Genomic DNA, 115,343 nt, shown 5'->3' with positions numbered 1-115,343 from the left:
GAGCTTTGGCTAAATTTGCAACAGCTTTAAACATTCCCGTTGTGCTTACCAGCAGCCAGGAAGATCATGCACAAGGACCTTTAATTCAGGATTTACAGGATCTGCTTCCTAAAGAGTATGCAGAGAGAGTAAAAAGAGAAGGAATTACAAATGCATGGGATGACGAGAATTTTAAAAATGCTGTTCTAAAAGCAGCTGGCGGAAGAAAAAACGTAATCATGGCAGGCCTTACTAATGATGTATGTATTGTGTGGCCTTCAATTTCAATGCAGGAAGAAGGGTTTAATGTTCAGGTAGTACTTGATGCAGGAGGATCTCCTTCACAAATTGCTGATGATATCGCACAGCAGACTTGGGAAAGCCAAGGTGTAAGAACTACAACAATCAACCAGATAATTTCTGAAATGGTGCACAACTGGGCAACAGAGGACGGTCAAAAAGTGCTTCCGATCCTTTTTGAAGAAGTTATGTCTAAAGTAGGACAGTTCTCTTAATTAATAGATTCTTATAATCGAAGCTGGATATTTAGATATCCGGCTTCTTTAAAAATATTATTATGATACAGAAAATAAACAGCTCCCAGTTTTTGGGTCACGGTCCGATAAAGATTCTTTATCCGGGTTCTGCCGTTTCAAGCACCGATACCGGAATAGGAAGCATAGGAAGAATTGACCATCCCGAAATAAATTCCAATACGGTTATCAAGATGCATCCGCACATCAATGATGAAATTCTTTCCTATTTCAGAACAGGGGAAGCAGAACACAGCGACTCAGAAGGATTTGTAAAGGTAATAGGCGGAAAAACCCTTATGCTGATGAAAGCTGGAAAATCATTTTTCCATGAAGAAAAAATTATGGGTCAGCAGCAGACAATGGAAGGGCTTCAGATTTTTATCCGTCCGGGTAAAAAAGACCTGAACCCCGAAGTGGTATTCTTGGAACTGGAAGACCTTCATAGCGAAAACAGCTGGCGTATTATCGGGTCTCCAAATCCTGAAACTGAATTTCAATTCAGCAGCCAGACCTGGATTTACGATATGAAACTTCTTAAGGGAAGCACTTCTGAAATTCCCCAGCTTCCAAAAAACGGCCTTACGGCGCTTTTGTATGTCTTTCAGGGATCAGTACAGGTAAACAGCAGTATAGATCTTAAGAAAAAAGAATGCATCGTCTTTAAAGATGAGCCTGTTTCGATACAAGCTTCAGAGGATGCTGAACTGGTCTTGTTCTTCACAGATGAACAGGGAGAAATCTTCAAGGGCGGAATGTACAGTGGAAATCAAATGTAATTATGGACAATACTATCAGCATTATCAGTAAAAATGAAGGAGAACGTCTGGCAGTTGCAGGCGGCAATTACAGAATTATAATATCTGGTGAACAGACCAATGGCAATTACGCCGTTATTGAAATGATAGTGCCTCCGGGAGGAGGGCCGCCTCCGCATGCCCACCCTGACACCCAGGAAATGTTTCATGTCCTGGAAGGGGAACTGGAATTTAAAACTGAAGCAGGAAAACAGCTTGTAGCGCAGGACGGATTCATAAATATCCCTTTTGGCGGCGCCGTGCACTGCTTTAAAAATACTTCAAAAAATTATGCGCGACTGCTCTGTACGGTAGTACCGGCAGGACTGGAAAACTTGTTTCATGAAATAGGAATTCCGGTAAAAGCCGGCGAATTCCTGCCCGTTCCTGAACTCACAGAAAAACGGAAAGAATTTTTAAAAGAGATGGACCAGAAATACGGCCAGAGAACATATGCTCCTGATTACTTAGGATAGCAGTTCAATCCAATTAATATAAAAAGTTGCGGACAGGTTTTTCCAGCGGTCTGATTGCTTAAAATCAGCACTGGATAATTCCTGCAATACTTCTATTGCCGTGCACAAACTATTGTCTGTCCTTAGAATGTATTGTAACATACTGCCCTAAAAAAGAATAAAAATGGAAAATATAGATAAAAATACGGCAGAACCCGGTAATTTAAGCAATGAGCTTGTAGGCGGGTCAGCAGAAGTTAACGGAATTAAAATTAATTATTTTATAGGAGGTAATCCTGAAGGCAGCCCTATTCTTTTATGGCACGGCTTTTTAGGTACTTCAAGCTCCTGGAGAAAAGCGGCAGCAATTCTTATTGATGCAGGACTTACCGTTTTAATTCCTGATATGAGAGGATATGGGGATTCTGATAAACCGGAAGGTACTATCGGATATGATGCCCGCACAATCAGTGAGGATTTCAGGGCTTTAGTGAAAAAGCTGGATTTTGGAAAAGGAAAACCTATTACACTGGCAGCACACGATATGGGAGCCGCACCTGCCCTTATATGGAGCGCTGACCATCCGCAGGAAATTGCATCGTTATTTTATATAGAAATGGTAGTGATGCTTGATCAGGTGCTCAGCCCGCATCTTTCATTCACCCGTGAAACCATGGAAAGCCAGATGGGTCCAATGTGGTGGTGGATACTTCCTCACGCTCCAAAGGCACTTGAAGTACTGTTTACAGGAAGAGAACGTGAATTTCTTACTTGGTTCTATGATTGGATGACTGCAGGAAAAAATGTTATAGATCGTGAGCAGATTGAAGAAATCTACCGTACATTTTCTGGCAATAATGGTTTTCAGGGAGCTTTTGGAATCTACAGAGGAGTCTTTGATTCTATTGATCAGACCACACCTTTACTTCAGAAAAAAATCAAAGTGCCGGTTACTGCTATCGGAGGAGAATATTCACTTGGAGCTGGTGTTGGCGAAATGACCAAGCTGGTAGCGGAAAATGTAACTTCAATTGTAATCGAAAATGCCGGTCACTTTCTTCCTGAAGAAAAGCCACAGGAAATAGCACATCACATTCTGACTAATTTCTAACTTCGGAAATTTATAGAGTGAATCTAATTATTATATTTTAGTAACAAAATAAGATCCAAAATTTAATACATTTTTCTTTCGATCCCCAACGGGACATCTAAACTAAATTTACAAAGCCACTGGAAGACAGACATTACATATAGTACGCCAATTTCTTCAAATCATCCAAAAATGATGTTGTAATTTGTCCTGTCGAGGTCACATAGCGAAAAGGCGTCAATTGAAGACAATTGACGCCTTTTTTTATTACCTAACCAAATAACTAAAAAACTTACGTTAATGCGGCGAGGCTAACCCTTCCCAATTCTTAATAGAAAATTAAACTCCGCCTGTACAGATATTAATATAGTCATGATCAGCAGAGTATAACAATATGCAATTCCAATAACTCAGCAAGGGTCTTCTATTTAACAATCAATGCAATACTAGTTTTAGCATACTGGTTAATTGCAATTTTTACATCATCAAAATTAGGTGCTGAGAATTTTGGTTTATAATTTTTAGAAAATCCAAATCCTTCGGTAGGATAACCAATCATATTTTTATCACATTTTCCGTTATTATTCAAGTCTTGATAAACAGCAATAGCGTAATCGCCATCTGGTAGGTTTTTGAACGTGTAGACCACTTTATTTTCTGTAGCTTTTACTTTTGCGGTGGCAATCTGCGACTCATTATCAAGAAAGCCTTTCTCTTTATCGTACAATCCGAAAAAAACAGGTCCTTTGCCGGGTTCTACGCCCGATACTTCAACGCTGAAATTATGTTGTGCAAACAGTGCCGAATTAACTGTTAAAAGTACTATCAAACTTATCATTTTAATTTTCATAAGTAATATTTTTAGGATTTACAATAGAACATTTTCTAGCTTCTCTTTCTCTAATTGGTTAAAAAAGTGATTCATTTTTTTTACATTCCCTTTTTTAAAAGCCTCGTAGGGTTCTGACTGTGAGAGCAGCCATTTTTTTATAATACTTTTAAAAATGAAGGTGATTTTTTTTTGGAGAGGATGAATTTTCTGACGGACCATCTCGAAATAATCATTCAAATTTTGCTGTCGAAAACCCAGAATATTATCTAAATCTTCACCATCTTTTAAAATTCCGCAGTGAAAATTTTTCTCTGCAAACGCCTTTTGTGGAAAATTAACTTCGCCTAAGCCAAATTCAGCAAACATTTTGTCTAGAAAAGATCCATAAGTAATAACACAATCCTCTCCCCCTCCCAAATTGAATATTTGCTTCTCTAGTTTTTTTTGGTTTTCAATTGCTTTAGCAAAAGCTCTGCCCGTATCTTTTGGCGTGCAGATTTCCATTGGCGTATCCAGCGGCATGTGAAACATCAATTTGGATATCTTATGATTCCCCATAATGGCAGCCAGACGAAAAATACTCCATGATAATTTAGATTTCCTAATCAACGACTCACACAACACTTTTGTTTCTCCATACTGATCACCGGGACTTGGCTGCAAAATATCAGTGATACTTATTTGGGGATTCTTCATCCGATCGCCATAAACTGAAATACTGGAACTAAAAATCAAATAACAATCCGGTGAGTTCTTCTCTAAAGCGTAGATAAGATTTTCGGTCCCTCTCACATTGACATTGTAAGCCATCTCCGGATCTATATCTGCAAGTGGTGGAATGACCGCTGCCAAATGGATAGCTACATCCTTATTTTGGGCAACTTTTAGTACTTCTTCTCTATTGCTGATGTCGCCATACATAATCTCTACACGAGATCGAAAAGGAGCCAGTTTTTTTACCGAATTTTGGGTTTTTAAATCAAAAACCGTTATTTCATAATCCGTATGCTCAACCAGATGCTGTAAGGTTTCTAATCCTACAGTTCCAGATGCACCGGTCAGCAGTATTTTTTTTCGTGATATCTTATTTTCCATTTTTTTTTTATTTAACATTTGTCCTTTTCAATCCATTTAAATTTTGATGAAAAAGCTATATTTGTTATACAATATGTTCTATATTTAACGTTGTGTCCCTTTTTGATTACTACGTAAAACTAATAAGGAAGAATGTATTTACAGTTTCAAAAAAGGATGTTACTGTACATTAGCGAACAAAGACTAATGCTTTTGTAGCGTATATAAAATAATTTGTGATGGATTTAAGAAAAGACAGAAGGGTTCAGTATACTAAAAAAATATTGCATGAGGCATTATTTTGTTTATTGAACGAGAAGAAATTGAGCGAAATTACTATAACCGAACTGTGTAAAACTGCCGATGTCAACCGCAATACATTTTATCGACATTATAATATTCCGCTGGATATACTGCTTGAAATAGAAGATGATGTTTTTGAAAAACTCTCAGCGGTTTTGCGTAAAAGCACCAATATGGATGATGTGATACTGCTCAGCTGCCAGTTACTGGAAAGCGATAAGCAGATGAGTAAAATTGTGTTTACCCAAGCGGATGGAAGCGGAATTCTGTCGCGAATCCTGAGAAGTGTTCGCAATAATTTTCCAGTTGAAAACCAAATAGAACTTACTGCCGAAGTAAAGCCTTTTGCTGAAATGGCATACCAATTTGGTGAAAAAGGAAGTATTGCTGTCATCAAAAATTGGATCGAAAATGATTTCTCTATTCCTGCCGAAAGTATTGCACAAATAATAAGTTATCTGGTCAATAAACTCAATAAATTATAGCAATTTTTATAAGCTACTAATTCATAATCGAATCTGTCAAAGAAAAATAAACAAGTACCATGGATTTTAAAAACGATTTGATAAATCTTCCTTTCAACTGATGACCTGAAAATAGGATTGCATTTTTGGAAGTAAAAGATCTAAATATGATACTTTTTTTATCTTTTTTAAGTTCTTTTTCTAATCTGACCAATACATTCATGCCTAATTGAGACATCTTTATTTCCTTTTTGTTAACTTTTTCGTCAAGTATTACATTTACCAACTTCCACATTTTTACCACAAATTTAAAGCTTATCTTTTTTCACTAAAATGAATTAAAAACCTCTAAAATCAACTGAATTTAGAGGTATATTTTTTGTTGGTACTTAAAACCTTTGTAAGTAACTATTCTTAAAAAGAATATCCTTCCAGCAGGAGCGATTTATTTCGCTCCAAAAAGGTTTTCAGCGATTCGGGCTGTATTCCAAACTCTGCTGTCTCCTGAGGGTCAACTTTATACCCTTCAACATTCTGCCAGATAAAAGCTTCGGTCCCCCATTTAAACAATCCGCTTTCTACGGCTTGCTCATCTGTTATGCTTATGGCCTCAAATTGCTTACCAGTAACGCTTGAAAGCGCATCTGCAACCTCTCCCATTGTAAGTGAATCTCCCACTATCGCGAATTCTTTTTTGTTGAATTTCTCGGGGTTTGAAAATGCCTCAGCCGCAAAACGGCCAATATCTTCAGGGGATACCCAGTCTATTTTTGTATCTGGCCTGGTCGGGCTCATTATTTTACCCTGTGAAATAGTAGGAAACATCCATTCATTTTTTGGAGGAAGCAGATTCACCATAATAAACGGAGGTTTTATGATTGTCCAGAAGGCAAATCCGGCATCTTTAACAGCGTTTATGGCTGCAGCTTTCTCTTCCCAGTACAGTGGCTCCCATCTGCCTTTATCCCAGTCCACAAAGTTTTGGTGATCTCCCGCGCGAGCAACAGAGGTGTGAACTATCTGCTGAATCCCAGCGGCTTTTGCTGCAGCAACCAGATTTTTTGCATGTCTAGTTTCCTCTCCCTTATTGCCAGGATGAGATCCCATCTGCATCGAGAATACGCCTGTTGCACCTTTAGCAGCCTCAGTCAGACTTTCTAAATCATCGAACGTCGCTTCAGCTAATTCAACATTCCTTGCGGCAAGTGCTTTTGCAGCTTCACTGTTTTTATTTCGCACAATAGCCCTCACCGCTATATTTTTAGCCAGTAATGCGTCAATAACTGCTCCTCCCTGAGTACCTGCCGCGCCAGCTACCAGTATTAATGATTTATCTTTCATATTTTTGTAATTTAAATTTTTTGTAAATTTACGCCCTAATTGGTTTACAAAAGATACCAGTTACCTAAAGGATGCCAGATATACAAAAAGATAATACCGAAAATGCACAGCAGATCAGACATTTGCAAGATGCTCTTTATGTGATAAGCGGGAAATGGAAACTGCCCATATTGACAGCTGTACACCAGGGTAACAGCCGATTCCGTGACATACAGCGCAGTGTGACGGGCATTACAAGCAAGGTCCTGTCGAAGGAACTTAAAGAACTGGAACTTAACAAGCTCATTGTACGCAGGGTGTACGACGATTCACCTCCTACTGTGGAGTACACAGCTTCTATGTACTGCGATACGCTGCACAATATGATCTCCGAAATGATTGAATGGGGTAAAAACCACCGTGATAAAATCCGGGAGGACTGATTGATAGCTTTTAAAAGACAAAACTTCCGCCATTTCCTAGCTCCGATTGCTTCGCCAGTTCGCTTGGCTCGTGTGCAGTGGAAATCCTTTTGTGCCAGTGTTCGGTACAAAAGATTGGAACGTATAGCGGGAAGAGCTCTAAAAAAAAATTATATTATATAAAATTACCCCTGGATACTACAGACCGCGTTTTCGACAGCCCGAAGTTTTATAAAGTTCCCTGAGCAGCCTGAAACTAAATTTGTCAAATCAATTATATAAGCACGCCTGATTAAAATACGCAGACTAAAAAGGGATTCTCTACTCTTTCCCGATATTCTTTTCCGAAACAAAAAATAAACTTAAAACCGGTCTCAATAAAGCTTTTGTCCAATGGAGAAAAAAGACTTTCTTTAGCAGCAGCACAAAGCCGTCAAAAGAATTCGGCTTCTGAACATAAAGGTCCGCCCCCTTATCAAAGGCGTCTTCAACATCCTCAGGATGGCTCCAGGTGGAGAGCATAACGGCAGGAATATCTTTAAGGTGTTTATCTCCCTTTATTTCTTCCAGCGCCTTTTTGCCTCCTTTGACGGGCATATTGATATCTATAAAAATAATATCGGGGTCGGGCTGTGATTTATCTTTTAAGACATCCAAGAGCTGCTGCCCGTTTTCAACGGTCGTTACCTCAGAGTGGACCTCTGCCTCATCCAGGGCATCAATGAATAATTCCTGATCGTCTTTATCATCTTCTGCCAGTATAATTTTTACAGGCTCTTTTTCATTTAAGTCTTCAGCGGCTGGGCGGTAATTATCAGAACTTATCATCTTGAAGGGTTTTATAAGTTCCAAAAGTACTATATAAATGCTTAAAAGATTTCAATAAAGCAATATTCTTTAAAACAGGAACAGATTAGTATCTGGTCTAGACCTTGCAAAATGGTGAAATCCTAAAGGACCGTTTGCGGTTATTTTTCTTCGCTCATAACGCTCATAATAGATAAATGTTTTTGAAAAACAGACAAAATAACTTTGTCCAAATAATCTTAGATATTCTCGAAGTGAAAAGATCAATAGTACTTTTACTATTTGCCGTACTGCCGAAAGTAAAATTGAAATTTTCCAATACAGATTTATTGCTCCTCCAGTATGTTTTTCAGCAATGCCGCCAGCTCTGTAAAAGTATTGGGTTTACTAATATACCGCTCCGTATCATGAATAATCGACAATTGCGCAGCCGCATTTTCGGAATAGCTGGAATATATAATTACCGGAATGGGTTTGAGCTTTTCGACCGCTCTCATTTTTTCTATAAATTCATTCCCATTTATAACAGGCATATTATAATCTAAAAAAATAAGATCAGGCAGGATTTTTGTACTTTTCAAAAACTCTAAAGCTTTAATGGGATTTGTTTCTGCCAGGCAGGTAACATTTTTATCCAGAGAATTGATGGCTTCGATAAACACATCGGCATCATCAATATCATCGTCAATCAGCAGTATATTTCTATATAACATGGCGTATATTATTTATAGTTATTATCTAACCGCTTTTAATTTCACTGAACATGAAAGTTTAATTTCGGTATTTTTTAAGTTGTATTGTTTTAAAAACACCTGTGCTAGAAAATAGAGATCAGACAGTTATTAAACAGAAATTTTCAATTAATAATTTTATGTAGATCTTTGTTTTATATAATTCCAAAAAGCCGCTCGTTTTTTAGTAGCAACTGTCAGAATGTTTTAATTTTTGACTATTCCCAAAATTACATCACTCTCACTGCTGCATCTTACACAATACGATTTACGCATTACAGGATTCAAACATAAACAACTTCATCAAACAAAAGCATAGAATAAGAAGTAAGGATTATCAAATTTTATTAAAAACTAACTGATACAGTACTTCTCTGCTAAAAGAAATTAATGAGTTTGGAATAAAAGTTTCGCTTATTGAACCTGGTGCTGTTACCAGTGATATGCAGCGTGATCCCATAAAGGAGCAAGAAGAAAAAATCAAAAAATTAGAAATGCTTGAAGCGGAAGATATTGCCATGAGTGTGTTATTTTGCTTATTGTAACCCAAAAGATACGATATTGTAACTATGCAGGTTAGACCCATTTGCAAGCTATATAACGTATTTTATAGTCAACAAATTTAAATAGATCAGTGATTAAATTTAAGTAAAAAAATAAAGCTGCCTTAACATAAGTGAAGGCAGCTTTATCATTTTGAATAAGATATTTTAAAGGTTTTGTTATACTCCTCCATAAAACTTACCCATTTACTGTTTTGTCTTCGGCATCATGTCCTTCTAACTTGACAAGCTTATTATAAACTCCAAGTAATAAAAACGGTGATGCCCATTGTCCTACAAATAGTGCAGTATGCTTTCTGCCTAAACATTTTAAGGTTAATGACGTTCCCATTGCAGCAAGTGCAGCGTATAAAAATAAATCTGATGGCAGTTTTGAAGTTTGTTCTTCGATTGCTTTTGCCGTAGCTCCTTCTGTGTTTTGATTTTCAAATGACATAACATTTTGTTTAAAATTAATAATTGGAAAAGTAGAACATCAGTACAGAGGGTTTTTACAGAATTCAACTCTTAAGTTATAACATTAAATACTAACACGTTAATCATCAAACAATTAAAAGTAGTTTTAAATTTCAAAAATTACTTGCAAGGATTTTACCAAGTCATTTATAAATTGTAAAATCTGTTCAGCGAAGAATTCAAAACTGATGGACTTGGTAATGAAAAATTGGGTAATGAAAACCTAAGAGATGATGAATTCAATAATGAGAACTTGATAGAGATGCATTGAAACCTGCCTCAACAGCATTAAAAATAAAAGCCTATTTTTTCCAAAAAATAGGCTTTAAATTAAATAATAAACAAAGATATATTACGGTCTTGTTGTTCCGTTAAGAGTATCTCTTCGTTGAGGAGGCGACGTTTCAGTTTTAGGGGTAGCACCATTCTTTTTGTTAGAACGCTGTTTAGTAATCGTGTCTCCTTTTTTATTGCCCGATTTATGCTCAGAACCATGCTTACTTTTCTTGTTGTAAGTAGAATCTGTTTTAGTCGTAGACTTTGTTTTCGCAGGAGTAGTCTGCGCTGATGCATAGACAAATGATAATGCCATACAACAGGTTAAAAATAAATTTTTCATAATTCAATAGTTTAAATAATAAGATGATAGAAACAAATAGCTTTTTGTTCTGTTGCAAATGTTGCACACTTAGTATTCAGTTATTTATAAAACCTTATGTATTAATTATATGATTACCATTATCATTCAAAATAAACGCATATATAGGGTACTTTTAACAAAAAAATTATAGCATGACAATAGAGCAAAAAAAAGCCTGTAATCTCTATTGTAGAATTACAGGCTTTTAATTATTTTTTTGGAATATTTATTCCTCATCTTCTTCAGAAGCATCAAAATTAATGGTATTATAAGCTGCTTCAGTTAAAATAGTATCTGCTTCTTTTTCTTCTTCTAATGTCTGCTGCAATAATGCTGCGGCTTGCTCTTCTCCCAAAGTTGTGGCAAACGCTGCCAAAGTTCCGTAAGTTGCAATCTCGTAGTGTTCGATTTTTTGCGATGCAGCAATAATTCCTGCATCCCTTACTGGACCTTGCTGCGTTTCTTCCATAATACTTTCTCCTTCCTTAATTAGACCTTCCATAGCATCGCATTTTTTTGCAGCAGCTTTTTCTCCAATTATTTCAAAGACTTGTTCCAATCTGCTTACTTGCTCTTCTGTTACAGCCAAGTGTTCATTGATTGCCGTAATTAGATTTTCTGAAGTTGCGTTTTTAGCCATTTTTGGTAATGCTTTTGTTAATGCTTTTTCTGCCCAGTAGATATCTTTTAAAGAATCTACAAATAAATCTCTTAATCCTTCGGCTGCAGACGATTTAGCTTTTACCGTTTTTCCTTTAGATGCTGTGGTCGTTGCTTTTTTAGCAGTGTCTTTTGTGTTTGTCGCTTTCATAATGTTTTTTTAAATAATTAATGATTTCAAAAGTAGCGGAAGACATAGGGCGATTTTTACATAATTATGGCAGGCATTTGTAAGATTAGCATCATTACATGAATTATTTTACAAATATCGGCGAATTTATAGATCATAAAAAGTAAGCTTATCATCAGACTTTAAAAATGGGTTCAGCGGAATGAAGTATATTGAGTAGATTAAACATTGAAGCACGGAAAGTAATGTAAATATTAATAACAAACTGGTAATTATACAATTACAAAAAGCTTTAGTGTAAAATAGAGCTATATCACACCCTTACATTTACCAGTATATTAATTATTAAAACTATATTATCATGAGTACTTCAAACAATAAAAAAAGCACTAATAGTGCAAAAGCATCAGATAAAAAAACTGATAAGAAAGAAACTGCTTCAAAAAGCATAGATAAGGCTGCTGATACTAAAAAAGACACAGCAGACAATAAAAAGGCAACAGATAAAAAATAATCTTAAAAAAAAACGAGTATGAGTTTAGATGAGAGAGAAAACTACGGTCAAAGTGACTCGTATTCTCAAGAAGACGAAACAAGAACTGGAAATGAAGATTATACTACTTCTGTAGATAGTACTGAATCTAACGATGAACTGCAAAATAAGGATTCTGATTTTAATCAACAAGACGATTATACTAAAAGAGCTAATCTGGATGATAATCAGAAGGAATATGATTCTAATGAGTTAGATGATGAGGATGATCTCGAAGATGAGGATGATCTGGAAGACGAAGATGATTTTATTTCCAGTGATGAAGATGATTCGGAGTTGGATTCGGACAATGACTACACCCAAAGCGACATCAATAAATCGCTTTAAAAAACACTGCTTAAACCGTCTGAAGTTCAGACGGTTTTTTTATTCATTGACTAACTAAATAAACACAACAATCAATTGTGTAATGAAAATAAAAAATGCTGTAAGTAAAAACATTTTTAAGTATTTAATTTTAATTGTTTATAAAAATGTAAACAGCAGACAATTTAAATTTATTATAAAAACTAAAAAAAACAATAGTATGGAAACTCTTTCAACATTAGCAAATAGAACTTCAAAAATGGCGCTTAAAACAAACGTATCAACACTAGAACGTGTATTAATGGTAACAAGCGGCGCGTATCTCTTATATAGCGGACTAACCAATAAAAACAAAAGCATAACTAAAGCGGGTGCAGGCGGCGCCATGCTTTTAAGAGGAATTTCAGGGTATTGCCCCGTTTATGATGCTGCTGGGCATTTGATGAATGATAAAGCGTCAAATGTAAATATCAGATTTACTTCTGTTATTAATAAACCGGTTAGGGAAGTATTTGCTTTTTGGCACAATTTGGAAAACCTTCCAAAATTTATGAGTCATTTAGAATCTGTTAAAACCATCGATTCAAATATCTCTGAATGGACTGCTAAAGGTCCTGCTGGAATTGGAAGCATTTCTTGGAAAGCCCGAATTGTAAAAGACAGAAAAGACAGGCTTTTGAGCTGGAATTCTGTTGAGGGTTCTACCATTAGAAATGCAGGAAAAGTAAAATTTAAAGATAATGGGAGTTCTACTGAACTTGATATCACGATTTCTTATCATGCGCCACTTGGTATTGCAGGCGAAAGTGCGGCGAAATTATTAAACCCTTATTTTGAAAAATTAGTAAAAAATGATATTGCTAATCTGAAGGATTATCTTGAATCTAAATAATTCATAATTACTTCAAAAAACAAATAAAAATACCTGCAGTATATTTTCTGCAGGTATTTTATGCTTTTATTAAAAATGATTCAGAAAATTTACTATTAAAACATGAAATTACTTCCACAAATAATAGCAGCGGGTTTATTTTGTTTTAGTTATACTGTTTCGGCTCAGCAGATACAGACCGACAGACCAAATGAAACTGAAAGCCCAAATACGATTTCGGCTCATCATATACAGGTAGAAAGCGGTTTTTCGTTTGAAAAGCAAGAAGACAAAAAAACATACGAGATTCCTGAAATTGTACTGCGATATGGTATTTTTAAAAATGCCGAATTTCGAATTGAAAGTGCTTTCGCAATAGATCATGATCAGGAAAAAGATTCACGAGGAATTAAACCCGTAACATTTGGAGTTAAATATCATCTTATTGACCATAAAGGAATAGTTCCTGATATTAGTTTATTGGCTCGTGTAAGCATTCCGTGGATGGCAGATCATTCGCTGCAAGAGCAGAAATACAGTCCCGAAATTCGACTGCTGGCACAATATTCAGTATCAAAATCAGCCCATTTGGGTTATAACCTCGGCGTGCATTGGCTTTCTGACACGGCTAAACCAGAATATATTTATACAATTTCAGGAGATTATGCTTTGACTAAAAAGATAAAACTGGTTGCAGAACTTTACGGACTTACAGAATCGCATCATCATGCTCAAAATACAGCAGATGTGGCAGTGCTTTATGTACTTAGTAAAAAGGTACAGTTAGATTTTATCACAGGATCAGGAATTATGCATACCAATTCTGAAAAATTCGCAGAACTGGGATTGTCCTTTACAATCTAGTCAAAGGCTCTAAAAAATAAACCTGCGGCCAGCAAATACCGCAGGTTTACAAACATTAAATAATCAACCCAGGGCAGTTATCATCTGCCATTATTGTTACCTGCTGCAGTTGAATCGGTTTTTACATTTGTTGTTCCTTCCTGCTGTGTACCCGCAGCTCCAGATCCGGTTGATCCTTCTCCTGTTGCTCCGGTTGTTCCCGCACCAGTAACCTTTGTACTGTCTGTACCAGGCCCAATGGTATCTACTGTTATAGAAGTAGAATCTGCAGTGCTATTATAATCATTCTCAGCAGCTGATTCATTCTTTTTACAAGAAAGAATAATTGCAAAGAACGCAATCAGCATTGCGGTTTTAAATAGCTTTTTCATAATATTAATTTTTAGTTTGTATATTTATAAATATAACTTTGCAGCTAAAGCCGTTTTTACACAATTAATCTAAAATCTTACACTTTTCGATGCAAGTATCTAAATCGAAGAAATATTTTTCAGATTAATTACCAAGCAATTTCCAATATACCATCTCCTGTAATTTTATACTCTAGTAAAATTTTACTTTTCGCCGTAGGTAGAATGCGTTTTTTATTGTGAAAGACATCTATTTTGACTGTACTGCTATTCTCAGGAAATAGTATTTTGAAATTACAGTCAAATTCGGCACTGCCTAAAACAGTAAACCGTACCGTATTTTTTGATTTTTTATAATTTACTAATGGATAATCTGCAAACAATAAAAAATCTTCATCCTTCACTTTATGATATTGTCTGGTCATTACGCCAAAGCCAAGTCCAGCACCGTAAACCTCCTGCCCCACCTGCCCGCTTTTCTCCCATCCTGTATAAAGATCCTCAAGCGGAATCCATAAATCTTTTACAATTTCACCGGTTTTAACGTCTTCAGAAAGCATTTCCTCGGGAAGCATTGTCGGATAATAATACGGGAATCGGCTCACGGCATATTTTAGAAATTCAGGAATTAAAATTTTTAATGACGGCAGTATTTCTACAGATTCCGATTGTATCAGATATTCAGAAAGTGCTGCATACACTTCCATTTCTTCATAAGCAGCGGTGTAGGGCGCTTCATTGAGCGGAAATATAGAAAAATAATTATGATAATTTTTGCCATACCCATATTGGCAGTCCCAAATCTGCATGTTTTTAAAAAGTCCTGCCAGACAGGCATAACTTAAATGTAAATATTCGGGCTTGTTCGTAATTTTATATAATTCTAAAAGAGCTCCAGCAGAAAAAGCAGTAATATTGGCCTGATAAAAAATATCAAATCCCTGCCCCATCAGTTTTTTAACTGATTTTTCCGCTTCATTAAAATAGCGTTTTTCATTTGTAAGTCTATACATCAGCAGCATTAAGTGAGCATACGATCCCGGAACATCTTTTTCACCGCCTTTACCAGGCGCTGTTTCTTTTTTTACGACTTCTAAGGTGTCCATTTTATAGAAAACCGGCCATTGGTAATCAAAATGATGCGCTACCTTAATGGCATATTCAACAGACTGTAAAACCAATTCTTTTACTTTTTTTTCACCCATGAGTACAAGCCTTGCAAGGTTCATAAGCGGATGATGCAGATACCAGGAATCCATAACCATTTCCTTTTTTTGTTCTTCCGATTTATCAAGTTCGTCCTTTAGTTGAGGAAGCCAGCGGTTTACAGTTTTTAATTGTGGATCATAAAAGGCATCCAATCCGCTAAGCAGATCCTTATACACTGGATCAGTTTCTGTACAAGTCCAGTTTTTTAGTTCATTTAAAGGAACTAATATCGCGAGCTGCACCATAATTTCTGCAGGCGTATCATAATCGCATAAATAAGCATTGAGGTATGGAATTCCCTTTGTCTGGGTCCAGCAGCCTTTATTCGTAAAAATATCCTGAAGACAATTTTCTGTAATTTCAGGCCAGTTATGATACTCCACTTCGGGATGAGGTAAAAAACGATACACCTCTGCAAGATTGTCTAAAAATTGTGTAGTCTGCTGAATTTCATTTTCAACAGCATCCGCTGAAAAAAGAACATAAGCATCAGAAATTGTATAAGCTTGGTCTGACGGAAGCGGTTTATTTTCTAATACGGGTAATTTAAATCCTATTTCCGGCCATGACCCGCCTACAGTTTCTGCCAACGAGGTTTCTGTAGCTTCACAATAGGCACTCATAGAACCCAAATCCTGAAAATAGAAAAAAGAACCTGTTTTAGGTTTGGTCATACTGGCGAAAAGTATACCGGAGCGAGCACCGATTTGATTCATGTAAATTTTGCCATTTGTGTTTTCGACACTTCCATTTTGGGTAAGCGGAATAATGTCGCGTGGCCAGAAAGGAATCATTAAAGGCTGATTTGTTTTAAATGATGTTGTATAGTGCAGCAGCGGAGCGTTATCGTTCGGAAAGGAAATCTGAACTTCGTACTGCCCCAGCCTCGTCTGTAAATTAATCACAAGTAACTGTCCGTCATCAAATAAATTGGTGACTTCAAAGCAGCTGTTCATACCAAAAGCAGGACGAAAAGCCATTTGTCCTTTATTTGGCCATGTCACCACGATCCATATTGAATCGCCGGTATTAAATACCTGAAAAGTATAGTTTTGGAATTCCTTCTCCCAAATTACGGCGCTGTTTTCTAAATCGGCGTGCACGGTTGCAGCCCACGGTGAAATTGTATGCATAAGTGATGGGTGGGTTTAAAAGAATATTTTTTAATACAGAAATTATATCCTGCCAGGTCTGTCATATCCGAGAATTTATTCCAAAATTCGCTAGAAAAACTAATCTCAAGTCTATTTCCAAGGATCTAAAACTACCTTCACGCAGCCGTCTTCACGTTTTTTGAAAATATCATAAGCATGAGCAATTTCCGATAATGGCAGCCTATGAGTGATAATATCATCCAGTTTTACTTTTCCCTGAACCACATATTCCAACAACTTATCGATATGTTTATGAGCTGGAGCCTGTCCTCCTTTTAACACTATACCTTTATCGAAAAATTGCCCTAACGGAAAATTATCATAATTAACCGGATATACACCTAAAACCGCAACGATTCCGCTTCTTCGTACAGCGCTCATACAGGCTTCTAAAACTTTGATAGATCCTTTTTCAAAATTAATGGTGGCTTTGATTCTGTCACCTAAATTTCGGTCTGGTTCAAAACCTACAGCATCAATGCACACATCGGCGCCACGCCCATGAGTTAAAGAACGAATTTGTTCTACTACATCTTTCGGTCCGTCTTCCCACAAAATGGTTGTGCAGCCTGTGCTAAGCTTTGCTTTGTCTAGTCTGTACTGCAGCGTGTCCACTACAATAACTTGTGCCGCCCCTCGTAAAACAGCACTTTTAGCCGCCATGATTCCAACTGGGCCAGAACCAAAAATGGCTACCGTTTCGCCGCCTTTCACTTCTCCCCAATCTACTCCTGTATATCCTGTTGGAAAAATATCAGTTAGAAATAGAACCTGCTCATCACTGAGATCTTCAGGTACAATTCTTGGTCCATAATTAGCATACGGAACTCTTACATATTGCGACTGGCCTCCATCATAACCTCCATACAAATCGGTATAGCCAAAAAGCGCACCGCCTTTTTCTGTCAGTATTCCTCCTTCGGGCCCATAATGCTCGGGATTACTGTGCTCGCAATTTCCAGGAACATCATGATTGCAGAAAAAGCAATTTCCACAGGCAATCGGAAAAGGAACTACTACTCTATCCCCTCTTTTTAAATGGGTTACCTCAGACCCTACTTCCTCTACGATACCCATAAATTCATGTCCTAAAACCATGGGTCTTGGCTGCGGAAAGCCTCCCGAATAAATGTGCAGATCAGATCCGCATATAGCTGTGGAAGTTACTTTGAGTATAATATCATCTTTTGCTTTTAAAATCGGATCATCTACTGTATCATATTTAATAGATCCAGGACCGTGTATAACTGCTGCTTTCATAGTTCTCTTATTTTAAGATTAATAGAAAGCTAAACAACTATTAATAAAGAACTTATTCTTACAGAATTTCGGAAAAGTATTACATAAAACTCATAATGGCAATGATATAAACTTAAAATTTCAACATGTAAATTCCATTCATAAACGTCTTTTAAATTTGATTTCATACTCGAAAAAAACTTTTTGTCAACTAAATATGTAAAATCATGAATAAGGTTACAGATCAAATAAATAATGGAAGTATTTCATCGGGAGAAAATGTGTCGTTTTGGATTGACTCTACTTCCCCAATCGCCTATAGTACCCCTGATCAAAATTGTGGAGCCGAAGTACTTGTTATCGGCGGCGGAATCGCAGGTCTTACCACTGCCTACAATTTACTAAAGGCTGGTAAAAAAGTTGTCGTTGTAGAGGATGGGTTTATAGGCAGCGGCGAAACGGGTCGTACTACAGCACACCTAACCTGCGCGCTTGATGACCGCTATTATTATCTGGAAAGTACTTTTGGCAAAGAAGCTGCAAAATTAGCCGCAGAAAGCCACAGCAAGGCAATAGATGAAATTGAAACAAATGTAAATGACCTAAATATAGACTGTTTCTTCAGAAGAGTCAACGGATATTTATTCCTGCATCCGAGTGACAAACCGGAGAATTTAGAAAAAGAATATGAAGCTACCAAAACGGCGGGAATCAATACAACGTTTCTAAAAGCCACACCCGCCATAACAGGCGGAGAAAAAACAAATTCCATTGTATTTCATAATCAGGCCCAGTTTCATGTTTTACATTATTTAAAGGGTCTGGCCGATGCCATTATAAAGTTAGGAGGACTTATTTACACAGAAGCGCGTGCCGAAAATATAACCAAACATGGTGCAGAAGTAAATGGTTTTACCTTTTCGGCAGAACATATTGTGGTGGCTACCAACTCTCCTATTAATGATACGGTAACTATGCATACTAAACAAGCTGCGTATAGAACTTATGTTATTGCGGGCAAAATAGCCAAAGGAGTTTTGCCTTATTCATTATGGTGGGATACAGGCGACGCTAATTCGGAATGGGTTGCAGAACCATATCATTATGTTCGATTAGAAAATTTTGACGATCAGTACGATCTGCTTATTTCGGGAGGCGAAGATCATAAAACAGGCCAGGAAGACCAGGAAAATATTTCGGCAGCTGAACGTTATGAAAGGCTCGAAAGCTGGACAAGAAGTTATTTTCCTATGCTTGAAGATCTATCTTATCGATGGTCAGGCCAGATTATGGAACCTGTAGACGGTTTAGGTTTTATGGGGAAGAATCCGGGGGATGACAATATTTATATTATCACAGGAGATTCTGGAAACGGAATGACACATGCCACTATTGGCGCTATGATTATCAGCGACCTTATATTAGGAAACAAAAATCAATGGGAGGATTTATATAGCCCATCAAGAATTACGCTAAAATCTACGGGAGACTTTTTGAAAGAAGCCGGAAACATGGCCTCACAATACCTCGACTGGATCAAAGGTTCTGACTTGAAAAACACAGCTGATTTACATGCGGGCGAAGGCGGTATACTCTCTTCTGGACTTAAAAAAATTGCGGTTTATCGCGATTACGACGATACTTTAAAAGCCTTCTCTGCAGTATGTCCGCATTTAGGCTGTATTGTTCATTGGAACACTGACGAAAAATCTTTCGATTGTCCTTGTCACGGTTCAAGATTTTCTACAGACGGCACCGTGATCAATGGTCCGGCACAAACTGATCTTAATCCGATACAAATCAAATAAAAATTTTATCTATGGACTTTTACACACTTATTCAAATTTTAGTCTCGTCGATCGCAGCTACTTCTGCCATGACTTTGTTTAGTTATGCAGTATCGGCAACTGCCCGAGAACTCTACAAAGAACCTGTACTATTGAGCTATATTTTAAGCCATCTCCATTTAGAAGTATCACCTAATGTAAAAAATATGCTGGCGTGGATTTTACATTATATAATTGGTTTTGGATTTGTAATTGCTTACCATTTTTTATGGATTTATAAAGTTCTAGAACTAACATGGCCAATTGGTATTCTTTTAGGAGCAATTAGTGGTATTATTGGCATAATTACCTGGTTTGTTTTATTTAAATTGGTACCTCAAAAACCTAACATTGACTTTAAGGGTTACTATTTACAGCTTTTTGCAGCACATATTATTTTTGGTTTTATTGCTTATACAGTTTACATTCTTTTTTAAACAATTAAAATTAACAGCAATTAAAATCTCTATTCAATCAGATTTTTGAAATAAAATAAAAGTTCAAAATTCTGGATTGCTACAAATTTCGCATGCGAAATATTCCACAATAACATGTTGCTTTCCCTACTCTGCTACTTCCTGAAAGTAATATCCTTACTGAATCTTGAAGTTAAAATTTAAAAAAAACTTGCCTTTAATTGTGTAACAAAGCAGGAGAATTCTGTAAAAAACACATGCTTTACAAGTCTACATTTGAATCCGTTAAATTTTACAAGAAAAGATCATTTAACAAATAGTAATCACATTTAAAATAATTATCGACATGCAGACAAATGTACACACCACAAAAAATAAAGTGACAGAATCTAATTTTTCTACAAGTAGCAATGAACCGCCTCAAAATTACGATATGGTTGTTTTTTGCCATTTAAGATGGCAGTTTGTTTACCAGCGTCCGCAGCATTTAATCAGCAGAATGTCTAAAAATATGAAAGTGCTGTTAATAGAAGAACCAATTGCCTTTGATGCTCAACAGGAAAACACAGCCAATCTTATTATTATCAATGACAACTTGCATATTTTGCAGCCTCGTGTAAAGAGTATTGAAGACATTGCCAATATATTGCCGCAATACATTAAAAATAAAAATGTCGCAACAGGATGGTTCTACTCAGCATCATTTAGTCCTTTAATAGAAACCTTTGAATTTGAAACGATCATATACGATTGTATGGATGAATTAACATTGTTCAAAGGAGCTCCTGAACATTTGATTCATCAGGAAAAATTTTTAATGGCCAATGCAGATATTGTTTTTACTGGCGGAAAATCATTGTATGAGTCAAAAAAGCAAAACCATTCTAATGTTTACTGTTTTCCAAGTTCTGTAGATGAAACGCATTTTGCACAGGCACTAAACGGAATTGAAATTCCCGCAGATATTGCCAATTTACAATCTCCAATTGTGGGTTACTTTGGCGTAATCGACGAGCGTATCGATTTAAAACTGCTGCATGAAACTGCGTTAAAATTGCCAAAAGTTTCCTTTGTGATGATTGGCCCATTGGCAAAAATTGACGAAGCCGATCTTCCAAAAGAAGAAAACATTTATTATTTGGGAATGCGATCTTATAATGAACTCCCGAATTATATTAAAGGTTTTGATATTACAATAATGCCCTTTGCAATAAACGATGCGACTAAATATATAAGTCCGACAAAAACCCTGGAATATATGGCCGCAGGAAAGCCAATTATCTCCACTAAAATAACAGATGTAGTAAGAGATTACAGCAATTGCGTAAGTCTTATCGAAACCGCTGATGATTTTTGCGATGCCATTACCCTACTTTTCGATAAGAGAGCAAGCGTATTGATTCCGTTGAAATATACCGAGATATTAAAAAATACATCTTGGGATAGTACCGCTGCAAGAATGCAGGAAATAATTAAAGAATTTTCAAAATGAAACAAGTAGATATTTTAATAATCGGTGCTGGAATTTCTGGATCGGTATTAGCAGAAAGATATGCTTCGATAGGAAAAAAAGTCCTGATTATCGAAAAGCGAAATCATATAGCAGGAAACTGTTACGATTATGTAGATGAAAACAATATTCTGGTATCAAAATACGGAGCACATCTGTTTCATACCAATGAAGAAAGTGTTTGGAAATATGTAAATCAGTTTTCGGATTGGTATCCGTGGGAACATAAAGTTATCGCGAGAGTGGATGAAAAAACAGTGCCGATTCCAGTAAATATTACAACGGTTAACAGACTATTTGGTACAGATATTAATTCGGAGCAGCAAATGATCAGCTGGCTCGGAGAAAACTGTACACCAATAGAAAAACCTGCAAACGGTGAAGAAGCAGTTTTAAATCGTGTTGGTTCTGTATTGTATGAAAAAATGTTCAAACATTACACCAAAAAACAATGGGATAAATATCCTGCTGAATTAGATGCATCTGTTTTAGATCGTATACCGGTTCGTTATAATTATGACGACCGTTATTTTTCGGATACTTATCAGGCATTGCCACAAGGCGGTTATACACAATTATTTGAAAATATTATAAAGCACCCCAATATCGAAATTTTACTCGATACGGATTACTTCGATGTAAAAGAACAGTATACGGGATATGAAAAATTATTTTATACGGGCCCCGTGGATCGTTTTTTTGATTTTAAACATAGTCTGACCGAAAAATTAGAGTATCGTTCAATCAATTTTGTGAGTGAAACTATAGATGCTGCATTTTTTCAGGAGAATTCAGTTGTCAATTACCCTGGAATAGAAGTTGATTTTACTAGAATAATCGAGTACAAGCATTTTGGAAATCAGAAATCAGAAAAAACAACTGTAGTAAGAGAATATACAGTCGATGAAGGCGAACCTTACTATCCTGTTCCTAATCCGAGAAATGGGGAAATTTACAAAAAATACAAGGATGAAGCCGAGAAACTTCTTGATGTGCATTTTGTGGGCCGACTGGCCAATTATAAATATTTCAATATGGATCAAGCATTTAAAAATGCCCTTGACCTGTTTGATTCGCTGGAGAAAAAAGACAAAATCACCTATAAGACAGCAGGCTAGATGAAACTATTCAATACTTTTTTTATGGGCGGGTATGAATGCGCAGATCACATTAACAGATCAGGAGAGCGAATCAGCCTGCTTAGAGAAACCCAGCATGATCGCAGAGTTTCTGAAGATTATGAAATGCTTTCTTCAATTGGTATTAAAACGGTAAGAGAAGGAATCTGCTGGAGCGACGTGGAGAAATCGCCTGGTTTCTTTGACTTTTCAGAAGTTTATAATCGCATGCAGGCTGCTGAAGAATTTGGTATTCAACAGATATGGGACTTGATTCATTTTGGCTATCCCGATGGAATTTATCCCACACATCCCAATTTCTGCGAACGTTTTGCTGCTTTGTGTCATGCTTTTGCTGTGTTTTATACTGAAAATTCTCCACAGGAATTGTATGTTGTGCCCATAAATGAAATAAGTTTTCTGTCATGGCATTCTGGTGATGTAAGAGGAACTGTGCCCTTTGCGATAAACAGCGGATGGGATATTAAATATCATCTCTGCAAGGCAGCAATTATAGGTATAAAAGCTTTAAAGGAAGCAGATCCTGATTGCGTCATTATTTTGGTCGAACCCTTAATAAAAATTCATGGGAATCTTCAGGAAAATGCAGAGCAAATGCATGAGCTAAATGAGCACCAGTTTCAGGCAATGGATATTATCGCCGGCAGAATGTGTCCTGAACTGGGAGGTTCTGAAGAATTTCTGGATATTTTAGGTTTTAATTATTATTGGAATTGTCAATGGAACATAGATGATACTCCGTTGGACTGGCCGGAAACATTAAAACGAAGAACACCTCTTGCAGATTTGCTACAGATGGCTTACAAAAGATATGAAAAGCCGATTTTTATTTCCGAAACAGGACATTTTGGATCTGGAAGAGTAGAATGGATTGAAGAAATTACGCAGGAATGCCTCACAGCAAAAAAACGTGGTGTAGACCTTAATGGTATCTGTATTTATCCAGTTACCGACAGGCCAGATTGGGACGATCTTTCGAGCTTCAGCAATTGCGGGATTTGGGATCTTGATATTGATGGAAACAGGCTGCCAAATATTCCATATATAAATGCAGTAGAAAGATCCCAGGCACAGTTTACACATACAAACAAGATCTTGGATTTTGTACTTAACTTTTTTAAAAACTAAAATTTATTACAATGGAACTAACTAAGACAAAAACCGGAATTACATTTAGTGCTTTTGATTTACTTCATGCAGGACATGTAAGAATGCTTGAAGAGGCCAAATTGCATTGTGATTACCTTATTGTAGGTTTACAAACTGACCCCACAATAGACAGACCAGAAAAAAATAAACCTACACAATCTGTTGTAGAAAGATACATTCAGCTTAAAGCATGCAAGTTTGTAGACGAGATTATTCCCTACACGAGCGAGCAGGATCTTGAGGATATTCTTCAGGCTTTACCAATCGATGTTCGCATTCTAGGAGACGAATATAAAGATGTCGCTTTTACCGGAAGGGAGTATTGTGAAAAAATGAACATTGAACTAATATACAATAAACGAAATCACCGTTTTTCAAGCAGCGGACTTCGTAAAGAAGTGTATCAATGTGAAAGCTTAAAGATTGTAAATGGTTAACTTTTATTTATTTAACCACTTATAACGTTTATTCATTAACCTCTAAAAACTACAGTTATGCCTTCAGAATTTGTAACAAAATGCAGTAAAGTTTTAGCAGCAAAGGAATGGAATATTGCCTTTGCCGAAAGTGCCACTGCCGGAAGAATGAGCGCAGAATTTTCGATGACAAAAGAATCAGGAAAAATTTTGCGCGGCGGCATAGCCTGTTATGAAGTTTTTGTAAAAGAACAAATTCTTAATGTTCCGCATACAATGATTGAAAAATATACACCTGAGTCAGCAGAAGTCACAAAAAAACTTGCCGAGCAAATGTCAAAATTGTTTAATGCAAAAGTTACAGTAGCAGTTACCGGACTTACTACGCCCGGCGGAAGTGAAACTCCTGAAAAACCTGTAGGCACATTTTTTTTCAGCATTATAACTCCTTCTGAGAATATAAATAAGCGCAAAGTTTTTGTAGGAGATTCGGAGCAGATAATCATTCAGGCCATTGATGAAGCTGCCAAACTCGTTATTGAAAGTATTGCGAGCTTGTAGTAAAACCAATTTAGACTTTCTATAATACATATCTTTTCTTCTAAATTAATTAAATCACTATCCAATGGAAAAAATAAACGAATCGAAAAAAGATAATGACAAATCTCTTAATTTATATCTCGGTAATAAAAAGTCCACAAATCACAAAGTTCGTTGCCAAAATTTACACCAATGTATCTCAATGAATTAATTATTAGAACCTAATTTTTAAAAGTATTAAAATCATTGTGGAAGTTTCAATATTGAAAAAACAACGAAAATTCCCTAGTAGAATCATGGTGCATTATACAAATGGGATGGACAACAGTTGCTATCACTCTTCCTCCACAGATGGATTCTTCAAGCCTTTACAACTTGACATTTCATGAATGGAGTTATTAATTTTCAACCACAAAAGCTAAGACGAATTTGAAATAAATAAACTATCGCGGAACTATCCGTACAAATTTTTAATCTCCGACATGACAAAGGTACTTTGGGTACTTCCTATACTTTCAACTGATCCCAATTTATTAAACACAAAATCCTGATAATGCTTCATGTCTTTGGCAGAAACTTTCATTAAAAAATCATAATCTCCTGAGATATTATAGCATTCCACAACTTCTTCGATTTTCATAATATCACTAACAAATTGATTCCCGATATTACGATCGTGCTGTTTAAGTTTAATATTACAGAAAACTATAAACCCTCTGTTTAATTTTTCTGCATCAAGGAGTGCTATATATTTCTTAATGTAACCGCTGTTCTCTAATCTTTTAATTCGCTCAAAAACAGGCGATGCCGAAAGATTTACCATCTTAGCAAGCTCTTTTACTGTATACTTAGAATTATCGTGTAGTATATTTAATAACTGAAGATCAATATCGTCTATTTGTTCCATAGAATATTTTGGCTTAATTCATTTCTAAAACAGAATGAAATTCTTCAAATATAACCAAAAACAATACAAAAATCTTATTTTTCAGAAATTAAAAACATAACATACTGCAAAGTTTATGTTCAAAGTAAGAAAAATCTAAAAGGCATTATTTTATAGCGGGGAGCATTATCTTTGATACCCTTTATCGAAAAAAGATAAAGGGTCACACCATAAATAAAAAATTATACTTCTTTTCGTCGAGCCATACCCTGAGCGATGATGCTAGCGGCAATCAATTGCAAGGCATGGTAAAGCATGAGGGGCAGCAATACGATGCCGGTTATGGTACTGTGCTGAAAAAGTACTTTTGACATAACCGTACCATGTACCAATGACTTTTTTGATCCGCAGAATAAGACAGTAATACGGTCTTCATCTGAAAAACCAAGTAGGCGGCTGAGTAGTCCGACACAAAAAAATACGGCAAAAAACAACGCCATCATCCCTGCAGCGAGTCCGGCAAGTTCAAGGGCGGTAAAGCCTTCAAAAAGATGTTCGGAAAATGACTTGCAAAACGACGTGTAAATAATCGTTAGAATAACAGCCTGATCGAAATATTTGAGCTGTTTCTTGTATTTTTCGGCAAAGGCGCCGAAACGGGAATTGAGGCTTATACCAATGATGACAGGCAACAAGACTTGTAGAATCAACTTTATGACGATTTGACTAACATCAAAATCTCCTGTCGCAGAAGTTATAAACAACCCAACCCAGAGCGGGGTAACGACTACTCCGATCAAACTGGAAATGCTTGCATTGAAAATGGCTGCGGGAATGTTTCCCTTTGCGATGGAAACCATGACCACCGAAGAGGAAACTGTGGACGGTAAAGCTGCCAGAAAAAATACACCCAGCCAAAGCAGCTCGAAGCCGTTATTGACAAACAACGGGCGAAATGCCAAAACAATGAGCGGAAAAAATAAAAAGGTTGTCAACTGGACGATAATGTGCATTTTCCAGTTGGAAAGTCCGGCTTTTAGTTTCTCAACACTTAATCGCATGCCATAAAACAAGAAAATTAAGGAAACGCCAGCATTGGCAATCTCCTCTAACGAAACAGGTTCTTTGACCATGCCTGGCTGTGGCAAAAAATAAGCCATCAGAATCATGGTGGCGATCATTAACAGGAAACCGTCGAAACCTGCTTTTTTTAATACTTCTAATAATTTCTTCAATGTGTTTTAAATATTAGTCCACCGTACAGGCACGGACTCCATTATTAATATATTGAGACTAAATCCCAAGTTCTTTGCGTATAATTTCTGCTCCTGCGCTTAAAGCACTTAACTTGCCTCTGGCTACATCTCTAGATAATGGGGCCATACCGCAGTTTGTAGAAGGATACAGATTTTCGGCATCTACAAACTCCAGCGCTTTACGCAGGGTATCAGCTACTTCTTCTGGTGTTTCGATAGTGTTTTTTGCCACATCAATGGCACCTACCATTACTTTTTTACCGCGAACAAGTTCCATTAAATCTAAAGGTACATTGGAGTTGTGACATTCTAAAGAAACCACATCAATTTTAGATTTTTGAATTTTCGGAAAAATTTCTTCGTATTGTCGCCATTCCGAACCTAATGTCTTTTTCCAATCAGTATTTGCCTGTATTCCATAACCATAACAAATATGAACCGCAGTCTGGCAGTGTAAACCTTCAATGGCTCTTTCTAATGCTGCCATTCCCCAATCGTTTACTTCATCAAAGAACACATTAAATGCAGGTTCGTCAAACTGGATAATATCTACCCCAGCGTCTTGAAGTTCTCTTGCTTCTTCATTGAGTGCTATCGCAAATTCCCACGCCAATTTTTCACGGCTTTTATAATGGTCGTCGTACAAGGTATCTACCATTGTCAGCGGGCCCGGCAATGCCCATTTTATAGGCTTGTTAGTCTGTTTACGTAAAAATTTAGCATCTTCAACAAAAACTGCTTTTTGACGTGCAACCTCACCTACAACCACTGGAACACTCGCATCATAACGGTTACGGATTTTTACTGTTTTACGATTTTCAAAATCTACACCGCTTAAATGCTCGATAAAAGTCGTTACAAAATGCTGGCGTGTCTGCTCGCCGTCACAAATGATATCCAGATCTGCCAATTGCTGTTCCTGCAAAGAAATGCGTAATGCATCTTGTTTTCCTTCAAGCAACTGATCACCTTCTAATTTCCATGGTGACCAAAGTTTTTCGGGTGGCGCTAACCAGGCAGGTTTGGGTAAACTTCCAACAATAGAGGTAGGTAATAATAATTTCTTCATAATAGTATAATTTTAAGGCGTTGTAATCAATTAAAGGGTAAAATTAGCAGACCATTGTTCCAGAAGACTTTTGTAAGGTTTAATGAAATGCTCTTCTGCATATTTACCCTGCTCAACAGCCAATCGGCTGCGCTCTTCGCGGTCATAATCCACACGAGTCAGTGAATAATCTTCGTGTTTAAGACTAGGTTGATAGATTTTCCCAGCTACTGAATTTGCATTGTAAATTTCAGGGCGATATATCTTCTGGAAAGTCTCCATCGTGCTGATTGAGCTGATTAGTCCAAGATCAGTATAATCAGCAAGCAGATCTCCTGAATGATAAAAAGCCATCGGCGCCACACTATGCGGAGGCATGAAAAAACGAACTTTTAAGCCCATTTTAGAGAAATATTCATCAGTGAGAGAATACTCATTCTGCAGATACTCAAAACCCAAAACCGGATGCTGGTACTCAGTGCGGGTATAAGTTTTGTTGCTCGATACACTTAGACAAATGATCGGTGACATCTTAAAGTGCTCTTTGTAAGTGGCTGAATTTACAAAGCACTTATAAAGTTTTCCGTGTAAATCACCAAAATTTTCAGGGATAGAAAAATTAGATTTATTTTTATTGTGCTCGATCAATAAAATACTGAAATCATAATCACGTACATAAGAGGAATAATTATTTCCGGCAACTCCTTCTATTTGCTGGCCAGTCTTACGATCAATAATATTTGTTTTTAAAACTTCAATCATCGGTAAATCGTTACTACCATTCTTATCATCAATACTCATTGTTACTGTGAGGATTTCAAGTTCTACAAGGTAACGATCCCCTTTTGGATTATCCAAATGAGCCAATGCATTGAATCGATTGTTAATCATATTTAATGCATTACGTAAGTTTTGCTGGCGACTAGCTCCTCTAGCCAAGTTTGCAAAATTGGTTGTTAAACGCGTTTTGCTTGAAGGGTGATAATTTTCATCTAAACAAGTGCTCTTTAGTGCGAATGCAAAATCATTTTGGATTGTATTCTGGGTATTTTCAATATTTTGCTTTTCGTTTATTCCCCTATCTTCTTGTATGTTCGCTTTCATCTGATGATAATATTTAGTTTTTTTACCCTGCAAATTTGAATATAAAAGATTAAATATTTTTATTTATACTTAAATTCAGTTAATTGTTCTTTTATACTACATTTTTAAAGATTATTAATCTTTAAACAAATATAATAATGAAGGAAAACAGATAAATATTCTTTAGTGACCTAAGATGGTTAGTTTAGAATTTCCCAGAGCGCTTCAAAAACTCGAAAAAGAAAACAATATCATTTATATTTGCCAAAATTTAAGACAGACATAGCAATGAATTTGATAGAAAATTTAAAATGGCGCTACGCCACAAAAGCTTACAGTAACATTAAAGTAACAGAAGAGAAGGTCGATCAGATCTTAGAGGCTATAAATCTTTCAGCATCTTCTTGCGGTCTGCAATCTTACCGTGTTTTTGTTGTAAGCAACCCGGAAATTCAAAAAAAATTAGGTGCTGATTCGTATAATGGACAGATTAGCTCTTGCTCTCATTTGTTGGTTTTTGCTGCATTCAATGATATGTCTTCGACTTACATTGACGATTATATGGCAATGACAGAAAAGCAAAGAGGTCTTGATGCTGGTGCCTTATCAGGATTTAGAAATGGATTGCATTCCTATTTCAGCGCTATTAACGCAGAGCAAAAAGCATTTTGGGCAGCCAAACAGGCTTATATTGCACTAGGAACTGCACTTATTGCAGCGGCAGAATTGAAAGTGGATGCCACTCCTATCGAAGGATTTAATGCTGCCATTATCGATGAGGTTTTGGGTTTGAAAGAAAAAGGGTTACATTCTACAGTTATCCTTGCTTTAGGATATCGCGATTCGGAAAAGGACTATATGGCAGCTACGAAAAAAGTTCGTTTACCTATAGACGAAATGATAACGAAAGTTTACTAATATAATGAGTTATGTTAATTATTACGGTAAAAGTATACCTTCAACCTTGTAGGCTTGAAAATAAGCTAATTTCTTTAAATCTTGCATAAAATGATTTGAAATTTGTTAAGTAGTCTACCACAGCCAAAAGGCGCCAATTGAATACAATTGGCGCCTTTTTTTATATATGTTACAAACTAAGAAAGTTTGACTCTGTTTTAAAAATCCAAAATGAGTTTGGAATTTCTTAATTTGATTTAACCATTTCTATTTAGCATTTATCAAATCACAATGAGATAAATTATTTCAAATTCGCATTAAAGAAATTTTCTAACTTATCGAAAGGAATTACATCTACTTTGTCATATAAATCAACGTGAACTGTATTTGGTATAATTATTAATTCTTTTGGTTCATTTGCCACTTTAAAAATGTCTTCACTAAAATATCTTGAATGTGCATTTTCGCCTGCGATTAAAAGCATTGGTCTTGGCGAAATTTCTTTTACATAAGCTAGTATTGGCATATTCATAAACGAAATAGGATTAGTTGTCAGCCAGGCTCCGTTTGAATTCAAAGAATTGACATGAAAACCACGCGGCGTTCTGTAATAATCAAAATATTCTTTTACAAATTGCGGTTCATCGCCTTTCAATGTTTCGGGTAAAATTCTTGGACCGGCTGCTGGTTTTTCATTTTCGGCATCCTTCCAACGCTGTTCGCCCAAAGTTTCCAGTGTTTTGCTTCTTTGTTCTGGAGTTACAGAATCATTATAGCCTTTTGACATTACTCTCGTCATATCATACAAGCTTGTTGTCGCAACGGCTTTCACTCGCTTATCAATCGCAGTTGCATTTAAGGCAAAACCTCCAAAACCACAAATCCCGATGATTCCAATTTTATTTCTATCTACATTTTTTTGCAATCCTAAAAAATCTACAGCAGCACTAAAGTCTTCGGTATTAATTTCTGGAGAGGCCAGATTTCTCGGTTCGCCCCCACTTTCTCCTGTGTAAGATGGGTCAAAAGCCAGAGCTATAAAACCACGTTCTGCCATTTGGTTCGCGTACAATCCTGATGATTGCTGTTTTACAGCTCCAAAAGGCCCGCTGATAGCTAATGCAGACCATTTTTTGTTTCCTGCGTTTTTCGGAAGATATAAATCTCCGATTAATGTAATGCCGTAACGGTTTTTGAAGCTCACTTTTTGACGAATTACTTTATCGCTTAATTGAAAAGTATAATGTTCTTTTGATGTATCCATTTTTTCTGAATTTTTATTTGACAATTGTTGTTTGGTCTGCGCTTTTAATTGTCCAAAAGACAAAACAAGTACAGCAATTATAAAGGTGATTTTTTTCATTTTTGATTATTTGCTTGATTAAACTCTTCATTTGTAACTGGTTTCAGCCACGTCACCTGTACATCTTCTTTAAAATTGGTGATGGCAATATGTGTCATAGATGTCTTCGCAGATGCTCCGTGCCAATGTTCTACATTTTCAGGTATGTTCACTACATCGCCTTTTGTTATAGCTCGTGCAGCCTTTCCTTTTTCCTGGTAAAAACCTGAACCTTCAATAACAATGAGCACCTGCCCTTTCGGATGTGTATGCCAGTTGGTTCTGGCGTCAATTTCAAAGGTTACTGCTCCAGCAGAAAATTCGTTGTTTTTATCTTTTGAAACCAATGGCGATAAAAACGCTTCGCCTGTAAACCACTCATTTGGTAATTTCTCTCCTTTCGGAAAAAGAGATATTGTATTTACTTTGTCCATTTTTTCTATTTTTTTATTGTTAAACCTCTCAAAATCATTATAATTATTTTATCAAAATTCCTTATAGGTATAATTAACCCCTCGAATTTACAGTCAAATGTGTCACCTGATCACTACTTTTGTTCTTAGTTCTTCTATCATATATTTCTCTGATACCCATAGTCACAATTGCTAATGTTCCAAAACTTGCTCCAACCCAGGGAATAGATTGAATACCCACATTTGCAATAAACCATCCGCTAATAATGGTTCCTGTTGAAACGCCAAGATTTCCGAATGAGGACTGAAGACTGTTGGCAAATTCTGGAGCTTCTGGAGCTGCATCAATCATATAAGAAATCGCAGTTAAAAATGCAGGTCCATACATAATTCCCCAAAAAACTACTATTATAATCTGCACATTAAAATTATTGCCTGAAAACTTCAAAATAGCGGGCAATACTATTGTTCCTAATGCGAAAAATGCTGTTGTGAGTGTAATGTTTTTTGATAATAACCTTCCGGCTAGCCAATTGGCAACAACTCCAGTTATTCCAAAAAGCAATAACATATAACTTATCTCCTGTCCAGTCATCCTTTTTACTTTTCCGAGATAGTCAGCAAAATAACTGTACGTTGAAAACCAGGCCGAAATTAAAAACACATTAAATACAACACTAATGACAAAGCGCGGTTTTTTTAATATTAGAAGCTGACTTCCATAAGATAGTTTTTCCTTCACAGTCATATTGGGTATAAAAACCATGATACCACCCAGAGCAATTAGGCTGACTAAACCCTGAATCATAAAACTGACTTGCCATCCATACAAGCTGGACATATAAGCCGCTAAAGGAATGATAGTTACCTGTGCCAAAGCAATACCGCCAATTACAATTCCCATCAATTTGTATTGCTCACTTTTGGGAGCACTGCGGATGATTGTACCAACTGCGGCTGAAAAGAAAACGGGCTGTAAAACGGCTGGTATGATTCGAAACAAAACCAATACCCAAAAAGGAGGAGCAAATGCTGAAACAATATTTGACAGTAAAAAAGTGAAACAGCCCCTATCATCATCTTTTTCCTATCGATCCCTGATGTAAAAAGAACCATAAACGGACCAATCAGGAAAATAGTCAATGCAAAAGCACTTAATAATAATCCAGCTTTATCTATTCCAATATTATAATAGGAAGCAACTTGCGGCAAGACTCCAATAATACCAAATTCAGTACTGATAATACCTATTACTCCCAGGCATCCTGCATAAGCTATATTCTTTAATCCTGCTGAATTATTATTGCTATTCATATCTTTTTTATACTACATTAAATTATAGTACAAAGATACTTCTGAGCAAATCTCATCGTGTAACGATTATCAAACCAAAGATTAAGAAATTCAAACTTCTGCCAAGCGAAATGAAGAGGGATTAGTGCCGGTGTTTTTTTTGAAGAAATTATTAAAGTAGGTTGGATAATCAAATCCAAGTGCGTAACCAATTTCAGAAACACTCCAATCAGTATGCTGTAAGAGCGCTTTAGCTTCTGTTATAATCCGCTCGGTAATATGATTCGTTGTCGATTTTCCTGTAACCTCTTTTACGGCTCGATTCAGGTAATTGACATGCACATTCAAATGTTTTGCGTAATGTTGTGCTGTTCTTAATTGAAGCGGATTGGAAGTAGTTTCAATTGGAAACTGTCTTTCCAACAATTCCAAAAATACAGATGCCAATCTGGAAGATGCATTCTTATTTTGTTCGAAATTTTGAGAAGGCTCCATCTTTAAAGATTCATGGATAATGAGGCTGATGTAATTTCGAATCAGCTCATCTTTAAAAACATAATCACTTTCTTGTTCGGCAATCATTTTATGAAAAATAGTATTGAGAAAACCTCTTTGCTCTTCTGTGATTTTCAAAACAGGTGTTCCGCCAATTTTAAAAAAAGAAGACTGCTGAAGGCTTTCAGAACGTTCGGAGTTTTTAAAAAACTCTTCTGAAAATAAAATAGTATAGCCAATATAAGTTGTAGAAATAGTTTCCCATGAATACGGAATGTGCGGATTTCCAAAAAAGAGAATCGTACCTTCCTGCTCATAGGTTTTGTCAGAATAATGAATCTTGCTTTTCCCAGTAGTAAGGCAGATTTTATAAAACTCCTTTCTGCTGTAAGTTCTGGTTTCACTGCCATCATCTTCTATCTGGAATGCTTTAAAGCCCTGCAGTTTCAGTTCGTTATTAAACTTGGAAACTTCTCTTATGATCTTCTCTTTCATTTTACAAAGTTAAGAAATTCAAACATATTAAAATCTCTTAATCTAAATTTTACTCCAAAACACTTTGTTTGAGCTCCAATTTACATTCAATCTTTTGAAAAGATTCTCTGCACTCGATAGAATAGCCGCAAAATGTTTTTTTAATTGATACTTTTGATTCCGCTATTGATTACTATTTCATTAAAAGATTAATTTAGAACGACTGATAACCTAAATATGAAAGAAGATTACATAAAACGAATTAATAATGTATTATTATTTATTGACCAAAATTTAGATCAGGAACTGAGTTTGGAAACTATAGCTAAAATTGGAAATTACTCACCATTTCATTTGCACAGAATTTTTAAGGCAATTACAAATGAAACTATAAATGAATACATTACCCGCAAAAGAGTTGAAAAAACAGCATTAATACTTATACATAAAAAAGAGATTACAATCTCTGAACTTTCATTACAATACGGCTTTAACAGCAACTCTTCTTTTACCAGAACTTTTAAGAAATTTTACGCATTAAGTCCTACCGAGTTCAGAAAAAACCACTCAAACAAATTTAGCAAGATCGGTAAAATGGATAGCAAGAATGGACAAGAAAATGGAATTTTTGACCAATATATTTGCAACATTAATAATCTTAAAAATTGGATTAAAATGAAAGCAAAAATTGAAATTAAAGAAATGCCAAAATTAGATCTTGCCTATATTACACAAATTGGCCATAACGGAATGCAAGATGCTTATTCAAAATTAATTAAATGGGCAACTCCAAAAGGGCTTTTAGAAAATGAAAACTTAAAAGTAGTTACCATTTACCACGATAGTTTTAAAATAACAGAACCTGAAAAAGTTAGAATGAGTGCCTGCATTTCGTTGAAAGAAAAAGTTGAAGTTGATGGGGAAATTGGATTAACTACTATTGAAAAAGGTAAATTTATTGTTGGACATTTTGAAATTCAAATAAACGAATTTGAAAAATCATGGAGCGGTCTTTTTATTTGGATGAACGAAAACGGATATAAAAAAGCTGATCGAAATCCTTATGAAATTTATTATAATGATTTCAATGAGCATCCGGAAAAAATGAGCATCGTAGATTTTTGCATTCCAATTGAATAAATCAAAAGAAAACTATTAAAAAGTTAAAACTTTCGTTTTAACTTTTTTTAGTCTTTACTAAAGCTATGAAATCAGGAAACTGTATTTTATTGCTTATTTTAAGATAACTACATCACCATTTCTTAAGATTTACTTAAGATATTCATCCTCACTTACAATTGATTCATTGAAAGCAAGATCACATCATTTTGATTTTCAAACTATTGCACCTCAATTAAAACTAAGTTATCCAGCCATTAGCAGTAAATCATAATTTATAGATTGCATAAACAGCACTATTTACTTATTTTTGGCTATTTTAATTAAGTCTAAATAAGTAATAATGAAAAATTATCTACCCGTATTGCTGTTGCTTCTCGCAGCAGGTTCTCTATCCGCACAACAAACTAACTCAAATACAGTTCAAGATACCATTAAATCAAAATCTGATAATGAACTTAATGAAGTTGTAATCTCTGCAACAAGACAGCCTGAAAGCCTTGATCAGGTTCCCTCTTCAGTAACTCTTATTTCTAAAAAACAGCTCCAGCAACAATTAAGCATAAGTACCAATCTAAGTGACATATTAGGGGCTTCCGTACCGGGACTTGGATTTAGTACCAACAGAACCTCGAACCTTGGACAGACCCTCAGGGGGCGACGTGTCTTGGTAATGATTGACGGTATTCCCCAATCTACACCATTAAGGGATGGTGCTAAAGATATTCGCTCTCTGGACCCTGCAGCATTAGAACGCGTGGAAGTTATAAAAGGGGCAACCGCCATTTACGGTAACGGTGCTGACGGAGGTTTAATAAATTACATCACTAAAAAGGCTGATCAAAATAAAGTCTTCAGCGGAACTACTGAAGCTGGCAGCGCCTTTTCACTAATTAAACCAAAAGAGACCGCTGGATTCTTTGTATCACAGCTTTTCAGCGGAAAGGTCGATAAATTTGACTATGTTGTTAGCGGGCGTTATGAAGAAACAGGGCTTTACCGTGATGCAAAAGGAAGAATTCTATCACCAGAATATGGTATGAATGACCTTAGAAACTGGAATGCATTTGCAAAACTTGGCTACGACTTCAATTCAGATAACCGTCTTGAAGTTATGTATAATTATTACAAAAGCACTCAGGTTACTGATTACATAGCACAAGCAGGTGTTTATGGGAATTTTGACAGACCGACCATCGGCGTTAAAGGACAAAGACCGGGAGAACCTGAAGGAACTCCTTACAACCACAATGCAAGTTTAACCTATACAGGAAAGAATATTATGGGCCATAGCGATCTGAGCGCTGTTTTATATTTTCAGGATTATCTGACTTTGATCAATTACAGCGATTTCTTCGAAAATAACGGACAGCCTGCAACACAGAGTAAAAAATTGGGGTTTCGTCTTAATATGAACAGTCCTTATGAAGTGAACAATCTTATCAACGGGAGCGTAACCTATGGACTTGACATTCTCTCAGATATTACAGATACCCATCTGACCGATGGCAGACTGGTTATTCCAGAAATGAAAATGTCTAACCTGGCTCCTTATTTCCAGATCAAAAATATGTTTGAGCCTAATTTAGTATTAAAAACCGGATTAAGACTGGAGAATGTTCATATTAATGTACCAGATTACACGACAATTGCAATCCGTAATTATGTAACAAGCACTTATGTAGGCGGCGGCGTGGCAGTTAACGGCGGAGATTTGAACTTTAATACGCTGATGTTCAATGCAGGACTTCGTTATACTAAATGGAATGCTTTCAAGCCTTTTGCCAGCTTCTCGCAAAGTTTCAGCGTAGCAGACCTAGGTCTTGTGCTGCGTGCGGCTAAAGAAAACACCGTCAGCAATACTTCAATTAAAGCAGTAGTGGCCAATAACTACGAAGTTGGATTCTCAGGGGCTATTTCGGATTTATCCTATGAAGGAGCTGTTTTTTACAGCACTTCTAAACTGGGCGCCTCTTATGCATATATAGATGGAAATCCGCAGATCTCCCGCTCACCAGAAAAAATATACGGTTTTGAATTTGGAGCAAAATACAGATTTCATCCAAAATTTGACCTTGGTGCAAACTACTCCTATACCGAGGGCAAACGTGAAACTGCCACAGGTGATGTATACCTTGGAGGAGACCGTATCAATCCGCCAAAATTAACCGCTTTTGCCGTTTACAGACCAATAGAAAACTGGTCAATCTTTACCCAAATGATAAATACTTCAGGCAGAGACAGATTTGAACCGGTAAACGGCGCATATACATATGGTACAGGTCCTATTAAAGCATTTACTGCTTTTAATTTTTCTACAAGTTATATTTTCAAAGAAAAAACAACTTTACGTGTGGGAATAGAAAATTTATTTAATAAAGATTACTTCTCCGTAATATCACAGTGGCAGGTCAATAATATGAGTTACGTTAAAGAAAATGGAACTCGTATGACGGTAAGTCTTTCACATTCATTCTAAAATACATTACTCGAATTATATAGAGTTTAAGGCAAATCCTTAATAAATTGTTACCTTGTTTTTTTATTTTTTTTTTGATCAAAAGCTGTCCTTTACGGACAGCTTTTTTTTTAATGATAATAATTTATTTTAGGTAGGCTTACTAATTCCTAAGTTTTCATTTTTATAAACTTTATAGATCTTTATGTAATAATATTGTTGACTTTTTTGATAGTACAAAGTTCCTTCAATAATTCATTTGGAATAGTACACATATTACTGCTATTATTACCATTTTTACTGATTTGAATACTCAGTCTAACTAATTAACAATCTGCGTAGTATATTTGTATTACATTTAAATAAATATTGAACTGCTGTTAAACTATTGTGTTCGCTTTTATGACAGGCAGTTTATAACCAGAGAAAATATTAATACTGATATTTTATCAAAATTTGAAAATCTGTTAAATGATTATTTCCAATCAGAAATTGCTCAGGATACTGGTCTGCCTCTGGTAGGATATTTTGCCGATCTTTTAAATCTTTCTCCTAATTATTTTGGTGATTTAATAAAAAAAGAAACGGGTAAATCTGCTCAGGAACACATTCAATTGAAATTGATTAACTTAGCCAAAGAGAGGATTTTTGATACCAATAAATCAATAAGTCAGATCGCATTTGAATTGGGTTTTAAATATCCTCAACATTTTAATCGAATGTTTAAAAAAAATACCGGCTACACGCCCATCGAATACCGAAATTTAAACTAAAACTATTGCAAATTTCTATTTAAAAGATAACGAATGCTTGAAAATTTTCCTTTTTATTTAGGTTTAATAATCATTATTTTACTGCTAATTATGCTGGCTGATAAAATAAAAGTAGCCTATCCTGTATTGCTGGTATTAGCAGGGTTATTCATTAGTTTTATTCCAAAAGTTCCCTTAATAGAAATCGAGCCTGATCTTATATTTTTGATATTTCTTCCCCCATTATTATACGAAGCTGCTTGGTCTGTTTCTTGGAAAGAAATGTGGCGCTGGAGGCGTATTATTACAAGTTTTGCCTTTATAGTCGTTTTTCTATCTGCACTTTCAGTAGCGTTAGTGGCCAATTATTTTATTCCTGGATTTTCTCTTGCGCTTGGTTTTTTATTGGGCGGAATCGTATCTCCTCCAGATGCGGTTAGTGCAGGTGCAATTTTAAAATTTGTGAGAGTTCCTAAAACGATGTCCTCTATACTAGAAGGTGAAAGTCTATTGAACGATGCTTCCTCATTAATTATTTTCAGATTTGCAATGATAGCCGTTGCAACAGAGCAGTTTGTATTTTACAAAGCCGCAATAAGCTTTAGCTGGATGATTATTGGTGGGGTTGGAATCGGTTTACTCATAGGATGGCTTTTTATGAAAGCCCATAAATATTTACCCACAAGTGCTAATGTTGATATTGTTTTATCTCTCCTTACACCTTATGTCATATATCTCGCAGCCGAAGAAGTACATAGTTCTGGTGTATTAGCGGTAGTAAGCGGAGGTTTACTTTTATCCAACAACAGGCATCGTTTTTTGAGCAGCAGATCTCGCATACAAGGAGTAAATGTATGGGAAAGTCTTTGTTTTATTTTAAACGGACTGGTTTTTATGCTGATTGGATTAGATTTACCTCAAATTACTTCAGGACTAGAAGATATCAGTATCGCTGCCGCTGTTGGATATGGCGTTTTAATTACTGTTGTTTTAATAATAAGCCGATTATTATCTGCCTACGGCGCTGTCGTCGTCACATTAATTGCCCGTAATTTTATCACAGTTGCTGATACAAGAAATCCTGGATATAAAACTCCATTTATTCTTGGTTGGACCGGCATGAGAGGTGTCGTTTCTTTGGCTGCCGCATTATCTATTCCGGTATATTTAAACAATGGAAACGGTTTTCCGCAACGAAATCTTATTTTATTTATCACTTTTATCGTCATCCTTTTGACTTTATTGATTCAAGGATTAACACTACCATATTTTATAAAAAAAATAAAACTGCCAGCAATCTATGATCCGCTTTCTCGCGAAGAAGCCAGTACTATTTTACGGAAAGATCTTTCTGAATATGCTTTAAATTATTTAAAAACAACTTATCAAGATCAGCTTGAAAGTAATACATCATTACAGCAGCTCATTCAAAAATGGGAACATCACAGCAAAGGAATTGATGATGAATCGATTGGAAATGAACTCAAAAGCATTTATCTTGATTTAATAAATCATCAGAGACAATGGTTAATTGATAAAAACAAGGAAGACCAAAGTATAGATGAATCGATCATTAGAAAACAAATGTATTATTTAGATCTTGAAGAAGAAAAACTAATTCATTTTTAAGATCACATTATAAGTGAATATGACATCTTTTCTATCGTAAAAAAATTAAGACAGGTCTTTATTTTAATTACCATCAATTATGACAAAAATCTTTTAAGATTTATTGTATAAATCTGTTATCAAAAATTGTTTTTTGTTTTTAAGTCAATTTTATTCGAAATTAGTTTTTATCTCTTTCTACCAACCTTCTTTGAGTCCATCTTGAAGGGCAATATTATATTTCTTGACATTAAACCTATAAATATGAGGTGCTTTATGTGCTTTGCCTTCCATTCTTGGTTCATCCATTTTATCCAGAATATCATAACCAATCATTTTTCTATAAAAATTTCCTCTATTTAGTTTCTTGCCGAGAATAATTTCATAAAGTCTCTGTAATTCCGGCATTGTAAATTCGTCGGGAAGAAGATTATAGCCAATGGGTTTATAATTAAGTTCTTTACGAAGATTTAGTAAGGCCTGATCTAAAATAATTCGATGATCCATCATCATATCAGGAAGGTCATTAATATCGATCCATTCGCAGACACTTGAAAAAACATCTGTAACAGGATTTACTTTTTCATAATCAGCCAAAGCATAAAAACCTAAAGAAATGAAACGCTGTTTATTCCACAACCCATCTTCATAATCCTTAAAGAAATCTTCGCTTCTATTGGCATCTGCAAAGACGCTAAACTGCTGCAAGTAAATATCATTTGCGCCAGTTCTGTCTGCCAAAATTCTTTTCGCAGCTTCTTTTATATCTTCCTTTTTTCTAATATATCCGCCGGGCAATGACCAAAGTTCCTGATCTTTTAATTTTACCAATAATACTTTCATATTAGAAGTATTGTAGCCAAAAACAGCACAGTCAATTGACAGATGTGGCAAATATTCATTCCAAGCTATTTTGGAAAATTCTAAAACAAGTTCCTTCAATGAGTTTTCCATTTATATAACTATATCTTTTATTTACTATACTCGACGTCACTAACTTGTTCCAGCCACACTGTTTCTCCTTTTTCTCTTCCTGTTATTGCAACCTGAACAAATTTGGCATCTACACTCGCACCATGCCAATGCGCAATATTAGCTGGACATTTAATGACATCTCCTTTATTTACCATAATTTTCGGGCTTCCTTTTTCCTGATAATAACCCACTCCATCGAGAGCCAGTATAATTTGTCCCGCAGGATGACTGTGCCATTTCGTTCTTGCGCCGGGTTCAAACGTTACACTTCCAACAGCATTTTGATTAATACTGTCTGCCTGCGCCAAATTATTGAGCCAGACTTCTCCTGTAAAATTATTATTTGTGATTTTTTCCCCTTTTTTAAAAATCATATTATCTATCTGTTCTTCTTTTTTATTACTGCATGACATTATTCCTATTGCAATGCAGAATGTAAAAACTATAACTCTGCCTTTTTTTAAATTCATTTTCTGCATTTTTCTTTAGTTTGTTAAATGATGAAACTAGACCTGACTAATAATCTTAAAGATTACTATTAATGCAATCATCAATATTATTTTTTAAACCTTGTTTTTAGCACTTCTTCTAGCTCTTTTTTCGCAGCCTTTGCTGCTTTATTACCAGCTGCTGCTCTAATTTCGCCCACAAATTCTTTTAACTGACTTGGAGAAAAGCCAACATTCAGGCAAATATTTAAATGCGATTGAAGCATCGGTTCTGCATCTCCTATAGTAGCAATTACAGAAATGGTTACCAATTCTCTTTCAGTATAAGTTAAAACATCACGTTCAAAAATATCTGCAAAAAGATGTTCTTTCAGAAAAGTATCTATCTCTGGCGAAAATGCTGAATAACCAGTTTTCGGGCCATCCTGCTTGGCTCCTGTCAGTTTTTCTAAGATTGCTTTGCCTCTTTCATATTTACTGCCTTCGTCTTTTATTGCAGATGCTTCGGAGCCAACGACATCAGTAATACCTTTTGCTTTTCGGTCGTCCAGTACAATCATAAAAGTCTGTAATCCTCGAATACTTCTCGGGAATCCGCAATAAGCATAAAGATGAACCAAACTTTCTTTGATCTGATTAATTGTTAAACCCGCATCTAATCCTGTATTTAGTTCTTCTTTAAGTTTAATTAAATCGCCTTTTGCAGTCACAGCAGCAATTCTAACAATCGCTTTTTGTTTATTATCTAAACTTTTAATTGTATCCGTTTGAGCTTCCATTGTTGTTGAAGTTAGTATTGCTATTGTAAATAATATGGATTTTAAAAGTGTTTTCATTTTCATTGAATAATTAATTAACCATTTTTATTTTCTTCAGCCAATTTTGGATTTCAACCTGAACTTGTTTTTCTTTTTCGCCTTCCATTACAAATAAAATTCCATCTCTTTCAATGCCACCTTTGACTGAGAAGCCTTCTAAAACACTGCTTTTTGCACATAATTCTTTAACCGTTTGAAAACTGCTGCCAACTCCATATCCTGCATTGGTATTGAAAGGAATAACCGTTTTTCCTTCCAAATTATATTCTTTTAAAAAGCTTTTCATTGGAGGCGGCAGCTGCATACCCCAAGTTGGAAAACCCACAAATACCATATCAAATTTTTCAACATTGGTTATTTTGGTTTTTAGAGGAGGTAGAAAACCTATTTCATTTTCTTTGGAAACCTGACTCACGATTTCTTTGTAATCTTCGGGATACGGTTTTTGCAATTCAAGTTCTACTAATGCACCGCCGACATTTTTATGAATGATTTCAGCAACAGCCTTGGTATTTTTAGTGCGCGACAAATACACAATCAATATGTTTTTATCTTTGGACAATTCTGCTTTATTTTGAGTTGATTCCTGTGCTTTACTACAACTTGAAAATAAGCAGATCAATACAGTTATTATATACAAGAATGTTGTTGATTTTTTCATCGTATTAAGTTTAGCAAAATTATTTATCCAATCCTTTCTCTTTGAGCCATTCAGACATAAGATCAGCTATTTGAACATTATTCAAATCGGAGAAAGGAAAGTGTGTATTGCCTGTAATGCCCATTTCAGGAAGATGAACCACAGTAACATCTCCTCCTTTTTTGTTTACAGCATCACGCCATAATCTTGCCATTTCCAAGCGTGCGCGCCATCCGTCTGCACCTGAATTTTTTGATGGTTTATCTGGAATATTATCCCCATAATAAATTACTATCGGAATTTTGGTCAGCTTCATAAAATCTTCTAGTGGGATAGCTGTGGCTTCAAGAGCACCTGCTGAACTTGCAATTGGAGACGGAACTTCGCCTTCTGGAAATAGAAATCCGCTGCCTGGTTCGTACGATACAATGGCTTTCACATTTTGATTCTTAATAGCCGTAATCCAGCCCATACCTCCAGAATGAGAATGAGTAACGAGAATTGCTGTACCAATTTTATTAAAAAGTTCAGAAGCTGCATCTGTAGTAACCTTTATATCAATTGCTCCTAGATTCGGAGTCATCGCTCTAAAGTATTGATTAAGTGCTTCAGGATCATGGGAAAATTGAACACCATCAAAATAATTGGGCCAAATCCCAACACGAAAAACACCAAACCACTGCTGTTCATCAGGAACTGGTTTTATCGAAGCTTCTGAAGTACTTCTACCTGCATTTCCTCTTCTTGGCTGATCTATTAAATAAACAGGAAATTTTCTGCGAAGAAAAATATTCTGAAATCCTTCACGTCCGTCTGGTGTAGTTTCCCAAGTTTTAGAAAACTGACCTATTCCGTGCCACATTACCAAAGGATATTGGCGCGTTTTGGCTGGTATTTGATAAAAAACATAAGCATGATCTCCTCTAAAAGTCTGTCCGTCGGGAGCAATATTATAAGGATCAAAAGTACCTGGGTTCTCAATTACGGTTCCTCCTACTGCAAAACTTCCTTGTTCTTCTATAATTAATGGCTTTTGCTTTATTTTTTTCTGAGCTGTAATTGATGAACTTCCTATTATAAGTAATAATCCGTATAATAGGCAGAATTTAATGTTTTTATTTTCCATTCTATTTTTCCTCATTTTTTCAAATTTATTGCCCAGGTGTCATTAATTTAGTAAATGACAATGAGCCTAATTTCCATTCCTTCCTTTCTTTTATATATACTTCTGTTACAATAAATGGATTCGTAACTTCATTTCCTCCCACTACTGCTACTAGTGTGAGTTTACTTAAAAGTATCGCCGTATCACCAATAATATTTACCGAAACTTCGTGAACGTCTGCTTTCTTGTAATGAATTCCTCCACTTTTAATCACATTGATTTCCTGAGTTTTACCCCAACTTCCTCCCATATGAACAAAAACAGATTTATCATCAAACAAAGGCGTGAGTTTATCGACATTCTTATCGGCCATCCATTGCCATTTTTGTTTCGAAAGTTGTATTACTTCTTCTTCAACAGCAGTATTTTGTGCAAAAGAATGGTTTGCCATTAGAATAAGTATAAGCAGTCCAAAAAGTGATTTTTTCATAATATTGTTAATTTTTAATTCCCGTATTTTTGGAAACATTATCTATTTAATTTTCTCTCACTCAACCACTTTACCATATTGGGATCTCTGTGATCGAAAAACAGACTGGCATTGGTATCTAAAGTTTGAATAGCATTCAGATCTTCATTTGATAATTCAAAATCAAAAATGTTGAAATTTTCTTCCATTCTTTCTTTACGAACCGATTTCGGAATAGCAACAACTCCTCTTTGAGTTAACCATCTCAGAATAACCTGCGCTGTAGATTTATTATATTTTTGAGCAACTGCTGTTAGAATTTCATTTTGGAAAATATCATTTTTTCCTTCAGCAAAAGGTCCCCATGATTCAATTTGAATATTATTTTCCTCAAGGAACTTTTGCGTTTCATTCTGCTGATGAAACGGATGTGTTTCGATTTGGTTGACCGCAGGAACAAATCCTGTATTAGCAATTAAATCCATAACTCTGTCAGGATGAAAGTTCGAAACGCCGATTGCTTTTACTTTTCCTTCTTTATATAATTCCTGCATGGCACGCCAAGAACCATAGATATCGCCATAAGGCTGATGGATTAGATACAAATCAAGATAATCTAATTGTAAAAGATCTAATGATTTCTGGAAAGCTGTTTTTGTATTTTCATAACCCGCATCACTTACCCAAAGTTTTGTAGTTATAAAAAGTTCTTCTCTTGCAATTCCGCTTCTTTTAATACCTTTTCCCACAGCTTCTTCATTCATGTAAGATGCTGCTGTATCAATTAATCTGTAACCCGTTTCAATTGCATCCACTACTGCCTGTTCGCATTCTGCCATATCCTGCATTTGAAAAACACCAAACCCTAAAATGGGCATTTCAACACCATTGTTTAATTTTATATTGTACATTGTAATATGATTTATAATTCTATTATTACAAATTTCCGAACTAAATACGACGGCATTGGTATACGAATTACTGAATTTCCTACCAAGATTACTGATTGAGAGTAAACCGAAATTTAAACTGCTGTTAATTGATTAAATTTGTGTAATAAACAATGAAAAACATGGAACAGGTATTTAATTTCGAAACCATTAGCGAATACAATGATTTTAATAATCATGAAACGCTGCATCCATTAGTTAGTATAATTGATTTTTCTAAAGCAAAAGAAAGAACTGGTTCTAAAATGAATTTTGAACTGTATTGCATATTCCTGAAACAGGTAAAATGCGGAGACTTAAAATACGGTCGCAATTATTATGATTATCAGGAAGGAACTTTAGTATTTATATCTCCGGGACAGACGATTGATGTAGAAAACAAAGTAGATTATTACCAGCCTGTAGGACATGGATTGGTTTTTCATCCCGATTTAATCCGAGGTACAACACTTGCTAAAAGTATTAGTGAATATAGTTTTTTTGGTTACAATACTAGCGAAGCTTTGCATTTGTCCGAAAAAGAAAAACAACTTGTTTTTGACTGCTTTAATAAAATTGAAATTGAATTAAAACAATCTATAGATAAGCACAGTAAAAAGCTTATTGCTTCTAATATTGAGTTGTTTCTGAATTACTGCGAAAGGTTTTACGACCGCCAGTTTATTACCAGAGATACTACCAATAAAGGAATTGTTGAAAAATTTGAAGAACTATTAAATAGTTATTTTTCTTCTGAAAAACCAAATACAATAGGACTCCCATCTGTTGCCCATTATGCAGGGGAGCTTAATTTGTCTCCAAATTATTTTGGTGATTTAATTAAAAAAGAAACAGGAAAATCTGCTCAGGAATACATTCAAAATAAAATTATTGAAACGGCAAAAGACAAAATATTTGATTCTACAAAGACCATCAATGAGGTGGCTTATGAATTAGGATTTAAATACCCACAGCATTTTACTCGTTTTTTCAAGCAGCATGTTGGCAGTACTCCTAATGAATACAGGGTAATGAATTAAGAAAAAAAAAGCTTGCAATAAATGAATGAAAAATTAAGCGCTAATTTAAAAAAGGTTAATTCCTAGGAATTAACCTTTTTTTTATGCCATCATCTTATAACCTATTAATATCTTAAAACTATATTTAAAAAAAAGTGGCAGAATTTTAAAAAACTGCCACTGGAAAGATATAATTCTAATGTAAAATTAAAATATTATTTTTTTGGATGTCCTACCCCCGTCTTCAAAAAATACCCTGATTAGGAATACTTGACTGCCGGAGTTGATGCTATCAATCTCTAAATCAAATGCTTTTAGCTGCGCAATATTGTAAATCAGCCTCCCTGCCGCATCATAAATTGAAACTTGCTCCATAGCGGTCTTATAAGATCTTAATGTGATAACCTTATTTTTTGAAGCAACTATTAGATTTTCGGGATCATTATCAAATTGAGCATTCCCCAAATTTGCCTTGGCAGTATAGCGAATTATGAAACGATCTACAAAAGTTCCTTTTTCTGTTGAAAATGTATAAGCGCCTTTTTTCAAATTATGCATAATACCGGTCTCCTTATCCTCTAGATAAATATCCTGATCAGTTAAATCGCCATCTGCATGATCAATTGAAATGTTTAAATCTCCGACAATTTCAGATCTGTAACCAAGAGGAACTGTATCGCTGAGAAGAAACGGCAGACCACGTGCCTGAATCACCAGTTTCTTTCCTTCGTTAATGCTGTAAAAATCCGCATATTTATTTGCATCCAAGGAAACAGCATCATAATTAAAATCAAAACCATTAGTTGCTCCTTCTATATAACCAAGTAAAAGCTGTTTAAAAAGACCTTCATTATTAGTCAGATTAAGCCAGACCCGGTGTATTTCAATTGGGGGAACATCCTTGTAATGTAACATGGATTGATAACTGTTTTGAAATACAGGCTTGCAAAAAACAGAATGGGCATTTAGAGAGTTTAATAACACAAAAGAAATTAAAAGTATAAAATTTGATGAGTATTTTTTTTTCATATCGTATAATTTAATAAGTAGTAAGTGGGTAAATAAATTTGATGTTCTTTACTCTAAAATAATTTTAAACAATCGATTATATTTTCGCTGCAATTAGGAGAGTAAATTATAATTTGAAAAAAAACAGGAGGTGAATTTGAGTTTACAGCCATAAAAAAAGATGTTTGATTAGTAGGATTTAGCACTATGCTTAAAGTAAATTTATAATTGAACACTAAAAATTCATTTATATTTATAGCTCTAAAAGTTATAAATATCCCACTCACAAGGGAGAACAAGCTGTAAAAACATGCTTTTATAGAGACCGAGACGGAATCAGAAAATTCTCTATAGTTTCAATCACTGGCATGTAAGCCAGTAATTGAATTTCTATATCTATTAAGACTGTAAGTTTTTACTATACAAACAGCTTTTAGATTATTGATATTGATTCAATTCAATCTCAGAAGGATTAAGTAAAAAGAATCATAAACTTCCCCCAAAAAGCCTATCAACATCTTAAATAGAAGTGTCTTTTATAACAATTACAAATTTGATTGATTTAGTGGCATAATTACAAGATCACAAGGGAGTAAAATATTCTTAATAGTTATAATATTTAACTTCAAAGGTCTTTTTTACGGTACAATCGAAAATATATAACAGCAGTAAATTATCGTTATCTGTGTTATAAATAATCCAAATTCTTTAAATCTTACGCAAAATAGTTCTCATTTTGTAACAGAGAGTCACTAATAGAGACAAATTATAGTTGTGGCTTTTTTTACCATAACTGAGTGCTGTTCTTCTCTGGCTCATTAGTTTAAATTGTTACTTTTACGGAGCTGTTAACTTGAAAAAACCTCATAAAAAAATATAACCATTTAAAACTATGAAAAATAGATTCCTTTTAATTTTTTTACTGTCTTCTATCTTTTGTCTGGCCCAGAGCTCGCAAGCAGAAAAGATTAATATTAAAATTTTGATTGATAGTGCGGCCAATAGAATGATTAAAAAACCTCTAATACATTCTACTTCAATCGCAATAGTTTATAAAGGGAAAGAGTTTATTGGTCATTATGGAGAATTAGAAAAAGGAAAAAATAATTGCCCTAATAATGAAACCATTTATGAAATTGGTTCTTTAAGCAAAACATTTGCAGGAACACTTACAGCAGAAGCAGTGAGCCAAAATAAACTGAATATTGAAGAGGATATCCAGAAATATTTACCCGAAGATTATCCAAATTTAAAGTACGGAAAACAGCCTATTCTTATAAAGCACTTACTCTCACATACAAGCGGATTACCAAATATGCTCCCATTGGAAGCCAATACAATTCTAGAAAATTTCACCAGCCACGATACTCCAGCAAAAATCAATGAACTTTATAAGAACTATAGCGAAAAAGATTTTTTAAGAGATCTTCATAAAGTCAAAATTGATTCGGTTCCAGGTTATAAATATCAGTATTCAAGTGCAGGCAGCCAACTTATAGCTTTTGTTTTAGAAAAAATTTATAAAACAAAGTACGAAAAGCTATTAACAGATTACCTGATAAAAAACATGGCCATGCAGAACACCAAAATCATCCTTTCTGCTCAGGAAGCCAAAAAGCTTGCGGTAGGCTATCATAGTGACAATCCTGTAATCACGACACCAATGCCAGAATTACCATGGGGCGCGTCGGGCAATATAAAATCAACAATACCTGATATGGCTAAATATATTAAGTTTCAGTTGAAGAATAATAAAGTTGTAGCCGAATCACATCAACCAATTGTAAAATTTGACAAGGAGTTTAGTATTGGTTATTTCTGGAATATTGCAACAGATGATAAAGAACTGGGAACCTTTTACCTTCATCATGGTGGAGTGCCACGTTCTCAATGTTATATTTATATAGTTCCGAAATATGATCTAGGCGCATTCATTATTACAAATCAAAGTGGTAACGAGACAGCGAGAATTATGGAAGAGACATTAAATGAAATATTCGAAAAAAATAAAAGCAACCGAAAAAAATAACTAAAATTAGTAATGCTTTACGATATTATTAAAAAGCTCATTATAATAAATGAGCTGTTTTTCAAGATTTCTTGCAAGGTATTATTAACGTATCAAATATTCTTATTTTAATAGAATCCTTTCTGTAATTGCTTTGTTTGAAGAAGCCTCAATTCCGGTAACTTCGGCATACTTTACGTTTGGTAGCCAAAAGGAACCTCCTTCAATACGCACAAATATTTTTTCTACTTGTATTCTTTTCTGATTTACACTTACAAAAACATGATATTTTTGATCTGAATCTATCTTTTTCAAGGTTAAAGGCAACTTTTTATACGATACAAATTGAAGCTCAAATTCCTCATTATTCAAGATTTTGCTTTCTATTCCGTAGGCAAATTTGCGTTGTATATAATTAAAGTCTTTCTTCTCTCCTTTCTCAGCATATCGAATCCAATATCCTTTTATCGGATTCTCTTTATCTATTTTTCCATTTTCTTGGTAATTTATGGCATAAATAGCAGTGTTTATATTAGGATCTCGCTGAATGTAAAATAGCATATTATCTATATTCTTGGGCGTTGGAAAATTTAATGGCGATAGATTTTTAGATTGTGCCAATAGATTTTCAGAAACTATATTTACTAAGATCGTTATAACGATTAGTGATTTTGTAAAATATTTAAATGATAATTTATTCATAAACGGAATATTTGTATGAAGTGTTGGGTGCATTTATTTTAACACATAGAAACATAGCTACAGGATGGCTACAAAAGGCGTTTCACTTGCTTAAAACAAACATAGCTATGTGTTAAGAAACTAGTTTCTTTTTAATATTCTTTTTACACATCTAATTCCGAAGCTTCTTAACTATGTTTCTATGTGTTAAAACAATCACACCCAAAAGATTAATTTGATTTGATTATATCCTGTTTGTGTTTTGTCTTAAAAACCCAATATTTTATCAGTGGGTAATTAAATCCATAAGAAACAAAACTGTCGGTGATTAATCTTCCGATTCGGTAATCAATTTGAAATACTTTTTGCAAAATAAGCGTACCAGATGACTTTAAAGAAATGCTTCCTAATACAACCAACGCAAATTTAAAAAGCTGACTATTAATGCGGCTACTATAACCAAATTGATTTTTAAATACCCAAAATCTATTGATGCTGAAATTAATAATGGCACCAATGGTTCCTGAAATTAAAATAGAAAAGGTAAAATGCAGCTTACATACTTCTGTTAATAGAATCATTAAACCATAATCGGTAATACCACCTAAAAATGCCGCAACTTGCGCCTGCAGAAAAGTGACAATCGCTTTTTTCTTGAACATTTCAGCCTTGGTTTTTATCTTTTAAATCACCCAACTTTAAGAGTTTCAAGCTGTCTATGGTATTGATTATAAATAACGTAATGGTGATTAAGCCTGCCAAATAAGTTATTGATCCAGGAAATAAAACTTCTATAATTAAAATTAAAGCAATAATAAATCGAAGCTCTGTTGGACCAACTAAGCCAGAATCTATACTGTATTCATTTGTAATTTTGTAGCGCAACTGACTGATGATAATCGACCAGCCATACAATGCAACAAAAGCAAAGGCTAATACTTGTGTGCCATTTTTAGCATAAATGTAATAGCCAAAGCCTATAAGTACAATACCGATCCAATCGGCGATAATATCGAGCGCAAAACCATACCAGCGGCGTGGAATATTTCTGTAATAAGCCAATCTTCCGTCTAAAGAATCGCCTAACCAATTTATAGCCAATCCGATAATACCCAAAAGCAAATACCAATTGGCCAAATAAGTTCCTAAAACAAAAGCTAAAAAAACGAATCCTGAACCAAGTGTTCCAAGTAAAGTAAGCAAGTTGGGCGAAATGAATTTAGGCACTTTGGGAAGCAAAAATACAATCGTTAACTGTTCTGCTCTTTTTAAAATATTAGTTCGCTTGCGGTCCGAAAATGTTCTTTGCGCAATTGTACTATACTCCTCCACCTGTATTTCTTTTCCCATTATTAGCCCAATATTTGTAAACCTGACAGGATTGCCAATTCTACTTTTGCAATTTTCAATTTGATTTTTCTTTGCTTACTTTTAAAGAAATCGCTGGCACTTTTTAGCTTACCTGATCTAACCAGATAACTAAATGCGAGAACAATCAGCATAATTATTTAACAATACCTGCAAAACGTTGATAGAAAACCGTTGGACTGTTCTCGTTTTTAGGAGCATATTTTCCTGCTATAATCGGAACATAAATAACCCTTCTTCTACTCTCTTCGCCACGAATAGAGGATTGCGCCACTCTGTGCCACAAACGGCCATCGTGAATAGTTAAATCTCCAGCTTCTGGATTGATAGAAACTTCGTCTGGATCGGCTTGATGATCCAAAAAGTATTTTTTACGAAAAAGCATTTGATAAATACTTTGCTTGTGTGTACCTGGAATGATTTTAAGACCGCCATTTTCAGGTTTTAAAGTACTTAAATGAATACCCACATTTAGCATCGGGTTTAATTTTCCACCATAAAAAATATCTCTTAAACCGTCTGTGTGCCAGCCCATTTTTGTAAACTTACTTTCTGGCCCGTTGATATAATGATTGAAAACCATTCCGTCTTTTTCTTCAGTTCCTAATCTTGCGCCTTCACCTGCCAATGGCAACAAACCATTAAATCTTGGATCAAGTAAAAGACCGCTTAAGGCTTGATGATGCTGATTGATAAAAGCAAAACGTTGTACAATAGGAGAACCATCTAAATCTTTTCCAAATTTAATAGGAACACCATTTACTTTTTGAAGATTGTTTTCAATCCATTTTTGCTCCACTTGTTTGGAAGCATCAATGATGGATGAAACTGTTTCTGGATTTATAAATTTTTTGAAATGGATAAAACCATGTTCGTTAAAAAAGTTTATTTGCTCATTAGTTAATTGCTCAGTAAGAGTGAAGGTTTTATAAGAAGATCCCATGATAATATAGATTTAATAAATGAAATAATAGTGTTTATAATTTTGTCTAAAAGATTGCTGCAACAACAACAGCAACAACACATTCGCATATTTGCTTGCATTCGACCTTTAGGAAAATTAAACGTATTTTTTCTTTTATCTGACATACTCTATAGAATTAGTAGAATTTAATACAAACATAATATATATTTTTTCTATTGCAAAGAATATTTTTATATTTTTTTCGAAAAAAAATTAAATCTTATAAATTCCAGCCGCGGTTTTTTCTATGAAAGCCTTTGGTAATATACGGTTGGCGTAAACTGAAATGATATTGGTAAAACCCGGAATAACTTCTGATTTTTTGCTGAACATAGCTTTTACAGCCATTTTTGCCACTTCATCTGGCTGCATATTAAACTTTTCTGCCATTTTGTTTAAAGCGCTTAAACCAGCTCTTGCGGCAAAACCAGTATCCACTGGACCTGGACTAAAACAGGTTACCGAAATTGAGGTTTGAGCCAATTCGAAACGCAAGGCACGGGTAAACGACAAAACAAAAGCCTTTGTAGCCGAATAAACTGCTAGCGTAGGCACAGCTTGATAGGCAGCGGTACTCGATATATTTAAAATGTAGGCTTGTTTTTGTTGTGAAAGTATGGGAACCAATAAATGCGAAAGCTCTACCACTACATTCATGTTGAGTTGCATCATGCCAAGCTGATCGCTTAGTGCAGACTGACTAAAATCGCCCCACACGCCATAACCAGCATTATTAACTAGAATTCCAAGTGGGTAATTATTACTTTTTATCCAATCGGTTACTTTTTGCGATGCGCCATTTGTTGAAAGATCAAGAGGTAAAATAAAAGCATTGATGCCGTATTTATCTTGAAGATCATTAGATAATGCTTTTAATTCCTCGTCACTTCTTGCAACAAGCAATAGCGGATAACCCTGTTTGGCCAATTCATAAGCAATAGATTTTCCAATGCCTTTGCTGGCACCCGTTATTAAGGCATAAGGTTTCGTTTTTTCGCTCATTTTCTTCATTTAAATTACTCAAATATAAAAATTAATTGTAAACCGCTGGATAAGCAACATCCATAATGGTTATCCCTAACCCTATTCGCTGGCACTTATTTCGCCCAATACGCCAACAAGATATTCAAACCGTTTCCGAATAAATGCTAGAAATCAACCGCACTTAAACTATTGAAAATAGTATAGTTAAAAAAAACACTATTTTTATAGTAACATATAATTGAAGTTTATGAAATTGGAAGAAGAAAAAAAACAAGAAAAAATTACGCCTCAGAAAGCTCAAATCAAGCCTTTCCTGACAGTGAATGACGGATTAAAAGCGGTTAAATTTTACACTGACGCTTTTGGCGCTGTTGAATCTAAAAGATTTGAAGGGGATAACAATAAAATATCTTCTGTATTGCAAATTGAAGGCGCCGAATTTTATCTTAGTGACGAAACACCCTGTGATGGCAGTGAAAATCCAGCATTTAATACACTAATCAGAATAATTCTCGAAACTAAAAATGCAGATAAAATATTTGAAAATGCACTAAAATTTGGTGCAATACAGATTTGTCCCATGGTAACCGAAGAAGACTGGAGAATTGGAAAGCTAAAAGATCCTTTTGGACATATATGGGAGATTGGCTATGAATTATGAGAAAATAATAGCAATTGAGAATACTGCCCAAAATGCGTTAAAGAAAAGTTATAATTCAAACAACTTTATTTAAATGAATAATTTTTCATTTAACTTTACTATATGAGACCTTTAGATCTAGATAAAAGAGAGAAAATTTTGAATTCTGTATATGTACTTACAGGCAGACAGGGATTAGAAAGCGTGACCATTTCTGGCATAAGCAAAACGGCCGGAGTTGCGGCAGGAACCCTTTACATCTACTTTAAAAACAAAGAAGAGGTGGTACAATTGGCTTATGCCGCTGTCGAGGATAAAATGACGCAGGCCATGTATCGTGACTTTGACATTAATTTACCCGTAAGGCAATCACTTAAGCAGATTTATATCAATATGCTTAACTACAGGCTAAACCATTATGATGAAACCGTATTTATCGACCAATATCAACAGTCTGGCTATATACAGCTTAATTTCTCCAAACAACTGGCCGAGTACGAAAAACAGAACAAACCTCTTTATGATCTTCTAGAAAAAGGACAGCGAGAAGGAATTATAAAAGCACTGGATGCCATTATACTGATCAGCTTTTTTGATGGTGCGGTACGCTCCTGCTCTACAGGCATCATACAAAAGTTATTTCCATTAAGCCAGCAGCTCATCGATGACTGCTTTGATTTGGTCTGGAGAGGTATAAGCTAGCATTTTTTTAATTTTAAATGAATAATTTTTCAATTAACATATTTTAATACTATATATCATGAGCATTTTTAAAGACAAAACAATTATCATTACTGGAGCAGCTATGGGGCTCGGACTAGCAGCAAGTAAAGCAGTAGCAGTAAAAGGAGCCAATCTGTCAATTGTAGATTACAATGCCGAAGCACTCGAAAAAGCAAAAGCAGAAATCCATTCAGTTGCTCCAAATGCAAAAATCATAACCATAATCGCTGACGTTTCAGACGAACAAGCTGTCAAAAATTATGTAGACAAAACAGTTGAAGAGTTTGGCCGTATCGACGGATTCTACAACAATGCCGGTATCGAAGGAAAACAGGCCTCAATAGTGGATTATGACATTAATATATTTAAAAAAGTAATTGACATCAATCTTATGGGAGTCTATTACGGTCTAAAATATGTGATCCCGGTAATGCAGAAAAACGGCGGAGGAAAAATTGTAAACGTAGCTTCTGTAGGCGGAATCAGAGGGGTTATTAATCAGATGCCTTATGTTGCAAGTAAACATGCCGTTTCGGGTATGACCAAAAATGCAGCAATAGAATACGGTAAAGATGGAATTTATACCAATGCAATCGCACCTGGAGCTATTCTTACCCCAATGGTGGCAGAAGCTTTTAAACAGGTAAATCCATCAGACCCTAAAGCTGCTGAAACAACATACGCACAAAGAAACCCTACAAGAAGATTAGGAAAACCTGAAGACGTAGGTAACCTTGTTGCATTTCTTCTTAGCGATGAATGCCAATATGTAAACGGACAGACCATTGCTATTGATGGAGGGGAATCAAACCTTTATGGTAATTCTTAAATCAAAATATTTTTATGTAGAAACGGATTACGGCATAGCCTGTAATCCGTTTTTCTTTTTATAGTCGTTTTCTAAGTTAAGCCTTCGCAAATTCTATTTCTAACGAAATGTTTTTTTTTAACAGTAAAAGTTAATTCGTATTTTTAATGTTAAACAAAATCAATATGAAACAGCATAAAATATTTATTTTATTCGTTATATCTATTTTTGTATCCTCATGTTCAACTGTTTTGAATAGTCCAAAAATTGATTATCTCACCAGCAATTACTGCCAGCCTACCATTGAATATGATTATTCTAAACTCGAAGTTTTCCCGAATAAAACATCCAATAACGACAGTATTCTAAAAACTAATTTATCGCAGCATGATATCCTGATAAGCAAGGCTATTGGTATTGAATCTTATCTGGCAGAATATCTTCAAACCAAAAGAGACACTTTAAAGAGACTAGTCTTAAAACAAAAAATTACCGATCGTTTAATTCTTACCAGCATAGAGATAAATGCACTGGCATCAGAATTAGATTGTAATGGCGAACGTATTGATAAACTGGCCAATTTTGTAAACGATATCAATAATAAAAAAACCAGAAATCTAACGGTTGCTTCTGTAACTATTGGCGCATTAACTACTGTAGCGACTGTTTTAATAAAAAACAATAACGCTAGTGATATTGTTGGTGTCAGCGGCGGATTAGTGAGTGCCGGATTAGGAGCGCTGACTATTGCTCCTAAAGGAAAAAAAATCAACTTAAAACTGGAAAGAAATCTGCTCAGAAATATTTGGTTCAATGATAATTCTAACGGCGCATACCCCAACTCTATCTGGGCGATACTAAACGAAAAACAATTTAGCAATTCGGGAAAAAATGATCTGCAGGAAAGCATTAAAAACAGATGGCTGCAATACAATTTTGATGGAAAAATAGATGCTCAAACCGAAAAACTCTTTTTTTATGATGGCGGAATTTACAGCGCAGATGATTTATCTTCAAGGGCCAATATGCTAAATGAATTGCAAGCTACTGTTCGGTCTCTAGAACAAGATTTAAAAAGTTTATCGGTAAGACTTAACAGTATTTAATATGCTCTAAAAATTAAAATTTGATTTTGTAAAATTCCTAAAAATCCATGAATAATTTTGGTTATTTAAATATACTAAATTATCAATATCAAATTACTTTCGCTTTATTGGGTTACAGCATCAATTGGAATCTTTTTCTTGATTTTCTCTACTCCCTTATAAATTTAGTTTAAAATTAATTAAAAAAACGATCCCGCAGATTTACTCTCAATCGTTAGCGCGGATTTGAAATCCGTGCCCGCAAAGATTGGACACAATGCAAATCAAAAAAAATCAATTGTTGTTAATGTTTTCTAGAACGCAATTGATTTTTTTCAAAACAGATCTAAAAAAACAACATCTAAATCATTCTCTAAGCCTGAATAATTCCTTGCCGAACTAAAATAATAATCTTCAGCCGAACTAACAGTTTTGTTTTTTACAGGATTGTTATGGATGTAATCAATTTTTTGCTTGATAAATTTATTGCTGTAAATATGTTCTGCGTGATAGCCATTTTGCCATACTTTATAAGTCTGGTTCTTTTTTAAATGTTCGCATGACTTCTGAAAATATTCCAACATCCATTCTCTTCTGCTTTCAGGTTCATCTATTATAGTTTGTATTATTTTTTTTTGATGTAAATTTTTTAAAATCTCTAATGATATCAGATAATATAAAACCATTCGTTCCTTTGCAGAGCAAATGAATATGGCTACTCATAATACAATAGGCATAAATTTCTAAACCTTTATTTTCCTGACAATACTTTAAAGCATTTATTAAGATATTTTTCTGATTTAGTCTTGTAAATATATCTATCCATCCTACAGCAGTTACAGTTATAAAATATGCTTCCTCAGTTGTTGTTGCTTTATATTTTGTCGACACGTTCTTTTTTCCTACAAAAATAAAAAGTATAGTGGAAAGTTTCACTTTTTATTTGTGGGGTTTTGAAGGAATTACTTTGCGGGCACGGATTACAAATCCGCGCTATCGTTGCGGAGATAGATCTGCGCGATCGGGTATACTTTGCGTTCACGAGCGAGACGCTCGCGCCAGCGGGGTGCCCAGCGGGGTACCTCTTCTAAGTCAGTTAGAAAAGTTTCTAAAATGATTTTTTGGTAATATAACTTTTATCAATTTTGTCAAATAAGATGAAAAGAGTATGGCTAGTATTAAAACTATAAAATATGCGATATCAGTAGTAAACAAAAAAGGACTATTAAAAAGTAAATTATTTAAAACCCATAGATAATTATTACAAAATATTAATATTAAAAAGAATGTCAGTATTGTATTTATATAACCATCAACATCATCTAATTTTAATTTCTTTTTCAATACGATGTTTCCGATTATTAATAACTGGGCAATAACGCTAGCAAGAGAGATTAAAGCAGTAAAACCTGGTTTATAATTAAAAAGTACAATAAAGTGCTTTGAAATCGTAATAAACAATATCGCAATACACAAAAAAGAAGAACTATTTTTTAAAGATAATTTTAAATCTCTTTTTTTGGTTTCAATCTTTAATTTTTCAAGTCTTCTATCGAGAAAAGCAGTTTTTTTAGATAAAAACAAAACTAGAGCCCCAGATATTAAGTATAAAGACATTGCATAAGAAGTTCCATTTATATATCTAACTATAGGACAGAAAATCAATAAAATTCCAACTATAAAGAATGCAAATTGCATTGTTGAAATATTCTTGATTTTTGCAAAAAAAGAATGAAGACTTAACAAGAATAAAGGCATTACTACATGAAATGTCAAATCTTTAATAAGATACATATTATCTCTTTCATAATTAGGAAATTTCAATAAAAATTCTTGTAAATTATATAGGAATAAAATCCAGAAAAATAAAATGAAAGTAAAATGATAACTTGTAATCAACGTATCTTTTGGCACCAGCAATCTAAAGAATAAGGGAGAACTTAAAGTAATCAATAAAATGATTGGACGAAAAATGAATTCAAAAAGATCGAATGCACCAGTTCCAAATCCATAATCCCAAAAAAAATAAAAATATAATAGAATTGGAATCATCGAAAAAATAAAAATATAATCTGATTGTATTTTAGAATAAGAATTAATTTTGCGAATTATAGATTTAATAATAGTCTTATGAAATATGATTAAAAAGAAAAATATTATTGACAGTATAGAGGTGAGTTTATCCCAAAAGCTATTTTCGTGAAAAGTAAAAAAAAGAATAGTCAATCGGAAAAGACTGAAGTTTACAAAAATAACTTTTAAAATTCGATACTGATTTAATTCATTTAGTTCAACAATATAATTTTTTTGATAAAAAAAGTAAGTTAAAATATTTGAGTTTTTTATTAAAACTACAAAACATAATATAATAATGAAAGCAATATTCAAATTGAATGAAAACCGATTTGGGAATTCTTGATAGACGGATAATTTGTTAATACCGAAGACAGCCCCTATCGTATACTTGAAAAGTAAACTATATATTATAAAAGTTCCTAAAAGACTAAAAATTAAATTACTAAATTTTCTTATTTCCATTTTAGATAAAAATTGATTTACAACTTCAAATATATATTTTTTTGTAGTAAAAAGACTTTTTTTGTAATTTTCAATAAGATTAGATTACATGCTCTATTTTATGATTTTCAGGTATTTAAATTTATTATATTCTTTTTGCAATTGTTCCATTTCAATTTTTATTTTATTGAAAACATCTAAATTTTCTCACCCGCTAGCGCGAGCGTCTCGCTCGTGAACACACAGAAGATCAATTAATGTCAATTTGTAAAAACATTTTCAGACAAGTACTAAAACTTTTTTAATGACAGACAAAACTTTACGTTCACGAGTCAGACGCTCACGGCTGCTGGGGATCAAACCAATCTTTGCGGGCATGGATTGGAAATCCGCTCAATCGGATTTATTTATACATTAGTACCATGTAAAGGAGTAGTTTGTAAAAATGCACGCCACAATATAAGTATTTCTTTAAAATCAATAAGTGGTACTTCTTGTAGGAAGATACCGTTTTGGGTTTTAAAAATCACTGTTTTATCATGATAAAAAACAAATAATCGATCTAAAAAAATATCTCTTTGATATTCATCATTATAATATCCATCGGTCAGGATAAAATCTATATCAGCTATTATATCATTAATACTTTCTACATCTTTAAAATAATGTAACAGATATCCCAAAAAATCATTTTTAATATTATGATTTGCATTTTTATGATATACTTTTTGATTATCAGGGTAAGTAAAAACATCATTACTAAAATTTAAATTATAGTTATCTAAAATAGCCATATTGTTATTTATTAAGGATTGATATTTGGATAACAACTAATTCCCTTCTAACGCGAGCGCCTCGCTCGTGCACAAACAGGAAAGTCAATTAATGTCAATTTGTAAAAACATTTTCAGACAAGTACTAAAACTTTTTCAAGGACAGACAAAACTTTACGTTCACAGCCAGACGCTCGCGGCTGCTGGGGGAATTACTTTGCGGGCACGGATTACAAATCCGCGCTATCGTTGCGTAACTAAATCTGCGCTATCGGTTTTTTAGATGATGGTTGCTTCCGGAATTGCAGGATAACCATTGTAACAAATATTTGTATTAGTACCTTGATAAGTTTGATTTAACAAACTTATCATTATATCAATCGTTGTTAGTAGACTTTGTGTTTTGACCGGTATTGACCAATATGAAGCAAAGTAAGGATCAAATTTATTATCTTCAAATTGATTAAGTTGATTAATTGAAATTTCACTTCCCAAATCCGTAATTGATGTTTTTGTTTGCTGAAAAATACTAATCAAGTTATTCTTATCTTCAATATTATTTATATAGCGATCTAATAATATCCCCACCATTCCAGTGCTTTCTCCAGATCTATTGGTGTCACAATCGTTGTAAATTTGCAAGAGATTAGTTGAGAATGTATTTAATCCAATTGTTTCAAAAGTTTTTGATATATACTCACTTAGTAATTCTATGAAACTTTCCTCAATCCAAAATCCCTTACCTCTATAATTAATTTTTGTATCTGCCATTTTTTTAATTTATTATTTTAAAATATTTAGAATTTACCATATTATTGTAATGAATTCGGATTGTTTAGATAATCCATTACATTGCTTCTTAAATCGTTAGGTGCAAATTCGTAATATCTGAAACCCCGATCACGCGGATTTGTAATCCGTGCCCGCAAAGTATATCTAACAGATTTAAAAAACAGAAAGTTTAGTTTATAATTACATAAGTTTTTACTAATGTAGGAACGGGCACGGAAAGAATTTCCGCGATATCGTTACACATATTTAAGCGATCGTTTTTTTTTGTGTTATACATTAAAATTATTTCTTCTAGCTTCCATCTCTTTTAAGCAATGGATTTTACAACCGTAATAGCTATAGAGATATGGCTTATCCATTCTTATTTTAAGTTTATTGTAATTTGGATCCGAATTTTTATAAATAAAATTTTCAAAATTCAAAAAGTAATCTCCAGCTAAGTCATCGTAACTTAAAACCATAAAATCCGGAAGATTTAATCGTTTTAAGAATTCAATTAAATATATATTTTCTAAATCATCTAAATCAGTATACAATTCTTTATATTTTTCAAGAACATCAATTTTTTCATCTTCATTTACAGAAAATTTTTTAATGATATAAAAATCAAATATTTCATCAAGCGTCATTCCCTCTTTACATATCTTTTGTAATTCTTCAACCGCAAAGCGTATTTCATTGATATATGGAATTATTAAGTGCCCATTTTCATAAAAATGTGGTATTTTATTATCAATTTCTATTTTTTCATCTGCGAAAATAAGAGTAATATATTGTCCCATATTTAAACAATTACATAAAGTTTAAGAATCAATCTTAATGATTTAACTATATAAAAACTACCTATTCTTTCTTTTTAAAAACCTTATAAAACACAAAAAGAATACCCCCTGCTCTGCAAAGTGTACCTCACAAGAGCTGCGCAAATGTCTCTGACTTTGCGCCATTTTTCAAATATATAATTTAAAACGTAAAAGTCATAAAGTCTCAGACTTTAAAACTAAATCTCTTAAATGCAATTTATAGATAAAGAAAGAATAAAAAACAACACTAAAAAATAATTGTAAAAAGTGGGGAGACTTTTATAAATTTTACTAATTCACAAGTGTAAAAAAGCGCAAAGTCAGAGACATTTGCGCAGCATTTCAGTTGAACTCTTTGGAAATCTGAAGTAATCGAATCTCAGACTTTAAAACTAATTATCCATAAAAAAAACCAGTGAATCAACTTCACTGGTTTTATAATTATCTTTCATAAATCATCGTCTATTTATAAAATGACTTATAGAAACGGTTTTATTTTGTAATGCCAAACATCATGACCAATTTATCGTTAAGATAAAAATTAAGCGTTTGGTCTGCTACATCAAAACGCAGGTCTTTATTGTTTAAATACGACAACATTTTTTGCTCTGTTTCATTTCCTTCTCCAATACATGCCATTCTTGTAGACGCTACTTTATCAAAAGAAATACGATCATCGTTGGTTTCATACGAGCCAGAGAAGTTGTTGCAGCCTGTGTTTCCGCTCACTTTCTTTTCTGCTACATTAAACTTAATAGAAGCTCTACCGTAATCCTGTCCAACATTTTCTAGAGCTATTAGTTTCCAGTTATTTTTTTCGATAAAACTCCACAATTGGTCTTGAGTCGGAATAGAAAATTCCATCACCACTTTGTTCTTCGCGTTTTTAAACTGTACGGTATTGTTTTTCTTTACAATTTTGAACTTTTTCTTTGTTATCGCAGCGCTAAATTCTTGTTCTAATTTCATGCTTTCGTCGTCGCAAGCCATTAAAGTTCCTATTGGAGAATTGGTCTTAATTTGATTTTTTGCAGAAAGCTTCGTGTATTTTATGTTGAAATTATTACATCCGTTTTTACCGCTTATGGTAACCGTTTCGCCATTAATGGTAATAAAAGCTTTTCCGCTATTTATCTTTTTCCCGTTTAATTGGGTTAAAATCATTTTGGTATTGTAAATACCTTTTTCGGTATTTACAGGCGTTTTCGAAATAATACTTTTCAGTTTATACTGGTAAGAAGAAGCATCCGCCGGAATAGGTTCTGGCCTTTTTGTTCTGGTTACCATTATCTCATATCGATTTCCTTTTTCAAAATTAAAACCTTCAATATGATCATAAAAAAGTTGCCATTCTTTGTCCTTATCGTACTTCACTTGCAGACATTCCATAGGGCCAACACCTTGACATGGCACTTTACTTTCTTTTACAAACATTTTTAAACTTTCCTGACTGTATGTAAATGCTGATACTAATACTACCACAAAAACATACATACATTTAAATCTTTTCATCATTTTAATTTTTTAGAATACCCATTAAGCATTCATATTATTTATGTTTTTTTTGCAGGCATGAATTGTGCCATTCTAAAATAAAGAATGCTTTTAACTTTTTTTTATCAGCCCTAAATTCGGCTTTTTCTTTAACAATCAAACTGCTAGATATTGATAATCAGTTTACTTTTTTACTTAAGCAAAAGTTTTTCTTTCTATTACATTTAAGGATGTTTTAGCAGAATTTTTAGCTTTTTTAAGCTTGAAAATGCCACTCTATTGTAAAAGTAGGCAAACTTTTACAAACTTTAATAATTCATAAATATTTTCATTTCAAAATTTTTGGTGTAAATTTACACCAATAAAAAAACTTGTATTATTATGACACGACAAAGTATATCATTAACTACTCCTAATGACGAGTGGTTGAAAAATCAAGTTAATACAGAAGAATTTAGCAGTAAAAGCGAAGCTATCAACTATTTGATTAAGCAAGCTCGTTCGCAAGAAGAATATTATGAGTTTGTAAGAGCTAAAATAGATAAGGGAGAAAAAAGCGGTTTTGCAAAAAAACAAACTAGAGAAGAAATGTTAGCCGAATTTAAAAAAGGTCTGCCTGATGTATAGCTATTATTTAAGTAGCGAAGCCAAAGAAGATTTAAAAAGAATTTATTATTATGGTGTTGGTAAGTTTGGCATTAATCAAGCTGACAGCTATTTCAATATGTTTTATGATTGTTTTGAAAAAATAGAGGAAAATCCTTTTTTATTTCCATCTGCTGACCACATTAAAATAGGATATCGCTATTGTGTATGTGGTGTTGACACTATTTATTACCAAATTAATGGAGATAATCGGATAGAGATTATTACCATCATCGGAAGGCAAGACTTTTAAAGCAGTTCAAATTTACGTGTTATCGTTGCGCATATTCAAGTGATGGATCTAAAAATAATTACTTAAGACTTAAGCTTATCAGATCGATAATTCGAAAGATTAGAAATAAATTCTAAAGGTTCTACATAATGTGGATTTTTGCTGATTTTTCCATCTTTTATAACATAATACTACATCTTAAATTTTTCAGTCCATTCTGTTTTGTTCCATTTTCTCCATATAAAAGGCATCGAAAATCAACCCTACGTCAATAATCAATGCCTTAATGATGATACTATACTAAATGATGCCTATTCTTTCGTTTTAAAAACTTTATAAAAGACAAAAAGAATCCCCAGCCAAATCGGAATTAATTCTACAGATATTTCCATATTCGTCATCCACATAATGGCTAAAATACCCAATAAAAACGCGAAACAGATGTAATTGCTTATTGGATAAAATATAGAAGCAAACTTGGTTTTGGTGTTTTCTTTGTCTTTGGCACGTCTAAATTGCAGATGCGTATACGAAATCATAACCCAGTTAATTACTAAGCAAGACACTACTAAAGACATTAAAATACTAAAAGCCTCTTCTGGAATTACTTTGTTTATTAAAATACAGATCGCGGCAAAACACGAAGAAACTAAAATGGCATTAACTGGAACCGATTGTTTGTTTAACTTCTTTAAAAATTTAGGAGCACTATTCTGATCTGCCAAACCAAATAACATTCGCGAGTTACTGTAAACACTGCTGTTGTAAACAGATAAAGCGGCAGTTAATACAATTAAATTAAGCACATTGGCGATAAGACTTGTAAAAAATATTTTGTTGCCAAAAAGTTCAAATTCCATTCCGTTTAAGTTCTGAAAAACCATTACAAAAGGACTACTGTCAGTCGTAATTTGTCTCCAAGGCGACAAAGCAAATAAAATGACCAATGCTCCAACGTAAAATATTAGGATTCTATAAATAACCTGATTGGTAGCTTTTGGAATGTTTTTCTCTGGATTTTCTGCTTCAGCAGCGGTAATTCCGATAAGTTCCAAACCACCAAAAGAGAACATAATCAAAGCCATAGCTGACAATAAACCTTGAAAACCGCCATTTCCAGTTTTTTCAAAAATCCCTTTTGGAAAAAAGCCTCCGTCGTTATATAGATTATGAATCGTAGCGTGCTCTCCTCCTGTTCCGCTTATTAGCAGATAAGTACCAAAAAGAATCATGGCAATAATGGCTACCACTTTTATAATTGAAAACCAAAATTCAGTTTCTCCGTACACCTTTACCGAGGCAAAATTTAAGGCGTTAATAACCAGAAAGAAAAACAAACTGGATGCCCAAAGCGGAATTTCGGGCCACCAAAACTGCACATAAACTCCAATGGCTGTAAGCTCTGCCATGCTCACTAAAATATACAAAATCCAATAATTCCAACCTGATGCAAAACCGGCAAAAGAACCGCAATATTTATAGGCAAAATAACTAAAGCTTCCTGATACGGGTTCTTCGACCACCATTTCGCCCAGTTGTCTCATAATAAAGAAAGCGATAATTCCAGCAATAGCATATCCCAAAATAACAGATGGGCCTGCTAATACGGCCGCTGGACCAATGCCAAGGAAAAGACCTGTTCCTATAGATCCGCCTAAGGCAATTAACTGAATGTGTCGGTTAGTTAGTCCACGTTTAAGCTGATTCTCTTCTACAGCATCATGATTGTTTTTCACAGATTTTGTTTTAAGGTATTTAAATGTATTCAGAATGTATAAAAAGCGAAGATAAGTTAAAAAAGCAATCACACAAAGCATCGTTTTGTGACTTCTCTTATAATTAAATATAAATATTCATTTTTTTAGCCGTTGAACTAGCAAATCAACAACAACCGATATTCTCCATCATTTTCTTTTGGAGCCCTATGAATACAAGGCTTCACTTGTTGTTTTGGATGATCGACAGCCAAACGCCAAAGATGCATTTGTTGTAAATTGATAGGTTCTGCGTCTTCATGCAACTGATAGTGCAAATCAAAGAAATTCTCTTTTAAAAAATCTTCGAAATCTTCCTCTACTCCATCATGCAGTTCTTTTAATTTTGCTCGAATTTCTGGAATTAAAATCTTCTGTTCTGCCTGCGAGTTAGGAATAATATCACTTGCCGCTCCGTGGTAAGTGCACAAAAATGTATCGGTTGCAATGGGCGAACGATCAACGTGAAACGAATATACATCTGTAGATATAAAATCAAATTCATCATCGCGCTCGTAACACTTCAGTAAATTAAGAGAGGGCGAAGCGCCAAATTCAGTTAATAATTGCAAATCATTTAAGATTATTTCTCTGGCTATATTTCCTTTTTCAGATAATTGGAGCGCGATTAAATCTTCTGGAGAAACTTCTGTTATATTCTCTTTTAAACTTAATTGATTCACAATCTCTTTAAAATCGCCATCCAGATTTCTATACCAACATAATGCATTCATTTCTTCCTTAAAATCGGTATGCACAAGGTCAGAAAAAGTAGAGACCACGCCAATTTGACTGTTGGAAGAAAATGTTTTATTCATAGTTTGGATATTTTAAATCGATTGCAAAAATAGGCAATAGCAGTTGCTTCTTACCTTTTTATGCATTTAATTTTATTTGATGCTGCGCTCTTTTCTTAAAGAAAAGCTACTGCTCTTTAATAGCAAATAACCATGAAATCAGGTATTGTTTACTGCATCTTGCATTGGTAAATTTGTTATGAACTAAAAAAAAATATAGAATGATAGATACTAATGTTGATGGTTTTAAAGTAATGAAATCATTTTCTTTAAAAAATAAAACAGCTCGTTTTGTAAAACAGCTTTTTTATGTTTCCATTTTAACCGTGCTTTTCTCGGCTTGTTCAAGCAGTGATAGTGAATCAAATAACAATGAATCTGACTATTATTTTAAAGCCACTCTAGATGGTCGTAAAATAAACTTTTATAATGCCAACTTTCAGGCCTCTGGCAACGATAATCGATTTGAGTATATTATACTCGGGGGATCTGAAGCGCCTTATCCTAAAACTGCTGGTGAGCAACTTCCTCCATCATTAGATTTTGAAATTTGGAAAATTGGAGGCAATATCACCGCAGGCACTTATTCTACTCCAGCAGAATTAGAAATGGTGGCCCGATATGCTGTTCAAACCGCAAACGGAACTATTTTGTATAGTACTCGAGCTGCCGATGACGTTTTTATAGTAAAAATTGAATCTATTAGTAAAAACGGAATTAAAGGCACCTTTTCTGGGAAGGTTCGAAATCTAGAATCAGGAGTAGCAGTAGAAGTCACAGACGGATCTTTTAACCTTCCGGACTCAGACATAATTAATCCGTAAAATAGGATTTCCAAAATTAAAAAAGGTGTTTGAAAGTTTCAAACACCTTTTTTAATTCTATTAATATTTATTAATGTAAACCGTTTTCTTGTTTACAAATTCCTGAATGCCATCTTGCGAAAGTTCACGGCCATATCCGGAGTTTTTAGTTCCGCCAAAGGGAAGCCTCTGATCGCTTTTTACCAGTTCGTTTACAAATACTGCTCCTTCATTAAATTTTGGCACTAATCGGAATGCTTTTTCGAAATCTTCTGTAAAAATGGTAACGCCAAGTCCAAATGGGCTATTGTTAGAAAGTGCAATAGCTTCTTTTTCATCCTTAAAAGTCGTGATTCCAATTAATGGACCAAAAACTTCTTCTTTAAAAATCGACATATCTGTTGTCACGTTTCCAATAACAGTCGGTTCAAAATAAGCTTTATTTCTTTTGCCCCCCAGTAAAACTTCTCCGCCTTTATCCAATGCATCTTGAAGCTGTTTTTCCAATTCTTCAGCAAGATCCACTCTTGCCATTGTTCCTATTGTTGTTTCTTCACTCAAAGGATCGCCCGAACGAAGCTTGCCAACCTCTTCTATAAAAGCTTTTGTAAACTCTTCTGCAATAGACGATTCTACTAAAAGACGTTTACCAGCGATACAGCTTTGCCCCGCATTTTGAAAACGCGCTTGCACACAAGTTTTAACCGTTTTCTGCAAGTTGCAATCTGCAAAAACCACCAAAGCATTACTGCCTCCTAACTCTAGAACTGTTTTCTTAATTTCATTTCCAGCAACCGCAGCTACGGCTCTTCCTGCTGCTTCGCTTCCTGTTAGTGTAACTGCTTTAATTTTAGGATTTTTAATGATCTCTTCTACCATTTTACTTCCAATAGGCAAATTAGTAAAACAGCCTGCAGGAAAGCCTGCTCTATCAAATATTTTTTCAATGCTCATGGCGCTTTTCATCACATTGCTGGCGTGTTTTAAAACGGCAACATTTCCGGCCATTAATGCTGGAACCGCAAAACGCATCACTTGCCAGAAAGGATAATTCCATGGCATAATGGCCAAAACAATTCCTATTGGTTCGTAGCTTACATAACTCTTATGAGCTTCTGTTTCTATTATTTTATCGGCAAGCATCTTAGACGCGTTCTCAGCATAATAATCACATAAAGCAGCGCATTTTTCTACCTCAGCCAAAGCCTGAGTAATCGGTTTTCCCATTTCTTGGGTAATAATTTCGGCATATTCGCGTGCATTTTTCCTTAGCTCTTGACCAGTAGCTTTCATTAAAACGGAACGCTCAGAAAAGGGAATTTCTTTCCAAATCGCGTATTGAGCATCCGCTTTATCAATTGCATTTTCTACTTCTTTACTATCAAATTCAGCAACTTCATAGACAATCTCTTGATTATAAGGATTTATAGATTTTATCATAACATTATTTTTTATCGTATTTATTTAAAAACGATATAAAAGGTACAATTTATTTTTAGTTTTTAAATTGTGCAAAGGCTGTTTTTTTTGATGAAAGTCTTTTATCTACAAAATTAAATTACTAAAAAAATCATGTTTTGAATAGAATAAACACTTACAATAATTTTCAAAGCGTTATTTTGCATTGAGATAATACTCATATTGATCTAATATACCAAGACCTAATGCTTTATCTTGAATGGGAATTTTCTGAAAATCAACTTTTTCTGTATTCGGTCTGTATTCTGGGATATCTAAATTATCGTTTGATATAAGAAAAAACAAAGGAAGTTGAGGAAACTGACCTGGTTCTATGATGTTAACTCGTGATCTGCGTTTCCAAAAAAACAACCTTAGAGGCTTTTGGTTATATAAACTATAAAAGAAAACCTTTGATGAATCTACATCGTGTTTTAAGTTAAACTTTTTACTTAACCTATCTCTCTTTTGTAATTTTGTGTGTGCGTTGTCGTATCCTGTTACTTTATTTAAAACAATCGCAGAAACATTAAAATTTTCTTCTTTTAACTTTTTAATTAAAGGATCATTAAATCGTTTAAATTTTGAACCATCTTTTTTACGCACAATAAAACAAATATCCTTGGGTGTATTAGAATATTCTCGCTCTGTAAAAATAGAACTTACGCCTCCTTTTAACGGAAAAACATATTCATGATATATGACATTGCCATCCTTTAAACTAAGCAAAGGATAAGCTTCTTTTTGGTTTGGAAAAGTTAAGCTATACTCCACTATCTTACTCTCTTCCCAAAAAGGATTTACTAACTCCATTTCAAGGTTTAACGCTGCAATTTTTGTGCTGATATATGCTCTCAAAGAATTATAATTCATTTCATTATTATTCAATGAAACACTCACTTTATAAGGATCTTCTACATAACTTTTCTGTGGAAAATAGTGAAACCAGAAAAACTCAAATCCATAAGATACCTTGATTGGATTGAAGAGCTTGAATTTCAATTCGTTTGGTAATCCTGCTACATTCTGAAAACCTTTTTCGTTGTATTTTTCATGATAAGTCATGATGGTATTATACCCTAATGGAATTTCATTAAAATAATAACTTTTATCTTTCTTATTATATTCTGCAGTAATATCTGGAAGCCCAAAACCCTCAAGAGTAACTTTTGCATCCTTCACATTTTCACCATTTTCTGCATCTTCCAAATATATTTTTATGGCTGGAACTTGGTTTTCCTGAGCAAAAATGCAAACCGATAATAATATAAAACAAAGTGCTAATGCGTATTTTTTCATTAAAGTATTTCAGTGAAGAATGATTGTAGTTTGTAATGTGTTTTTTTAAGCTAATGTATATTTATTTCTGGCAAAAATATATTTTTAAGTCAAGATATTTTCTTTTTTCAGTACTATGCCAAAACTTTTTAAAACAAAAAAAGAGACTGCCTAAACAGTCTCTTCTGATATTCTGATGTTAGAAATTCTTTTTTCAATAGTTATATTACATTATGTTAAAGCACCTAATCTGAAATATAACAAGAATTTGAATTTATTCTCCTGGACAGCTTGTACCATTAAGTCTGCAAAGACCTTCACCGCTTTCAAAAAAGCAACAATAGTTACCTGGTTTTGGACATACTCCACCAACACAAGCTAAACCTCCTTTTACACTTCTTTTTTCAGTTTTAGTTAGCTCAGCAACACCGTCTAACTTTAAAATGTTTTTTAACATAGCATATAGTTTTTAATATTAGTTAATACCTCAATCGGTTTAAAGACACTTGAAGTTTATGTCTATTCTTGCGCAAGAATTTTTTATATATTTTTATACTATTATCAAACCACTTTTCTCAAACTTTTTTCTTCTGATAAATCACTTAAAAAGTATCTTAAATCATTTAATTCATATTCACTAGGAAACATTTGATTGTTTACAATTTTCACAGGCGTATAATTAAACTGATTCTCAAAACACCAATTGTATTGCAATTCTATTTGCTGATTTACTTTCATACCAATAGGCCCCACATTCCATTTCTCAAGCCATTTATCCAATCCCATCTTTTTTATGTGCCAATCTGAAATTGCTTCTAAAACTAAATGTTCCTTTGTATAGTTAATTTCCAATAATCGCTCTACCACAATTCTATATGGATTATCATTATTTTCTGGATTAACATTGAACAAAACATTCAAAGACACTTTTTCAGGATATTTGGTTATTAATTCTAAGGAATCAGCAAAAGCTTTATGACAATGCCCGCAGCCAGGACTTATTATAATTAAAAGCTCAACATCAGCATCAATATTGCCAAACTTCAGACTGTGTAATTTATTTAAACCAGCCAAAACGGGGATTTCTTTAGTCAAGAAATTTAAAATCTTGTAATTTCTTTTAAATTTTTTCAGTTTACTTACTTCTTTTTCTGCTTTCATTTTACCTGTTAAAACAGACTTTATACTTAACCAAATAGCTCCTATCAGTATTATCGAAAACAAATAAGAAAAAAGACTAGATGAATTATAAACAAATGACTCTCTCATAAAAACAAAAACAGCACTTTGAAAAATTATGATAAAGGAAATTGTCAAACATAACAAACACCACTTTTTAAGTTGCCATTTTTGTACATAAATAGAATATAATATTACAGGTATAGACACAAGACTCAACAATCCAATTACAAGACTTGATCCAGAAGGATTAGATAATATTGCAATTAAATTAACGCCAAAAAAGAGTACTGGCAGATCAGAGAAGTTGACCCACTTATTAATTTCTCCTTTATTAGAACCAATTACAGAATCACAAGATGCATTTGGGCTAATATTACAGAATTTAGAAACTATTTCACTTTTTACACCCAATTTTTCTTGGACAATAAAAACACTAAAAACAAAACCAGCAATTGAGGTTAAAAGCAATAAAATTTCGCTAATGCCATAGCTGTTATAAACAAATGAAACAACTACTAAAGCAAGAATTGCCAAACTATAAGAATACCAATTTGAGTTTGTTTTTAGGCTTACAATTTTTGATCTATCATTTGGCTCAATAACTGTGACTATGCCTTCCCAATTTTGAGTAAAATCATCAAAAGATAAACTTTTCTTCCCTTCATTTTTTGACTCAATGTCTATTAAATCTCCGTTTTTGGTTATTAAGACGATATCATTTTTATATGCAGCCAAAAAAGAATCTGGCAATTCAGAGAATTGCTCTTTTTGAATTCTTACGGCAACATTTTCTATGGATAATAAATCAAAAGTGTCGGTAATGGCAAATAGACTGGGATAATCAGGATGAGATTGAAATAGGTCTTCGAATTCTTCTGTTTGATCTTTATAATTATTGATGCTTAAATACTTTTGAACTAATTGTACCATGTCTAAAGATTATGTTTGTTTCTTGTAAATGTAATTTAAATCTTTCAAAACAAGCAAGCTTTTTCAGTAAAAAAAATAGTACATTTTGGCATATTTTTTGATAATTTCGACAAAACAATGCAATATAAACACTATATCTACACAAACATTAACATATCCTCAATATAAACAATCCAAGTATTTATCGGTCTTTTTTAGGGTTTTAATCATATAATTAAATTTTACAATAGTCATAAAAATTACTCTAGTTTTCTTCAAATTGAGCATCTGCCTATTTAGACATTTGTCAAAATTTGGATCTCAAAAAAGTTAAAATTTGTGAAAGAGCTATAAAAGAAATCTCAAGATTCTGAGTGTGTCAAAACTTTTTTGGATCTAAAAAAATTAAACAGCCTCATTTTTCCTTCATTTTTTTTAAGTTGATTTCTACTCTCTCGACAATTTTCCTTGTTCCGAAAAACTTCTCCATATCAATCTTATCTGTTTGAGTATACAACAAATAGACATGCTGGATTTCTGTGTACGTAAAAACGTACTTTATTACTCCTTGTATAAATTATTAATAATCAACTTTACACTTTCGGTTTCAAATACTACTATCTATTTTACTAACTATTAATTGTTTACTAACCTTAAAATTTAAAAAATGAAGAAAATCATAAAATTATCTTGTATGCTAGCTACTGCAGCATTAGTGTTTTATTCCTGCGAAAAGGAACAAGATTTAGATGCATCTCAAACTGCTAAAAAAAATTCTGAATTAATCACGAATAGAGACACTGTTTCAAATAATTCTGCCATACAAGCCGGTACAACAGCAAAAGGAACGGCTGGCGCAAGAACAATCACATTACAAACCAACACCTTATCTTGCCCAGGCGGATTGTGTACCTCGTATGGTGTTTGGTCTACAGGCGTTTATACTGTTTGGTTTCAAATGAAATTTAACAATGGATTTTATTGGAGCCGAGGCGGAAAATGCGGATATGGAATCTTAATTGGTGACCAAAATACGGGTGGCGATGCTGCATGGGATGGAAATGGCGGTAGCGCAAGATTTATGTGGTATTGTCCAAGCGGTTCTAATACGGCTAAAGGAAGTGGCGCTTATCTTCAACCTTATGTATATTATAGAGATCAGCCGGGACAATACGGTAATGATTTTGGAAAGAAATATTACATACAAGAAGGTGTTACTTATAATTGCCAGATATCTGTGAAGTTAAATACAGGATCAAATACTGACGGATATGTAAAATATTACGTAAACGGTACAGAGATATTGAACGAAAAAATTCGCTGGGTAACCAACGATGCTAAGCGAAATGTAAATGCAGTGAGTCTTCACACTTTCCGTGGAGGAAGCCAAAGCTATTGGACAGCTCCTGTAACAAGCTCTATCTACTATCCTAGTGCATCTTGGGATGCTCTATAGTGTTTAACGCACTTTAAAAAACATTTGAACCGAAAAAATAAACCCAGCAACTTCGATGCTATTTATTATCATAAAAGCATCGAAGTTGTTATTAGTTAAAAGCTTTCTATAATTCCTTTTTGAAGCAAATACTAGTTTCTATTCCGGCATATTGTCCGTAATTTTCGATAACAGTATACGTTTTAGTGTACAATGCAACTGCCTCTGTTTGCACATTGCTGGTTTCTAAAACGGTCGATGCATAACCTAATTCTTTAGCCCAGTTCTCCAACTCATTCAAAACCTTAGATGCAATGCGTCTTCCTCTGTATTCGTCGGAAACAAACATGCGTTTTACCTCAACAGAGTCATTATCAAATTGCTTTATTGCTCCGCAGCCCACCGCAATTCCGTTGATATAAGCAATAATGACATGTTTAATGGCATCAACCTTATTAAATTGGTTGAAGTATTCCTGCATGTCACCATTTCGGCTTGCTAAATTCTCATCTAGTTTTACAATTAAACTGGCGAAATCTGCATTTTGAGAAGTCGTTCTTACGAGTTCCAGATCTTCAGTATATCCGTATATTTTCATATCTGTCAAATCTTCTTCTCTTTTTCTATAATCTTTTTTTAGAAGTCCTTCATATACAAATCCAGAACGTTCGGCTACTTTAATGCTTGCAGCGTTTTCTTCTGCAATTTTCATAAAAAGTCTATTAAACTTTTTATTTGCAAAACACCAGTTTTTAAACGCCGTTAATGCTTCGGCAGCATAATTATTACCGTTATGTTTTTTGCAAATAAAATAAGCCAGTTCGCCTTTTGGAACTCTCCAATCAATTTCTCGTACAGATATATGGCCTATAAACTCATGGTTTTCTTTTGAAAATATACCGCAAGCATAACTTTTATTTTCTTGCCAATCTATTTCTTTCTGCTCCAGATATTTTTTTGTCGATTCTAAGCTATCATTCATTTTTATCATGTTTGCAAAGTAGTCATACAAATATTCGCTGTTATCGGTTATACTTTTAAAAAAGCATTCTGAATCTTCGACTCTGTAAGGTTTTATTAAAAGGTTTTGGGTTGTTATCATTTTGTGGTTCTTTGGAGTTGTATTTTTCTAGGGATAAAACTAGACAAAAACCTAATGCGCAAAAATGCTATTTTTTAATTTGTTAATGCTTTTTTTGCATTACGCTTCTTTTTTGACAATTCGTTAAAGTGTATTAAAAAATAAATACCAAAAATTAAGTACATTCGCGAATCTGTTTTATAAAATGCCACTAAATATAACTATTCGCGAGATAAAACGGAAGAATTAAAATCAATTGACCCAATATTAAAAACCAACCAATGACAAGTAACTGTTTAAATTGTAATGAAGAAATCGTAGGGAAATTTTGTAGCAACTGCAGCCAATCAGCATCAACACATAGATTCTCTTTATCTCACGTTATTCAACACGATTTTGTTCACGGAATATTTCATTTTGACACAGGCTTTTTCTACACTATAAAAGAACTATTTACCAGACCTGGACACAGAATTAGAGCATATGTTCAAGGGAAAAGAACGAAACACTTTAATTATTTTGCAACGATAATTCTTTTACTGACGTTAAGTTATTTTCTAAAAAAATGGACTAAAATTGATCCTTCTTCAATCTACGATCAAACAGCACTCTCTGGAGTTTTTAAGCTCTTAAAAGACTACTCGAAATTTATTGTTTTTCTGCACATTCCGATTATAGCGCTTGGCAGTTTTTTACTCTTCAAAAAAAGCAAACAAAACTATACCGAAAACTTAGTCCTCAATTTATATCTGCAATGCGGCATCTTAACCATAAGCCTTGTTTTGCCAGTCATTATGATTTTTAGTGACAACAAAGAGTTCCTTCTTATGGTAAATAATGTACTGTCTGTAGTGAGTGTCTTATATGTGATCATTTTCTACTATCAATACTTTTCTGTTTTTGATTATAAAAAATCTGGTTTAATTATTCGAGTGATATGCATTGGAATTTTGTTTTTGGTAACGAAACTTGTAATGAACAATATCTTGAATATTATTGGCCTTAAATATTTCCATTGATTTTAAGTCCAAAAATCAAACCGTGTAAATCAAATAAATTTTGATTTTGAACCGGAAATTAGAAAAAAGCTAATTCAAGCAATTAGCCTTTTACAAACTTAAACTGAGCACTGCCCGCTTTTATTGGTATTTTTTAAATAACGCCGACATGGCCTCAACATCCAAAGCCACAAGATCATTAAGCTTTAGCGACTTGACCATCTTAAGTGTAGATGTTTTGTAAAGTAAAAAATGAGGCGTTTTTAAATGAGACTGATATGCTTCATTATTAGCATAAATTTCTAATATTTTTATCTGATTTGGATGGTCTTTTTGAAACATTGGAAAAATAACAATCACTCCAGGCTCTAATCTAATAGATGCCTCTGCTTCTTCTTTAAGAATAGCTTTGTATTGCTCAAGATAATCGGGTATTATCTCAACTTCTGCAATGCGAACCATTTGATCTTTATTTTGTGCCATAATACCAAGTGAGAAAAAAGTAAATAAAAACGATACCTTAATTTTATTCCAAAATCCATTCATAAATTAATTCTTTTGTCTTGAATTTATAATTACCCTAGTTTTGAGCCTTTACTAGTGCGTTTAAATATACTGAAAATATAAAGATCTGTCTGTATAATTGTTTTGGCTAATAGTTTAAAATTGAAATATTTTACTAAATCAGCTTGTTTTTAATCTCTTTATATTTCGAACGTCCAATGGGTAGTAAGTCACCGTTTTTTAGCTGCATGCTGTACTTTCCACCTGCTTCTACCACAATTTTGTCTGCTTGTTCCCAACAGAGAATATAGGATTTATGTATTCTTTCGAATGTTTCAGGAAGCAGTTTTTCTAAAGCTTCAAGCGATTTATCGTGTAATTCTATTTTGTTATTTGCTAAATGCAATTCGGTATAAATCCCTGCCCCTTTAATGTATAGAATCTCATTAATGGGCACGAGTCTGAACGTCTTTGCTTTTCTTACTGCCAAAAAACGAACATCTCCGCCCGATTGTTTTCCCTGTGCCGTAAAACGCATAAAGGCTTGCTCCAATCTGTTTTGATCGAAAGGTTTGGGTACAAAATCCAAAACTCCATAATTAAAAGCTGTAATAGCTTTATCGGTATAGGCAGAAATAATAATGGTCTGAAACGGTCCTGCCACAAAAGTCTGCAAGATTTCAAATCCGTCTTCTCCATTCAGATTTAAATCTAACAGCAGAAGATCGATTGGATTATTCTCAATCGCTATCAATCCGCTTTCGAGAGAATCAGAAAGTAGAATTTGCACGTCTTTGTCAAAGAAATCACGTGTCATTCTTTCCACTCTCTTGGCGATACGAGCTTCGTCTTCAATTATGAGTATCTTCATCTTAATCAAAAATTTTAATGATGGTCTCCCACCCTTTTTCTACAGCATGAGAATCAAAAGACCAATTGGTGCCATAACTTTCTGTTAGTCTGGCTTCAATGTATTTAAATCCAGTTCCTACTCGCTTATCTTTTTTAGTTTGTCGATTTTTAGCTAAAGTCAACAAAGTATATGTTTTGAATTGCTTCTCTCTGGTAAATTTAAAACAGAAAACAATACAGCCTTCTTTTGGAGGAAGACTATGCGTAATTCCGTTTTCTATTATGGTATGAAAAATAGCTGGCGGAATCGTTTCGTTTTGGTCTATTCTTTCTTCCTGCCATTCATAACAAATTTCTTTACGAAAAGACATTACTTCCAAATGTCTTCGGCACAAATCAATCTCTTGTCTAATTGGAATAAGTGTGTCTTCGGCAATATCGTTCATTATATCAAATTCTTCCGCTAGAGCGCGAATAAAAACAACTCCTTCTTTAGGCGATTCCTCAATCCAATCAATCAGCGAGGTTAAAGTATTTCGAAGAAAATGCGGCTGAATATTTTTCTTAATCAGTTCCAATTGCAATCTGGAAGAAAGCAGCAATGATGCATTATGAGCTTCTTCCATTGCTTTTGCCCGTATCGTATGGAGATAGAGCATACAAAGGACCAAAATGGTAAAAGCTATAAACAATCCGAAGTCATAAAACATAAAATAATTGACCACTACTCCTGCCAATAAACCCGCCGCAACTATAAGTCCGCCTTTTGCTTTTCTAATGGCGGCTTCAATAGCGATTACAATAGAAAAGAAACGAGCAGTTATAGTAAAATAAGCAGCCGAAATGTCATAATGACCATAATAGCCAATATAAACCGCTAAAAGGACAATGAACAAAAAAAACAGCACTAGTTTCTTTCTTTTAAATTCAAACTGCAACATAAAATACCAAGGTATGAGCATTGAAACAGCAAAAGTGAGCCAACCAATAATCTTTAAACGGGTATAAAATTCATTATAAGGAATGTCGAGATAATATTTGACATATTCGATAATGAGCAAACAAAAGAAAAGCAGGCAAATAATTCCGAAGAGCAAAACGGCTAGTTCTTTTCGGGTACTATTGAGATAGAGAAAAAAATAATAGATGCCTGCAATAAGAAAAGCACCTGCCATAATATTCATAAAAGAAACCACGATAAGCGGTGAACGTTGAAGTTGTAGATAATCTTTAAGTTTTACATCGATACCGCGCTCTACTTCTTTATTGTAGGTTTGCGAACCCATTAAAACAACGTTGTGTTTCCCGAGTTTAGACAAATTATTCGGTATTTGATAATAAGAGGTTTCTGTTCCTGGCACCTCAACACGATCTGCTTGTGCCATTTGACCATTTCTCCCAATTAAAACTCCATCCCAATACACATCAAAAGCACCAAAAGCATTTATTTGAAGCCCTAACGATTGAGAAGTATTTTTTCGTTTTTGTATTTCAACGTTTGTTTCGAATCTAAAACTCGAACTATCCGGTTTACCCCAATCCATCTTCTGATGATCGTAATCAACATCATATGTTACATCGGTTGTAACGTACTCTTTGTAATAGTTACAAGAGGTACACATGAGAAGAAGTAAAACGATAAAAAAGTAAGATTTATACATAAGATAAAGATAGAACAAATATCGAATTGCCAAATGCTTTTGAAAAGCTTATAGAGCCGTTTGAATGTTTTAGAAAACGGTGTTTTCTTTTATGAATTAATCTTGTACAACAAAATCAATCAAAATGAAATCTCTAATAATCAAAACCTTAATTCTCTTTATTCCGTTTTTAGGAATAGGACAGCAAACCATTATTTCTGGTAAAGTTCAAGACAGCGCTACAAAAGAAGCACTGCCTTATGTAACGGTAACCATACAAGATAGTAGCTCAAAAACATTGGCCACAGCCATAACAGACGATCTTGGTTTATTTACTATTGAAGCAGCTCCAAATGGTTCAACCACTGTCTCGTTTAGTTACACGGGGTATCAAAATCATACCCAATCTTTAATTGCAGGAAAACAAAAAATTGATTTGGGTACAATTGAATTAATTACCAATATGGTACAATTAAAAGCAGTTGAAATTAGCGATCAAAAATCGAATGTTAGTTTAAAACTTGACAAAAAGGTTTTTGAAGTGGGTAAAGATGTGCTTTCACAAAATGGTTCTGCTCACGATGTATTAAATGGAGTTCCATCTGTCGCTGTTGATGCTGCGGGAACGGTAAGTCTTCGTGGAAATAGTAATGTTTTAATATTAATTAACGGAAGACAATCTGGACTTACCCAAAGCAATGCGCTTGATCAGATTGCAGCCGATCAGATCGAACGAATTGAGGTTATTACCAATCCTTCTTCAAGATATGATGCTGCGGGTTCTGCGGGGATTCTTAATATTATATTGAAAAAGAACAAAAAAAGTGGTTTTAGCGGTCAGGTTAGATTGGTTGCGGGCTCGCCAAATGATAGTCGTCTTAATCCGAGCCTTAATTTTAAATCAAACAAAATCAATATTTTTTCCAATTTCAGTATCCGTTCTAGCGATTATGTGGGTTTGTACACAACCGATCAGGTAACCAATAGTACCACTGCTCCAAATTACATGCATCGTGTGCAGAATGAAGATCGTCATGACGATGGAAAATTGCTTTATATGGGTGCCGATTATTTTATTAATGAACATCAAACTATAACAGCAGCTTTTTTAAAGAATGCCACGCATGATAATGATAAAACCGATTTGAGTTATCAGTATGATAGTGATCAAGGCAATACCACACCTGATAGTCTTTTGACAAGACACGGAAAATCATTGGAAAAACGGGATTACAGTCAAATTGAGTTTAATTATACACGAACATTCCAACAGAAAGCTAAAAAATGGACTATTGACGTTCAATACGATTGGTGGAACAGCGACAAAAAATGGGATCTTTCTACACAGCGTTTGCTTCCAGACGAAATGGCTTATCCCAGCATTAGAACAAGTTCTGTAGGAAACAGCAAAGATTTTCTGGCTAAGACCGATTTTATTCAGCCAATAGACAGTCTTTCTACTTTGGAATTTGGATTAAAAACTGAAATTAGAACGGTTACAAGCAATTATCTGGCAGAAGAACAAGAGGATAATAATTGGGTCGTTTATCAGAATATTGATAATGATTTAAATTACGACGAAACCATAACGGGCGCTTATACGCAATTTAGCAGTAAAATCAATAATTTTAGTTATATGTTGGGATTAAGAGCCGAGCTTACAGATATTGCCATTAAAGATGTAGAAAATGCGTATAGCGATAAAAAAAACTATAACAAACTCTTTCCTACTATCAATCTATCTTATAAGTTTGATGCTTCGGCATTGCAGTTAAATTACAGCAAACGCATTAAACGTCCGTCCTTATATGCTTTATATCCTTTCAATGAAGTCACCGATTTAAATGCACAATATATCGGAAATCCTGATTTAAATCCTTCTTATACGGATGCATTTGAAATGGCATTTCTTAAAAATTGGAAAACATTTACTTTGAATCCTTCGGTTTATTATCAATACGAAAAAGGCTTTATTCAAGATTATACGTATCGCCAAGATGATATCTTTCTTACCACACCCATAAATATTGATTACGAAATAAGAAGCGGAATTGAATTATCGACATTATATAATCCGTTAAAATGGCTTCAGGTTAATGCCGAAATGAATTATTATCACTTCAAACAAAAAGGAAATTATAGAGACGAAAACCTAGATTATAGCAGTCAAAACTTTACGGCTCGACTCAGCACGCAGATTAAACTTCCTGCTAAATTTAGTTTTCAAGGCCGTTATAACTTTCGTGGAGAAAAACGCAATGCACAAACTACCAGCGAAGCATTACAATCAATTGATTTCGGGTTAAGCAAACTTCTGCTTAAAGATAAAGCCACTATTGTTTTTGATGTTACGAATGCTTTTAATCTTCGTCAATATAAAAGCGTTACCACTGGAACCGATTATGTTATTAGAGATAATAGCATTCCAAATGCAGCGAGATATCGCTTGAGTTTTGTTTATCGTTTTAATCTAACCGATGCAAAAGCAATTAGACAAGCCAATGATGCCAATAGAGATTAAACACTATTATTTCATAAAAAAGCCCTCTGTAAGCAGAGGGCCTTTATCATTCTTTTTATCAAAACTTATCGCCAGCCCAATGCAGGTGCAACGTGTTCTAAAATAGAAGACAAAATATGAATATTGTAATCTACACCTATGGTATTCGGTATAGTTAGCAATAAAGTATCCGCTTCTTGAATAGCTTCATCTTGAGCAAGTTCTTCAATTAATTTATCGGGTTCTGCTGCATAGCTTTTACCAAAGATGGCTCTCTTGTCTTGCTCGATATAACCAAAACTATCATTGCCTTTGGCTTGTCCGCCAAAATAATATCGATCCTGCTCATTGACCAAAGCAAATATCGAACGACTTACCGAAACTCTTGCTTCACGCTGATGGCCTGCATTTTTCCAGGCTTCTTTATACAATCTTATCTGTTCGGCTTGCTGCACATGAAAAGGTTTTCCGTTTTCATCGTACTTAAGTGTAGAACTCTGAAGATGCATTCCGTTTTCGGCAGCCCAAATAGCGGTTGCATTCGACGCAGCTCCCCACCAGATTCTTTCTCTTAATCCTTCAGAATGCGGTTCAATGCGCAATAATCCAGGCGGATTTGGAAACATTGGGTACGGATTTGGTTCTGCAAATCCTTCTCCTTTAAGTTTATCCAAAAATTCCAGCGCTTTTTTACGGCCCATATCGGCATCAGTTTCTCCTTGTTCAGGTTCGTAGCCAAAGTAACTCCAACCGTCAATAACTTGTTCTGGTGATCCTCTACTAATTCCTAACTGCAAACGACCTTCCGATATTAAATCGGCAGATCCAGCATCTTCTACCATGTACAATGGGTTTTCATAACGCATATCGATTACGCCAGTTCCGATCTCAATTTTACTTGTTTTCGCTCCTACTGCCGCAAGCAAAGGAAAAGGCGATGCCAATTGCTGCGCAAAATGATGTACTCGAAAATAAGCACCATCTATACCTATTTCTTCAGCAGCCACTGCTAAATCGATGGATTGCAACAAGGTATCTGCTGCTGTACGAGTTTTATATGACGGATGATTAGCCCAATGCCCAAATGATAAAAATCCTATTTTCTTCATAATGGCTTTATTTTTTTATTCTCTCAAATATACGGATAACTAATAAGAAAAAGAAAACCATGTCTTTTCTTGAAAAGTACATGGTTTTGCTTATCTATAAAATTATCAGAGCAGATAATTTTGCCTTCTAATTATTGCTTAGGGTCTACGCTTAAAGGAGGAAGATTAACTTTCTTTTCATTCATCATTTTTTTCACTTGTTCGATAGTTCTATATCGTTCAATCTGCATTTCACCCGTAAAAGTTTCGCTCTGAGGTGCTCTTGGAGGAATCTGAGCATACGTTTTCATCAGATCAGCAATAGCTTGATTAAAAATTATTGCAGTCCATGTTTTCTCTGTCCAGCTGTTCATAAACAAATCATAACGTTCTTGGGGATCTTGCCACAAGTTATAAATAGCAGGGACTGTCGCTACATAGGTTTCATCTCCTCGCCAACCAAGCTGTTGTCCAGGTGCGTCACTTCCGGCAATAGCACCATTATCTCCTCGGGTATTAAATACTGCTTTGAATTTTCCGATTCGTACAGCACCTGGCGATAATTCGGCTTCTGTAAAATAGAACCATCTATCACGAAGTGGCGTTCCTTTTTTAAACAACACGTTTGACATATCATAACTATCAAAAACCATATCGGCACCAGCTCTGTCTTTTTTAGGAAGTTCTACTCCAGCAAGGCTGGCAAATGTCGCCATAAGATCAAGCCCACCTACAATATCATGGCTTTGGCTTCCTGCTTCAATTTGTCCTGGCCACCAAGCAATTGCAGGTACACGACTACCACCTTCTCTGTCTGTTCCTTTAGTGCCTCTAAAAGGAGTATATCCCGAATCAGGATGCACATCTTGCCAAGCACCATTATCTACTGTGTAAATAACAATAGTATTTTCGGCAATACCCAAAGAACGAATCTTATCCATGATACGCCCTACATTGTAATCCATTTCTACAACAGCATCTGAATATTTGCTTTTACCTGGAGATTTGCCAACAAATTGTTTTGAAGGAAGGTTTGGCTGATGGTTTTTAGCAAAATTGATGCACATAAAAAACGGATCTTTGCTTTTTCCATATTCATCAAGCTGCTTTAAGTTATTTTCTACCATCATCATATCCAGCTCAGCAATATTCTCTTCGGTTACTTTACTTACCTCGCGGGCTTTTCCACCTGCTTCACCTTCAAGTACACCTGTAGTCACTTTTTTGAAAAGTTCTAGCATCTCTGAAGACATCTCCGGATTCCAAGACTGGAAAGCATAAGTATAAGCATTCAAATGGTAAAGCACTACATTCTGCATTTTATCAAAACCATGAGCAATCGGCATCGAATAGTCTGCTTCTCCAAGGTGCCATTTTCCAGAAAAGTAGGTTTTATAATTGGCTTTTTTAAGCACCGAAGCTAGAGTCCATTCTTCTTTGGGCAATCCGCCTCCTTGTCCCTGAAAAGCAACGGTAGTCATACCGCTTCGATTCGGAATACGCCCTGTTAGCATCGCAGCTCTTCCTGGTGTACAACTTGGCTGTCCGTAAAAAGACCAAAACTGCATTCCTTCTTTAGCCATTTTGTCCAGATTAGGCGTAGGCATTCCGCGTCCAACTCCTCCGCCGTACACTCCTAAATCTCCCCAGCCAGTATCATCAGAAATTACCATAATAATATTAGGCTTCTTTTTGGTTTGTCCGTTTATGCTTCCCATCACAGTGCAACATAACAGACCTGCAAAAATTAATTTTAAGGCATTTTTTTTCATGGTTTTAAATTTTAATTAAATATGGTTTGTTTAAAATCTTGGCAAAAAAGTGCAGTAAGAAATAGCGTTTTTTACTTCTCAAAGAATTCCAGAATGAGAAACTTTTTTGATAACCTAAATTACAGCTAATAAGAGAGCCGTTTTTTCTAAACTGGTTGCAAATTATAATATGCAACGAGAATATAAATTTTCTAAATAAACCTTTCTTAAAATTTAATTCTTAAAACGCTGCTTGATTTATAAATTTTCACCTTATTATATTTTTTCAAGCTTAAGTGAGATTTGTTTAAATTTCTAAAAAAACAAAGACAATTCAAACAAAAATCTTAATTATCAAAATGTTAAGTTGCAAGTTTTCTTGTTTCAAATTATAATTTGGAACATCTCTACCTGTCATTTTATGCAATTATTCTCACTTTATGACATATTTTTGAATGGCTTAAAAAATTCCTTCCTAAACGCCTCTCCCCATATCTTTTTCCTGCTCCTCGATTTTCATAATCAATTATTGATATATCTAAACTAAAAACAAATAATTATGGATTGGATTATTACTACATTAAAAGATTATCCCGAACTGGCCATTTTTCTCACGCTATCACTAGGTTATTTTATCGGAAAATTTAAAGTTGGAAGCTTTTCCTTAGGAACTGTTACCAGTGTTTTACTTGTGGGAGTCTTAGTCGGGCAATTGGACATTGTCATTTCTCCCAACGTTAAATCTGTATTTTTTCTAATGTTTCTTTTCGCTGTTGGATACAGTGTCGGACCCCAATTCTTTGGAGGATTAAAAAAAGATGGATTGCCTCAAATGTTTTATGCGGCTATAGTGTGCGTTTTATGTTTGATCTGTCCGTATCTAATAGGGAAAATTATGGGCTACGACATGGGATTAACCTCTGGAATGCTTGCAGGCTCTCAAACCATATCTGCGGTAATTGGTGTCGCGTCTGACACTATCAATCAGCTTAGTATTCCTGCTGATCAAAAAGCAGCATTAATCAACAAAATTCCAGTTGCATACGCTGTAACTTATATTTTCGGAACTGCAGGATCTGCTTGGCTATTGGCTTCTATTGGTCCAAAGTTATTAGGCGGTAATTTAGTCGAAAAAGCAAAAGAACTCGAGATTCAGCTTGGAGGAGATGCCATTGGCGATGATCCAAGTATTGCCTCTGCTTATGATCGTGTTATATATAATGCGTATCAAATCTCTTCAAACTCTTATGCTAATAACAAAACAGTGGCAGAAGTTGAAAATGAATTGGAAAGAAATAAAAGACGTTTGTTTATACAGCGCATCCGAAGAGGAAAAGAAATTATAGACGCTTCTCCAGAATTTGTAATTCAAGAAAATGATGTTGTTGCACTCGGCGGAAGAAGAGAATACATGATGAATTACGTTGCTGTAAATGAAAAAGAGGTGTTAGATATCGAACTTCTAAATTTTCCAGTAGAAGTATTAAGTGTACTCGTTGTAAAGAAAGAAGTAATAAATAAAACCCTTGCCGATTTACGTCATTTAAAATACATGCATGGCGTTGTCGTGAGATCTTTAAAAAGAGCTGGAATCCAGATGCCCATATTACCCAATACTGTTCTTCAAAAAGGAGATATGATCGAACTAATTGGAATTAAACGAGACGTAGATCAAGTTGCGACACATATTGGCTATCCAGACCGCCCTACAAATTCTACCGATATGGCTTTTGTTGGTTTAGGAATAGTACTGGGAGGATTACTTGGAGCATTAACCGTTAAAGTTGGCGGAGTGCCAATAAGCCTTAGTACAAGTGGCGGTGCCTTAATATCTGGACTTTTCTTCGGATGGCTAAGAGGTCAGCATCCTACTTTTGGGCGAATTCCAGAGCCTGCATTATGGATCATGAATAATGTTGGATTAAACATATTTATCGCTGTAGTGGGTATTACAGCGGGTCCAAGTTTTATTGTCGGTTTTCAAGAAGCTGGCTGGGGGCTTTTCATTGCGGGTGCTGCAGCAACAGCCATTCCGTTAATCCTCGGACTTCTTATAGGAAGATACATTTTCAAATTCCATCCTATCATTACTTTAGGATGTGCTGCTGGGGCAAGAACAACTACTGCCGCCCTTGGAGCTCTGCAAGATGCCGTAAAAAGCAAAACCCCTGCATTGGGTTATACCGTGACCTATGCCGTTGGTAATACGCTACTCATTATATGGGGCGTCGTCATTATTTTAATCATGAGTTAGTCGAATTTTTTATATAATCTCTAAACATTTTAGTCATGGCAATTGATATTTCAAAAATAAAAACATCAAGAGAGGTAGAAAAAACACTTCAGACCCTCAGCCCATTTGAAATTAAAAATGAATTAATTCATTTGGCAGATGAAAGCGCGCTTAAATCTACGGCGATAACACTTAACGCTGGAAGAGGAAATCCAAACTGGATTGCTACTGTTCCTAGAGAAGCTTTTTTCCTTTTCGGACAATTTGCATTAGAAGAATGCCGTAATGTTATGGAAGAACAAGGCATTCTCGCAGGAATTGTACAAAACAAAAGCGGAGTGGCTTCTCGTTTTGAAGCTTTTTTATTGAAACATAAAGACACTCCTGCTGCTGCACTTTTAGAAAAAACCTATCATTATGGTGTAGACAAACACGATTTTGATGGTGATGCCTGGATTCGTGAATGGATTGAAGCTGTAATCGGATTTAACTATCCTGTCCCAGATCGTATGCTAAGTCAGATAGAAATTATTGTTCATGATTATTTGGTACAGGAAATGTGCGGTGCAGGAAATGACAAGGGCAAGTATGATATTTTTGCTGTTGAAGGCGGAACTGCTGCAATGTGTTATATTTTTGATTCGCTCATGCAAAACCACCTTACCGAACGTGGCGATAAAATAGCCTTGCTTACGCCTACTTTTACACCTTACATCGAAATTCCTGAATTAGAACGATACAAATTTGATGTCGTTTACGTAGAAGCAAGCGGCGTTGGAGAAAATGGATTCCATACTTGGCAATATCCAAATTCTGAATTAGATAAGCTTAAAGATCCAGCAGTTAAAGTGGCTTTTGTGGTAAACCCAAGTAATCCGCCATCTTCTGCAATGAGCACTGAAACATTAAATTATATTGCTGATATCGTAAAAAATCATAATCCTGGTTTAATGGTTATTACTGATGATGTTTATGGAACTTTCGTTAATAATTTTAGATCATTAATGGCTATTATTCCACAAAATACCATCACAGTATATTCATTCTCAAAATATTTTGGCTGTACAGGCTGGAGACTTGGAACAATTGCCATTCATCAGGACAATATTTTCGATAAAAAAATTGCCAATTTAAGTCCGGATCTTAAAAAAGAACTGCACGATCGTTATTCTTCTCTGACATTAGAGCCAGAAAAAATCAAATTTATTGACAGACTTGTAGCTGATAGCCGACAAGTTGCCTTAAACCACACAGCAGGATTATCGTTACCTCAGCAATTTCAGATGATGCTTTTTTCTGCATTCTGTTTATTAGATACTCAGGATGTTTACAAAACACTTACACAATCTATCATTCATAAACGTTTAAGTCTGCTATGGGAAGGATTAGAAGTTCCTATTCTAGAAGATCCGATGCGTGCCGGATATTATTCTGAAATAGATATTATGGTAGCGGCAAAACACTTTCACGGGGATGATTTTGCCAATTGGCTAAAAACAAATTTTGAACCTGTTGATGTCTTATTCCGTTTGGCAGAAAAAACAGCAATCGTACTTTTAAACGGTGGCGGTTTCGCAGGACCTGAATGGAGTATCAGAGTTTCACTTGCCAATCTTCCAACGGACAGTTATCTGATTCTAGGAAAAAATATCCGTAAAATTTTATTGGAATATGTAACCAGCTGGGAAAACTCAACAAAATAATAGAAGCTTAAATTAAAATATTAAACCTATGAAAAATTTATTTACTTTATTATTGTCCGTTTTATTGGTAACAGGTATTTATGCCCAAAAATTACCTAGAATTAAGATACTTGCAACTGGAGGAACAATTGCGGGACAAGGTGCATCTGCAGATCGCTCTGCTTATACTGCGGGACAATTGCCCATAAAAGATTTAATCGCAGCGGTTCCAGGAATTGATAAAGTTGCCGAAATTTCTGGAGAACAGATTTCAAATGTAGGAAGTCAGGACATGACTGTCGAGATTTGGATTAAGCTGAATAAAAGAATCAACGAAATTTATAAAAATAATGAAGCCGATGGTATCGTAATCACTCACGGAACCGATACGCAGGAAGAAACAGCTTATTTTTTATCGTTGACAGTACGATCTGACAAACCCGTAATCGTTACCGGTTCTATGCGTCCAGCAACAGCCATAAGCGCAGACGGTCCAAAGAATTTATATGATGCCGTAACTTTAGCAGCATCTAAACAAGCAGCGCACAGTGGTGTTTTACTAGTATTTAATGAATATATTTTTACGGGAAGGAATGCCGTAAAAACCAGTACCACGCACTTAAATGCATTTACAGCTCCAAACAGCGGTCCAATCGGACAGGTTTATGACGGAAAAGTTTCTCTTTATGAAACTCCAGTAAGAAAAGCCAATAAAAATACTCCGTTTGATATTACAGGTTTAACCACTTTACCAGAAGTAGCCGTTGTAGAATTATATGCAGATGCGCCAGCAACTGCCATAAATGCGTATGTAGCTTCGGGAGTAAAAGGAATTGTAACTGGCGGTTTAGGTAACGGAAATCTAAACAAAGTAAACTCAGATGCTGCGGCTAGCGCTGTTAAAAAAGGAATTGCCGTTGCAAGAGCTTCTAGAGTACCGTCTGGAAGAGTTACTTTATTTGACGAAACCGATGATCAAAAACTTGGTACTATAGTCGCAGATGATTTAATTCCGCAAAAAGCGAGGATTTTATTAATGTTGGGACTTACCCAAACTACTGACAGTAAAAAACTCCAAGAATACTTCTTTGAGTATTAAACCATTTGATATTGTAAACTATGCGTATCTTAACTTCAATAATTTTGAGTGTTTTTCTGGCCGCTGGTGCCTATGCACAGCAGGAAAAACAGACTGATACCGTTCTCAATCATAAAACTCCCCTAATAAAAGCAACCAAAGTTGATTTGCTCAATAATGTCGATTTAATTTTCAATACTCAGGTTGGTTTTAATAGCTATATTGAAGACGGAAAATATACTAGCAGTAAATTTGAAGTGAACCAATTTAGATTGGAAGTAAAAGGGAAAGTGTATAAGGATAAAGTATTTTTTAGGTTTAGAGACCGATATACTAAAGAGACTGAACCACAATCTACAGACAATATCAGCAGTTCTACAGACTTGGCTTTTATTGGGTATAATATATCCAACAGGACAAGTATTGCCATTGGAAAAATGACCGCAAACTGGGGTGGTTATGAGTTTGACATGAATCCAATTGACATTTATCAGTACAATGATATTGTCGATAATTCAGATAACTTTTTAACTGGAGTTCAGTTCAACTGGGAACTCAATAAGGATCATGTTTTTTCTGCACAGATTTTAAATTCTCGAACCAAAACCTTTCCTGAACTCTATCAAAATGTGCCAAATGTCGAAGAAGCAAAATTCCCTGCTGCCTATGTTGGAAACTGGAACGGTAGTTTTTTAGATGGAAAATTTAAAACGATTTACAGTTTCAGTATTTTTCAGGAAGCTTCAAAAAATGGACACCCCGTAAATATGTATTATACGGCATTAGGAAATCAGTTTCGAACCAAAAAATGGCTTTTTCAATATGATTTCAAATGGAGCAGCGAAGATCTGGATCGAACAGGAGTTGTGACTTCTTTAATTCCAGACACGGTTTTAGATCATGCGGCAGAAAATGTATATTATATCGAACATTGGCTGAGAACTGTATATTCATTGAATGAAAACTGGAAAATTTCGGCAATTGGAATGGTTAGCACAGCTTCATGGAAAGATATACCCGATCCAAATATCAGCTCTAGCCGTATCCGTACCGCGTGGGGCGTTATTCCGACAGTAGAATTTTATCCCATTAAAAACTTTAATTTAAAGTTCTTTGCCACTTATGTTGCTCGTTTTTATGAGTACAGCGATTATTCAAAAACAAGTTTAGGGCAATCTAATAGCACTACTGGAAGAATTATGATTGGTATAATTTCGCCTCTAGTTGTATTATAAAATTTTAAATAATTAACTCAATTAGAAATGCTGGAACAAATCGTAAAACTCGATTTATTCCAGCATTTCTAATTTGTTCTCTCGCAGATTAGGCAGATTTAAGAATAATTCAAAATGCTTTAAGTTAAGCTTCTTTTTGAATAGCCTAAAGCCTTAGCTAGAGGCATTTAACAGCTTCAAGAACAATGCTTTAGTCAAATCGCTATTTTTGGCTAAAGCCATTTTGATTTACTTTATATAAACTCCAACTAAAGCTGGAGTCAATTCAAATTAATAACTGGTTATAAACATTTCACCCGTGTCCCCGTGGTTGAAACCACGGGCTATGTTTAAATATATACATAATGATTGGCAACACTCATAACTCATCCCGCATTCCCGTGGTTAAAACCACGGGCTATATTTGAATATATGCTGCGTAATGATTAGGCATAACTCACAACTCTTAATGCTTTAATCTTAATCCTTTAATCTTAATCCTTTAATCTTAATCCTTTAATCTTAATCCTTTAATCTTAATCCTTTAATCTTAATCCTTTAATCTTAATCCTTTAATCTTAATTCTTTAATCTTTATTCTTTATTCTTAATTCTTAATTCTTTATTATCTCCTCATCAAATATTTTAAACGAATAAAACAAATCGTACTATAAAAAGCAAAAAGCAATATAAGATGCAATAAAACAGACGGATTATCCCATAAACTGGCACCCGATTGTACAATGGCGGTATATAAAACAATAAAAGGCGTTGTAGGCAAAAGATTAGACAGCCACTGCAATGCTAGCGGAAGCGATTCAAATGGCCAGCTGTATCCTGTAATCAAGAAAATCGGATAAGTCGAAAAAGCCATCATCTGCAAACAAAGCAATTGCGATTGGAACAACGAACCAATAAACTGAGCCATCGGAATTAAAGTCACAATAAACAAAAGCAGTAATAAGCTTAACTCAAATCCGCTGCCTCTCATGGGTAAATTGAGCAGTTTGTAATTTACATTTAAAAAGAAAAATCCATACGAAGCAAAAAGCATCAGATAGAATAATCCTTTGCCCCAAATACCATTAGAAATACCCGAACCTAACCATTCTTTTAATCGAGAACGCTGCCGCTCACCTGCCACACTTTCGCACAAACCAATCAATAAAGTCTGCTGCAGAATTAAAGCCAACAAACCTGGCAATAAAAATGCGCCATAACTCGATCTTTCATTAAATAAAGGACGATAATCTAAATTTACAGGCATCACATTCTCCATTGCAATGGTAGTACTCATTCCTTCTTTTTTCTGATAATATTGAAGGCGCACTCCTGCTCCAACGGTCAAACATATCTGTTGCACATTTAATAACAAATCACTTGATGGCAGAAATCTGGCCGCATTGATTGCCAATACTACATTGCTTTGTTTTAAACTCAGCAAATTGGCTTCTGTTCCCTCTGGAATATAAAAATAGCCTTGGCAATTGCCTTGATACATCTGCTCCTTTGCCTGTTCCAAATTCGAAAAATGAATCAATTCTACTATTGGAGAATCGTCTATATTTTGCTGCAGCAAACGTGATAATCTCGAACCATCGTCATCTACCACAGCCAATTTTACATCGAATTCTTCTTTATTGATATAAATGCTTCCGTAAAAAAAAGCATACAGCAAAGGAGCAATAAGAAGCGTAAGCAGCAAACTATGATCCTTTACTACTTGCGAAGCTTCTCTCAAAAAGAGACTAATCAGCGATTGTTGCGGTTTCTTTTTCATCTTTAATCGAATTAAATTGACGTTTAAACAACAACATTGCTGTCGGGTACATTACCAAGCAAAACAACAAGAGTTTGGCGAATTCGTCTTGAGCATATTTTAAAGGCAAATTCATATAATACACCTTAAAAAATCCGTCTAAAAAAGCGGTATAAGGCATAATAAGCGCATAATACTGATCGTACCAAGGCATTGCCCATCTCGGAAAAGTAAATCCGCTGAACACAAAAGCAGGCGAAGTATAAAAAAGAGCCACATCTCCAGAAAGCATTACATCTTTAAACAAAGCCGATATAAACATTCCGATACCAATGCATGCCAGAGAAAGCATGGTGTATAGTACAAAAAACTTCCCTGTGGCTGCGGGAAGCCCGATATCGAAAAAAGTAAAAATAATTCCTGTAATAATGAGAAAATTAATCCAACTGATGGCTAGATGAGCTATTGTTTTTCCGACAATTACTCTGAGAACAGAACCTTTTGAAGAATCGTACAATTCGTGCATCGTTCCTGTAATCCATTCATAATTTAAAGCCAGCATAGAACTGATAATTAGAATCATCTGCATTCCGACTGTTATTAATCCTGGAACCAAATATTCCTGATAATTGTAAGTTGGATTATAAAGCTGATAGGTTCTCAGACTAATCGGATTTGCAATCGCCATGGCTTGATCAGATTTCATTCCCGTTTTTACCAGTTTCTGCAAAATTACCCCTGTACTTCCTGTAATTACAACTTCTGCAACAGCCTTATAAACTAACTTAGCAGGAACAAGCGCGGCGGCATTGGTGTACAAAGTCACATTACTCGGATGACGGCTGTAGATATTCTTCTGCATATTGGCAGGAAAATGCACGGCGCCCAATATTTTACCTTCTTGAATCAGTTTTTTAACTTCGGCTTCGCTGCTTACTCTTCTCGTAATCTGCAACGTTTCTTTTTGTTCTAATAAAAAAATCAGCTCTCGGCTTATGGCACTTTGATCTTCGTCCCAAATTGCAAATGCTAAATTCTTGGCATCTTGCTTCTGATATATAAAAGCATAGAAGAAAAACAAAGCGACAGGAACTACAAGCATGACCAAGTAAAAAACCTTTAAACTCAGAATGCGCTTCCATTCCCTTATAATTATGTTCAGCATCAAAATCATTGAGGAAGAATTAAAGAAGCGGTCATACCAGAACGAAGTCCTTTAATCTGTGCAAGGTTTTCGGGTTTCACTTCTATTGTAAAAGTTCTCAATTCAAATTCCCCTTTATCTTTGGACGGAACCCAATTGGCAAATTCCAAGGTAGGCACAATAGAATGCACAACGGCATCAAACGTTTCGGGCTGGCAACCTGGAACTTTAACTGCTGTCTTGCTTCCCACTTTAAGCAAATTGGATTTATCTTGTCGGATATTAAACTTAATTATCGTTGAGTTCTTTTTCTCTATGGTCATAATCGGATACCCAATAGAAATAATTTCGCCCTGATGCGTAACCAAGTTAGAAATTACGCCATCTGCTGGAGCATAAACTCTCGTATTATCTCCAAGCGCTTTGGTTAGTTCATAAGCTTGTTCTGCTTGTTTTACAATAGCATTTGCAGTTTTTAGCAATTCAGGCCTTGTACCATTTTTGAGCATTTGCAGATTTAACTGTGCGGTTTCCATTTCCTTTTTTGCCGCTTGAAATTTAAAATAGAAAACATCCTTTTCCTGTCCCGATATTACATCTTCATTATACAATCGTTCCATACGATCATAAGTCGTGCTAAACAATTTATATTGCTCTTGGCTGATTTGATACAATTTAGAAGTTGCTTCTATCAGCTCTGGTCTTGCTCCTTGTGTAAGCAATTCCTGCTGTCCTTTTGCGGCATCAATTGCCGATAATGCCTGAGCTTTTATGGCGTTTATTTCGTTAGATCGAAGCACGGCCAGCAATTGTCCTGTTTTTACTGTATCGCCCTGTTTTACAAGTAGCGAATCCAATCTGCCTGGAAATTCGGCCGCAACGTCAACACTTGTGGCATCAACCATTCCTATAAAATTATCATCTTCTTTATTGTTGTCTTTTAAGAAAAAAATCAGTCCTGCTATTACTACAAAGATTGGAATAATCAGCGCCCAGTAGTTTTTAAATATATCTTTCATCTATTTAATAAATTGCGTTATTTGACTTGGATTTCCTAAACTATTAAAATATTCCGCTAATGCCAGATAGTATCCCAAAACAGCGGTATAATACCCTTTTTCTATTTCTGTTTCTATCAATAAAGCATCATTAACATCTTTTGGCGACGAGAGCTGATTGTTCATTCTCTTGGTTATTAAACTGCTTGTCGTATTGGCTTCCTTTCTCGCTGCATCCATAGCCATAACATCATTTTGCAATGAAATCATTTTGTTCTTCGCGACTCTCGACTGCACCTGAAGCATTAAACTGGAATTCTCTTCTCCTAGCTTCGCTTCTTCTATCAACTGTTTTGCTGCCAAAGTCTTTTTATTGGTCTGTCCGTTATACAAAGTCCATTGCAATTCTAGCCCTACAAACCAATCGGGAATAGAAACGGGTAAGTCTTTCTGATACAAATTGTAATTCCCAATGGCAAAAATGTTAGGCAAAGCCAATGATTTGCTAATCTTTTCGGCAGTTTCTGCATAAGAGATTTTGTTATTTGCAATTCTGTACACTGGATTTGTAAGCCAATACTCATTCATAGGTTTCTCTAAATTGATTTCGGCATATTTTAAAGTATCAGAAATCACTATTGCAGCGTCAAGGTCCACTCCCATCAGTTTATTCAGTTCAAGATGGGCATTTTGTTTTTCCATCTTGATATTGTTATACTGAGTCTGAGCCTGAATTAAAACCACATTCGTCCAATTTTTTTGGTATGGAGGCAGTATTTTATTTTTTACCAATTCTTCGGCATAATTTTTATTTTTGTCTAAAGCACTTACAATCTGTTCCTGTTTCTTAATTAAGGAGTTGAGGTACAATATTCTAAGATATTGCACTGCAATTAAAAAATTAACTTCTTTACCAGCAATTTCAACACCAATTCCCGCCGAATTAGCAACCGATTGAGCCAGATCTATACTCGAGTTTATTTTGTTTCCCAGAAAAATAGGCTGACGAACTCCCACTCCTGCAACAAAATAAGACTGTTTGCTTAAACTAGGATTATAGTCTGGATAAATGCCTCCAATAACCGTTTTTGAAGTATTATAAATACGATCCTGTGCTGCCTGCGATAAATTGTTTCCTGTAATTTCATGATAAATTTCGTTTGCCGTATTGACACTTTGCTGTGATGAACCTTCAACGATTCCATCTTTAACGGTCTGTAGATTTATCGTAAGCGGACTGCTCAAATAAGAATAACTCGATAAAAGATCTACTTTAGGCAAATAGCCTTTCTTTTCTGCCTGTAGATTGTATTCGCCTGTTTTTAATGCAGATCTTGCCTGCTTGATGGTAATATTATTTTGCTGCGCGATAGAAAAACATTCTTCAAGAGAAGTGGTCTGCGCTTTTGTTTCCAGAGACGACAAAAAGCAAAACAAAATAAAAAGCTTTAGAAATTGTAGTTTTATATGCATCTATATAATATTCTAATGATTTGAAATTACTTTTAACTAGCGACTTCTTTGCTGTTTAATTAAAAACTGCAGGATAAAATAGAAATGAGATAAAAACTTATTATTCAGATAAATTCTGAAATGGTTTGATTGTTTTTAGAATATACTGTTTATGAAAATTTGGGGTCCTTAACTTAAACAGCGAAAAAAGTATACCAGCAAAAAAAAAATACATATAAACCAATATACCAACTAGTTAAAGATAAAAATTTTATTTTATAAGTGCTATTTTAATTTATAGAAAATCATTGTAATGCAATCTCCTTCTCTAAAACCATTTTTTATGTCGCTCCTCTGGAGCTTTTTTGTAGATGCGAAATAGATTTTTCTATAAATATTCTGCTCCGCTGGAGCATCAAATTTAATTGCCTCTAGCTTTAGCTGGAGGTTTACAGGAATTTCTGCGGCTAGGGTTTTAGCCAAATGTAGAATCTACTACTATTATTGTGCTCCCTTTGGAGTATTCAAATACAATTCTTAATAATTTTGCTTTTATAACGTCATTCCCCACTGGCACATTTCTTGAAAATAATTATCATTATTAACTGATTTAAAACTATTTATCATGAAAGTTACTTACTACGGACATTCGTGTTTTTCTGTTTATGCTGGCGGAAAACACCTTCTTTTTGATCCTTTTATTACACCAAATGAGTTAGCAAAAGAAGTTGATGTAGATGCTATAAAGGCAGATTACATTTTTATCTCTCATGCGCATTATGACCATATTCTGGATGTAGAGCGAATTGCCAAAAATACGGGCGCAAAAGTGCTCGGAAATTTTGAAATCTATAATTGGCTACTGAAAAACGGAATCGAAAATGCACATCCCATCAATCCAGGAGGAAAGTTTGATTTTGATTTTGGAACTGTAAAATGTGTGGTAGCCCAGCATCCGAGCAGTTTCATAGATGGCTCTTACGGCGGAATTGCCTGTGGTTTTGTGCTTTCAACAACAGATGGAAATTTCTATTACAGCGGCGATACGGCTCTGACTTTAGACATGCAGCTTATTCCCAAATTTACCCCACTTGACTTTGCTGTTTTCCCTATTGGCGACGGACTTACTATGGGAATTGAAGAAGCTATTGAAGCCGCAAAACTCGTTGGAGTAAACAAAATATTAGGCGTTCATTACGATACTTTTGGTTTTATTGTAATGGATCATCAAAAAGCTTTAGAGGAGTTTAATAAAGCTTCTTTTCAATTATTCTTACCTAAAATAAACACAACAATTGAAATTTAAATTGGTTATTTTTCTTTGCTATATTTCGCTAAAATGTGGGTTTTAGCGAAATATCATTTTATAAAAAAGACCACAGAAAACAACACAGAAATTTTTTCATAAAAAAAAAGGAATAGCTGCTGACACTATTCCTTTTGCATATAATGAAGTTCTGCTGATAAACTACAATTATATGTATTCTACAAAATTAATGATGTACTGCGCGGTAAGTTCCGGATATTGATGCTGAGGTCCGTGTCCTGTTCCGGCATAAACAATCATTTGCGCATTTGTCATTTGATTGATAATCGGATACCAATTGTCTACGGCAAAACTGATATCATGATCTCCAGAAATAATCAGAATAGGAGTTTTGGTCTTTTTCAATTGTTCTCTGAAGTTTAAAGCATCTTCTCTAAAAGTATCTCCTCCGCCAAAATACAATTGAAAAACATCCATTGTTGAAGGAATTTTATCTACTTCTATCTTTTTATGAATTCTATCGTGCGAAGCTTTTGCTGCCAAACGGCTTGATTCTGATTTTGGTTCAAAAAACAGCACAATTTCATCCTCAAAATCATTTAAAGGTTTAAGTGCTGCATCAAAAAAAGCTTGCTCAATAGGAATTTCGTTTTTTCCTGGCGGATTTGTTCCTACCAAAACGGCATGCGTGACCAAATTAGGATAAAGCAAAGTTGCCGTCTGTGCCACCAACCCACCATAAGACCATCCTAAAACAATAACCGAATCTAATTTTAAGGCATCTGCCAAATCCTTTACGTCTTTGGCTACAACGGTAATGTCTGGAGCAAGACTTCCTGTAGAAGAGCCAATTCCAGAATAATCAAATACGATAACGTTGAACTTTTCTGCCATCGATGCCACAAACAACGGATCCCAAGTATCTAGTGTTCCTCTAAAACGGTTCACAAAAATTACTGCTTTTCCTTTGCCGTACGAACGATAAGCAATTTTACGATCGCCTAAATCGGCAAAACGTGTTTCTGCGTCATAAATTTTTTCCATAATTATAAGTTAAAGGTTGAAATCAATATTCGTTTTCATCAAGTAGACAAAGATTAAACCAAAACGCAGAACACTAACAATAAAGCATTTAACGATTATTCGTATGCTAAAGAATTATGATATTTCAAGAATTCAATCTTCTTTTTAACGATATATAATAATTCCTACATCTGTTTTAAGAACAATGCTTTTAGAATCAATACTTTATAAAAAAGGCATTCCTTTTGTTTTTTGTAAATGAAATAGTATTCTTTTCTAAACATTAATCTAACAGCTTCGATATGATGTATTTATCTACTAAAAAAACGATTATGTTTATTACTGGAACATTCATCAGCCATGTCTGCTGGAAAGAATGGATTGTTTTTTTTGAAAATGAAGGCTATAAAACGGTTGCTCCGCCTTGGCTTTACAAAAACAAATTGGCAGTCGATTTAAGACAAACCCATTCAGAGTCCAAAATTGCTTTAATTCGTTTAGATAATTTATTGGATTATTATACTGAAATCATTGACAAGCTTCCTGAAAAACCAATTTTAATAGGTCATTCCTATGGCGGACTTGTAACTCAACTACTGCTTCAAAAAGAATTGGGATCGCACGGAATCTGCATCAATTCTATTCCGCCTAGCAATCTTATGCATTTTAATTTTTCGTTTTATAAAGCCATTTGGAATCTTTCCGATGGTCTTAGTCCAACAAATAAGCCCTTTTTAATGCCTTTTAAGACATGGCAATACTATTTTGCGAACCAAATGCCGTTTGAAAAGCAAAAAGAAGCTTACGAAGCTTTATTGATTCCCGAATCTAAATCAGTTATACGAGACATTTATTCTAAATCGGCTAAGATTGATTTCAAGAAAAAACACAATCCGCTTTTGTTTGTAGCGGGTTCAGAAGATGCTTTTGTTCCTGCTTCTTTAAATAATTTGAACTTTAAAAAATATAAAAACCTTCATTCTATCACTTGTTACAAAGAATTTCAAGATGGTAATCATTTGAGTATAAATCAAGAAAACTGGCAGACTATTGCTGAGTTCATCGCCAATTGGCTAAAGAAAATTTCTTAATGGATTGCGTTTTTTTTGTGTTCCCGTGGTTGAAACCACGGGCTATATTTTCAAATGCGATTTTAAAAAACAGAATTTACTTGGTCTGCTAAATAATTCCTTTCTTTATTTCCAGTTTTTTAATCTTAGAATTTAAAGTCGACGGATGAATGTCCAAAATTTCGGCAGCACCACCAGCACCAGAAATTTTTCCGTTGCATTTTTTAAGGATATACAAAATATAATCTCGTTCATTTTCTAATATCGTTTTTATTGAAAAGGATTCTTGTGCTGGTTCAGGATGTATTTTGGAAGACATAGAAAGTTCAATTTCTTTAATTGTATTTCCTTCTGTCAGCAAAATGGCGCGTTGCATTACATGTTCGAGTTCTCGAATGTTTCCTGGCCAATTGTAATTTATAATCTGCTGCAAAGCAAAATCGGAAAGAATGGGCGCTTTTCTGCCCATTTTCTCACTATAAACTGCTATAAAATGATTGGCTAAATCAGGAATGTCTTCTTTTCTCTTTTTTAACGGCGGAACCATAATCGGAAAAACATGCAAACGATAGTACAAATCCATTCTAAATCGTCCTGCCGCCACTTCTTCTTCCAAATTTTTATTGGTTGCGGCAATAATTCTAACATCAATTTTCATTGACGAAGTACCGCCTACACGTTCAATTTCTCTTTCTTGCAGAACACGAAGCAGTTTTACCTGCAATTCGAGAGACATCTCTCCTATTTCGTCTAAAAAAATAGTTCCTCCATCTGCCAATTCAAATTTACCGATACGTCTGTCCAAAGCGCCTGTAAAAGCCCCTTTTTCATGTCCAAAAAGCAAAGATTCGGCAAGATTTTCAGGAATAGCACCGCAATTAATAATAACCAAAGGCTTGTCTTTTCTCGGAGATAAAGCATGTATGCTTTGCGCAATTTTTTCTTTTCCTGTTCCGCTTTCTCCTAAAACCAGAACCGAAGTATCTGAAGGCGAAACTTTCCGAATATAATTAAAAACTGTGCCCATTTGCGAACTGTTGCCAATAATCCCTTCAAAGCCTTCTCGTGTCTTTGCGGGAAAAGTTGTGCTTTTGACTTCCGTTTTTTTAATAGGCAGATTTAAATCTTCTTTCGAATAAATTTTAGCAATAAATTGATGAAAAAGCGGTTCGAGTGAACCTAATAATCGCAAGTGTTCTTGAGAATAAACAGTAAGGCTACGGCTGTAAAAAGTAAAATGATAGCTCTGGATCGACGCTATTGAAATCGGAAAAACCAAATAAGATTTGATCCCAAAATTATGTGCAATTAAAGCTTTAATTGGCGCTTCTTGTAGATTGTTAATCAATGCTTCTTCGCTATAAATTACAGGTTTTTCATCTACTTTAGATTTCCTGTAAGTTTCATTGATTTCCTTTTCTGACAATACCGCTATTTGCGAAAGTTTTTGCAAATTGATGATTTGATATTGTTCTAAATTTCTGCGGACAATTCCGATACTGTCATAATGTGTTGAAGTAACAAAACCCATTTCCAAATAATCAAAAGGAATAAAAGTTTGAGCTGCTTTTGCAAATGCCACTAATGCCTCTTCTTTCTTTAGATTTGAATTTATAATTTCAGTAATTGCTCCCTGAAGCTGAAATTGTTGCATCAACTGACTTTCTAAGCTATATTGCTGTCGATAAAATGCAATTTCAAGAGTTGTTAGAACATCTTGATCACGAAAAGGTTTTACGATAAACCCATAAGGATGAGTAGTTTTAGCTTGATCTAATACAGTTTTACTTGAATTGGCAGAAATAAATATGAAACCAATATATTTCTCTTTAAGAATATGTGCCAGCTCAATACCATTTCGGCTTCCTTTGAGCATAATATCCAAGAAGACTAGATCTGGTTTTTCAATTTCAATTTGTTCCAATGCCTGTTCTACCGACCGCGCGATACCAATCACTTCATAATTTGCTTTCTCGAGAATTAACTGTAAATCGTGAGCCTCAATAAATTGATCTTCTACAATTAAAATTCGTTTTTTCAAACCTGAAGAAACAGTTTCATATCCGTTATCGGGAGAGTTTTTCATAAGTGAGTTTTTTTTATCTTATCTTGCACTTAATTTATTGATACAAAAATAGTTAATTATCATAATTAAAATTAGTGGTTTTCAAATTTAGATAAATAAAAATCATAATTAACCGTAATTTTCATATTATTTTTCAAAACATAAAAATTGTTTCTTCTTATATTTGTTAATCCAAAACCTACTAAATTTAATTCTAATAAACCATGAAGCTATTTTACACGTTTTGTCTGCTGTTTTTTATTACAATTAATTCTCAGGCACAAAATAACCATCCTGCAACAGCAAATTATGACTTAAAAAAGAAACGTTTATTAATTCAAACCTGTTCTTCTTATTTATATAATTCAAATCAAGGATCTATTGATGCCGATAGTTCTGTGGTTTTAACCTGCAAGGCCTATAAACTTCCTGTTTTTTTAGCTTATGATGAAGGTTTTAATGATGGCTCTTATCTAATTGGAAATGATTTAATTGAAAAAGGAAATATCGATGCCGCAAAAAAACTTTATTTAAAATCCAAAGGTGCTGATAAAATAAAACTGGCGCTACAATTGGGAATCTTTTATTTATTCAAACCTTTTACAAAGCCAGATGATTTAAAAAACGCTAATTTTTATATCACCGACGCGGTAAAAATCAGCAATGAGCTAAAAATACAAAAGTGGCAACATGAAAGTGTCATGCTTTTGGGAAAGTTTTATTTCCAAATCAACAATTATCCTGAAAGTAAAAAATGTTTTCTGCAGGTCGTAAACGAATGCCGAAAACAAAATGATAAAGCGGCACTTGCAAATGCATTACTCAATCAGGCGAGCTCTCAATACGACTTAGATCCCGAAAAAGAGAAAATTCTAAAAGAAGCCGAAGCTTTGTTTAAAACGTTAGGACTTGAAGAAAAAAGACTGGAAACAAAAGCAAAGCTGTGCACCATTTATTTCTGGCACGGAAAAATAAACGATGCCAAAAAAATACTCTATCAAAATATTGCCGATATGCGAAAAATCGGCTTTAGACAGCAGCAGTATGGAGAAACTACAATTGCCCACATAGAAGCAGTTCAGTTTAACATGAAAAGTGCGTTATATTATGCTCTAAAGAGTGTGCAAACAATGGAATCTACCAAAGATTACACTTTTGCAGATATTTTTTATATGCGGTTAGGTTTAATCTATTTGCAGATGGGACATACCGATGAAGCCATGAAAATGGCCGAAAAAAGCATAAAATACGGGCAAAATGTTTTTAGCAGTGGCAGCTGGTATAAAAGTTTTATCACGGCCACAGCATCTTTGTCTACCAAAGGAAAAAATAAAGAGGCAATAGAATATATGAATTCTATAACAAGTCATTATCCACCTCCAAATAAATTTGACAACATGCTTATGAATTTTGCCTACGCAAATTGTTATTGGCGAATTAAAAATTATGGCACTGCCGAAAAGTATTTTATAAAAGCAGGAGAAGCTGCAGATGCTTTAGATTCGCCACAGACTTATCGAGACATCTGCAATACATATTCGTCTATTGCTTTATTTTATGCGAATCGCAAAAATCTGCCAAAAACAAAAATTTACATTGATAAAATCGAAGCGCTTTCCAAAAAATACGGAAAGACCTACAATTCAGAAGCATTGGAAATGTCTTTGTATAAATTGGATTCGCTAAATGGGGATTTTAAATCGGCTTTGGCGCACCATAAATTGTATAAAAAATTCAGTGATTCTCTTTTAGATTATTCTAAAAACAAACAAATTGAAGAGCTTAGAATTCAATATGAAACAGAAAATAAAGAACAAAAAATCAAACAGTTAGACAAAGAAACCGACTTACAGCAAACGGCTTTAAAAAAATCAAAATTATTAAATACACTTTCCATCTGGAGTTTGGTTTTATTGGCTCTTTTTCTTGGTTTATTGTACAATCGATACCGCTTAAAACAGAGAACGAATGCTGAATTGGAATTCAAAGAAAAAGAAATCAATCAAAAGAACATTAATCTTAGACATTTGTTAGATGAAAAAGAATGGCTTTTGAAAGAAATCCATCACCGCGTAAAAAACAATCTTCAAACCGTAATTAGCCTTCTTAATTCGCAATCGGCTTATTTGGAGAACGATATGGCGTTGTCGGCCATTAAAAACAGTCAGCATCGCATTCATTCTATGTCGTTGATTCATCAAAAACTATATAGTTCAGAGAATATTTCGACAATCAATATGCCCAATTACATCAAAGAATTAGTCGAATATCTGAGAGAATCTTTTTCGCTTGGACAACGCATTCGCTTTGAGCTTAAAATTGATCCGCTCGAATTAGATGTTGCACAGGCCGTTCCGCTTGGGCTTATCTTAAACGAAGCGATTACCAATTCAATAAAATATGCTTTTCCAGACAACAGAATGGGAATGATCTATGTTACGCTCCAAGCGACAACAGAAGACAAATACTTGCTAACCATTGCCGATAACGGAGTAGGCTTTGATGCAAACATCAGCAATAAAAAAATCAATTCGTTTGGCTTAAGTCTAATAAGAGGTCTTAGCGATGATTTGGATGCGGCTTTTTCTATGGAAAACAATAACGGAACCATTCTTAAAATAGAATTCTCTAAAGAGTTTCCAATCAATGAAAAAAGAAGATAGTTTTCTATGGGATACAATTAATTTCAACACATAGAAACATAGTTTTGTTTGTATCTGAAAGAAGGCAAAAGAAACAAGTTTCTAAACATAGATAACTATGTGTTTTTAAATTAGCAAAATGCCTTTTCTAGTTCAAGATCAAGACTTTAAAACTATGTTTCTATGTGTTTAGTATCACACTACAATGCTTATTTCTTTTGTAGCGAAATCTCACGAATCGAAATGGGTTTAGCGAAATATAGCGCTTTTAATCTCCATAAAAAGCGCTAAAACCTTATAATTAAAGCTTTTATTGACATGGCATATAAATTGGTTTTCTATGGAAGTTAACCCTTAAAAACCAATTTATTATGAAAAAATCAATATTGCTAATCATCATTTTATTGCTGAATTTTAGCGCTGCAAAAGCCTGCGATAAATGCAGTTCCTACAATAACAGTGATTTTAAAATAAAATCGGCTACAATAACTCATAAAGCAGATTTAGGCCTTACGGTTTGGGACATTAAAGTAGAAGGAACTGCAGGAAAAACAATGCCTAAAGCAGTTGGTCAGTTAAATGGTGCGCCAGTTTTGGCCTATGTTTTTCCGACTACTTTAAAATCTTCTGATATTGGTTTCGGTCAAGCCGAAGGAATAGTAGCACTTGCGCTTACTTCTCATCCCGATTTTGAAGACACTCCGCTTTGGGATGAAAATCTTGACGGAAATTATCTAAATGACGGTTTAATCTGGCATGCACATTGGGTTTTGCTAGTTGAAGACAAACGTGTTGCCGGCGGACTTTCGGTTAGAGAATTTACAAAAGGAGATCCAAATGTGGTACTGCCTCCTACAAATCCTGGAATGGCAATGTATATGGATAGCCCTGGTTTCAATATCGTGGCTAAAGGAAATTCGATAAAAGTAATCGTACCCGATTTTAGAATCAACAACAAAACCAATTTTAAGTTTGATGCTGTAAGCTGCTATATGGAAGTTAACACAGGAGCTGGCGGTTCGCATGATTCTGAAGGCTCTAAGCCAATGCTCGGGGTATACAAAGTTTATACTGTTGCTAGCGGAAATCTTTCATTGCCTTATTCTGTAAAATAAAACATAATTCTAAAGCTTAAACACAATGAAAAAATCAATTCTCTTAAAAATGATCTTTATTCCTTATATAATTTTAAACACTTTAACAACAAAAGGTTATGCCCAAGGCGATTATGCTACAGATCCGCATTTGACTCCAGCCGTAAAAGCCTTTTTAAAACCTCTAAATTCTGGAGGAGCTCCATTAGAAACGCTTCCGGTTGCAGACGCCCGAAATGTATTGGTCGGTGCACAAAATGCATTTAAAGTTGATTTGTCTGGAATTGAAGAATCGGAAAAAGAAATTACAGCTGACGGTTATAAAATCAAGCTGAATATTGTTCGCCCCGCTGGCGCAAAAGGAAAACTGCCTGTTTTTATGTTCATTCATGGCGGCGGTTGGGTGCTGGGCGATTATCCTACGCACAAAAGAATGGTTAGAGATTTAAGCGTTTTAACGGGTTATGTGGGCGTTTTTGTCAATTATTCTCTGGCTCCAGAACACAAATATCCTCAGCCTGTAAACGAGGTTTATACAGCTGCAAAATGGATTTCGGCGCATGGAAGCGAAATCAATGTGGATGGAAGTAAATTAGGAATCGTGGGCAACAGTGCTGGTGGAAATCTGGCTACAGCGAGTGCTTTGATGGCGAAAGAAAAAGGAACGCCGCTCTATAAAGTGCAGATTCTTTTCTGGCCTGTAACCGATGCTAATTTTGAAACAGAATCGTATAAACTATATGGTAAACAGCGCTTTCTAACCGACTCTTTAATGAAATGGATGTGGGATCAATACGTAGATCCTTCCAAAAGAAAAGAAATATACGCTTCGCCACTGCAAGCTAGTTTATCTCAGCTGAAAGGCTTGCCTCCTACTTTGATTCAAGTTGCTGAAAATGACATTTTAAGAGATGAAGGAGAAGCTTACGGACGTAAATTGAGTGATGCTGGAGTTGTAGTTACAACTGTTCGCTACAACGACGTCATTCACGATTTTGGATTATTGAATGGTTTAGCTGAAATTCCGCAGACAAAAGCACTTTTTATTCAAGCCGCAGCAGAACTTAAAAAATATTTGAAGTAAGATTAATTCCTCAATAAAACAAACATAACATTCTGTATACAAATATTTTACAATAAATAAATTTGTAAATTTAATTCTTAAAAACAACCTAAAAGAAGTCGTTATGCTTGTACAAGAAAAAACTGGATTGATTGTAATTGATGTTCAAGGAAAACTGGCCCGAATGGTGCACAACAGCGAAAAGCTGACCGCTAATTTGGAAAAACTTATTCGAGGCTGTCAATTACTTTCAATTCCGATAATTTGGGCCGAACAAAACCCAAAAGGACTTGGCGCAACGATACCTGAAATAGAAAAGCTATTTCAGGATCAGAAACCAATTGAGAAGTTTTCTTTCAATGCATTGGATAACGAAACCTTTAAACAGGCGATTATAGATTCTGGCAGAAAGCAATGGCTAATCTGTGGTATAGAAGCTCATATCTGTGTGTATCAAACTGCAATAGGATTACTGGCCTATAATTTTGAAGTCGAAGTTGTAGCCAATTGTATTTCTTCCAGATCAGAGGAAAGCATTGTAATTGCTTTGCAAAAACTGCAGCACAAAGGAGCTTCAGTAACCAATGTTGAAATGTGCCTTTATGAACTTGTAAAAGATTCGAGACGGGAAATTTTTAAAGAAATTCTAACATTAATCAAATAAAAAGAATCATGTCAAAATCTAAAACTATCGTACTCATTCATGGAAATTTTGTGAACGACAAAACTTGGACAGAATGGAAAAAGTACTATGAACAAAAAGGATATACGGTTTATACTCCCGCAAATCCAGGACACGAAGGAGTTCCTGCCGAATTGAGAGCAAGAGTGCATCCTGATCTTATCAAAACTGGATTTATAGATATTGTTACGGCCATCAGCAAATTAATAGACACTCTACCCGAAAAGCCTTTGGTAATTGGACATTCTATGGCTGGCATGGCTACGTTAAAACTAGTTGAATTAGGTAAAGCAGCGGCTGGAGTAAGCATTGATGGAGCGCCTCCAAAAAATGTGTTTCCGCCATTTCAAACCTTAAAAACAGTAATACCGGCTTTTGGCTTTTTCTCTACAAGTAAATATTTTATGGGAAGCAGAAAATGGTATGATTATGCCTTTTTTAATACCATTCCGGAATCGCAAAAAAGCATTGCTTTTGAGAAATTCGCAGTGCCTGAAAGTTATAAAGTCAGTAGAGAATTGGTTTTGAATTCTTTCTCTAATATCAATTTCAAAAAACCGCACGAACCTATTTTGTTTATTGGCGGCGGAAACGACCATATCTTCCCGCCTAATTTAACAGAGACAATTGCCAGCCGATACAAAGAAAATACAGGTCGTGTCGATCTAAAAATATTTGATGGCAAAAGCCATTTTATTTGCGGAGAACCGGGCTGGGAAAGTGTTGCCGATTATATTTTAAATTGGTATGAATCGTTATAGAAATTATATATTTCAACTTTAAAAAATGTATTAAAATGCTAGATCTTTTGGATTTAGCATTTTTCATTTTCTTTCAAACCATTATTCCGATTAAGATTGCTGCTCCTTTTTTATTTCTTCAATTCCGCTTCTATAGCTTGTTACAGCAAAATCTGGAAAACGCTTTCTAAATTTTGAATCATCAAAAACATTGGCATGCTCATATCTTGGAAGCAATTCTTGCAGTTCTTTTGCTTGTTTATTGAAAAACGCTCCAATGGTAAAAACAAACTTTGGAATAACTTTATATTTTAGTGCTCTCCCATATATTTCAGAAGCTAAGACAATGAATTCTTTATAATTAAGATGGCTTTCATCGACTGGCAAATGCCAAGTCTGCCCAAAAGCATCTGGTGTATTACCTATTAAAGCTGTGGCACGGCTTGCGTCTGGTGTCCAAATTAGACTTCTTTTTTTAGAGTCTTTCAAAGGCACTTTTAGTTTTTTATTTTCTTTAATAGCCTTAAAAATTAAAGTATTGGTAATGCTTTGCGTTTTGGCAGGCCCATAAAATTCAGGCGCACGACAGATTACGGCTTCCAATTGTCCCGCTTTTATTTCGCTTAGCACCATTTCTGCCATTTGTTTTCTAATTTCTCCCTTTCTGCCTACAGGTTCAAAGGCAGTTTCTTCGGTAAGCACTCTGCTGTCTTGCGGATACATATAGGTATTATCAAAAAAGACCAATTTCGTTTTATTGATTTTACAGGCTTCAATAACATTTCTTAAAATCAGCACAAACTGTTTTTCCCATAAATCAGTATCCATTGGAAGTCCTAATGTAAAATAGGCTATCTCACTGCCCTTTACCGCTTCTATTGCTTTTTCTTTAATGGTCAAATCTGCCGAAAAAACGGAATCTGTATCATTTACTTTTTGTGCTTTTCGGCTTACAATTCGTATATCTGAGGTATAATTTCTTTTTAGTTCTCTGGCCAATTCTTCTCCAATCTGTCCGTTGGCTCCTAATATAGTTTGCATACTGCTTAACTTTTTAAATTGCTTTATTTTTTCTAACACTTGTATTTACTGCAGAAATTGCAACAAGTCTTATAAACTCTAACTCATTTATATTCTACTTTATTGCTATTTTAGAACCTATAAATCAGTTAATTTATTTCTAAATTACAACAAAAAAACACACCATTTTTGCCGTCTTTCTTATTAGTAAAATCGGAGAAAGTTTTGTTACTGAATTCTATAACTTTTTTGCTTTTTTAAATTGAAATAAGAAAATCCGAAAGTAAAAGCCCTGTATCAACTAAGATACAGGGCTTTTTTTGACTCAAAAAAACAACAACATTTTTTATTTCACATCAAACCATAATTTGGTTGTCAATAAATCTTTCCCTTGTTCCGCTACAGCTGCTTGATAACTAGCACCGTTTAGTGACTGTTCTGTACCAGGATAGAAAAGACGCGAAGGAATTTTTCCGTCCAAAACAGTAGCAGGACCAGCTGTAAGAACTGGATAATCCAATCTTCTCCATTCTGTAAAAGCATCTAAACCTTGTCCGAAGAAAGAAATCCATTTTTGTGTACCAATAGATTTAGCATAATTTGACGCATCATATTTCACACTTGCTTGATCTAAATAAGTTGAAATCGTAGTCGAATTCGTAATTCCAAACTGATTCAAAGATGCTGTAATAGCATTTTTATAATACTGTTCTGCATCTCCCGAAATATATCCGCGGGCTGCTGCTTCTGCAAGATTAAACAATGTTTCCGAATAAGAAGCAATTACCGCTGGTGAAGCCGATGTTAAGAAATAAGTTCCAGGTTTTGATGTTTTAGCAAAACCTTGGCTATTGGCATCACTATTTGATAATCCGTTTGCACCTCCAACATATTTCCCTACACTTGCATCTGAAGGCAATTGTGCAAAAACAGGCAAACGAGGATCAGACAATGCATATAATTGATCGACCATAGTTTTTGAAATACGGAAATCATCTCTAGTTTCAAACCAAGCCGAAGCTGGATTTTGCTGTGGCGAACTGGTATAAACAAATTGGAAGGTTTCGGCATTACTGCCTATTAATCCTCCTGCATCGCTTGTAGCGTCTATAGCAGCTTGTTTTGCTAAACCTGGTTCTTTGTCTGAAATTCTCAAAGCAATACGCAAACGAAGTGAGTTTACCAGTTTTTTCCATTTCAAGATATCGCCTTTGTAAGCCAAATCACCCGTAACAGAACCATTTGCTGGATTTAACAAAGATTGCGCTTGTTTTAAATCGTCAAGCAATCCTGTGTATACTTCTTTTTGCGTGCTATAGGCAGGCGTTACATTTTGCCCCGCTTCTTTGTACGGAATGCTTCCGTAAGCATCTGTCAGTAATAAAAAGGTCCATGAACGCAACGTTAAGGCGATACCTTTATAGTTAGAGTTTGCCTGAGCATCTGGAAATTTTATAATTGTATTCAAATCTGTAATTAGAGTCGAATATCCCTTATCCCACAATGTCGTGAAAGAAGCATTAGAAACATCGTAACGATCTGGTTCTGTATATTGAATTTTAGCCCAATGCTGTACAAACAGCAAAGTCGAGTTAAAGTTATTTGCATCTCCCCAGTACAAATCGGCACTTTGCTTTAAGGTACCTGTTAAAAGATATGGTGCAAGCGGGGTTTCAGTTGCATTTGGATTTTTATTAATATCGTCCAAAGTATCACTGCAAGAGCTCAGTGTCAATGCAAACAGTATTGTATATGATAGTTTTTTTAGCATGATTCCGAGTTTTTAAAATTTAACGTTAAGGTTTAAACTGAAATTTCTAGTTGTTGGTAAAGCCAAACTTTCCAATCCTTGCGCATTTCCAGTATTGAAAGCCGTTTCAGGGTCAATATTTGGAGCATCTTTGTAGATAAAGAATAAGTTACGGCCAGCAGCAGTAACGCTTGCTCCTTCTAATCCTAGTTTTTTAATCAGCTTTTTATTAAAATTATAAGTCAGTTTTATCTCTCTCATTTTTACGAAAGTTGAACTATAGATGTAAGCTTCGCTAATATTGTATGATGCTTTATAATATTCTTGTGCGCTAATCACTTTATTATTAGGAGTTCCATCAGCAAATACACCTCCGAAAATCATTCCGTCATCATAAATTGTTGCACCACCTGGAGCTGCTCCGCCTGTTACCAAAGTCTTCGGATTAGCGGTATTGTTTCCTGGATAATAGTAGCTTAAACCTCCGTTTTCAGCACCACGCCCTGGAAGAGTCTGCGCTAAAACTCCTGTATAGTTACCTGTTCTGTTTGTTCCTGAGAAAAGTTCTCCACCAACACTAGCATCAACAAGGAACGAAAGCTCAAGATTTTTGTATGTCAAAGTATTTGTAAGACCAGCTAAATAATCTGGAGTATAATGTCCTAACACTTTTTTTGTCGGATCTGCTTTTGGAAGACCATTTGCTCCTACCACAATATTTCCGCTTGCATCACGCTCGTACGCTGTTCCGTAAAGTGCACCATAAGCTTGCCCTACAGACGCCAATACATCTACACCTCCAGAAGAACCAATCGTATAGTTTTTAATATCTCCTGCGTAATCTAGAATTTCTACTTTACTTTTGTTTTTAGAATAATTCACCGCAACATTCCACTTAAAGTTTTCTGTTTGCACCGGATTTCCGTCTAACTGTATTTCAATACCTTGGTTATTAATTTTACCTGCATTGATTAACTGTGAAGTATAACCGCTTGCTGCTGTAGTTTTGATTTCTAAAATCTGATCGAAACTATTGGTATTGTAATACGCTATATCAAAATGAAGTCTGTTTTTCCAGAAAGAAGCTTCACCACCTATTTCAGTAGAGCGTGTTGTTTCTGGCTTTAAATTTTCATTCAGTTTTCTTTGAGAAGAAGTCTGGATCGGATTTCCGTCAAATGCCGTTTGGAAATTATAAACCGTAGCCAATTGGTACGGATCTGCATCGTTACCTACTTCAGACCATCCTCCACGAAGCTTTAAGAAATCTAATGTACTGCTCTTAATATTTAAGGCATCTGTTAAAACCACACTTCCGTTAATAGATGGGTAGAAATAAGAACGGTTGCTGCTTGGTAATGTAGAAGACCAGTCATTACGTGCCGTAACGTTCAAGAAAGCATAATTTCTAAAACCAAACTGAGCAGAAGCGTAAGCACTGTAAACTCTCAATCTAGATAATGAGTTTGATGATGTTAACGGATCTCTAGAGTTTGTTAAAGTATACAAATCTGGAACCGCTAAACGTGGCGCTTTCTGATAGTTGTTGGCATCGCTATGGTTACGAATGTTGAACCCCGCAAGTGCATCTACAGTAAAATCATCATTAAGCTGTTTTGTATATTGAAATATACCCTCAGTATTTTGCTCATTTACAGTGTAAGCATCTTCTGCATACGATCCGAAAGGAGTTCCATTTGTACCATATTTAATAGTATATTTTCTTCTATCGTTATAATAATCAACTCCTGTACGGAATCTGAAGTTTAATCCTTCTGCCAATTTCGCGTCCAAATGGATATCTCCAATTAAACGGTTACGCTGTTGGCTTGTTGTATTGTAATAGGCATTCCAATACGGGTTGCTGTAATAGCTGTTATTCCAGTTGGTATTTCTATCTTTTTCCAATTCATTAATATCAACCTGACGTCCGAACCAAAGAAACTGAAGCATTACCCCAGCCGCACGACCACCAGATGGACCACCTGGCAATTGAGGAGCATTTGTAGCGATATAATTGGCATTAACCCCAACTTTTACACTTTCAGAAATCTGGTAATTGGTATTGATAGAAAAATTTGTTTTGTTGATTTCACTGTTTGGCACAGTTCCAAGCTGTTTTTGATTGTTTACACCTAAACGGAAATCTGATTTCTCATTAGCTTTTGCTATAGAAACACTATTATCGTAAGTAAGTCCTGTATTGAAGAAATCTTTCACGTTATTTGGGTGCGCAACAAAAGGAACAGCTTCTCCTTTAGAGTAAAATTGCGGGATAAGGCGTCCGTCCATTCTTGGTCCCCAGCTTTCATCAACACCATCATTAACTCCTCCACCTTTTCCGTCTACGTAGCTGAATCTTCCGTTAGAACCTTGTCCAAAAGTGTTTTGGAAAGAAGGCAAAGTAGCCACTTGAGAAACGGTTAGACCCGTATTAAAAGTAACACCAAATCCTCCTTTTTGTCCTTTTCCTGATTTTGTCGTAATAAGTACAACACCATGAGCAGCACGCGATCCGTAAAGAGCAGCGGCATTTGGCCCTTTTAAAACAGTCAAAGTTTCAATATCCTGCGGATTCAAATCGGCAATTGCATTTCTGAAATCACGAGTAGCTCCACCAAAATTCAATTGAGAGTTATCTACAGGAACTCCATCTACCACAAAAAGCGGTTGGTTGTTTCCTGCAATAGAAGTTTCTCCACGAATAATAATACGAGAAGATCCCATATCTCCTTGCGAATTGGTAATACGCACACCCGCTACTTTACCAGAAAGAGCATTTAAGAAGTTGGTTTCTTTGGTAGTTGCCAATTCTTTTCCTTTTACTGATTGAGTTGTATATCCTAACGATTTCTTTTCTTTTGAAATTCCAAGTGCGGTAACAACTACTTCAGATAGAGCATTTTGTTCTTCGGTAAGATTGATCGTAATATCGTTTTTGTTTACTACAACTTCTTGTTTTTTATATCCTAAATAACTAACTAAAAGCACATAAGGGAATTTTTGTCCTGTTTGGAAATAAAATTTTCCATCTGTATCTGTGATAACACCATGTGTAGTTCCTTGAATCGTTACCGAAGCCCCAATAACAGGCTCTTTTGTAACGGCATCGACAACTGTTCCTTCCAGTTTAGACTGAATTAGTGGCTTTGTCTCTTGAGCTTTAACTCCTATGGAAATCAACAAAATACATAGCCAAGCATATCTTTTTAATTTTATTTTCATTACTTTGTTTTAGTTTAAATAAAGAAGGCAAGCTTAGAGCGCTTTATGCTATTCTAGCTTTCCCTTTTAGAGATGACAATTTCTTTTTAAGCTTCTACCATTTCTGCTGCAACAGAAATGGTTTTTTCTTTTTATCTGCAGCACATTCGTTTTTTCATTTTTACTTTTTTTTTGATTACTATTCTTTTAAATTGGCCTATAAAATTTTAACCCCAATTCGGGATTGTTGTACTTTTTAAAATTTATAATGAATTAAAAAAGAGGACTTTTAACCGTAGAATGCATAAGGACGAAAACTGCCGAATGCTTTTTGCTTATTTTGGAATGAAATATCGTGGTTCTAATCTCTGGCTTTTAACTTATATTTTAAACTCTACTAATTTGATAGAACAAAAGTAAGTTAAAAATAATATTCCCCAAATTTTAATTAAACTTTTTGCAAAAAAAATGTTAACCTTTTTAAACAGACGAGCATAAACAACTAAAAACAAATAAGTTATAAAAAATAGGCGTTTTTATGGTTTTATAAGAATTGTACTAAAATCTTAAAACTAGAAAACCTTTTTTGGCTATTTTAAATTCCAATTCAGGAAAGTTTAAACCAAAAAAAAACTCCAAGATCATAAGACCTTGGAGTTTCTATTTTTTTGTATTTCTAACTTATTATAGCTCGTTGAATTCGTGTAGCGATTTCAATGTAGTTTCATAAAATAAAATGGCTGCAATAAGATTTCCTTTATCTGAGTAAGGCATCATTTTTCTCTGAAACTCTACTGTAGTATCTAAGAAGCTAGTTGTACCTAACGCCTGACCATCTAAGATTTTTTTGTTATCAGCCGTATCAGGAATACCTAGATCTGCCATTGTAACACCTGGTTTAGTAACCAAAGCAATGTAAGGAAGTGTTTTTACTAGAACTTTAATACGTTCAATGTACAATTCTAAAAGCTCTCCTTTTTGCATACCGCTTAATTCTTTTTGATCGTGGTATTTACGGATTAAAGCTGTTGTACTAATGATACTTCTTGGTGCGTTTTTTGCCTGTGCAGAAACAGCGGCAGTCGTCAAGAAGAAAAGTGCACATAATAAAATAATTTTACTCTTCATTTTCTTAATAGATTTGGTTCTTGAATAAAAACAAAAATATATAAATTAACTTAAAATGCAATTTTTGGAAGTCCTTTTTACTAAAATTATAATAATCTTTTAATGTTATTAGCAAAATAGAAATAAAACGCTTACAAATTACGATATTCCAATCGTTCTTTTTTAAGACTTAATGATTCTAAAACGTCCTGGATATTTTATCCAAATGCTTTTCTTGTTTCCGTAGTAATCCATAAAGTCTTCGCAAACAAAAACAGCATGAGCTTTAGACCAAGCTACAACTCCGCAATATTCGCTTCCAGATTCTCTTTTTAACTTCTGAATTTGTTTGCCTAATTTAAATCCTAAATATTTGTAGATTGTTGGAGTGTATACAGTGCCTTCTTCTAATTCTTCCAAGGCTTTCTCAAAAGTGGGTTCTTTATCGATAATCTGCATGTATTTTGCCATAACAGCATACGTTAAAATAGCATAATCACGTATTTTTTCGCTGTCGCAATTATCTTTAATATAAACAAAACCTGCAGATTTTCTAGCTTTAGTAACTTCGCTGCTGTCCAAATTAAAGGTTGCATTGTTTTTTAGCGTAATCCTATAAGAATTATTGTGTAGTTTTTCGCTTTCAAATAGATTATCTAATCCGTACACATTTAAAGAAGCTTTAATAAATGCAATCGATGAACAATTTGTACGTTCACCTTGCTTAAAGCTTTCAAATATTTTGTCTGCACTCAATTGCGAATATGAACTTGAACAGACAAAAATTAAAAGTAAAAAAAATGAAGTAACCGATTTCATGCCTTATTATATATTATTTCTCAATTATGGTTTGAAAAACTGTATTAGATTTTTACAAATCTATAAAAATCCAACCATACTTTTACTTCTTTACTTTTATCAATTAAAAAAAAAGTGCTTTCCGAGTGAAAAAAAAAATGAAAAAACGTCTCAAATAAACTTTGAGACGTTTCTGGATTATTTTTTTTCTTCGTTGTTCAATTTATCATCGAGTTCAGGTTCTTTGCCTTTAAACTTTTTCGTATCAACATCATAGTTTTCATCATTTGTCAAAACTTCGTCATGTTCTTTATATTGATGTTTTCTCGTATCGTTTCGATGATCTCCTCCACCCTGTTGTTTAGGATTCGGGTTTTT

Annotated in this window: 105 protein-coding genes and 2 pseudogenes (2 of these 107 running past the window's edge); 45 read left to right on the top strand and 62 right to left on the bottom strand. The window is 34.6% G+C overall.

What is annotated here, in order from left to right:
• The 4 genes from NCC77_RS13515 to NCC77_RS13500 form a co-directional block, all read left to right on the top strand.
• Positions 1-494, top strand: partial view of an isochorismatase family protein gene (locus NCC77_RS13515; protein ID WP_250836048.1) — the 3' portion only. Its footprint begins 109 nt before the window's first position; 494 of the gene's 603 nt are visible here — the last part of the coding sequence; the start codon falls outside the window, past its left edge; its stop codon occupies positions 492-494.
• A 62-nt stretch (positions 495-556) separates the two neighbouring features.
• Complete coding sequence (locus tag NCC77_RS13510; RefSeq protein ID WP_250836047.1) at positions 557-1,291, top strand: pirin family protein; 735 nt, start codon at positions 557-559, stop codon at positions 1,289-1,291.
• A gap of 2 nt (positions 1,292-1,293) precedes the next feature.
• Entirely contained in the window at positions 1,294-1,785 is a 492-nt protein-coding gene (locus tag NCC77_RS13505) for a cupin domain-containing protein (protein WP_250836046.1), read from the top strand.
• A 163-nt stretch (positions 1,786-1,948) separates the two neighbouring features.
• A complete protein-coding gene (locus tag NCC77_RS13500; RefSeq protein ID WP_250836045.1) occupies positions 1,949-2,875 on the top strand; it encodes an alpha/beta fold hydrolase in 927 nt (308 codons plus the stop codon).
• 403 nt (positions 2,876-3,278) lie between these two features.
• On the opposite strand, the gene NCC77_RS13495 is transcribed toward NCC77_RS13500, so the two are convergent.
• Positions 3,279-3,704 (bottom strand): DUF2141 domain-containing protein, encoded by a 426-nt coding sequence (locus NCC77_RS13495; protein ID WP_250836044.1) that lies wholly within the window; start codon positions 3,702-3,704, stop codon positions 3,279-3,281.
• Positions 3,705-3,722: 18 nt separating this feature from the next.
• Positions 3,723-4,781: an NAD-dependent epimerase/dehydratase family protein gene (locus tag NCC77_RS13490; RefSeq protein ID WP_250836043.1), complete on the bottom strand. Its 1,059-nt coding sequence runs from the start codon at positions 4,779-4,781 to the stop codon at positions 3,723-3,725.
• 218 nt (positions 4,782-4,999) lie between these two features.
• Here NCC77_RS13490 and NCC77_RS13485 point away from each other — a divergent pair, with 218 nt between their 5' ends.
• Positions 5,000-5,548, top strand: a complete 549-nt coding sequence (locus tag NCC77_RS13485; protein WP_250836042.1) for a TetR/AcrR family transcriptional regulator — start codon at positions 5,000-5,002, stop codon at positions 5,546-5,548.
• Between the two features lie 393 nt (positions 5,549-5,941).
• Here NCC77_RS13485 and NCC77_RS13480 read toward each other — a convergent pair whose 3' ends face one another.
• Positions 5,942-6,868: an NmrA/HSCARG family protein gene (locus tag NCC77_RS13480; protein WP_250836041.1), complete on the bottom strand. Its 927-nt coding sequence runs from the start codon at positions 6,866-6,868 to the stop codon at positions 5,942-5,944.
• Positions 6,869-6,939: 71 nt separating this feature from the next.
• Here NCC77_RS13480 and NCC77_RS13475 point away from each other — a divergent pair, with 71 nt between their 5' ends.
• Positions 6,940-7,290, top strand: coding sequence for a winged helix-turn-helix transcriptional regulator (locus NCC77_RS13475; RefSeq protein ID WP_250836040.1), 351 nt, complete (start codon positions 6,940-6,942; stop codon positions 7,288-7,290).
• A gap of 300 nt (positions 7,291-7,590) precedes the next feature.
• On the opposite strand, the gene NCC77_RS13470 is transcribed toward NCC77_RS13475, so the two are convergent.
• From NCC77_RS13470 to NCC77_RS13450, 5 genes are all read right to left on the bottom strand, one after another.
• Positions 7,591-8,097: a response regulator gene (locus tag NCC77_RS13470; RefSeq protein WP_250836039.1), complete on the bottom strand. Its 507-nt coding sequence runs from the start codon at positions 8,095-8,097 to the stop codon at positions 7,591-7,593.
• A gap of 305 nt (positions 8,098-8,402) precedes the next feature.
• Complete coding sequence (locus NCC77_RS13465) at positions 8,403-8,789, bottom strand: response regulator (protein ID WP_250836038.1); 387 nt, start codon at positions 8,787-8,789, stop codon at positions 8,403-8,405.
• Positions 8,790-9,548: 759 nt separating this feature from the next.
• A complete protein-coding gene (locus tag NCC77_RS13460; protein ID WP_229351007.1) occupies positions 9,549-9,806 on the bottom strand; it encodes a hypothetical protein in 258 nt (85 codons plus the stop codon).
• A 372-nt stretch (positions 9,807-10,178) separates the two neighbouring features.
• Entirely contained in the window at positions 10,179-10,445 is a 267-nt protein-coding gene (locus NCC77_RS13455) for a hypothetical protein (RefSeq protein ID WP_250836037.1), read from the bottom strand.
• A 247-nt stretch (positions 10,446-10,692) separates the two neighbouring features.
• Positions 10,693-11,277, bottom strand: a complete 585-nt coding sequence (locus tag NCC77_RS13450) for a YciE/YciF ferroxidase family protein (protein WP_250836036.1) — start codon at positions 11,275-11,277, stop codon at positions 10,693-10,695.
• Between the two features lie 340 nt (positions 11,278-11,617).
• Here NCC77_RS13450 and NCC77_RS13445 point away from each other — a divergent pair, with 340 nt between their 5' ends.
• From NCC77_RS13445 to NCC77_RS13430, 4 genes are all read left to right on the top strand, one after another.
• Positions 11,618-11,770, top strand: a complete 153-nt coding sequence (locus NCC77_RS13445) for a hypothetical protein (RefSeq protein WP_250836035.1) — start codon at positions 11,618-11,620, stop codon at positions 11,768-11,770.
• A gap of 18 nt (positions 11,771-11,788) precedes the next feature.
• The gene (locus NCC77_RS13440; RefSeq protein ID WP_250836034.1) at positions 11,789-12,136 is read left to right on the top strand and encodes a hypothetical protein; all 348 of its coding nucleotides are present in this window, start codon (positions 11,789-11,791) and stop codon (positions 12,134-12,136) included.
• A gap of 199 nt (positions 12,137-12,335) precedes the next feature.
• Positions 12,336-13,007 (top strand): SRPBCC family protein, encoded by a 672-nt coding sequence (locus NCC77_RS13435; protein WP_250836033.1) that lies wholly within the window; start codon positions 12,336-12,338, stop codon positions 13,005-13,007.
• Positions 13,008-13,109: 102 nt separating this feature from the next.
• The gene (locus tag NCC77_RS13430; RefSeq protein ID WP_250836032.1) at positions 13,110-13,850 is read left to right on the top strand and encodes a transporter; all 741 of its coding nucleotides are present in this window, start codon (positions 13,110-13,112) and stop codon (positions 13,848-13,850) included.
• Between the two features lie 80 nt (positions 13,851-13,930).
• On the opposite strand, the gene NCC77_RS13425 is transcribed toward NCC77_RS13430, so the two are convergent.
• The 3 genes from NCC77_RS13425 to NCC77_RS13415 form a co-directional block, all read right to left on the bottom strand.
• Positions 13,931-14,221, bottom strand: coding sequence for a hypothetical protein (locus NCC77_RS13425; protein WP_250836031.1), 291 nt, complete (start codon positions 14,219-14,221; stop codon positions 13,931-13,933).
• 128 nt (positions 14,222-14,349) lie between these two features.
• A complete protein-coding gene (locus tag NCC77_RS13420) occupies positions 14,350-16,542 on the bottom strand; it encodes a hypothetical protein (protein WP_250836030.1) in 2,193 nt (730 codons plus the stop codon).
• 111 nt (positions 16,543-16,653) lie between these two features.
• The gene (locus tag NCC77_RS13415; RefSeq protein WP_250836029.1) at positions 16,654-17,823 is read right to left on the bottom strand and encodes a zinc-dependent alcohol dehydrogenase; all 1,170 of its coding nucleotides are present in this window, start codon (positions 17,821-17,823) and stop codon (positions 16,654-16,656) included.
• Positions 17,824-18,029: 206 nt separating this feature from the next.
• Here NCC77_RS13415 and NCC77_RS13410 point away from each other — a divergent pair, with 206 nt between their 5' ends.
• The 7 genes from NCC77_RS13410 (at position 18,030) to NCC77_RS13380 (ending at position 24,819) form a co-directional block, all read left to right on the top strand.
• Positions 18,030-19,610 carry an FAD-dependent oxidoreductase gene (locus tag NCC77_RS13410; protein ID WP_250836028.1) on the top strand — a complete coding sequence of 527 codons (1,581 nt, stop codon included), beginning with the start codon at positions 18,030-18,032 and terminating at the stop codon, positions 19,608-19,610.
• An 11-nt stretch (positions 19,611-19,621) separates the two neighbouring features.
• Positions 19,622-20,065 (top strand): hypothetical protein, encoded by a 444-nt coding sequence (locus NCC77_RS13405; RefSeq protein ID WP_250836027.1) that lies wholly within the window; start codon positions 19,622-19,624, stop codon positions 20,063-20,065.
• Between the two features lie 325 nt (positions 20,066-20,390).
• Complete coding sequence (locus NCC77_RS13400; RefSeq protein ID WP_250836026.1) at positions 20,391-21,536, top strand: glycosyltransferase; 1,146 nt, start codon at positions 20,391-20,393, stop codon at positions 21,534-21,536.
• Entirely contained in the window at positions 21,533-22,672 is a 1,140-nt protein-coding gene (gene glf, locus NCC77_RS13395; protein ID WP_250836025.1) for a UDP-galactopyranose mutase, read from the top strand. The genes NCC77_RS13400 and glf overlap by 4 nt, the downstream gene beginning before the upstream one ends.
• Entirely contained in the window at positions 22,673-23,821 is a 1,149-nt protein-coding gene (locus tag NCC77_RS13390; protein WP_250836024.1) for a hypothetical protein, read from the top strand.
• An 11-nt stretch (positions 23,822-23,832) separates the two neighbouring features.
• Positions 23,833-24,279, top strand: coding sequence for an adenylyltransferase/cytidyltransferase family protein (locus NCC77_RS13385; protein ID WP_250836023.1), 447 nt, complete (start codon positions 23,833-23,835; stop codon positions 24,277-24,279).
• Between the two features lie 57 nt (positions 24,280-24,336).
• Positions 24,337-24,819, top strand: coding sequence for a CinA family protein (locus NCC77_RS13380; RefSeq protein WP_250836022.1), 483 nt, complete (start codon positions 24,337-24,339; stop codon positions 24,817-24,819).
• A 433-nt stretch (positions 24,820-25,252) separates the two neighbouring features.
• On the opposite strand, the gene NCC77_RS13375 is transcribed toward NCC77_RS13380, so the two are convergent.
• The 4 genes from NCC77_RS13375 to NCC77_RS13360 all read right to left on the bottom strand — a co-directional run bounded on the left by NCC77_RS13375 (position 25,253) and on the right by NCC77_RS13360 (position 29,092).
• Complete coding sequence (locus NCC77_RS13375; protein WP_095929232.1) at positions 25,253-25,705, bottom strand: Lrp/AsnC family transcriptional regulator; 453 nt, start codon at positions 25,703-25,705, stop codon at positions 25,253-25,255.
• A gap of 221 nt (positions 25,706-25,926) precedes the next feature.
• Positions 25,927-26,919 carry a bile acid:sodium symporter family protein gene (locus NCC77_RS13370; RefSeq protein ID WP_250836021.1) on the bottom strand — a complete coding sequence of 331 codons (993 nt, stop codon included), beginning with the start codon at positions 26,917-26,919 and terminating at the stop codon, positions 25,927-25,929.
• 58 nt (positions 26,920-26,977) lie between these two features.
• Positions 26,978-28,009, bottom strand: a complete 1,032-nt coding sequence (locus NCC77_RS13365; RefSeq protein ID WP_250836020.1) for a methionine synthase — start codon at positions 28,007-28,009, stop codon at positions 26,978-26,980.
• Between the two features lie 30 nt (positions 28,010-28,039).
• Positions 28,040-29,092, bottom strand: coding sequence for a DUF1852 domain-containing protein (locus NCC77_RS13360; protein ID WP_250836019.1), 1,053 nt, complete (start codon positions 29,090-29,092; stop codon positions 28,040-28,042).
• 267 nt (positions 29,093-29,359) lie between these two features.
• Here NCC77_RS13360 and NCC77_RS13355 point away from each other — a divergent pair, with 267 nt between their 5' ends.
• Positions 29,360-29,989 carry a nitroreductase family protein gene (locus NCC77_RS13355; RefSeq protein ID WP_250836018.1) on the top strand — a complete coding sequence of 210 codons (630 nt, stop codon included), beginning with the start codon at positions 29,360-29,362 and terminating at the stop codon, positions 29,987-29,989.
• A gap of 280 nt (positions 29,990-30,269) precedes the next feature.
• Here NCC77_RS13355 and NCC77_RS13350 read toward each other — a convergent pair whose 3' ends face one another.
• From NCC77_RS13350 to NCC77_RS13335, 4 genes are all read right to left on the bottom strand, one after another.
• Entirely contained in the window at positions 30,270-31,331 is a 1,062-nt protein-coding gene (locus NCC77_RS13350; RefSeq protein WP_250836017.1) for an alpha/beta hydrolase, read from the bottom strand.
• Positions 31,328-31,744, bottom strand: a complete 417-nt coding sequence (locus NCC77_RS13345) for a (R)-mandelonitrile lyase (protein ID WP_250836016.1) — start codon at positions 31,742-31,744, stop codon at positions 31,328-31,330. The genes NCC77_RS13350 and NCC77_RS13345 overlap by 4 nt, the downstream gene beginning before the upstream one ends.
• Before the next feature lie 73 nt (positions 31,745-31,817).
• Entirely contained in the window at positions 31,818-32,726 is a 909-nt protein-coding gene (locus NCC77_RS13340; RefSeq protein WP_250836015.1) for an MFS transporter, read from the bottom strand.
• 401 nt (positions 32,727-33,127) lie between these two features.
• The gene (locus tag NCC77_RS13335; protein WP_250836014.1) at positions 33,128-34,006 is read right to left on the bottom strand and encodes a helix-turn-helix domain-containing protein; all 879 of its coding nucleotides are present in this window, start codon (positions 34,004-34,006) and stop codon (positions 33,128-33,130) included.
• Between the two features lie 216 nt (positions 34,007-34,222).
• Here NCC77_RS13335 and NCC77_RS13330 point away from each other — a divergent pair, with 216 nt between their 5' ends.
• From NCC77_RS13330 to NCC77_RS13315, 4 genes and pseudogenes are all read left to right on the top strand, one after another.
• Positions 34,223-35,125, top strand: coding sequence for an AraC family transcriptional regulator (locus NCC77_RS13330; protein WP_250836013.1), 903 nt, complete (start codon positions 34,223-34,225; stop codon positions 35,123-35,125).
• A 322-nt stretch (positions 35,126-35,447) separates the two neighbouring features.
• Positions 35,448-37,583: a TonB-dependent receptor gene (locus NCC77_RS13325; protein WP_250836012.1), complete on the top strand. Its 2,136-nt coding sequence runs from the start codon at positions 35,448-35,450 to the stop codon at positions 37,581-37,583.
• Between the two features lie 344 nt (positions 37,584-37,927).
• Positions 37,928-38,335 (top strand): annotated as a pseudogene (locus NCC77_RS13320) (helix-turn-helix domain-containing protein); the annotation flags it as partial.
• Positions 38,336-38,368: 33 nt separating this feature from the next.
• Positions 38,369-39,943 carry a Na+/H+ antiporter gene (locus NCC77_RS13315; RefSeq protein ID WP_250836011.1) on the top strand — a complete coding sequence of 525 codons (1,575 nt, stop codon included), beginning with the start codon at positions 38,369-38,371 and terminating at the stop codon, positions 39,941-39,943.
• 177 nt (positions 39,944-40,120) lie between these two features.
• Here the strand turns inward: NCC77_RS13315 and NCC77_RS13310 are convergent, their stop codons facing one another.
• The 7 genes from NCC77_RS13310 to NCC77_RS13280 all read right to left on the bottom strand — a co-directional run bounded on the left by NCC77_RS13310 (position 40,121) and on the right by NCC77_RS13280 (position 45,289).
• Complete coding sequence (locus tag NCC77_RS13310; RefSeq protein ID WP_250836010.1) at positions 40,121-40,876, bottom strand: NUDIX hydrolase; 756 nt, start codon at positions 40,874-40,876, stop codon at positions 40,121-40,123.
• A gap of 17 nt (positions 40,877-40,893) precedes the next feature.
• On the bottom strand, positions 40,894-41,367 hold the full coding sequence (locus NCC77_RS13305) for a cupin domain-containing protein (RefSeq protein ID WP_250836009.1): 474 nt from the start codon (positions 41,365-41,367) through the stop codon (positions 40,894-40,896).
• An 86-nt stretch (positions 41,368-41,453) separates the two neighbouring features.
• A complete protein-coding gene (locus NCC77_RS13300; protein ID WP_250836008.1) occupies positions 41,454-42,182 on the bottom strand; it encodes a carboxymuconolactone decarboxylase family protein in 729 nt (242 codons plus the stop codon).
• Positions 42,183-42,195: 13 nt separating this feature from the next.
• Positions 42,196-42,825 (bottom strand): flavodoxin family protein, encoded by a 630-nt coding sequence (locus NCC77_RS13295; protein ID WP_250836007.1) that lies wholly within the window; start codon positions 42,823-42,825, stop codon positions 42,196-42,198.
• Between the two features lie 19 nt (positions 42,826-42,844).
• Positions 42,845-43,930, bottom strand: a complete 1,086-nt coding sequence (locus NCC77_RS13290; RefSeq protein WP_250836006.1) for an alpha/beta hydrolase — start codon at positions 43,928-43,930, stop codon at positions 42,845-42,847.
• A 25-nt stretch (positions 43,931-43,955) separates the two neighbouring features.
• Positions 43,956-44,399, bottom strand: coding sequence for a nuclear transport factor 2 family protein (locus NCC77_RS13285; RefSeq protein WP_250836005.1), 444 nt, complete (start codon positions 44,397-44,399; stop codon positions 43,956-43,958).
• Between the two features lie 38 nt (positions 44,400-44,437).
• Positions 44,438-45,289 (bottom strand): aldo/keto reductase, encoded by an 852-nt coding sequence (locus tag NCC77_RS13280; protein WP_250836004.1) that lies wholly within the window; start codon positions 45,287-45,289, stop codon positions 44,438-44,440.
• A gap of 161 nt (positions 45,290-45,450) precedes the next feature.
• On the opposite strand from NCC77_RS13280, the gene NCC77_RS13275 reads away from it, so the two are divergent.
• Positions 45,451-46,347 carry a helix-turn-helix domain-containing protein gene (locus NCC77_RS13275; RefSeq protein WP_250836259.1) on the top strand — a complete coding sequence of 299 codons (897 nt, stop codon included), beginning with the start codon at positions 45,451-45,453 and terminating at the stop codon, positions 46,345-46,347.
• Between the two features lie 186 nt (positions 46,348-46,533).
• Here the strand turns inward: NCC77_RS13275 and NCC77_RS13270 are convergent, their stop codons facing one another.
• Positions 46,534-47,355: a DUF8693 domain-containing protein gene (locus tag NCC77_RS13270; protein ID WP_250836003.1), complete on the bottom strand. Its 822-nt coding sequence runs from the start codon at positions 47,353-47,355 to the stop codon at positions 46,534-46,536.
• Between the two features lie 871 nt (positions 47,356-48,226).
• On the opposite strand from NCC77_RS13270, the gene NCC77_RS13265 reads away from it, so the two are divergent.
• The gene (locus NCC77_RS13265) at positions 48,227-49,363 is read left to right on the top strand and encodes a serine hydrolase domain-containing protein (protein ID WP_250836002.1); all 1,137 of its coding nucleotides are present in this window, start codon (positions 48,227-48,229) and stop codon (positions 49,361-49,363) included.
• A gap of 102 nt (positions 49,364-49,465) precedes the next feature.
• Here the strand turns inward: NCC77_RS13265 and NCC77_RS13260 are convergent, their stop codons facing one another.
• From NCC77_RS13260 to NCC77_RS13240, 5 genes are all read right to left on the bottom strand, one after another.
• Positions 49,466-50,077, bottom strand: coding sequence for a DUF4833 domain-containing protein (locus NCC77_RS13260; protein WP_250836001.1), 612 nt, complete (start codon positions 50,075-50,077; stop codon positions 49,466-49,468).
• A 176-nt stretch (positions 50,078-50,253) separates the two neighbouring features.
• Entirely contained in the window at positions 50,254-50,685 is a 432-nt protein-coding gene (locus tag NCC77_RS13255; RefSeq protein ID WP_250836000.1) for a GtrA family protein, read from the bottom strand.
• Position 50,686: 1 nt separating this feature from the next.
• Complete coding sequence (locus tag NCC77_RS13250) at positions 50,687-51,373, bottom strand: CDP-alcohol phosphatidyltransferase family protein (protein ID WP_250835999.1); 687 nt, start codon at positions 51,371-51,373, stop codon at positions 50,687-50,689.
• 154 nt (positions 51,374-51,527) lie between these two features.
• Entirely contained in the window at positions 51,528-52,334 is an 807-nt protein-coding gene (locus NCC77_RS13245) for a phytanoyl-CoA dioxygenase family protein (RefSeq protein WP_250835998.1), read from the bottom strand.
• A 234-nt stretch (positions 52,335-52,568) separates the two neighbouring features.
• Positions 52,569-53,357 (bottom strand): SDR family NAD(P)-dependent oxidoreductase, encoded by a 789-nt coding sequence (locus NCC77_RS13240; protein WP_250835997.1) that lies wholly within the window; start codon positions 53,355-53,357, stop codon positions 52,569-52,571.
• A gap of 235 nt (positions 53,358-53,592) precedes the next feature.
• Between NCC77_RS13240 and NCC77_RS13235 the strand changes: the two genes are divergently transcribed.
• The 4 genes from NCC77_RS13235 to NCC77_RS13220 all read left to right on the top strand — a co-directional run bounded on the left by NCC77_RS13235 (position 53,593) and on the right by NCC77_RS13220 (position 56,616).
• Positions 53,593-54,000, top strand: a complete 408-nt coding sequence (locus NCC77_RS13235) for a VOC family protein (protein WP_250835996.1) — start codon at positions 53,593-53,595, stop codon at positions 53,998-54,000.
• Between the two features lie 102 nt (positions 54,001-54,102).
• Positions 54,103-54,681 (top strand): TetR/AcrR family transcriptional regulator, encoded by a 579-nt coding sequence (locus tag NCC77_RS13230; protein ID WP_250835995.1) that lies wholly within the window; start codon positions 54,103-54,105, stop codon positions 54,679-54,681.
• Between the two features lie 58 nt (positions 54,682-54,739).
• Positions 54,740-55,531: a glucose 1-dehydrogenase gene (locus NCC77_RS13225; protein WP_250835994.1), complete on the top strand. Its 792-nt coding sequence runs from the start codon at positions 54,740-54,742 to the stop codon at positions 55,529-55,531.
• A gap of 164 nt (positions 55,532-55,695) precedes the next feature.
• Entirely contained in the window at positions 55,696-56,616 is a 921-nt protein-coding gene (locus NCC77_RS13220) for a hypothetical protein (RefSeq protein WP_250835993.1), read from the top strand.
• Positions 56,617-56,930: 314 nt separating this feature from the next.
• On the opposite strand, the pseudogene NCC77_RS13215 reads toward NCC77_RS13220, so the two are convergent.
• From NCC77_RS13215 to NCC77_RS13190, 6 genes and pseudogenes are all read right to left on the bottom strand, one after another.
• Positions 56,931-57,486, bottom strand: a pseudogene (locus NCC77_RS13215) (REP-associated tyrosine transposase).
• A 201-nt stretch (positions 57,487-57,687) separates the two neighbouring features.
• On the bottom strand, positions 57,688-59,133 hold the full coding sequence (locus NCC77_RS13210) for a hypothetical protein (RefSeq protein WP_250835992.1): 1,446 nt from the start codon (positions 59,131-59,133) through the stop codon (positions 57,688-57,690).
• Positions 59,134-59,519: 386 nt separating this feature from the next.
• Positions 59,520-59,906 (bottom strand): hypothetical protein, encoded by a 387-nt coding sequence (locus NCC77_RS13205; RefSeq protein ID WP_250835991.1) that lies wholly within the window; start codon positions 59,904-59,906, stop codon positions 59,520-59,522.
• Positions 59,907-60,164: 258 nt separating this feature from the next.
• On the bottom strand, positions 60,165-60,656 hold the full coding sequence (locus tag NCC77_RS13200) for a hypothetical protein (protein ID WP_250835990.1): 492 nt from the start codon (positions 60,654-60,656) through the stop codon (positions 60,165-60,167).
• Between the two features lie 290 nt (positions 60,657-60,946).
• Complete coding sequence (locus tag NCC77_RS13195; RefSeq protein WP_250835989.1) at positions 60,947-61,459, bottom strand: hypothetical protein; 513 nt, start codon at positions 61,457-61,459, stop codon at positions 60,947-60,949.
• Positions 61,460-61,972: 513 nt separating this feature from the next.
• Entirely contained in the window at positions 61,973-62,992 is a 1,020-nt protein-coding gene (locus NCC77_RS13190) for an META domain-containing protein (protein ID WP_250835988.1), read from the bottom strand.
• Between the two features lie 363 nt (positions 62,993-63,355).
• On the opposite strand from NCC77_RS13190, the gene NCC77_RS13185 reads away from it, so the two are divergent.
• A complete protein-coding gene (locus NCC77_RS13185) occupies positions 63,356-63,601 on the top strand; it encodes a ribbon-helix-helix domain-containing protein (protein WP_095929198.1) in 246 nt (81 codons plus the stop codon).
• Positions 63,594-63,872 (top strand): type II toxin-antitoxin system RelE/ParE family toxin, encoded by a 279-nt coding sequence (locus tag NCC77_RS13180; protein WP_095929197.1) that lies wholly within the window; start codon positions 63,594-63,596, stop codon positions 63,870-63,872. Before NCC77_RS13185 ends, NCC77_RS13180 begins: the two co-directional genes overlap by 8 nt.
• Before the next feature lie 290 nt (positions 63,873-64,162).
• Here the strand turns inward: NCC77_RS13180 and NCC77_RS13175 are convergent, their stop codons facing one another.
• A complete protein-coding gene (locus tag NCC77_RS13175) occupies positions 64,163-65,587 on the bottom strand; it encodes an amino acid permease (RefSeq protein WP_250835987.1) in 1,425 nt (474 codons plus the stop codon).
• Positions 65,588-65,724: 137 nt separating this feature from the next.
• Positions 65,725-66,423 carry a DUF1826 domain-containing protein gene (locus NCC77_RS13170; protein WP_250835986.1) on the bottom strand — a complete coding sequence of 233 codons (699 nt, stop codon included), beginning with the start codon at positions 66,421-66,423 and terminating at the stop codon, positions 65,725-65,727.
• A 200-nt stretch (positions 66,424-66,623) separates the two neighbouring features.
• Here NCC77_RS13170 and NCC77_RS13165 point away from each other — a divergent pair, with 200 nt between their 5' ends.
• Positions 66,624-67,226 (top strand): hypothetical protein, encoded by a 603-nt coding sequence (locus NCC77_RS13165; RefSeq protein WP_250835985.1) that lies wholly within the window; start codon positions 66,624-66,626, stop codon positions 67,224-67,226.
• A gap of 60 nt (positions 67,227-67,286) precedes the next feature.
• Here NCC77_RS13165 and NCC77_RS13160 read toward each other — a convergent pair whose 3' ends face one another.
• The 4 genes from NCC77_RS13160 to NCC77_RS13145 form a co-directional block, all read right to left on the bottom strand.
• Positions 67,287-68,645 carry an NAD-dependent succinate-semialdehyde dehydrogenase gene (locus NCC77_RS13160; protein WP_250835984.1) on the bottom strand — a complete coding sequence of 453 codons (1,359 nt, stop codon included), beginning with the start codon at positions 68,643-68,645 and terminating at the stop codon, positions 67,287-67,289.
• A 174-nt stretch (positions 68,646-68,819) separates the two neighbouring features.
• The gene (locus NCC77_RS13155; protein ID WP_250835983.1) at positions 68,820-69,962 is read right to left on the bottom strand and encodes a hypothetical protein; all 1,143 of its coding nucleotides are present in this window, start codon (positions 69,960-69,962) and stop codon (positions 68,820-68,822) included.
• A 253-nt stretch (positions 69,963-70,215) separates the two neighbouring features.
• A complete protein-coding gene (locus tag NCC77_RS13150) occupies positions 70,216-70,398 on the bottom strand; it encodes a hypothetical protein (protein ID WP_250835982.1) in 183 nt (60 codons plus the stop codon).
• Positions 70,399-70,502: 104 nt separating this feature from the next.
• Positions 70,503-71,858 (bottom strand): vitamin K epoxide reductase family protein, encoded by a 1,356-nt coding sequence (locus NCC77_RS13145; protein WP_250835981.1) that lies wholly within the window; start codon positions 71,856-71,858, stop codon positions 70,503-70,505.
• A gap of 841 nt (positions 71,859-72,699) precedes the next feature.
• Here NCC77_RS13145 and NCC77_RS13140 point away from each other — a divergent pair.
• Positions 72,700-73,488 carry a polysaccharide lyase gene (locus tag NCC77_RS13140; RefSeq protein WP_250835980.1) on the top strand — a complete coding sequence of 263 codons (789 nt, stop codon included), beginning with the start codon at positions 72,700-72,702 and terminating at the stop codon, positions 73,486-73,488.
• A 106-nt stretch (positions 73,489-73,594) separates the two neighbouring features.
• On the opposite strand, the gene NCC77_RS23020 is transcribed toward NCC77_RS13140, so the two are convergent.
• The gene (locus NCC77_RS23020) at positions 73,595-74,569 is read right to left on the bottom strand and encodes a GNAT family N-acetyltransferase (protein WP_349306048.1); all 975 of its coding nucleotides are present in this window, start codon (positions 74,567-74,569) and stop codon (positions 73,595-73,597) included.
• A gap of 260 nt (positions 74,570-74,829) precedes the next feature.
• Here NCC77_RS23020 and NCC77_RS13125 point away from each other — a divergent pair, with 260 nt between their 5' ends.
• Entirely contained in the window at positions 74,830-75,567 is a 738-nt protein-coding gene (locus tag NCC77_RS13125; RefSeq protein ID WP_250835979.1) for a DUF3667 domain-containing protein, read from the top strand.
• Positions 75,568-75,687: 120 nt separating this feature from the next.
• Here NCC77_RS13125 and NCC77_RS13120 read toward each other — a convergent pair whose 3' ends face one another.
• From NCC77_RS13120 to NCC77_RS13110, 3 genes are all read right to left on the bottom strand, one after another.
• On the bottom strand, positions 75,688-76,092 hold the full coding sequence (locus NCC77_RS13120) for a putative quinol monooxygenase (protein ID WP_250835978.1): 405 nt from the start codon (positions 76,090-76,092) through the stop codon (positions 75,688-75,690).
• 133 nt (positions 76,093-76,225) lie between these two features.
• Positions 76,226-76,921 carry a LytR/AlgR family response regulator transcription factor gene (locus tag NCC77_RS13115; RefSeq protein ID WP_250835977.1) on the bottom strand — a complete coding sequence of 232 codons (696 nt, stop codon included), beginning with the start codon at positions 76,919-76,921 and terminating at the stop codon, positions 76,226-76,228.
• A gap of 1 nt (position 76,922) precedes the next feature.
• Positions 76,923-78,524: a histidine kinase gene (locus NCC77_RS13110; protein WP_250835976.1), complete on the bottom strand. Its 1,602-nt coding sequence runs from the start codon at positions 78,522-78,524 to the stop codon at positions 76,923-76,925.
• A gap of 163 nt (positions 78,525-78,687) precedes the next feature.
• On the opposite strand from NCC77_RS13110, the gene NCC77_RS13105 reads away from it, so the two are divergent.
• Entirely contained in the window at positions 78,688-81,063 is a 2,376-nt protein-coding gene (locus NCC77_RS13105) for a TonB-dependent receptor (RefSeq protein WP_250835975.1), read from the top strand.
• 65 nt (positions 81,064-81,128) lie between these two features.
• Here the strand turns inward: NCC77_RS13105 and NCC77_RS13100 are convergent, their stop codons facing one another.
• Positions 81,129-82,151, bottom strand: coding sequence for an LLM class flavin-dependent oxidoreductase (locus NCC77_RS13100; protein ID WP_250835974.1), 1,023 nt, complete (start codon positions 82,149-82,151; stop codon positions 81,129-81,131).
• 131 nt (positions 82,152-82,282) lie between these two features.
• Entirely contained in the window at positions 82,283-83,902 is a 1,620-nt protein-coding gene (locus tag NCC77_RS13095; protein WP_250835973.1) for an arylsulfatase, read from the bottom strand.
• Between the two features lie 538 nt (positions 83,903-84,440).
• Between NCC77_RS13095 and aspT the strand changes: the two genes are divergently transcribed.
• The 4 genes from aspT to NCC77_RS13075 are packed head-to-tail and all read left to right on the top strand — an operon-like array spanning position 84,441 to position 90,109.
• Entirely contained in the window at positions 84,441-86,135 is a 1,695-nt protein-coding gene (gene aspT, locus NCC77_RS13090; protein WP_250835972.1) for an aspartate-alanine antiporter, read from the top strand.
• A gap of 35 nt (positions 86,136-86,170) precedes the next feature.
• Positions 86,171-87,817, top strand: a complete 1,647-nt coding sequence (aspD, locus tag NCC77_RS13085) for an aspartate 4-decarboxylase (RefSeq protein ID WP_250835971.1) — start codon at positions 86,171-86,173, stop codon at positions 87,815-87,817.
• Positions 87,818-87,845: 28 nt separating this feature from the next.
• Positions 87,846-88,895 carry a type II asparaginase gene (locus NCC77_RS13080; RefSeq protein ID WP_250835970.1) on the top strand — a complete coding sequence of 350 codons (1,050 nt, stop codon included), beginning with the start codon at positions 87,846-87,848 and terminating at the stop codon, positions 88,893-88,895.
• A gap of 20 nt (positions 88,896-88,915) precedes the next feature.
• A complete protein-coding gene (locus NCC77_RS13075) occupies positions 88,916-90,109 on the top strand; it encodes a porin (protein ID WP_250835969.1) in 1,194 nt (397 codons plus the stop codon).
• 603 nt (positions 90,110-90,712) lie between these two features.
• Here NCC77_RS13075 and NCC77_RS13070 read toward each other — a convergent pair.
• Genes NCC77_RS13070 through NCC77_RS13055 form a run of 4 tightly spaced genes read right to left on the bottom strand, consistent with a single transcriptional unit; the run spans position 90,713 to position 95,461 of the window.
• Entirely contained in the window at positions 90,713-91,867 is a 1,155-nt protein-coding gene (locus tag NCC77_RS13070) for an ABC transporter permease (RefSeq protein ID WP_250835968.1), read from the bottom strand.
• A complete protein-coding gene (locus tag NCC77_RS13065) occupies positions 91,836-93,011 on the bottom strand; it encodes an ABC transporter permease (RefSeq protein WP_284705089.1) in 1,176 nt (391 codons plus the stop codon). Before NCC77_RS13065 ends, NCC77_RS13070 begins: the two co-directional genes overlap by 32 nt.
• Positions 93,012-93,016: 5 nt before the next feature.
• Positions 93,017-94,009, bottom strand: a complete 993-nt coding sequence (locus tag NCC77_RS13060) for an HlyD family secretion protein (RefSeq protein ID WP_250835966.1) — start codon at positions 94,007-94,009, stop codon at positions 93,017-93,019.
• On the bottom strand, positions 94,010-95,461 hold the full coding sequence (locus NCC77_RS13055) for a TolC family protein (protein WP_250835965.1): 1,452 nt from the start codon (positions 95,459-95,461) through the stop codon (positions 94,010-94,012).
• 604 nt (positions 95,462-96,065) lie between these two features.
• Here NCC77_RS13055 and NCC77_RS13050 point away from each other — a divergent pair.
• Positions 96,066-96,746, top strand: coding sequence for a metal-dependent hydrolase (locus NCC77_RS13050; protein WP_250835964.1), 681 nt, complete (start codon positions 96,066-96,068; stop codon positions 96,744-96,746).
• Between the two features lie 168 nt (positions 96,747-96,914).
• Here NCC77_RS13050 and NCC77_RS13045 read toward each other — a convergent pair whose 3' ends face one another.
• On the bottom strand, positions 96,915-97,751 hold the full coding sequence (locus NCC77_RS13045) for an alpha/beta fold hydrolase (protein WP_250835963.1): 837 nt from the start codon (positions 97,749-97,751) through the stop codon (positions 96,915-96,917).
• A gap of 281 nt (positions 97,752-98,032) precedes the next feature.
• Between NCC77_RS13045 and NCC77_RS13040 the strand changes: the two genes are divergently transcribed.
• The gene (locus tag NCC77_RS13040; protein ID WP_250835962.1) at positions 98,033-98,821 is read left to right on the top strand and encodes an alpha/beta hydrolase; all 789 of its coding nucleotides are present in this window, start codon (positions 98,033-98,035) and stop codon (positions 98,819-98,821) included.
• 88 nt (positions 98,822-98,909) lie between these two features.
• Here NCC77_RS13040 and NCC77_RS13035 read toward each other — a convergent pair whose 3' ends face one another.
• Complete coding sequence (locus NCC77_RS13035; protein WP_250835961.1) at positions 98,910-100,886, bottom strand: sigma 54-interacting transcriptional regulator; 1,977 nt, start codon at positions 100,884-100,886, stop codon at positions 98,910-98,912.
• Positions 100,887-101,089: 203 nt separating this feature from the next.
• On the opposite strand from NCC77_RS13035, the gene NCC77_RS13030 reads away from it, so the two are divergent.
• The 5 genes from NCC77_RS13030 to NCC77_RS13010 all read left to right on the top strand — a co-directional run bounded on the left by NCC77_RS13030 (position 101,090) and on the right by NCC77_RS13010 (position 107,107).
• Complete coding sequence (locus NCC77_RS13030; RefSeq protein WP_250835960.1) at positions 101,090-103,528, top strand: sensor histidine kinase; 2,439 nt, start codon at positions 101,090-101,092, stop codon at positions 103,526-103,528.
• Between the two features lie 350 nt (positions 103,529-103,878).
• Positions 103,879-104,622: a hypothetical protein gene (locus tag NCC77_RS13025; protein WP_250835959.1), complete on the top strand. Its 744-nt coding sequence runs from the start codon at positions 103,879-103,881 to the stop codon at positions 104,620-104,622.
• Between the two features lie 25 nt (positions 104,623-104,647).
• Entirely contained in the window at positions 104,648-105,685 is a 1,038-nt protein-coding gene (locus tag NCC77_RS13020; protein WP_250835958.1) for an alpha/beta hydrolase, read from the top strand.
• 103 nt (positions 105,686-105,788) lie between these two features.
• Complete coding sequence (locus NCC77_RS13015; protein WP_250835957.1) at positions 105,789-106,328, top strand: hydrolase; 540 nt, start codon at positions 105,789-105,791, stop codon at positions 106,326-106,328.
• An 8-nt stretch (positions 106,329-106,336) separates the two neighbouring features.
• A complete protein-coding gene (locus tag NCC77_RS13010) occupies positions 106,337-107,107 on the top strand; it encodes an alpha/beta hydrolase (RefSeq protein WP_250835956.1) in 771 nt (256 codons plus the stop codon).
• A 90-nt stretch (positions 107,108-107,197) separates the two neighbouring features.
• Here NCC77_RS13010 and NCC77_RS13005 read toward each other — a convergent pair whose 3' ends face one another.
• The 6 genes from NCC77_RS13005 to NCC77_RS12980 form a co-directional block, all read right to left on the bottom strand.
• On the bottom strand, positions 107,198-108,127 hold the full coding sequence (locus NCC77_RS13005) for an NAD-dependent epimerase/dehydratase family protein (RefSeq protein ID WP_250835955.1): 930 nt from the start codon (positions 108,125-108,127) through the stop codon (positions 107,198-107,200).
• 325 nt (positions 108,128-108,452) lie between these two features.
• Positions 108,453-109,877 carry a SusD/RagB family nutrient-binding outer membrane lipoprotein gene (locus NCC77_RS13000; RefSeq protein ID WP_250835954.1) on the bottom strand — a complete coding sequence of 475 codons (1,425 nt, stop codon included), beginning with the start codon at positions 109,875-109,877 and terminating at the stop codon, positions 108,453-108,455.
• Positions 109,878-109,889: 12 nt separating this feature from the next.
• Positions 109,890-113,081 (bottom strand): SusC/RagA family TonB-linked outer membrane protein, encoded by a 3,192-nt coding sequence (locus NCC77_RS12995; protein WP_250835953.1) that lies wholly within the window; start codon positions 113,079-113,081, stop codon positions 109,890-109,892.
• Positions 113,082-113,744: 663 nt separating this feature from the next.
• On the bottom strand, positions 113,745-114,188 hold the full coding sequence (locus NCC77_RS12990) for a hypothetical protein (protein ID WP_095929165.1): 444 nt from the start codon (positions 114,186-114,188) through the stop codon (positions 113,745-113,747).
• Between the two features lie 162 nt (positions 114,189-114,350).
• Positions 114,351-114,986 carry a hypothetical protein gene (locus NCC77_RS12985; protein WP_250835952.1) on the bottom strand — a complete coding sequence of 212 codons (636 nt, stop codon included), beginning with the start codon at positions 114,984-114,986 and terminating at the stop codon, positions 114,351-114,353.
• 177 nt (positions 114,987-115,163) lie between these two features.
• Positions 115,164-115,343, bottom strand: partial view of a hypothetical protein gene (locus tag NCC77_RS12980; protein WP_250835951.1) — the 3' portion only. It continues 24 nt past the right edge of the window; 180 of the gene's 204 nt are visible here — the last part of the coding sequence; the start codon falls outside the window, past its right edge; it ends in the stop codon at positions 115,164-115,166.

The sequence above is a fragment of the Flavobacterium tyrosinilyticum genome (genome assembly GCF_023656565.1).
In the GTDB taxonomy this organism is placed as follows: domain Bacteria; phylum Bacteroidota; class Bacteroidia; order Flavobacteriales; family Flavobacteriaceae; genus Flavobacterium; species Flavobacterium tyrosinilyticum.
The sequence above is the reverse complement of the archived record's forward strand: the minus strand, read 5'-3'. Positions and strand labels throughout refer to the sequence as shown.

What these genes read in the sequence shown, in the direction of transcription:
- NCC77_RS13075 (WP_250835969.1), top strand. Translation starts at nt 88,916, where the DNA reads ATGCGTATCTTAACTTCAATAATTTTGAGTGTTTTTCTGGCCGCTGGT.
- NCC77_RS13415 (WP_250836029.1), bottom strand. Translation starts at nt 17,823, where the DNA reads ATGAAAGCAGCAGTTATACACGGTCCTGGATCTATTAAATATGATACA.
- NCC77_RS13045 (WP_250835963.1), bottom strand. Translation starts at nt 97,751, where the DNA reads ATGGAAAAAATTTATGACGCAGAAACACGTTTTGCCGATTTAGGCGAT.
- aspT (WP_250835972.1), top strand. Translation starts at nt 84,441, where the DNA reads ATGGATTGGATTATTACTACATTAAAAGATTATCCCGAACTGGCCATT.
- NCC77_RS13470 (WP_250836039.1), bottom strand. Translation starts at nt 8,097, where the DNA reads ATGATAAGTTCTGATAATTACCGCCCAGCCGCTGAAGACTTAAATGAA.
- NCC77_RS13385 (WP_250836023.1), top strand. Translation starts at nt 23,833, where the DNA reads ATGGAACTAACTAAGACAAAAACCGGAATTACATTTAGTGCTTTTGAT.
- NCC77_RS13095 (WP_250835973.1), bottom strand. Translation starts at nt 83,902, where the DNA reads ATGAAAAAAAATGCCTTAAAATTAATTTTTGCAGGTCTGTTATGTTGC.
- NCC77_RS13035 (WP_250835961.1), bottom strand. Translation starts at nt 100,886, where the DNA reads ATGAAAAACTCTCCCGATAACGGATATGAAACTGTTTCTTCAGGTTTG.
- NCC77_RS13450 (WP_250836036.1), bottom strand. Translation starts at nt 11,277, where the DNA reads ATGAAAGCGACAAACACAAAAGACACTGCTAAAAAAGCAACGACCACA.
- NCC77_RS13015 (WP_250835957.1), top strand. Translation starts at nt 105,789, where the DNA reads ATGCTTGTACAAGAAAAAACTGGATTGATTGTAATTGATGTTCAAGGA.
- NCC77_RS13290 (WP_250836006.1), bottom strand. Translation starts at nt 43,930, where the DNA reads ATGGAAAATAAAAACATTAAATTCTGCCTATTATACGGATTATTACTT.
- NCC77_RS13120 (WP_250835978.1), bottom strand. Translation starts at nt 76,092, where the DNA reads ATGAATGGATTTTGGAATAAAATTAAGGTATCGTTTTTATTTACTTTT.
- NCC77_RS23020 (WP_349306048.1), bottom strand. Translation starts at nt 74,569, where the DNA reads ATGATAACAACCCAAAACCTTTTAATAAAACCTTACAGAGTCGAAGAT.
- NCC77_RS13440 (WP_250836034.1), top strand. Translation starts at nt 11,789, where the DNA reads ATGAGTTTAGATGAGAGAGAAAACTACGGTCAAAGTGACTCGTATTCT.
- NCC77_RS13310 (WP_250836010.1), bottom strand. Translation starts at nt 40,876, where the DNA reads ATGGAAAACTCATTGAAGGAACTTGTTTTAGAATTTTCCAAAATAGCT.
- NCC77_RS13265 (WP_250836002.1), top strand. Translation starts at nt 48,227, where the DNA reads ATGAAAAATAGATTCCTTTTAATTTTTTTACTGTCTTCTATCTTTTGT.
- NCC77_RS13280 (WP_250836004.1), bottom strand. Translation starts at nt 45,289, where the DNA reads ATGTACAATATAAAATTAAACAATGGTGTTGAAATGCCCATTTTAGGG.
- NCC77_RS13360 (WP_250836019.1), bottom strand. Translation starts at nt 29,092, where the DNA reads ATGAAAGCGAACATACAAGAAGATAGGGGAATAAACGAAAAGCAAAAT.
- NCC77_RS13245 (WP_250835998.1), bottom strand. Translation starts at nt 52,334, where the DNA reads ATGGGATCTTCTTATAAAACCTTCACTCTTACTGAGCAATTAACTAAT.
- NCC77_RS13190 (WP_250835988.1), bottom strand. Translation starts at nt 62,992, where the DNA reads ATGAAAAGATTTAAATGTATGTATGTTTTTGTGGTAGTATTAGTATCA.
- NCC77_RS12995 (WP_250835953.1), bottom strand. Translation starts at nt 113,081, where the DNA reads ATGAAAATAAAATTAAAAAGATATGCTTGGCTATGTATTTTGTTGATT.
- NCC77_RS13025 (WP_250835959.1), top strand. Translation starts at nt 103,879, where the DNA reads ATGAAAAAATCAATATTGCTAATCATCATTTTATTGCTGAATTTTAGC.
- NCC77_RS13390 (WP_250836024.1), top strand. Translation starts at nt 22,673, where the DNA reads ATGAAACTATTCAATACTTTTTTTATGGGCGGGTATGAATGCGCAGAT.
- NCC77_RS13180 (WP_095929197.1), top strand. Translation starts at nt 63,594, where the DNA reads ATGTATAGCTATTATTTAAGTAGCGAAGCCAAAGAAGATTTAAAAAGA.
- NCC77_RS13270 (WP_250836003.1), bottom strand. Translation starts at nt 47,355, where the DNA reads ATGAAAAAAAAATACTCATCAAATTTTATACTTTTAATTTCTTTTGTG.
- NCC77_RS13400 (WP_250836026.1), top strand. Translation starts at nt 20,391, where the DNA reads ATGCAGACAAATGTACACACCACAAAAAATAAAGTGACAGAATCTAAT.
- NCC77_RS13375 (WP_095929232.1), bottom strand. Translation starts at nt 25,705, where the DNA reads ATGGAACAAATAGACGATATTGATCTTCAGTTATTAAATATACTACAC.
- aspD (WP_250835971.1), top strand. Translation starts at nt 86,171, where the DNA reads ATGGCAATTGATATTTCAAAAATAAAAACATCAAGAGAGGTAGAAAAA.
- NCC77_RS13030 (WP_250835960.1), top strand. Translation starts at nt 101,090, where the DNA reads ATGAAGCTATTTTACACGTTTTGTCTGCTGTTTTTTATTACAATTAAT.
- NCC77_RS12985 (WP_250835952.1), bottom strand. Translation starts at nt 114,986, where the DNA reads ATGAAATCGGTTACTTCATTTTTTTTACTTTTAATTTTTGTCTGTTCA.
- NCC77_RS13210 (WP_250835992.1), bottom strand. Translation starts at nt 59,133, where the DNA reads ATGGAAATAAGAAAATTTAGTAATTTAATTTTTAGTCTTTTAGGAACT.
- NCC77_RS13330 (WP_250836013.1), top strand. Translation starts at nt 34,223, where the DNA reads ATGAAAGAAGATTACATAAAACGAATTAATAATGTATTATTATTTATT.
- NCC77_RS13420 (WP_250836030.1), bottom strand. Translation starts at nt 16,542, where the DNA reads ATGCATACAATTTCACCGTGGGCTGCAACCGTGCACGCCGATTTAGAA.
- NCC77_RS13410 (WP_250836028.1), top strand. Translation starts at nt 18,030, where the DNA reads ATGAATAAGGTTACAGATCAAATAAATAATGGAAGTATTTCATCGGGA.
- NCC77_RS13170 (WP_250835986.1), bottom strand. Translation starts at nt 66,423, where the DNA reads ATGAATAAAACATTTTCTTCCAACAGTCAAATTGGCGTGGTCTCTACT.
- NCC77_RS13200 (WP_250835990.1), bottom strand. Translation starts at nt 60,656, where the DNA reads ATGGCAGATACAAAAATTAATTATAGAGGTAAGGGATTTTGGATTGAG.
- NCC77_RS13155 (WP_250835983.1), bottom strand. Translation starts at nt 69,962, where the DNA reads ATGAAAAAATACGCATTAGCACTTTGTTTTATATTATTATCGGTTTGC.
- NCC77_RS13430 (WP_250836032.1), top strand. Translation starts at nt 13,110, where the DNA reads ATGAAATTACTTCCACAAATAATAGCAGCGGGTTTATTTTGTTTTAGT.
- NCC77_RS13110 (WP_250835976.1), bottom strand. Translation starts at nt 78,524, where the DNA reads ATGTGTACCTCTTGTAACTATTACAAAGAGTACGTTACAACCGATGTA.
- NCC77_RS13335 (WP_250836014.1), bottom strand. Translation starts at nt 34,006, where the DNA reads ATGAAAGAGAAGATCATAAGAGAAGTTTCCAAGTTTAATAACGAACTG.
- NCC77_RS13425 (WP_250836031.1), bottom strand. Translation starts at nt 14,221, where the DNA reads ATGAAAAAGCTATTTAAAACCGCAATGCTGATTGCGTTCTTTGCAATT.
- NCC77_RS13300 (WP_250836008.1), bottom strand. Translation starts at nt 42,182, where the DNA reads ATGAAAACACTTTTAAAATCCATATTATTTACAATAGCAATACTAACT.
- NCC77_RS12990 (WP_095929165.1), bottom strand. Translation starts at nt 114,188, where the DNA reads ATGAAGAGTAAAATTATTTTATTATGTGCACTTTTCTTCTTGACGACT.
- NCC77_RS13355 (WP_250836018.1), top strand. Translation starts at nt 29,360, where the DNA reads ATGAATTTGATAGAAAATTTAAAATGGCGCTACGCCACAAAAGCTTAC.
- NCC77_RS13505 (WP_250836046.1), top strand. Translation starts at nt 1,294, where the DNA reads ATGGACAATACTATCAGCATTATCAGTAAAAATGAAGGAGAACGTCTG.
- NCC77_RS13285 (WP_250836005.1), bottom strand. Translation starts at nt 44,399, where the DNA reads ATGAAAAAATCACTTTTTGGACTGCTTATACTTATTCTAATGGCAAAC.
- NCC77_RS13205 (WP_250835991.1), bottom strand. Translation starts at nt 59,906, where the DNA reads ATGGCTATTTTAGATAACTATAATTTAAATTTTAGTAATGATGTTTTT.
- NCC77_RS13000 (WP_250835954.1), bottom strand. Translation starts at nt 109,877, where the DNA reads ATGCTAAAAAAACTATCATATACAATACTGTTTGCATTGACACTGAGC.
- NCC77_RS13165 (WP_250835985.1), top strand. Translation starts at nt 66,624, where the DNA reads ATGATAGATACTAATGTTGATGGTTTTAAAGTAATGAAATCATTTTCT.
- NCC77_RS13220 (WP_250835993.1), top strand. Translation starts at nt 55,696, where the DNA reads ATGAAACAGCATAAAATATTTATTTTATTCGTTATATCTATTTTTGTA.
- NCC77_RS13435 (WP_250836033.1), top strand. Translation starts at nt 12,336, where the DNA reads ATGGAAACTCTTTCAACATTAGCAAATAGAACTTCAAAAATGGCGCTT.
- NCC77_RS13325 (WP_250836012.1), top strand. Translation starts at nt 35,448, where the DNA reads ATGAAAAATTATCTACCCGTATTGCTGTTGCTTCTCGCAGCAGGTTCT.
- NCC77_RS13185 (WP_095929198.1), top strand. Translation starts at nt 63,356, where the DNA reads ATGACACGACAAAGTATATCATTAACTACTCCTAATGACGAGTGGTTG.
- NCC77_RS13240 (WP_250835997.1), bottom strand. Translation starts at nt 53,357, where the DNA reads ATGAGCGAAAAAACGAAACCTTATGCCTTAATAACGGGTGCCAGCAAA.
- NCC77_RS13345 (WP_250836016.1), bottom strand. Translation starts at nt 31,744, where the DNA reads ATGGACAAAGTAAATACAATATCTCTTTTTCCGAAAGGAGAGAAATTA.
- NCC77_RS13295 (WP_250836007.1), bottom strand. Translation starts at nt 42,825, where the DNA reads ATGAAAAAATCAACAACATTCTTGTATATAATAACTGTATTGATCTGC.
- NCC77_RS13105 (WP_250835975.1), top strand. Translation starts at nt 78,688, where the DNA reads ATGAAATCTCTAATAATCAAAACCTTAATTCTCTTTATTCCGTTTTTA.
- NCC77_RS13315 (WP_250836011.1), top strand. Translation starts at nt 38,369, where the DNA reads ATGCTTGAAAATTTTCCTTTTTATTTAGGTTTAATAATCATTATTTTA.
- NCC77_RS13150 (WP_250835982.1), bottom strand. Translation starts at nt 70,398, where the DNA reads ATGTTAAAAAACATTTTAAAGTTAGACGGTGTTGCTGAGCTAACTAAA.
- NCC77_RS13275 (WP_250836259.1), top strand. Translation starts at nt 45,451, where the DNA reads ATGGAACAGGTATTTAATTTCGAAACCATTAGCGAATACAATGATTTT.
- NCC77_RS13160 (WP_250835984.1), bottom strand. Translation starts at nt 68,645, where the DNA reads ATGATAAAATCTATAAATCCTTATAATCAAGAGATTGTCTATGAAGTT.
- NCC77_RS13250 (WP_250835999.1), bottom strand. Translation starts at nt 51,373, where the DNA reads ATGGGAAAAGAAATACAGGTGGAGGAGTATAGTACAATTGCGCAAAGA.
- NCC77_RS13365 (WP_250836020.1), bottom strand. Translation starts at nt 28,009, where the DNA reads ATGAAGAAATTATTATTACCTACCTCTATTGTTGGAAGTTTACCCAAA.
- NCC77_RS13010 (WP_250835956.1), top strand. Translation starts at nt 106,337, where the DNA reads ATGTCAAAATCTAAAACTATCGTACTCATTCATGGAAATTTTGTGAAC.
- NCC77_RS13445 (WP_250836035.1), top strand. Translation starts at nt 11,618, where the DNA reads ATGAGTACTTCAAACAATAAAAAAAGCACTAATAGTGCAAAAGCATCA.
- NCC77_RS13125 (WP_250835979.1), top strand. Translation starts at nt 74,830, where the DNA reads ATGACAAGTAACTGTTTAAATTGTAATGAAGAAATCGTAGGGAAATTT.
- NCC77_RS13510 (WP_250836047.1), top strand. Translation starts at nt 557, where the DNA reads ATGATACAGAAAATAAACAGCTCCCAGTTTTTGGGTCACGGTCCGATA.
- NCC77_RS13305 (WP_250836009.1), bottom strand. Translation starts at nt 41,367, where the DNA reads ATGAATTTAAAAAAAGGCAGAGTTATAGTTTTTACATTCTGCATTGCA.
- NCC77_RS13465 (WP_250836038.1), bottom strand. Translation starts at nt 8,789, where the DNA reads ATGTTATATAGAAATATACTGCTGATTGACGATGATATTGATGATGCC.
- NCC77_RS13495 (WP_250836044.1), bottom strand. Translation starts at nt 3,704, where the DNA reads ATGAAAATTAAAATGATAAGTTTGATAGTACTTTTAACAGTTAATTCG.
- NCC77_RS13225 (WP_250835994.1), top strand. Translation starts at nt 54,740, where the DNA reads ATGAGCATTTTTAAAGACAAAACAATTATCATTACTGGAGCAGCTATG.
- NCC77_RS13060 (WP_250835966.1), bottom strand. Translation starts at nt 94,009, where the DNA reads ATGAAAGATATATTTAAAAACTACTGGGCGCTGATTATTCCAATCTTT.
- NCC77_RS13140 (WP_250835980.1), top strand. Translation starts at nt 72,700, where the DNA reads ATGAAGAAAATCATAAAATTATCTTGTATGCTAGCTACTGCAGCATTA.
- NCC77_RS13050 (WP_250835964.1), top strand. Translation starts at nt 96,066, where the DNA reads ATGAAAGTTACTTACTACGGACATTCGTGTTTTTCTGTTTATGCTGGC.
- glf (WP_250836025.1), top strand. Translation starts at nt 21,533, where the DNA reads ATGAAACAAGTAGATATTTTAATAATCGGTGCTGGAATTTCTGGATCG.
- NCC77_RS13065 (WP_284705089.1), bottom strand. Translation starts at nt 93,011, where the DNA reads ATGCTGAACATAATTATAAGGGAATGGAAGCGCATTCTGAGTTTAAAG.
- NCC77_RS13260 (WP_250836001.1), bottom strand. Translation starts at nt 50,077, where the DNA reads ATGCACCCAACACTTCATACAAATATTCCGTTTATGAATAAATTATCA.
- NCC77_RS13485 (WP_250836042.1), top strand. Translation starts at nt 5,000, where the DNA reads ATGGATTTAAGAAAAGACAGAAGGGTTCAGTATACTAAAAAAATATTG.
- NCC77_RS13500 (WP_250836045.1), top strand. Translation starts at nt 1,949, where the DNA reads ATGGAAAATATAGATAAAAATACGGCAGAACCCGGTAATTTAAGCAAT.
- NCC77_RS13475 (WP_250836040.1), top strand. Translation starts at nt 6,940, where the DNA reads ATGCCAGATATACAAAAAGATAATACCGAAAATGCACAGCAGATCAGA.
- NCC77_RS13080 (WP_250835970.1), top strand. Translation starts at nt 87,846, where the DNA reads ATGAAAAATTTATTTACTTTATTATTGTCCGTTTTATTGGTAACAGGT.
- NCC77_RS13490 (WP_250836043.1), bottom strand. Translation starts at nt 4,781, where the DNA reads ATGGAAAATAAGATATCACGAAAAAAAATACTGCTGACCGGTGCATCT.
- NCC77_RS13115 (WP_250835977.1), bottom strand. Translation starts at nt 76,921, where the DNA reads ATGAAGATACTCATAATTGAAGACGAAGCTCGTATCGCCAAGAGAGTG.
- NCC77_RS13055 (WP_250835965.1), bottom strand. Translation starts at nt 95,461, where the DNA reads ATGCATATAAAACTACAATTTCTAAAGCTTTTTATTTTGTTTTGCTTT.
- NCC77_RS13380 (WP_250836022.1), top strand. Translation starts at nt 24,337, where the DNA reads ATGCCTTCAGAATTTGTAACAAAATGCAGTAAAGTTTTAGCAGCAAAG.
- NCC77_RS13070 (WP_250835968.1), bottom strand. Translation starts at nt 91,867, where the DNA reads ATGAAAAAGAAACCGCAACAATCGCTGATTAGTCTCTTTTTGAGAGAA.
- NCC77_RS13100 (WP_250835974.1), bottom strand. Translation starts at nt 82,151, where the DNA reads ATGAAGAAAATAGGATTTTTATCATTTGGGCATTGGGCTAATCATCCG.
- NCC77_RS13350 (WP_250836017.1), bottom strand. Translation starts at nt 31,331, where the DNA reads ATGAAAAAAATCACCTTTATAATTGCTGTACTTGTTTTGTCTTTTGGA.
- NCC77_RS13195 (WP_250835989.1), bottom strand. Translation starts at nt 61,459, where the DNA reads ATGGGACAATATATTACTCTTATTTTCGCAGATGAAAAAATAGAAATT.
- NCC77_RS13405 (WP_250836027.1), top strand. Translation starts at nt 19,622, where the DNA reads ATGGACTTTTACACACTTATTCAAATTTTAGTCTCGTCGATCGCAGCT.
- NCC77_RS13255 (WP_250836000.1), bottom strand. Translation starts at nt 50,685, where the DNA reads ATGTTCAAGAAAAAAGCGATTGTCACTTTTCTGCAGGCGCAAGTTGCG.
- NCC77_RS13460 (WP_229351007.1), bottom strand. Translation starts at nt 9,806, where the DNA reads ATGTCATTTGAAAATCAAAACACAGAAGGAGCTACGGCAAAAGCAATC.
- NCC77_RS13230 (WP_250835995.1), top strand. Translation starts at nt 54,103, where the DNA reads ATGAGACCTTTAGATCTAGATAAAAGAGAGAAAATTTTGAATTCTGTA.
- NCC77_RS13455 (WP_250836037.1), bottom strand. Translation starts at nt 10,445, where the DNA reads ATGAAAAATTTATTTTTAACCTGTTGTATGGCATTATCATTTGTCTAT.
- NCC77_RS13005 (WP_250835955.1), bottom strand. Translation starts at nt 108,127, where the DNA reads ATGCAAACTATATTAGGAGCCAACGGACAGATTGGAGAAGAATTGGCC.
- NCC77_RS13020 (WP_250835958.1), top strand. Translation starts at nt 104,648, where the DNA reads ATGAAAAAATCAATTCTCTTAAAAATGATCTTTATTCCTTATATAATT.
- NCC77_RS13480 (WP_250836041.1), bottom strand. Translation starts at nt 6,868, where the DNA reads ATGAAAGATAAATCATTAATACTGGTAGCTGGCGCGGCAGGTACTCAG.
- NCC77_RS13040 (WP_250835962.1), top strand. Translation starts at nt 98,033, where the DNA reads ATGATGTATTTATCTACTAAAAAAACGATTATGTTTATTACTGGAACA.